This is a genomic window from Cobetia sp. UCD-24C (assembly GCF_001306765.1).
Taxonomy (GTDB): domain Bacteria; phylum Pseudomonadota; class Gammaproteobacteria; order Pseudomonadales; family Halomonadaceae; genus Cobetia; species Cobetia amphilecti.
The window spans coordinates 1-91,617 of record NZ_LJTD01000013.1 but is presented as its reverse complement, the minus strand read 5'-3'; the positions used below and the strand labels follow the sequence as shown (position 1 = coordinate 91,617).

Annotated in this window: 90 protein-coding genes and 1 pseudogene; 18 read left to right on the top strand and 73 right to left on the bottom strand. The window is 62.6% G+C overall.

Features of this window, described 5'->3' with window-relative positions; translation table 11 throughout:
• The 18 genes from AOG28_RS15730 to AOG28_RS15645 all read right to left on the bottom strand — a co-directional run.
• On the bottom strand, positions 1–194 hold a 194-nt coding region (locus AOG28_RS15730), incomplete at its 3' end, for a hypothetical protein (RefSeq protein ID WP_054557096.1).
• A 255-nt stretch (positions 195–449) separates the two neighbouring features.
• Complete coding sequence (gene sufT, locus AOG28_RS15725; RefSeq protein ID WP_043335218.1) at positions 450–1,025, bottom strand: putative Fe-S cluster assembly protein SufT; 576 nt, start codon at positions 1,023–1,025, stop codon at positions 450–452.
• A gap of 166 nt (positions 1,026–1,191) precedes the next feature.
• Complete coding sequence (locus AOG28_RS15720; protein WP_054557095.1) at positions 1,192–2,436, bottom strand: cysteine desulfurase; 1,245 nt, start codon at positions 2,434–2,436, stop codon at positions 1,192–1,194.
• On the bottom strand, positions 2,433–3,845 hold the full coding sequence (sufD, locus tag AOG28_RS15715) for a Fe-S cluster assembly protein SufD (protein WP_052384761.1): 1,413 nt from the start codon (positions 3,843–3,845) through the stop codon (positions 2,433–2,435). Before sufD ends, AOG28_RS15720 begins: the two co-directional genes overlap by 4 nt.
• Complete coding sequence (gene sufC / locus AOG28_RS15710; protein WP_043335213.1) at positions 3,845–4,594, bottom strand: Fe-S cluster assembly ATPase SufC; 750 nt, start codon at positions 4,592–4,594, stop codon at positions 3,845–3,847. Before sufC ends, sufD begins: the two co-directional genes overlap by 1 nt.
• 74 nt (positions 4,595–4,668) lie before the next feature.
• Positions 4,669–6,111, bottom strand: coding sequence for a Fe-S cluster assembly protein SufB (gene sufB / locus AOG28_RS15705; protein WP_054557094.1), 1,443 nt, complete (start codon positions 6,109–6,111; stop codon positions 4,669–4,671).
• Positions 6,112–6,230: 119 nt separating this feature from the next.
• A complete protein-coding gene (locus AOG28_RS15700; RefSeq protein ID WP_054557103.1) occupies positions 6,231–6,737 on the bottom strand; it encodes an SUF system Fe-S cluster assembly regulator in 507 nt (168 codons plus the stop codon).
• A gap of 403 nt (positions 6,738–7,140) precedes the next feature.
• Positions 7,141–8,436 (bottom strand): adenylosuccinate synthase, encoded by a 1,296-nt coding sequence (locus AOG28_RS15695; protein ID WP_043335209.1) that lies wholly within the window; start codon positions 8,434–8,436, stop codon positions 7,141–7,143.
• A 174-nt stretch (positions 8,437–8,610) separates the two neighbouring features.
• Positions 8,611–9,795 (bottom strand): ATP phosphoribosyltransferase regulatory subunit, encoded by a 1,185-nt coding sequence (locus AOG28_RS15690; protein ID WP_054557093.1) that lies wholly within the window; start codon positions 9,793–9,795, stop codon positions 8,611–8,613.
• A gap of 348 nt (positions 9,796–10,143) precedes the next feature.
• A complete protein-coding gene (gene hflC / locus AOG28_RS15685) occupies positions 10,144–11,025 on the bottom strand; it encodes a protease modulator HflC (protein ID WP_043335206.1) in 882 nt (293 codons plus the stop codon).
• The gene (hflK, locus tag AOG28_RS15680; RefSeq protein ID WP_054557092.1) at positions 11,025–12,245 is read right to left on the bottom strand and encodes an FtsH protease activity modulator HflK; all 1,221 of its coding nucleotides are present in this window, start codon (positions 12,243–12,245) and stop codon (positions 11,025–11,027) included. The genes hflC and hflK overlap by 1 nt, the downstream gene beginning before the upstream one ends.
• A gap of 387 nt (positions 12,246–12,632) precedes the next feature.
• Positions 12,633–14,003 carry a ribosome rescue GTPase HflX gene (hflX, locus tag AOG28_RS15675; protein ID WP_052384759.1) on the bottom strand — a complete coding sequence of 457 codons (1,371 nt, stop codon included), beginning with the start codon at positions 14,001–14,003 and terminating at the stop codon, positions 12,633–12,635.
• Between the two features lie 15 nt (positions 14,004–14,018).
• Positions 14,019–14,267 (bottom strand): RNA chaperone Hfq, encoded by a 249-nt coding sequence (hfq, locus tag AOG28_RS15670; protein WP_043335203.1) that lies wholly within the window; start codon positions 14,265–14,267, stop codon positions 14,019–14,021.
• A 114-nt stretch (positions 14,268–14,381) separates the two neighbouring features.
• Complete coding sequence (miaA, locus tag AOG28_RS15665) at positions 14,382–15,365, bottom strand: tRNA (adenosine(37)-N6)-dimethylallyltransferase MiaA (RefSeq protein ID WP_082388890.1); 984 nt, start codon at positions 15,363–15,365, stop codon at positions 14,382–14,384.
• Between the two features lie 60 nt (positions 15,366–15,425).
• Positions 15,426–17,774, bottom strand: coding sequence for a DNA mismatch repair endonuclease MutL (gene mutL, locus AOG28_RS18750; protein WP_235507053.1), 2,349 nt, complete (start codon positions 17,772–17,774; stop codon positions 15,426–15,428).
• A gap of 163 nt (positions 17,775–17,937) precedes the next feature.
• Positions 17,938–19,392, bottom strand: coding sequence for an N-acetylmuramoyl-L-alanine amidase (locus AOG28_RS15655; RefSeq protein ID WP_054557090.1), 1,455 nt, complete (start codon positions 19,390–19,392; stop codon positions 17,938–17,940).
• A gap of 121 nt (positions 19,393–19,513) precedes the next feature.
• Complete coding sequence (gene tsaE, locus AOG28_RS15650) at positions 19,514–19,999, bottom strand: tRNA (adenosine(37)-N6)-threonylcarbamoyltransferase complex ATPase subunit type 1 TsaE (protein WP_043335197.1); 486 nt, start codon at positions 19,997–19,999, stop codon at positions 19,514–19,516.
• On the bottom strand, positions 19,980–21,785 hold the full coding sequence (locus tag AOG28_RS15645; RefSeq protein WP_054557089.1) for a bifunctional ADP-dependent NAD(P)H-hydrate dehydratase/NAD(P)H-hydrate epimerase: 1,806 nt from the start codon (positions 21,783–21,785) through the stop codon (positions 19,980–19,982). Before AOG28_RS15645 ends, tsaE begins: the two co-directional genes overlap by 20 nt.
• Positions 21,786–22,092: 307 nt before the next feature.
• Here AOG28_RS15645 and queG point away from each other — a divergent pair, with 307 nt between their 5' ends.
• Entirely contained in the window at positions 22,093–23,163 is a 1,071-nt protein-coding gene (gene queG / locus AOG28_RS15640; protein ID WP_054557101.1) for a tRNA epoxyqueuosine(34) reductase QueG, read from the top strand.
• A 25-nt stretch (positions 23,164–23,188) separates the two neighbouring features.
• On the opposite strand, the gene orn is transcribed toward queG, so the two are convergent.
• Positions 23,189–23,761: an oligoribonuclease gene (orn, locus tag AOG28_RS15635; RefSeq protein ID WP_043335192.1), complete on the bottom strand. Its 573-nt coding sequence runs from the start codon at positions 23,759–23,761 to the stop codon at positions 23,189–23,191.
• Between the two features lie 183 nt (positions 23,762–23,944).
• Between orn and rsgA the strand changes: the two genes are divergently transcribed.
• Positions 23,945–24,955: a small ribosomal subunit biogenesis GTPase RsgA gene (gene rsgA / locus AOG28_RS15630; protein WP_043335189.1), complete on the top strand. Its 1,011-nt coding sequence runs from the start codon at positions 23,945–23,947 to the stop codon at positions 24,953–24,955.
• Between the two features lie 147 nt (positions 24,956–25,102).
• Here the strand turns inward: rsgA and AOG28_RS15625 are convergent, their stop codons facing one another.
• Positions 25,103–26,437, bottom strand: coding sequence for an NCS2 family permease (locus AOG28_RS15625; protein ID WP_082388884.1), 1,335 nt, complete (start codon positions 26,435–26,437; stop codon positions 25,103–25,105).
• 604 nt (positions 26,438–27,041) lie between these two features.
• On the opposite strand from AOG28_RS15625, the gene AOG28_RS15620 reads away from it, so the two are divergent.
• Positions 27,042–27,905 carry a sulfurtransferase gene (locus AOG28_RS15620; RefSeq protein WP_054557087.1) on the top strand — a complete coding sequence of 288 codons (864 nt, stop codon included), beginning with the start codon at positions 27,042–27,044 and terminating at the stop codon, positions 27,903–27,905.
• Positions 27,906–28,218: 313 nt separating this feature from the next.
• A complete protein-coding gene (asd, locus tag AOG28_RS15615) occupies positions 28,219–29,136 on the top strand; it encodes an archaetidylserine decarboxylase (RefSeq protein ID WP_054557086.1) in 918 nt (305 codons plus the stop codon).
• A gap of 487 nt (positions 29,137–29,623) precedes the next feature.
• On the opposite strand, the gene epmA is transcribed toward asd, so the two are convergent.
• Together epmA and efp are read right to left on the bottom strand one after the other, a co-directional pair.
• Positions 29,624–30,664: an EF-P lysine aminoacylase EpmA gene (epmA, locus tag AOG28_RS15610; RefSeq protein ID WP_054557100.1), complete on the bottom strand. Its 1,041-nt coding sequence runs from the start codon at positions 30,662–30,664 to the stop codon at positions 29,624–29,626.
• A 238-nt stretch (positions 30,665–30,902) separates the two neighbouring features.
• Positions 30,903–31,469 carry an elongation factor P gene (gene efp / locus AOG28_RS15605; protein WP_043335182.1) on the bottom strand — a complete coding sequence of 189 codons (567 nt, stop codon included), beginning with the start codon at positions 31,467–31,469 and terminating at the stop codon, positions 30,903–30,905.
• A 91-nt stretch (positions 31,470–31,560) separates the two neighbouring features.
• Here efp and epmB point away from each other — a divergent pair.
• A pseudogene (gene epmB / locus AOG28_RS15600) lies at positions 31,561–32,634 on the top strand (EF-P beta-lysylation protein EpmB); the annotation flags it as partial.
• 284 nt (positions 32,635–32,918) lie between these two features.
• Entirely contained in the window at positions 32,919–33,278 is a 360-nt protein-coding gene (locus AOG28_RS15595) for a 5-carboxymethyl-2-hydroxymuconate Delta-isomerase (protein WP_054557085.1), read from the top strand.
• A 110-nt stretch (positions 33,279–33,388) separates the two neighbouring features.
• Here AOG28_RS15595 and AOG28_RS15590 read toward each other — a convergent pair whose 3' ends face one another.
• The 6 genes from AOG28_RS15590 to pgi form a co-directional block, all read right to left on the bottom strand.
• Entirely contained in the window at positions 33,389–33,637 is a 249-nt protein-coding gene (locus AOG28_RS15590; protein ID WP_043335179.1) for a TIGR02647 family protein, read from the bottom strand.
• 239 nt (positions 33,638–33,876) lie between these two features.
• Positions 33,877–35,088, bottom strand: coding sequence for a phosphoserine phosphatase SerB (serB, locus tag AOG28_RS15585; protein ID WP_054557084.1), 1,212 nt, complete (start codon positions 35,086–35,088; stop codon positions 33,877–33,879).
• A 105-nt stretch (positions 35,089–35,193) separates the two neighbouring features.
• On the bottom strand, positions 35,194–37,470 hold the full coding sequence (gene parC, locus AOG28_RS15580; protein ID WP_054557083.1) for a DNA topoisomerase IV subunit A: 2,277 nt from the start codon (positions 37,468–37,470) through the stop codon (positions 35,194–35,196).
• A 123-nt stretch (positions 37,471–37,593) separates the two neighbouring features.
• Positions 37,594–39,474 carry a DNA topoisomerase IV subunit B gene (parE, locus tag AOG28_RS15575; RefSeq protein WP_054557082.1) on the bottom strand — a complete coding sequence of 627 codons (1,881 nt, stop codon included), beginning with the start codon at positions 39,472–39,474 and terminating at the stop codon, positions 37,594–37,596.
• 214 nt (positions 39,475–39,688) lie between these two features.
• Positions 39,689–40,441: a YqiA/YcfP family alpha/beta fold hydrolase gene (locus tag AOG28_RS15570; protein WP_054557081.1), complete on the bottom strand. Its 753-nt coding sequence runs from the start codon at positions 40,439–40,441 to the stop codon at positions 39,689–39,691.
• Positions 40,442–40,694: 253 nt separating this feature from the next.
• A complete protein-coding gene (gene pgi / locus AOG28_RS15565; protein ID WP_054557080.1) occupies positions 40,695–42,398 on the bottom strand; it encodes a glucose-6-phosphate isomerase in 1,704 nt (567 codons plus the stop codon).
• Positions 42,399–42,602: 204 nt separating this feature from the next.
• Here pgi and cmoA point away from each other — a divergent pair, with 204 nt between their 5' ends.
• A complete protein-coding gene (gene cmoA / locus AOG28_RS15560) occupies positions 42,603–43,349 on the top strand; it encodes a carboxy-S-adenosyl-L-methionine synthase CmoA (RefSeq protein ID WP_054557079.1) in 747 nt (248 codons plus the stop codon).
• A gap of 31 nt (positions 43,350–43,380) precedes the next feature.
• Complete coding sequence (gene cmoB, locus AOG28_RS15555) at positions 43,381–44,409, top strand: tRNA 5-methoxyuridine(34)/uridine 5-oxyacetic acid(34) synthase CmoB (RefSeq protein WP_054557078.1); 1,029 nt, start codon at positions 43,381–43,383, stop codon at positions 44,407–44,409.
• A gap of 133 nt (positions 44,410–44,542) precedes the next feature.
• Here the strand turns inward: cmoB and norR are convergent, their stop codons facing one another.
• Positions 44,543–46,324 carry a nitric oxide reductase transcriptional regulator NorR gene (norR, locus tag AOG28_RS15550; RefSeq protein ID WP_054557077.1) on the bottom strand — a complete coding sequence of 594 codons (1,782 nt, stop codon included), beginning with the start codon at positions 46,322–46,324 and terminating at the stop codon, positions 44,543–44,545.
• Positions 46,325–46,519: 195 nt separating this feature from the next.
• On the opposite strand from norR, the gene AOG28_RS15545 reads away from it, so the two are divergent.
• Positions 46,520–47,737 (top strand): globin domain-containing protein, encoded by a 1,218-nt coding sequence (locus tag AOG28_RS15545; RefSeq protein ID WP_054557076.1) that lies wholly within the window; start codon positions 46,520–46,522, stop codon positions 47,735–47,737.
• Positions 47,738–47,902: 165 nt separating this feature from the next.
• On the opposite strand, the gene cysN is transcribed toward AOG28_RS15545, so the two are convergent.
• The 6 genes from cysN to AOG28_RS15515 form a co-directional block, all read right to left on the bottom strand.
• Positions 47,903–49,354 (bottom strand): sulfate adenylyltransferase subunit CysN, encoded by a 1,452-nt coding sequence (gene cysN / locus AOG28_RS15540; protein WP_054557075.1) that lies wholly within the window; start codon positions 49,352–49,354, stop codon positions 47,903–47,905.
• Between the two features lie 158 nt (positions 49,355–49,512).
• Positions 49,513–50,424, bottom strand: coding sequence for a sulfate adenylyltransferase subunit CysD (gene cysD / locus AOG28_RS15535; protein ID WP_054557074.1), 912 nt, complete (start codon positions 50,422–50,424; stop codon positions 49,513–49,515).
• A gap of 311 nt (positions 50,425–50,735) precedes the next feature.
• Complete coding sequence (locus AOG28_RS15530; protein WP_054557073.1) at positions 50,736–51,482, bottom strand: metallophosphoesterase; 747 nt, start codon at positions 51,480–51,482, stop codon at positions 50,736–50,738.
• 120 nt (positions 51,483–51,602) lie between these two features.
• Complete coding sequence (locus AOG28_RS15525) at positions 51,603–52,049, bottom strand: DUF1249 domain-containing protein (RefSeq protein WP_043337025.1); 447 nt, start codon at positions 52,047–52,049, stop codon at positions 51,603–51,605.
• A 310-nt stretch (positions 52,050–52,359) separates the two neighbouring features.
• Complete coding sequence (locus AOG28_RS15520; RefSeq protein WP_054557072.1) at positions 52,360–52,998, bottom strand: NUDIX domain-containing protein; 639 nt, start codon at positions 52,996–52,998, stop codon at positions 52,360–52,362.
• Between the two features lie 357 nt (positions 52,999–53,355).
• Complete coding sequence (locus AOG28_RS15515; RefSeq protein ID WP_152965452.1) at positions 53,356–54,039, bottom strand: tetratricopeptide repeat protein; 684 nt, start codon at positions 54,037–54,039, stop codon at positions 53,356–53,358.
• Between the two features lie 196 nt (positions 54,040–54,235).
• Between AOG28_RS15515 and AOG28_RS15510 the strand changes: the two genes are divergently transcribed.
• The gene (locus AOG28_RS15510) at positions 54,236–54,775 is read left to right on the top strand and encodes a GreA/GreB family elongation factor (RefSeq protein ID WP_082388880.1); all 540 of its coding nucleotides are present in this window, start codon (positions 54,236–54,238) and stop codon (positions 54,773–54,775) included.
• Between the two features lie 60 nt (positions 54,776–54,835).
• Here AOG28_RS15510 and AOG28_RS15505 read toward each other — a convergent pair whose 3' ends face one another.
• Complete coding sequence (locus AOG28_RS15505; protein WP_054557070.1) at positions 54,836–55,891, bottom strand: methyltransferase; 1,056 nt, start codon at positions 55,889–55,891, stop codon at positions 54,836–54,838.
• A gap of 81 nt (positions 55,892–55,972) precedes the next feature.
• On the bottom strand, positions 55,973–56,914 hold the full coding sequence (locus AOG28_RS15500) for a methyltransferase domain-containing protein (protein WP_054557069.1): 942 nt from the start codon (positions 56,912–56,914) through the stop codon (positions 55,973–55,975).
• A gap of 215 nt (positions 56,915–57,129) precedes the next feature.
• Between AOG28_RS15500 and AOG28_RS15495 the strand changes: the two genes are divergently transcribed.
• The 4 genes from AOG28_RS15495 (at position 57,130) to AOG28_RS18310 (ending at position 60,440) form a co-directional block, all read left to right on the top strand.
• Positions 57,130–57,756, top strand: a complete 627-nt coding sequence (locus AOG28_RS15495) for a glycosyltransferase (RefSeq protein WP_054557068.1) — start codon at positions 57,130–57,132, stop codon at positions 57,754–57,756.
• A 3-nt stretch (positions 57,757–57,759) separates the two neighbouring features.
• Positions 57,760–58,299, top strand: a complete 540-nt coding sequence (locus tag AOG28_RS15490) for a glycosyltransferase (RefSeq protein ID WP_054557067.1) — start codon at positions 57,760–57,762, stop codon at positions 58,297–58,299.
• Positions 58,300–59,156: 857 nt separating this feature from the next.
• A complete protein-coding gene (locus AOG28_RS18315; protein ID WP_152965451.1) occupies positions 59,157–59,759 on the top strand; it encodes a hypothetical protein in 603 nt (200 codons plus the stop codon).
• Between the two features lie 96 nt (positions 59,760–59,855).
• Positions 59,856–60,440: an ArsR family transcriptional regulator gene (locus AOG28_RS18310; RefSeq protein ID WP_152965450.1), complete on the top strand. Its 585-nt coding sequence runs from the start codon at positions 59,856–59,858 to the stop codon at positions 60,438–60,440.
• A 15-nt stretch (positions 60,441–60,455) separates the two neighbouring features.
• On the opposite strand, the gene AOG28_RS15485 is transcribed toward AOG28_RS18310, so the two are convergent.
• From AOG28_RS15485 to AOG28_RS15465, 5 genes are all read right to left on the bottom strand, one after another.
• Positions 60,456–62,540 carry a hypothetical protein gene (locus AOG28_RS15485; protein ID WP_152965449.1) on the bottom strand — a complete coding sequence of 695 codons (2,085 nt, stop codon included), beginning with the start codon at positions 62,538–62,540 and terminating at the stop codon, positions 60,456–60,458.
• Between the two features lie 9 nt (positions 62,541–62,549).
• The gene (locus AOG28_RS15480) at positions 62,550–62,951 is read right to left on the bottom strand and encodes a hypothetical protein (protein ID WP_054557065.1); all 402 of its coding nucleotides are present in this window, start codon (positions 62,949–62,951) and stop codon (positions 62,550–62,552) included.
• The gene (locus AOG28_RS15475) at positions 62,948–64,186 is read right to left on the bottom strand and encodes a carboxypeptidase-like regulatory domain-containing protein (protein ID WP_054557064.1); all 1,239 of its coding nucleotides are present in this window, start codon (positions 64,184–64,186) and stop codon (positions 62,948–62,950) included. Before AOG28_RS15475 ends, AOG28_RS15480 begins: the two co-directional genes overlap by 4 nt.
• Positions 64,186–65,361 (bottom strand): hypothetical protein, encoded by a 1,176-nt coding sequence (locus tag AOG28_RS15470; RefSeq protein WP_054557063.1) that lies wholly within the window; start codon positions 65,359–65,361, stop codon positions 64,186–64,188. The genes AOG28_RS15475 and AOG28_RS15470 overlap by 1 nt, the downstream gene beginning before the upstream one ends.
• Before the next feature lie 86 nt (positions 65,362–65,447).
• Positions 65,448–68,825, bottom strand: coding sequence for a hypothetical protein (locus AOG28_RS15465; RefSeq protein WP_054557062.1), 3,378 nt, complete (start codon positions 68,823–68,825; stop codon positions 65,448–65,450).
• 217 nt (positions 68,826–69,042) lie between these two features.
• Between AOG28_RS15465 and AOG28_RS17875 the strand changes: the two genes are divergently transcribed.
• Complete coding sequence (locus AOG28_RS17875; protein WP_082388878.1) at positions 69,043–69,333, top strand: hypothetical protein; 291 nt, start codon at positions 69,043–69,045, stop codon at positions 69,331–69,333.
• A 4-nt stretch (positions 69,334–69,337) separates the two neighbouring features.
• Here the strand turns inward: AOG28_RS17875 and AOG28_RS15460 are convergent, their stop codons facing one another.
• The 15 genes from AOG28_RS15460 to AOG28_RS18840 form a co-directional block, all read right to left on the bottom strand.
• A complete protein-coding gene (locus AOG28_RS15460; protein WP_054557061.1) occupies positions 69,338–69,736 on the bottom strand; it encodes a hypothetical protein in 399 nt (132 codons plus the stop codon).
• 33 nt (positions 69,737–69,769) lie between these two features.
• Positions 69,770–73,573: a hypothetical protein gene (locus AOG28_RS15455; protein WP_054557060.1), complete on the bottom strand. Its 3,804-nt coding sequence runs from the start codon at positions 73,571–73,573 to the stop codon at positions 69,770–69,772.
• Between the two features lie 71 nt (positions 73,574–73,644).
• The gene (locus AOG28_RS15450; RefSeq protein WP_054557059.1) at positions 73,645–73,836 is read right to left on the bottom strand and encodes a DUF7210 family protein; all 192 of its coding nucleotides are present in this window, start codon (positions 73,834–73,836) and stop codon (positions 73,645–73,647) included.
• Between the two features lie 12 nt (positions 73,837–73,848).
• Entirely contained in the window at positions 73,849–74,595 is a 747-nt protein-coding gene (locus AOG28_RS15445) for a hypothetical protein (RefSeq protein ID WP_054557058.1), read from the bottom strand.
• Between the two features lie 3 nt (positions 74,596–74,598).
• Positions 74,599–75,039, bottom strand: a complete 441-nt coding sequence (locus AOG28_RS15440) for a hypothetical protein (protein WP_054557057.1) — start codon at positions 75,037–75,039, stop codon at positions 74,599–74,601.
• Complete coding sequence (locus AOG28_RS15435) at positions 75,036–75,614, bottom strand: hypothetical protein (RefSeq protein ID WP_054557056.1); 579 nt, start codon at positions 75,612–75,614, stop codon at positions 75,036–75,038. The genes AOG28_RS15440 and AOG28_RS15435 overlap by 4 nt, the downstream gene beginning before the upstream one ends.
• An 11-nt stretch (positions 75,615–75,625) precedes the next feature.
• Entirely contained in the window at positions 75,626–76,171 is a 546-nt protein-coding gene (locus tag AOG28_RS15430) for a phage head completion protein (RefSeq protein WP_054557055.1), read from the bottom strand.
• A gap of 7 nt (positions 76,172–76,178) precedes the next feature.
• A complete protein-coding gene (locus tag AOG28_RS15425) occupies positions 76,179–76,508 on the bottom strand; it encodes a head-tail connector protein (RefSeq protein ID WP_054557054.1) in 330 nt (109 codons plus the stop codon).
• A 77-nt stretch (positions 76,509–76,585) separates the two neighbouring features.
• Positions 76,586–77,821, bottom strand: coding sequence for a phage major capsid protein (locus tag AOG28_RS15420; RefSeq protein WP_054557053.1), 1,236 nt, complete (start codon positions 77,819–77,821; stop codon positions 76,586–76,588).
• 15 nt (positions 77,822–77,836) lie between these two features.
• Positions 77,837–78,439, bottom strand: coding sequence for an HK97 family phage prohead protease (locus tag AOG28_RS15415; RefSeq protein WP_054557052.1), 603 nt, complete (start codon positions 78,437–78,439; stop codon positions 77,837–77,839).
• Complete coding sequence (locus tag AOG28_RS15410; RefSeq protein ID WP_054557051.1) at positions 78,436–79,656, bottom strand: phage portal protein; 1,221 nt, start codon at positions 79,654–79,656, stop codon at positions 78,436–78,438. Before AOG28_RS15410 ends, AOG28_RS15415 begins: the two co-directional genes overlap by 4 nt.
• Positions 79,653–79,817, bottom strand: coding sequence for a hypothetical protein (locus tag AOG28_RS18555; protein ID WP_166019415.1), 165 nt, complete (start codon positions 79,815–79,817; stop codon positions 79,653–79,655). The genes AOG28_RS15410 and AOG28_RS18555 overlap by 4 nt, the downstream gene beginning before the upstream one ends.
• Before the next feature lies 1 nt (position 79,818).
• A complete protein-coding gene (locus tag AOG28_RS15405) occupies positions 79,819–81,528 on the bottom strand; it encodes a terminase large subunit (protein ID WP_054557050.1) in 1,710 nt (569 codons plus the stop codon).
• Between the two features lie 6 nt (positions 81,529–81,534).
• Positions 81,535–82,014 (bottom strand): phage terminase small subunit P27 family, encoded by a 480-nt coding sequence (locus AOG28_RS15400; protein WP_054557049.1) that lies wholly within the window; start codon positions 82,012–82,014, stop codon positions 81,535–81,537.
• Positions 82,015–82,138: 124 nt separating this feature from the next.
• Entirely contained in the window at positions 82,139–82,465 is a 327-nt protein-coding gene (locus tag AOG28_RS18840) for an HNH endonuclease (RefSeq protein ID WP_268750739.1), read from the bottom strand.
• Positions 82,466–82,608: 143 nt separating this feature from the next.
• On the opposite strand from AOG28_RS18840, the gene AOG28_RS18945 reads away from it, so the two are divergent.
• Both AOG28_RS18945 and AOG28_RS15390 read left to right on the top strand, forming a co-directional pair.
• Entirely contained in the window at positions 82,609–82,818 is a 210-nt protein-coding gene (locus tag AOG28_RS18945) for a DUF2188 domain-containing protein (protein ID WP_082388876.1), read from the top strand.
• A 46-nt stretch (positions 82,819–82,864) separates the two neighbouring features.
• Positions 82,865–83,056 carry a DUF2188 domain-containing protein gene (locus tag AOG28_RS15390; RefSeq protein ID WP_054557047.1) on the top strand — a complete coding sequence of 64 codons (192 nt, stop codon included), beginning with the start codon at positions 82,865–82,867 and terminating at the stop codon, positions 83,054–83,056.
• Between the two features lie 5 nt (positions 83,057–83,061).
• Here the strand turns inward: AOG28_RS15390 and AOG28_RS18460 are convergent, their stop codons facing one another.
• From AOG28_RS18460 to AOG28_RS15325, 16 genes are all read right to left on the bottom strand, one after another.
• Positions 83,062–83,199 carry a hypothetical protein gene (locus tag AOG28_RS18460; protein ID WP_160317888.1) on the bottom strand — a complete coding sequence of 46 codons (138 nt, stop codon included), beginning with the start codon at positions 83,197–83,199 and terminating at the stop codon, positions 83,062–83,064.
• A 64-nt stretch (positions 83,200–83,263) separates the two neighbouring features.
• Positions 83,264–83,689, bottom strand: a complete 426-nt coding sequence (locus tag AOG28_RS15385) for a hypothetical protein (RefSeq protein WP_054557046.1) — start codon at positions 83,687–83,689, stop codon at positions 83,264–83,266.
• On the bottom strand, positions 83,677–84,030 hold the full coding sequence (locus tag AOG28_RS15380) for a phage holin, lambda family (RefSeq protein ID WP_054557045.1): 354 nt from the start codon (positions 84,028–84,030) through the stop codon (positions 83,677–83,679). The genes AOG28_RS15385 and AOG28_RS15380 overlap by 13 nt, the downstream gene beginning before the upstream one ends.
• A gap of 44 nt (positions 84,031–84,074) precedes the next feature.
• On the bottom strand, positions 84,075–84,605 hold the full coding sequence (locus AOG28_RS15375; protein ID WP_054557044.1) for a glycoside hydrolase family 24 protein: 531 nt from the start codon (positions 84,603–84,605) through the stop codon (positions 84,075–84,077).
• A gap of 57 nt (positions 84,606–84,662) precedes the next feature.
• Positions 84,663–84,893, bottom strand: a complete 231-nt coding sequence (locus AOG28_RS18305) for a hypothetical protein (RefSeq protein WP_152965448.1) — start codon at positions 84,891–84,893, stop codon at positions 84,663–84,665.
• Between the two features lie 106 nt (positions 84,894–84,999).
• A complete protein-coding gene (locus AOG28_RS15370) occupies positions 85,000–85,230 on the bottom strand; it encodes a hypothetical protein (RefSeq protein WP_054557043.1) in 231 nt (76 codons plus the stop codon).
• 546 nt (positions 85,231–85,776) lie between these two features.
• Entirely contained in the window at positions 85,777–86,334 is a 558-nt protein-coding gene (locus AOG28_RS15365) for a hypothetical protein (RefSeq protein ID WP_054557042.1), read from the bottom strand.
• Positions 86,335–86,356: 22 nt separating this feature from the next.
• The gene (locus AOG28_RS15360; RefSeq protein WP_082388874.1) at positions 86,357–86,893 is read right to left on the bottom strand and encodes a VRR-NUC domain-containing protein; all 537 of its coding nucleotides are present in this window, start codon (positions 86,891–86,893) and stop codon (positions 86,357–86,359) included.
• On the bottom strand, positions 86,890–87,174 hold the full coding sequence (locus AOG28_RS15355) for a hypothetical protein (protein WP_054557041.1): 285 nt from the start codon (positions 87,172–87,174) through the stop codon (positions 86,890–86,892). Before AOG28_RS15355 ends, AOG28_RS15360 begins: the two co-directional genes overlap by 4 nt.
• Positions 87,175–87,355: 181 nt before the next feature.
• Positions 87,356–87,631: a hypothetical protein gene (locus AOG28_RS18300; protein WP_152965447.1), complete on the bottom strand. Its 276-nt coding sequence runs from the start codon at positions 87,629–87,631 to the stop codon at positions 87,356–87,358.
• Positions 87,632–87,704: 73 nt separating this feature from the next.
• Positions 87,705–88,448, bottom strand: a complete 744-nt coding sequence (locus AOG28_RS15350; protein ID WP_152965446.1) for a replication protein P — start codon at positions 88,446–88,448, stop codon at positions 87,705–87,707.
• A complete protein-coding gene (locus AOG28_RS15345; protein ID WP_054557039.1) occupies positions 88,390–89,286 on the bottom strand; it encodes a DnaT-like ssDNA-binding domain-containing protein in 897 nt (298 codons plus the stop codon). Before AOG28_RS15345 ends, AOG28_RS15350 begins: the two co-directional genes overlap by 59 nt.
• Positions 89,283–89,543: a hypothetical protein gene (locus AOG28_RS15340; protein WP_152965445.1), complete on the bottom strand. Its 261-nt coding sequence runs from the start codon at positions 89,541–89,543 to the stop codon at positions 89,283–89,285. The genes AOG28_RS15345 and AOG28_RS15340 overlap by 4 nt, the downstream gene beginning before the upstream one ends.
• Entirely contained in the window at positions 89,540–89,860 is a 321-nt protein-coding gene (locus tag AOG28_RS15335; RefSeq protein ID WP_054557037.1) for a hypothetical protein, read from the bottom strand. The genes AOG28_RS15340 and AOG28_RS15335 overlap by 4 nt, the downstream gene beginning before the upstream one ends.
• 78 nt (positions 89,861–89,938) lie before the next feature.
• Positions 89,939–90,403, bottom strand: coding sequence for a phage regulatory CII family protein (locus AOG28_RS15330; RefSeq protein ID WP_152965444.1), 465 nt, complete (start codon positions 90,401–90,403; stop codon positions 89,939–89,941).
• 92 nt (positions 90,404–90,495) lie between these two features.
• On the bottom strand, positions 90,496–90,726 hold the full coding sequence (locus AOG28_RS15325; RefSeq protein ID WP_054557097.1) for a Cro/CI family transcriptional regulator: 231 nt from the start codon (positions 90,724–90,726) through the stop codon (positions 90,496–90,498).
• On the opposite strand from AOG28_RS15325, the gene AOG28_RS15320 reads away from it, so the two are divergent.
• The gene (locus AOG28_RS15320) at positions 90,616–91,524 is read left to right on the top strand and encodes an XRE family transcriptional regulator (RefSeq protein WP_152965443.1); all 909 of its coding nucleotides are present in this window, start codon (positions 90,616–90,618) and stop codon (positions 91,522–91,524) included. The two genes, AOG28_RS15325 and AOG28_RS15320, sit on opposite strands and share 111 nt — an antisense overlap.
• Positions 91,525–91,617 lie beyond the last annotated feature (93 nt).

Sequence of the window (91,617 nt, the reverse complement as noted above, 5' to 3'; positions counted from 1 at the left end):
GCGTCATTGACGCGCGCCCGCCAGGAGGTGAAAGCATCCGTCTCGACGGTGCTGGCGCCCGACTTGGCCATCTTGGTGGTCTGGAAGCTCAGCTGTGACACATCGCCATCCAGCTTCCAGGCGGCCTGCGCGCTGGCAGCGGTGCTCAGGATCAGGGTAGTGGTCAGGGTGCGCAGCGCAGTCTGGAATCGCATTGGGGAGTCTTCCTTGAGGCAGGTGATACGGGAAACCGTCAAACGGACGTGCCGACGCGGCCCGAGGCAGCAACTTGCCCGGACGCTCAGCAACGTGAATTGGATAGCCGGATGGACGAGAGGTTCCCGCCCATCCGGTTGCGTTTGCTTCATCTCACCCAAGTGATACCGCGACTGACGGCCATGACAGGCCTCCAGGGAGCCGCAGTCAGTAAAGGGCGACAACAGCAGACGACAAAGGCGCGCTGATGATGCTCAGAACATGCCCAGTTCCAGGCGGGCGTCCTCACTCATCATCTCGCGCGACCAGGCAGGCGAGAACACGATCTCGACATGGACCTTGGAGACATCCTCGGCGCCAAGAATCTTGCGCTTGGCGTCCTCAGCGATGACGTTGCCCATGCCGCAGCCCGGCGCGGTCAACGTCATCTTGAGATTGACCATCTTCTCGCCGCTGATCAGGGTGTCGATACGACAGCCATAGACCAGCCCCAGCTCGACGATATCGACCGGGATCTCGGGGTCGAAGCAGGTGCGCAGCTGGGCCCAGACGAAGGCCTCGATGTCGGCATCGCTCTGGCCGGCCGGCAGATGCGGACGCGGCACGGCGTCCAGCCCCAGCGCATCGAGGCTGAAGCTCTCGATCAGGTACATGCGACCCTCGAAGGCGACGCTGACGGTGCCGCCCTTGGCCTGCATGACTTCGACCACCGAGTCCTCATGCAGGGTCACCGACTTGCCGAACGGTACCGAGATGCCCTCCACGTCCCGCTGCAACGGCATCTTCTGGCCCTTGCCGAGGCTGGCCAGCTGGTCTTCAGTGTGGCTCATGCCCTCTCCTTGCCGAGCCGCATGACAGGCATGCGGCTCGTGAATTCTGTTGGTTCACTCAAGACGTGCGGGTGACAACATCCCCTGGCGAGTGCCGATACCAATGAGGCCCGCCATGCGCGAGCCTCATTGATCAGCGCCCGTCAGGGCCACCGCAGGGGGGTGCTCAGCGCACCATGGTCAGCACACGCTGCAGGGCATCGACGAACATGTCGATCTCTTCCGGCGTGTTGTAGGCCGCGAAGGAAGCCCGACAGGTGGCGTCGACACCGAAGCGACGCAGTACCGGCTGCGCGCAGTGGTGGCCGGTACGGATGGCGACCCCCAGCTGGTCGATCAGCAGACCGATATCCTGGGCGTGGGCACCATCGACCACGAAGGAGATCGCGCCCGCCTTGTCGGGCGAGTTGCCGATGATGCGCAGGCCGTCCACTTCGCGCATGCGCTCGCTGGCATGACGCATCAGCTGCTGTTCCCAGCGCGTGATCAGCGCCATGTGGGTGCAGTCCAGCCAGTCGATGGCCTTGCCCAGTCCGATGACCTCGGCGATGGGCGGCGTGCCGGCCTCGAACTTGTGCGGCAGGTCCGCGAACAGGGTGCCATTCTCGAACGACACCGTGCGGATCATCTCACCGCCACCCTGCCACGGCGGCATCGCCTCCAGCAGCGCTTCCTTGCCGTAGAGCACACCGATGCCGGTCGGGCCGTACATCTTGTGGCCCGAGAAGACATAGAAGTCAGCATCGATCTCGCGCACATCGACCTGCTGATGCGGTACCGCCTGGGCGCCATCGACCAGAATCAGCGCGTCGTGAGCGTGTGCCAGCTTCGCCATCTCGGCCACCGGGTTGATGCTGCCCAGGGCGTTGGAGACCTGATTGACGCAGACCAGGCGTGTCTTCTCGCCCAGCAGGTCGCGGTAGCCCGCCATGTCGAGCACGCCATCGTCGTCACACGGGATGATCTTGATGACGATATCGAGACGCTCGGCCAGAAGCTGCCACGGCACGATGTTGGCGTGATGCTCCATCACCGAGATCAGCACTTCATCCCCGGCGTTCAGCCAGTTGGCTCCCCAGCTGTTGGCGACCAGATTGATCGCCTCGGTGGTGCCGCGCGTGAAGATGACTTCCCGCGTCAGGCGCGCATTGATGAAGCTGCGCACCTTCTCACGCGTGCCTTCGAAGGCCGCCGTCGCCTCATCCGCCAGGGTATGCAGACCCCGGTGGATGTTGGCATTGGTCTTGCGGTAGTAGTCGCTCATCGCGTCGATGACGGCGGTCGGCGTCTGGCTGGTGGCGGCGCTGTCCAGATAGATCAGCGGCACATCACCATGCACGCGACGCTCGAGGATCGGAAAATCCTCGCGTACCCGCACGACGTCGAGCATCAGGTTGTCGAGTGCGCTCATGCAAAGTCCTCATCACGTGCCACCGCCACGGCGCCACCGCCCAGCTCGACGCTGAGATCGACCAGCTCATCGAGGTGGAAGCGTGACGGCAGGCGTCCCGCGACACTGCGCTCGATGCGCTCGGCGATGGCGTCGATGCCCAGGCCGGTCATGACTTCGTTGGCGAAGGCCAGGGTCAAAAGGCCACGGGCGGTCTGCTCATCGATGCCACGGGCGCGCAGCGCGAACACGGCGGTCTCGTCGAGCTGACCGGTCGTGGTGCCGTGGGAGCACTTGACGTCGTCGGCGTAGATCTCGAGTTCCGGCTTGGTGTTGATCTCGGCGCGGTCCGACAGCAGCAGGTTGGCGTTGTTCTGGTGCGCCTCGATCTGCTGGCTGTCGCGCTTGACCAGCACGCGGCCATTGAAGACGCCACGGGCGCGGTCGGCCAGGATGCCCTTGTAGTTCTCGTCGGAGAACGTCAGTGCCTCGTTGTGATTGACCAGCGAGTGGGTGTCCACGTGCTGGCGATCACGACCGAAGAACAGGCCATCGAGACGTGCATGGGCGTTGTTGCCGTTCAGGTCGCAGACGATGTCGTTGCGCACCAGACCACCACCGGTGTTCAGGTTGATGGAGCGATACTGGCTGTCACGCGGCTGCTCGACCTGCAGCGAGGCGATATGCGTCTCGCCGGTGGCGGCTTCGCCCAGCTTGTAGTGATTGAGCACGGCGCCGCGCTCCAGCATCACTTCGCTGACCATGTTGGTGAAGTTGGTCGCGCCGCTTTCACCGATGTGATGCTCGATCACGCTGGCTTCGGCGCGGCTGCCCAGCTGCACCAGCAGACGCGGGTGGCTCATGGTCACGGGCTGGCCTTCGACGGCGGCACGCGACAGGAACAGCACGTAGACCGGCTTGTCGAGCACCGTGCGCGGGCCGACCTGAATCACCGCACCCTCTTCGGTGAAGGCGGAGTTCAGCGCCACGAAGGGCGTGAAATCGATGCCGGTCAGGCGGTTCAGCGAGCCGCCGATGACTTCCGGCTGATTGACGATGGCGTCAGACAGCGGCACGACACGCACGGTGTCGGGCAGGCCTGCCACATCGGACAGCTCGGCATTGTAGAGGCCATCGACGAACACCAGACGGTAGGCGTCGACGTCGAGAGCCAGCGCATCCTTCACGGCCGGCGCGAGGCTTGCATCGTCGGCGAGACGATATTGCTGACGACCCAGTGCCTGGGTGTCGGTGTACTTCCAGGCCTCGACCTTGCGGGTCGGCAGGCCGAGGGCTTCAAAGCGGGCGATGCCGGCCTGACGGCGGGCAGCCATCCAGCTCGGATCGGCCGCAAAGCGAGCCTTGCGGGCAGCGAATTCGCTGGCGAAGGCTTCGCTGCCGGGGACGGACGCGGTAGCAAGTGCTGTCATTACGCGGTTTCCTCCTGCAGCCAGTCATAGCCCTGGGCTTCGAGTTCGAGTGCCAGCGACTTGTCACCGGACTTGACGATGCGGCCATCCATCAGCACGTGGATCTGGTCCGGCACGATGTGCTCGAGCAGACGCTGGTAGTGGGTGACCATCAGCACGGCGCGGTCTTCGTTGCGCAGCGAGTTGACGCCCTTGGCGACGACCTTGAGAGCATCGATGTCGAGGCCGGAGTCGATCTCGTCGAGCATGGCGAGCTTCGGTTCCAGCACCAGCATCTGCAGGATCTCGTTGCGCTTCTTCTCACCGCCAGAGAAGCCTTCGTTGACGGCGCGCTGCAGGAAGCTGGCGTCCATCTGCATGAAGGCCAGTTTCTCGCGGATCAGCTTCATGAATTCCGGGGCCGGAATCTCGCCCAGACCTTCGGCTTCACGCTTGGCATTCAGCGCCGCCTTGAGCAGGTAGACGTTCTTGACCCCAGGGATTTCCACCGGGTACTGGAAGCCCAGCAGCATGCCGGCACGCGCACGCTCTTCGACTTCCATCTCCAGCACATCCTCACCTTCATAGGTAATGGTGCCCGAGGTCACTTCATAGCCGTCCTTGCCGGCGATCACGGAAGACAGCGTGGACTTGCCTGCGCCGTTCGGACCCATGATGGCGTGGACTTCACCCTTGTTGATGGTCAGATCGAGACCCTTGAGGATTTCCTTGCCTTCCACCGAAACGTGCAGATCTTTGACTACGAGCATGTTGATACCTTTTGCTGACAGGCCGCCCGCGAGCGGCCCTCAAGAATGGGGTGAATGCGAAAGGGACGGCGGGATCAGCCGACGGCGCCTTCAAGGGTGACGTTGAGCAGCGCCTCGGCCTCGACGGCGAACTCCATCGGCAGCTCCTGGAAGACGTCCTTGCAGAAGCCGTTGACGATCATGTTGACCGCATCTTCCTCGCTGATGCCGCGCTGACGGCAGTAGAACAGCTGATCTTCGCCGATCTTGGAAGTCGTCGCCTCGTGCTCGACGGTGGCTGTCGCGTTGCCGATTTCCTGATACGGGAAGGTGTGCGCGCCACAGCGGTCGCCGATCAACAGCGAGTCACACTGGGTGAAGTTGCGCGCGCCCTTGGCCCGCGGGCCGATCTTGACCAGACCACGATAGGACTGCTCGGAATTACCGGCCGAGATTCCCTTGGAGACGATGGTGGACTTGGTGCCCTCACCGATGTGGATCATCTTGGTCCCGGTGTCCGCCTGCTGACGGCCATTGGTGACGGCGACGGAGTAGAACTCCCCGACACTGTCCTTGCCGCGCAGGATGCACGACGGGTACTTCCAGGTGATCGCGGAGCCGGTCTCGACCTGGGTCCAGGAGACCTTGGAGCGGTCACCACGGCAGTCGGCACGCTTGGTGACGAAGTTGTAGATGCCGCCCTTGCCGTCTTCATCGCCCGGATACCAGTTCTGGACGGTGGAGTACTTGATGTAGGCGTCTTCCAGGGCCACCAGCTCGACCACGGCGGCGTGCAGCTGGTTGTCATCACGCTGCGGCGCGGTACAGCCTTCCAGATACGAGACCTGAGCCTGCTTCTCGCAGATGATCAGGGTGCGCTCGAACTGGCCGGTGTTGGCGGCGTTGATGCGGAAGTAGGTGGAAAGCTCCATCGGGCAGGTGACGCCTTCCGGCACGAACACGAAGGAACCATCGGTGAAGACGGCCGCGTTCAGCGCGGTGAAGTAGTTGTCTGCCTTGGGCACCACGGTACCAAGATACTGCTTGATCAGCTCCGGGTAGTCCTGGATGGCTTCCGAGATGGAGCAGAAGATGACGCCCGCCTCGGACAGCTCCTTCTTGAAGGTGGTGGTCACGGACACGGAGTCGAAGACCGCGTCGACCGCGACACCCGCCAGAGCGGCACGCTCGTGCAGCGGGATACCCAGCTTCTCGTAGGTCTCGAGCAGCTTGGGGTCGACCTCATCCAGACTCTGCGGGCGGTCTTCCGGCTTCTTCGGCGCGCTGAAGTAGGAAATCGCCTGGTAGTCGATCTCCGGATAATCCAGGTGGGCCCAGGACGGCGCCTTCATCTTCAGCCACTGCTGATACGCATCCAGACGCCACTCCAGCATCCACTCCGGCTCACCCTTCTTGGCCGAGATGAAGCGAATCACGCTTTCATCCAGTCCCGGCGGAATGGTGTCGCTCTCGATATCGGTCACGAAGCCCTGCTTGTACTCGCGCTGTACAAGCTGCTCCATCTCCTGGCTCGCCATGCTGGTCTCCTCTCCCGGAGAGCTCCGGGTCTGTTCAGATGCCTGATCACCCCGCCCGAATCGCAGCGAAGTTCGAATGTTCGTGTTGCCCCGGCGACGTGTGTCGCGCGGCAACGGATTCAGCGTTTGCCGGTGCTGTTGGCTGCCGTGGCCATGGGGGGCGGCTCGTCATCCCCGTACAGGCTGATGGCCTGAATCGGCAGTTGCACCGGCATGCGCAGTGGCGCGGATGACGCCAGATGCGCCAGCGTCACGCTGCCCAGCAGCTCACTGATGGCGTACGAGACGCGCTGCCAGTTGTCGGCCACCCCGCAGGTGTTGACCAGCTCGCAATCGCCGTCGGCGTGGCTGCACTCGGTCACGGCCACCGGGCCTTCGATGGCGCTGATGATGTCGCTGGCCGTGATCTGATTGGCCGGGCGTGCCAGGCGATAACCGCCCAGCGCACCGCGCCGCGACTCAAGCAGCCCTGCCCGCACCAGCGCCTTGAGCGTCTTGCTCACGGTGGGATGCGGCAGCTGCACGCTTTCGGCCAGATCGATCGCCGCATGGGCCGAGTCCGGCTCGCGGGCGATGCGCGCCATCACGACAGCGGCATAATCGGTCATCTTGGAAAGCTTCAGCATGCTGGCCTCCACCACGGGAAGATTAATTGGGGACCATTTTAGTCCTGTATCAGAACGATGTGAAGCGGGGACCCCACCGAAAACGTCGAATTGCGACCTGGGCAACCAGTTTGCCGACAAGATAGCCGCCGATCACAACAAAAATAACAATCATTCCCATTTAAAATATCTACCAGCCCTGCCCGAGGGACCAGGTGCCCTGTACAACAATCCCGTGCGCGCCAGGTGACCGATGACGGCAGCCCCACCCTCTCTACAACGCAAGCCCTCCCTGCAACACAAGTCATCTCTACCACGCGCACCCCTCCACAACGCAAGACACCCCGCCGGGAGAATCCCGACGGGGTGTCTTGGTCACGCCATCATGCCGTCATGCAAGGCTCATGTGAGCCATGCGTGATGATCAGCCGTGGAACGGGTTGCGCAGCACGATGGTCTCGTTGCGGTCCGGGCCAGTGGAGATGATGTCGATCGGCACGCCGACCTGCTCTTCCAGGAAGCTGATGTAAGCGCGGGCGTTGGCCGGCAGCTTGTCGACTTCGCGCACGCCGATGGTGGAATCGCTCCAGCCCGGCAGGTCCTGGTACAGCGGTTCGATGGCTTCGTAGCCTTCGGAATCCACCGGGTTGTCCAGTACGTCGCCATCCTTGCTGCGATAGCCGATGCAGACACGGATGTTCTCGAGACCGTCCAGCACGTCCAGCTTGGTCAGGCAGATGCCGCTGACCGAGTTGATCTGCACGGCGTGACGCAGGGCGACGGCATCGAACCAACCGCAACGACGCGCACGACCGGTGGTGGCACCGAATTCGTGGCCACGCTCGGCCAGGTGACGACCGAACTCATCGAACAGCTCGGTCGGGAACGGACCGGAGCCGACACGCGTGGTGTAGGCCTTGGTGATGCCCAGCACGTAGTCGAGATACAGCGGGCCGACGCCGGAACCGGTGGCGGTGCCGCCGGCAGTGGTGTTGGAGCTGGTGACGTAAGGGTAGGTACCGTGGTCGATGTCGAGCAGTGAGCCCTGAGCACCTTCGAAGAGGATGTTCTCGTTGGCCTTGCGCACGGAGTGGACCAGATCCACGGTGTCGCAGACCATCGGGCGCAGCTCTTCGGCCATTTCCATGGCTTCGTCCAGCACCTGCTGGAAATCGACCGGCGCTTCACCGTGATAGTGCTGCAGCACGAAGTTGTGGTAATCCAGCACTTCACCCAGCTTGGAGGCGAAACGCTCACGGTGGAGCATGTCACCCAGACGCAGGCCACGACGCGCGACCTTGTCTTCGTAGGCCGGGCCGATGCCACGACCGGTAGTACCGATCTTGGCGACGCCACGGGCCTTCTCGCGCGCCTGGTCCAGACGCACGTGGTAGGACAGGATCAGCGGGCAGGCCGGCGACAGACGCAGGCGATCACGCACCGGCACGTCGTTGGCTTCAAGCTCACGGATTTCCTTGATCAGCGCTTCCGGAGACAGCACGACACCGTTGCCGATGACGCAGGTCTTGCCCGGGTGGAGGATGCCGGACGGGATCAGGTGGAGGACGGTCTTCTTGCCGTCCAGCACCAGGGTGTGACCCGCGTTGTGGCCACCCTGGAAACGCACGACGGCGCTGGCGGATTCGGTCAGCAGGTCGACGACCTTGCCCTTGCCTTCATCACCCCATTGGGTGCCGAGCACGACTACATTCTTGCCCATGGTTCCTATCTCTTTCGGTGAATAACCGTCGGTGAAAACCCACTCACAAGTGCAGCTGCCCTGTCGGCAGCTGCACCTCGGGACCCAGTGGCCCCAGCTGTTCTGCTATCTGTCACTCGCTGCCATCGCTCTCGGATCACCCAGCCTCAGGTGCCGAGGCTCAGTCATTCAAGCTCAGGCATCGAGTGTGACGACCTGCCAGCCGCCGTCACCATTGACCAGCTCACGATTGCAACGGTGTGCATCCGCGCCGGTGGTCTGGCCCGGCAGCGCTTCGATGACACGCTCGCCAGCGGCACGCAGCTGATCGACACACTCACGCAGCGCGCTGTCGTTGAGTGCCGGCGCCCAGATGCCATCACAGGCCGGAGCCTGCACGGCCAGCGAGGCCAGCTGCTTGAGGTCCATCGAGAAGCCGGTGGCAGGACGCGCACGACCGAAGGCACGTCCAGTATCGTCGTAGCGACCACCCTTGGCCAGCGCCTGACCGTAACCCGGGACGTAGGCCGCGAACACCATGCCGGTGTGATACTCGTAACCGCGCAGTTCGGCGAGATCGAAATAGAGCGTGACCTGCGGATGACGCTCGCGGACCGCGCAGCTCAGCGCCGTCAGCTGATCCAGAGCGCTGGTGACTGCCGCCGGTGCGCCGGCGAAGGCGGTACGCGCCTGGGCAAGAATCTCGTCATCACCGTGCAGGTGCGGCAGCGCCTTGAGCATGCCCGCCACTACCTTGTCACCCACCACGCGATCGATCAATGCATCGAGAGCGGAATACTGTTTACGCTCGATGGCGGCGAACAGCTCACGCTCGTGCTCGTCATTCATGCCGGCTTCGGCGATCAAGGCACGATAGATGCCGATATGGCCCAGTGCCAGGTGCAATTCACCGGCGCCGGCCTGCTCGAGACTGGTCAGTGCCAGGTGCAGGATCTCGTGGTCGGCCTCGAGGCCGGCGTGACCGAAGAGCTCGGCACCGACCTGCACCGGGCTGCGACCGCCTTGGTGCTTGTCCGCCTTGGTGCGCAGCACGTTGGCGCAGTAGCACAGACGTACCGGGCCTTCGCGGTGCAGGGAGTGAGCGTCCATGCGCGCCACCTGCGGGGTGACGTCGGCACTGGCGCCCATCATGCGACCGGTCATCTGGTCGGTCAGCTTGAAGGTCTGCAGATCAAGCTCGGTACCGGTGCCGGTCAGCAGCGAATCGAGAAATTCGACGGGCGGCGGCAGCACCAGGTCATAGCCGAAGCGATGATAGAGGTCGAGCAGCGCGCGGCGCAGCGCCTCCATACGGGTTGCCTGAGGGGGCAATACCTCATCCATGCCATCCGGGAGGAGCCAGCGATCTGCGATGGTCATTGCGCTATCCTGCGAGAGATTTATGACAAGGGGTGACTCGTGACGCGAGGAAATTCACCCGGCTGGCGTGCGTGACAAACGCGACGCCTGCGGGGGATTTCACAGCAGCCGACCGAGACCCGTGAAGCAAGGTCCTGCTCGACGCTTTCCTGTCGGCCTTGCGCCTGTGCATGAAAAGCGGCCACAAAAAAACCGGGCGGTGCCCGGTTGCAGGAGTCTAGCATGAATCCTTGTGGGATGAACCCCGCGAACCTCTCGAGCGACGTTCATCCACTGCGCGACCTCTGATGCTGCCAGAGGCCGCGCGCAACATCCCCGAAGGCGAGCCTTCGGGCTTGATGATGCTGCTTACTTGCTACCTCCCTGCGGGTCCTTGAAGAAGCGGAAGAACTCGCTGTCCGGCTGCATGACCATCATGTTGCCATCGCCCTTGAAGCTGTCGCGATAGGCCTGCAGTGAGCGGTAGAAGCGGAAGAACTCGGTATCCGCCCCGTAGGCACCGGCATAGATGGCAGCGGCGGAGGCATCGCCCTCACCGCGCAGGGTCTGCGCCTGCTCTTCGGCCTGCGCGAGCAGGACGGAACGGCGACGATCGGCATTGGCCTGGATCTTCTCGGCCTGCTCCTGACCCTGGGCACGATACTCACGCGCCTCACGCTGACGCTCGGTCTTCATGCGCTCGTAGACCGCCTGGGAGACTTCGTCCGGCAGGTCGATACGCTTGACGCGGATATCGAGAATCGACACCCCCAGTTCCTTGCGCATCACCTCGTCGAGCTCTTCGGTGGGCTTCTTCATCAGCGCGTCACGCTGCTCGGAGATGATCTGCACCAGTTCGAGCTTGCCGAACTCGTTACGCAGACTCTCGTCGACACGCGGCGCGATCAGGCGCTCGGCCATCTGCTCGTCGCCGGAGGTCGCTTCGTAGTAGCGCTTCGGATCGACGATCTTCCACTTGACGAAGGAGTCGACGATGACGGCCTTCTTCTCGCGGGTCAGATAACGACTTGCCTGGGCATCCAGCGTCAACACGCGCGTATCGAAGGTACGGATCGTGTTGTAGACCGGCAGCTTGAAGTGCAGGCCGGGCTGGATGTTGTCTTCCACCACTTCACCAAACTTGAGCTTGATGGCGCGCTGGGTCTCATCAACCGTGTAGAGGCTGTTGCTACCAAGCCAGGCCACTACGGCCAGACCGGCGACGGCCATCAGTGAGCGATTGTTGATCATTAACGACCCTCCCGACGGATGCTGTTGCTGCTGTCAGTGCTCTGGCTGCGGCTCAGGGCATCACTCGCCTGTCGGGACACACGGTCCAGCTCGCTACGACTCATGCCACTGCTGCCTTCGGCGGCAGCACTGGACTTGTTGGCCAGCTTGTCCAACGGCAGGTACATGAGGGAATTGCCGTTCTCGACATCCACCAGCACCTTGTTGGTCTTGCCGAGCACTTCGCCCATGGTTTCCAGATACATGCGCTCGCGGATGATTTCCGGCGCCTTCTGGTACTCGGTCAGCAGGGACGTGAAGCGGTTGGCCTCACCCTGGGACTTCGCGACCACGGACTCCTTGTAACCCTCGGCTTCCTCGATGATGCGCTGCGCCTGACCCTGGGCTTCCGGGAGAATCGAGTTCTCGTAGGCCAGTGCCTGGTTGATCGTGCGCTGACGATCCTCACGCGCCTTGATGACGTCATCGAAGGAATCCTGGACCGCTGCCGGCGCAGAGGTGGACTCGACGTTGATAGTCTGCAGCGTCAGGCCGACACCGTAGTTGTCAAGATAGGACTGCAGGCGCGACTTGACGTTGCTGGCCAGCAGCTCACGACCGGAGGTCAGGATGTCGTTCATGTCGGCACTGCCGACTTCGTGACGCAGCGCAGAGTCCATGGCGTTCTCGAGACTGATCTCGGGCGCACGGACGTTGAGCAGGAAGTCACGCGGGTTGGACACCTGATACTGCACGGACATCTGGACTTCGACGATGTTCTCGTCCTGAGTCAGCATCGACTTGGTCTGGGAGAGCGAACGCACCTTGGTGACGTTGACCTCACGCACATCGTCGATGATCGGCGGATTCCAGTGCAGGCCCGGACCGACGATGTCGTTGTACTTGCCGAAACGCAGCACGACGCCACGCTCTGACTGATCGACCAGATAGAAACCGGAAGCCGCCCAGATGGCGACCAGGATGACACCGATGATACCCGGCAGTGCGAAGGCATTGGTGCTGCCACCGTTGCCGCCATTGCCACCGGCACCGCCACGACGCTTGCGGCCATTGCCGAGCATGCCGTTGAGCTTGTCCTGGAATTTCTTCAGCGCTTCGTCGAGGTCGGGCGGTCCACCATTGCCACCGCCGTTACCCCCGCCCCCCTTCTTGTCCCCGTTGCGGCCACCGCCGCTCCACGGGTCATGCTGGTTGCCGCCACCCGGCTCATTCCAAGCCATACGTCGTCTCCACTCAGTCGATGTTCCGCTCGTCATTATGATGACGCCGCCCTGCCAGCTGCGACCGGTTCCGTGCCTTGAGCCTGATGGCCTCCGGCGACCGATTCTCTCGTACGGCATGGCGACGCGTCCCTTGCGGGAGAAGGCCATGGCCCTGCCCGACGGCCATCGTCCGTCGGACGGCATCCAGCCAATCCTGCTGAATGCCCGCTGCTCTGACGCGCAGGGCATGCCCTGCGCGAGGGCATCCATCGTCATTCGTGCGCGGCGATGGATGCCGGGTAGTGCTTGCCACTGCGATGCGACAACGATGCGCTGCTGCCTCGTGCGCCACTTCTCATCGAGTGCTGCGCAGCGCACCGGCGCAAGTCTCGTTACCAGACGGTATCAGGACTTGTGCGTGACCGACACGCGATGCTTTTCCGCGCGTTCGGCGGACAGCTCACGCTGCCAGGCTTCGCGGTCGTCATGTTCACCGCCGAGATAATCTTCAGGCGATTCACCAAGATGCGACAACAACTGCAGAAAGTCGCGTTTCTCGAGACGAATGTCCAGCAGCGCATTGCCCTGCTCGTCATATTGCTCGTCCTTGACCGCGTCCAGCTCATGCAGGCCTGCCCGCAGACGGGACTTGGCAGGCCCCAGCGTCAGCTGCATGGAGATGACATTGTCGGACAGCAGCTCGGCGAAGGCCTGCATCAGCAGATCCAGCCCCTTGCCATCGCGTGCCGACAGCCACACCGCCAGCGGACGACCGAAGCCATCACGCTCGATGCGCGGCGCCATGTCGAGTCGGTCGATCTTGTTCATGACCAACAGACGCGGCACATCACCGGCATCGATCTCGCTCAGGACGTGATTGACCTGCTCGGTATTGCGATCATTCTCCGGGTCTGCGGCGTCGATGACATGTACCAGCAGATCCGCTTCCGCCGCTTCCTGCAGGGTCGCCTGGAAGGCTTCCACCAGCTTGTGCGGCAGATGACGAATGAAGCCGACGGTATCGGCCAGGACTGCCGGACCGACATCCTCGAGCTCCAGACGACGCAGCGTCGGGTCCAGCGTCGCGAACAGCTGATCGGCGGCGTACACCTCGGAGGTGGTCAGCGCGTTGAACAGCGTCGACTTGCCGGCGTTGGTATAGCCGACCAGCGACAGACTCGGGATCTCGGCACGCGCACGGGCACGGCGGTTCTGATCGCGCTGCTTGTGCACCTTCTCGAGTCGCTTGTGGATCGACTTGATACGGGCGCGCAACAGGCGACGGTCAGTCTCGAGCTGGGTTTCCCCCGGGCCTCGCAGACCGATACCGCCTTTCTGACGCTCAAGGTGGGTCCAACCCCGCACCAGGCGGGTGGACATGTACTCGAGCTGTGCGAGTTCCACCTGCAGCTTGCCCTCATGGGTCCGCGCACGCTGGGCAAAGATGTCGAGAATCAGACCGGTACGGTCGATGACGCGACACTTGAGCGTGGCTTCGAGGTTACGCTGCTGGGAAGGACTCAATGAATGGTTGAAAATGACCAGCTCGGCTTCGTGCACGGCCAGGGCCTCTTGCACTTCCTCAAGCTTGCCTTCTCCGATGAACGTACGGGAGTCGGGGCGGGGCCGGCTACCCTCGATGAGGGTCGCCGGCACGGCGCCTGCCGAACGTACGAGTTCGAGGAGCTCACCGGCATCCTCGCGTTCTTTTTCGTCCCGGAAATTGACATGCACCAGGACGGCCGTTTCACCGGCTTCGGGTCGTTCGAAGAACAATCAGCGCCTCTAACTTCAGCTTTCTGTGGACGGCACGCTCGGATCCTGGGCCGGCAGGCGCACATTGCGCGACGGCACCACGGTCGAGATAGCGTGCTTGTAAACCATCTGGGAGACAGTATTGCGCAGCAGGATCACGAACTGATCGAAGGATTCGATCTGGCCCTGCAGCTTGATGCCGTTGACCAGGAAGATCGAGACCGGGATACGTTCCTTGCGCAGGATGTTCAGGTACGGGTCCTGGAGTGATTGACCTTTGGACATGTGACTCTCCGTAAAAATGTCTCGTTCGAGGTAAGTATGGTTATGTTCGCCAGCGCTCCGGGTTGCCCTCTTGAGGGGGCTTCACGGGCGCGGGTCGTGACCGTTCATGTTACGCTAAGTGCAGGTCTGGCGCACGATTTTCAAGGTTTCACTGTAAGGATCTACACCCATGGAATCCACCGGGTGAATCCCCTGCCAGCTCCGCAACCAGGTCAACTGTCGCTTGGCGAGTTGACGCGTCGCGATGATGCCGCGTTCCCGCATCTCATCCCGGCTAAGATGGCCATCGAGAAAATCCCACACCTGACGGTAGCCGACACAACGTATCGAGGGCAGGCCCGCATGCAGCTCCGGACGTGCCTTCAGCGCTTCGACCTCGGCAATGAAGCCCTGTTCCAACATCTGATCAAAACGCGTCTCGATACGTTCATGTAACACGGCTCTATCGTGGGGCGCCAGTGCGATCGCTATCGGCCGGAACGGAAGTTCCGCCTCTGGCTGCTCCGCGAGCAGCTCGCTCATCGGGCGCCCGCTGATCAGACAGACCTCCAGCGCACGTGTCAGCCGCTGGGGATCAGTGGCCCGAATGCGCTGTGCCGTGGCCGGATCAAGCCGCGCCAGCTGCGCATGCAGCGCCGGCAGACCCTCGGACTGGATACGCGCCTCGAGCTCCGCGCGCAGCTCGGCATCCGCTGCCGGCAGCTCCGCCACGCCTTCCAACAGACGCTTGAAATACATCATGGTGCCACCGACCAGCAGCGGCATCTTGCCGCGGGACTGGATCTCGGCGATATGCGCCAGCGCATCGCGACGAAACTCGGCGGCGGAATAGCTCTCCAGCGGGTCGAGAAAGTCGATCAGGCGATGTGGCGCTCGGGCCAGCTCGGCCGCGCTCGGCTTGGCCGTGCCGATATCCATGCCGCGATAGATCAGCGCCGAATCGACACTGACCAGCTCCGCGCCCTGCTCCTCATGCCAGCGAATGGCGAGGTCGGTCTTGCCGGAGGCCGTCGGCCCCATCAACAACACGACAGGCGGCTTGTCAGCCACCTCAGGCGCGTGGTGTCGGGAATCTTCAGGGGGTTGAATCTGGGTCATGGCCTATTGTCTGGGCTGGGAGGTGAATCAGGGGTGAACCGCGACGACACGAGGCATCATCTACTGGCCGCGCAGGAACAGCTTGTCGAGCTCATGCATGGAAAGCTCAGTCCAGGTCGGTCGGCCGTGATTGCATTGCCCGGAGCGCTCGGTGCGCTCCATGTCACGCAGCAGGGCATTCATTTCCGGAATCGTCAGTCGGCGGTTGGCGCGCACGCTGCCGCGACACGCCATGTCGGCGAGCAGTTCATTCATGTGCGCCTCCATGCGGTCACTGCGCCCATAGCGCTCAAGATCTTCCAGCATGCCGCGCACCAGGGGCTCCACATCGGCATTGCCGAGCACGACCGGCACCTGACGCACCAGCAGCGTTTCCGGCCCGGCAGCGTCCAGCTCGACGCCCAGACGCGTGAACGCCTCGGACTCGCGCTCGAAGGTGCCCATCTCGCGTGAACTGACCGCCAGCGACACCGGCACCAGCAGCGGCTGGGCCTCCAGATGGCCGCCACCGTGAACGTGCTGCTTCATACGCTCATAGGTGATGCGCTCGTGAGCGGCATGCATATCGACCATCACTAGCCCGCGCGAGGTCTGCGACAGGATGTAGACGCCGTGCAGCTGCGCCACGGCGTAGCCCAGCGGCGGCGTGTCATCGTCGTCACTCTGCGCGGGCAGACCACGCATCACCACTGCCGAGCTGCCTGAGACCGAACCACCTGAGACCGCGCCACCCGGGACCGAACTGCCTGAGCCCGAGCCACTAGAGACAGACGGCGCCGACATGCCAGGCCCTGCGTCGCTGGAAGGCGCGCCCGCCGGCGCCGAGTCGACCCGCCAGCCGGGCGCAGCTTCCCCGACACCGGCCTGCGCACTCCCCAGTCCTGCGCCCTGCCCTGGCCCGTCACCCTCGCGGCCACCTTCACCCAGCGTGACACGTGGTGCACGCCGCGCCTCACGCTCGGCACTGGCGATCGCCGCCGGGTCGTTGACCACGCCCGTGCCGCCTGCGCCGCCACCCGGCGTCAGCAGATGATCTTCGCTGGGGTGCAGTGCCCGATAGCCGGCCATGAACTGACGCACACGCTCGGCGCTCAGACGTTCGCTGGAGCGACCATCACCGGCAGGCGGCAGCTGCGAGGAAGGCTGCCAGGGGGCCGCAGGGCGGCCTGCAGGAGCGCTCGGCGAGGCTGACGAGTCGCCCCCCGCCTGCGGACCGGCCGATGACGCTTGCTGTTCAGTGGTGGCATTTGGCTGGGCGTCCTGTTCCTGACGCCCGAGGCGCATGCCCTGCTGCTGCCAGCCGGGGTCCTCCTCCTTCTCCTGCCCCTCGATGCCGGTAGGCGCGGCGCTGTTGTCACCGGGGCGCACCTCGGCCAGCGCCTTGTGCAGGCTCGAGAACAGGAAGTCATGCACCAGTCGCCCGTCCCGGAAGCGCACTTCGTGCTTGGTCGGGTGAACGTTGACATCCACCACCGTCGGGTCGAGCTCCAGATAGAGCACGAACACCGGATGCCGCCCATGGAACAGCACATCGCGATAGGCCTGACGCACGGCATGCGCGACCAAGCGGTCGCGCACCACGCGGCCATTGACGAAGAAGTACTGCTGATCGGCCTGGGCACGCGAGTGCGTTGGCAAGCCCACCCAGCCGGACAGGCGCAGGCCGGAGGCCTCGATATCCAGATGCAACGCATGCTCGAGGAAGTTGCGCCCGAGCAGCGCACCGATGCGCCGCTCCACCGTCAGGGTGTCTTCACCGGCACGCAGCTGGTGCACCACCTTCTGGTTGTGACGCAGCGTCCAGCCGATATCGTGGCGTGACAGTGCCAGCCGCCGGAAGCTTTCCTCGACATGGCCGAACTCGGTCTTCTCGGTGCGCATGAACTTGCGGCGCGCCGGCGTATTGAAGAACAGATCACGCACCGCGACGCTGGTGCCACGCGGATGCGGCGCCGGGGAGACACGCGGCGCCATCTCGCGCCCTTCCGCCACCACGCGCCAGCCATTGGCCGGTTCCTCCGAGACATTCGAGAACAGCTCCAGCCGCGAGACCGAACTGATCGAGGCCAGTGCCTCGCCCCGGAAACCGAGGCTCGCCACGCCCTCGAGGTCATCCAGGCTCTCGATCTTGCTGGTCGCATGCCGTGACAGCGCCAGCGGCAGGTCTTCCTCGGTGATGCCGCAGCCGTTGTCGCGCACGCGAATCAGCCGCGCACCGCCACCTTCCAGCTCCAGCTCGATGCGGGTGCTGCCGGCATCGATGGCGTTCTCGACCAGCTCCTTGACCACGGAAGCCGGCCGCTCCACGACCTCACCCGCCGCGATCTGGTTGGCGAGGCGCGGATTGAGGATACGGATCCGTCGCTCGCCAGGGCGAGCGGGCTGCATGTCGGTCAGCTCGTCAGACATCGATAGACTCCTGGATACACGAGCGAAAAACGCCGCTTCTCTGAAAACGATACTGTCCGCCGACCCAGCCACGGCAAGCAACGCATGCCGGAACTGCATCAGCGGACAGTGTCTGCGCCCCGCCAACGCAAGGTGCGGTCAGGGCGACTTCATGACGTCAGGTTCAGCTGCGTGGAATCTTGAGCAGCTGGCCCACGCGCACCGTGTCGCCACTCATGTTGTTGGCCTGCTTGAGGGCCGCCATGCTCACGTTGTGGCGCTGGGCCACTTCCGACAGCGTATCGCCGCTCTTGACGCGGTACTCGCCGCCATTGCCACCGCGTGCCTGGCTGCGCTGCCATGCCAGCAGACTCGCGGGCGGCGGATTGCGCTCGAAGTGACTCTGGATTCCCGAGAAGATCGAGCGCGCCAGCTTCTCCTGATAGGGGCCGCTGTTGAGGTTGCGCTCTTCCTGGGGGTTGGAGATGAAGCCCGTCTCCACCAGCAGCGAGGGGATATCCGGCGACTTGAGCACCACGAAGCCCGCCTGCTCCACCTGACGCTTGTGCAGGGAATTCATGCGCCCGAGGTTGGCCAGCACGCCGCTACCCGCCGCCAGCGAATCGTTGAGCGTCGCGGTCATGGTCAGGTCGAGCAACACGCCACGCAGCATCTCATCCTTGTCATTCAGGCTGAGATTGCCATCCACGCCCCCGATCAGGTCAGCACGGTTTTCGGTGGCGGCCAGCCAGCGTGCGGTCTCGGACGTCGCACCGCGGCTTGAGAGCGCAAAGACCGAGCTGCCGTGCGGGCGCGGGCTGTTGAAGGCATCGGCGTGAATCGAGACGAAGAAGTCCGCCTTCTGCTCACGCGCGATCTCGGTGCGCTTGCGCAGCGGAATGTAGTAATCACTGTTGCGGGTCAGGATGGCCTTGAAGCCGGGCTGGGCATCGAACATGCGCTTGAGGCGCTTGCCGATCTTGAGCACCACATCCTTCTCTCGAGTCCCGCTGGGGCCGCTTGCGCCCGGGTCTTCCCCGCCGTGGCCAGGGTCGATCGCGATGATGATGTCACGCTTGGGATGTGCCGCCGCCTGGGTATTGACCACAGGTTCCCCCGGCTCGCCCTTCAGCTTGCGCTTGGCCGCGGCCTGTTCCTGCTCGCGGATACGGGCCTCGATGGGGTCGATGGGATTCTCGACCGCCGACTCGCCGGGGAACTCGAGATCCACCACCAGGCGATTGCCATACTTGGCATTCGGCGCCAGCGTGAAGTCCTTGGGATTGACCGGGCGCGTCAGGTCGAGCACCACACGCAGGGCATCCCCCTGACGTCCGCTGCGGATCGACTTGATGGCGCTGCCTTCGAGATTCAGCGCGGCGAACTTGCGCTCGACCGCGGCACTGGCCACTTCGCTGCCGGCAAGGTCGATCACCAGACGGCGCGGATTGTCGAGGCCGAAGACCTTGGCCTTGGCGGCACTGTCGAGATCGAACACCAGCCGCGTGTGGTCCGGTGCGGTCCACAGGCGCAGGTTCTCGACCTTGGCGGCCAGCGCCTGCGGCGCCAGCACCAGACTGGCAAGCGAGCAGACGACGCCACCCGCCAGCCAGCGACGGAAGCTGCGCGCCAGACGCATACGGGGGATTTTGGACGCTATTTCAGGCATCAGACAGGATGACCCAGACAGAAAGAACATGAATGAAGATAACGAATGACCGGACACTGCGCCGCCAGACATCGCAAGCGGAACGGCGTCATCATGCCTGAGAGGTTCGGCGCTCGGCCAGTGTTGCCAACCAACCCTCACCTCGCGGTGTCAGGGCAGTCAATTCGGCCTCGCGTCCTTCGTCGGCGACGAACAGCGTGATGCGCAGATCCGGCGTGGGCAGAAAGCCCTGACCACAGCTCGGCCACTCGATCAGCGCCAGGCTGTCGGCGGCGAGCAGATCGCGCCCCCCGATGAACTCGAGCTCTTCAGGGTCGGCGAGACGGTAGAGGTCGAAGTGGTTGATGTGCCATTCGCCACCCTCGGCCCGTGGCAGCACGTAGGGCTCTACCAGGGTGTAGGTCGGGCTCTTGACCGCGCCCTGGTGACCATAGGCGCGCAGCACGCCGCGGGTCAGGGTCGTCTTGCCCGCCCCCAGCTCGCCCTCCAGGAACACCAGCCCGCGGCCGGCAAGGATATTCCCCAATTGAGTGCCGAAGGCAACCTGGGCGTTTTCATCAGACAGAAGTATGCGCATCTCGGGCCCGTGGATTGAGCAATAAATGCATATAGGATGCCAGATCACCCGCGAGCAGGCCACGTTCACCACGCTCCTGTACCGCCCGGTCGGCCGCCAGGGCATGCACCAGCACCCCAAGCCGCGCCGCCTGCGCCATGGCGCGCGTGACACGCCGGGCCTGCGCCGCCTCATCCTGGGAGGAACGCGGCTGGCGTGCATCGAAGCCGCCGTTGAGCGCCTGCGCCGCCAGCCCCGCGATGATGCCACCCAGCACATCGCCCATGCCGCCACTGGCCATACCCGGATTGCCATAGGGGCAGAGCGCCACCGCCGGCCCCTCGAGTACCCCCGCAGGGCTCGCCACCAGACTGCCCGCGCCCTTGAGCACCACGCTGCCACCGAAACGCTGCTGGAGTGCTCTTGCGGCTGCGATCCGGTCGTGTTCGATGTCCGCCACACTGCAATCGAGCAAACGCGCGGCCTCACCGGGATGCGGCGTCAGCACCCAGTCGTCGCGACGAATGATCTCGCCTTCGCTCGCGCGCCAGGCCAGCAGGCTCAGGCCATCGGCATCGACGACCAGCGGCTGCCCCGCCGCCAGCACCCGCGACATGCCGCCCCAGCCCCACAGCATGCTCTCGAGACTCTCGGTGCCCATGCCCGGGCCGACCAACGTCACGCTGGCCTGAGCCAGCTGTGATTCCAGCACGGCGAAGCCATCGTGGCTGCTGCCCTCCGGGCCACTCTTGAGGCCGCGCGCCATGACCTCAGGGCAGCGCGTCAGGCTGGCGCTGATATGCGCGGGCGCCGTCAGCAGCGCGACCTTGCCGGCCCCGGCGCGCGCCGCCGCCTCACTGGCCAGCAACACCGAGCCCCCCAGCCCCGGCCCGCCGCCGAAGACCAGCGCGCTGCCGGTATCGCCCTTGTGGGCCAGCGGCGAGCGCGGCACCAGCTCGGACTCCAGCCAGCGCGGTGTCAGCCGCTGCACGGCGTCCTCTGCCAGCAAGGCCGCGGTTCGCGACTGCGCGACCACCTCCGGCAACACGCGCGCCGCGCCCAGGCGCGCCAGACTGACGTGCCCGGCGTGCAGCTCGGCGCGTCCGGTGTGCAGGCCCGGCTTGTCGACCAGAAACGTCAGCGTCACATCCGCTTCCACGGCGACACCCGCGACCGCGCCCGTCGCGGCGTTCAAGCCTGAGGGCACATCCAGCGCCATGACATGCACGCCGTGCTGATGAGCGTGATTGATGCGCTCGATGGCTTCGACCACGCTGCCGCGCGGCGCATCGCGCAGGCCGATGCCGGTCAGCGCATCCACCAGCAAGGACCAGCCCTTGAGCAGCGCATCCGCCGCCTCCTCATCGGCCTTCGGCCATGCCAGCGTCTCGACACCAGCCTCGCGCGCCGCGATCGCAGCCAGCTGCGCATCACCGGTCAAGGCATCCTCCGGCGTCAAGGCGATGACCCGCACCTCGAAGCCCGCCAGCAATGCCAGGCGCGCCAGCAGATAGCCATCGCCGCCATTGTTGCCGCCGCCACACAGCACGCACAGCCTGCGAGTCTCCGGCCAACGCTGACGCAGCAGATCGAACGCCGATTGCGCGGCGCGCCCCATCAGGCGCTTCTCCACCGGCGCCTCGCTCTGGCCACTGTCAGCGGCGACGGTCTCCTCCGCGAGCATCCAATGCTCCAGATCACGCAGCGCCGCCAACGGCCACAGACAGTTGACCGAGCGCCACAGCGTCATGGTCGCCGAAGATGCCGGGGGGCAGGTCTGGTCAGAGGTCGATTCGTGCGCTGTCATGCCTACACTCCTTGTCTGGATATCCATTGCCTGACTGGATGTTCGTTGCCTGTCTAGACGCTCGTTGCCTGTCTGGATGTGCGTTGCCTATCGTGAGGCATGGCGTGGTGTGCCGCCTTCCTTTCTACTGCACCTTACCTGCCGTGCTCACGCCGTCAGGCAGCACGCTTGGGCTGACCGGCAAGTTGCGCTAAGGTGGCGCGCCTCTGCCCTCGATCTCGCTGGAACCCCCATGTCTGCTCCGCACTCCTCCACCGCCGCCGCTTCACCTGCCGACACCGGGAGCCCCGCTGCCGATGAACAGGCCATGGCGGCACTGGCGACGCGCATCAAGACATGGGGGCGCGAGCTGGGTTTTCAGCAGGTAGGCATCACCGATGTCGACCTCTCGGCCCACGAGGCCTATCTGGAGCGCTGGCTGGCCAACGGCCATCACGGCGAGATGAACTTCATGGCCAAGCACGGCACCAAGCGCACTCGTCCTGAGGAGCTGGTGCCCGGGACACTGCGCGTCATCAGCGTGCGCCTCGATTACCTGCCGCCTGAGGTCGAGACCACTCAGGTGCTCAGCCAACCCGAACGCGCCTATGTGTCACGCTACGCGCTGGGGCGTGATTACCACAAGCTGATGCGCAAGCGACTGGCCAATCTGGCCAAGCAGATCGAGAAGGAAGTCGGCAAGTTCGGCTATCGCGCCTTCGTCGACTCCGCCCCGGTGATGGAGCGCGCCCTGGCACAGAAGGCCGGCATCGGCTGGTTCGGCAAGAACGCCATGCTGATGAATCAGCAGGCCGGCTGCCTGTTCTTCCTGGGCGAACTCTACACCGACCTGCCCCTGCCGGTGGACGCCCCCTTTGAAAAGGAACACTGCGGCAGCTGCAACGCCTGCAAGGTCGCCTGCCCGACGGATGCCATCGTCGAGGACAAGGTCGTCGATGCGCGGCGCTGCATCTCATACCTGACCATCGAGCTCGATGGCGCCATCCCCGAGGAATTCCGCCGCCCGATGGGCAACCGCATCTACGGCTGCGATGACTGTCAGCTGTTCTGCCCCTTCACACGCTTCGCCAAGGCGACTCAGGAGACTGACTTCTCGCCGCGCCATGATCTGGATCGCATCGAGCTGATCCGCCTGTTCTGCTGGGGGGAGCAGGAATTTCTCAGCAAGACGGAAGGCAGCCCGATTCGACGCATCGGCTACGAGAAGTGGCTCTCCAACATCGCCATCGGGCTGGGCAATGCGCCCTGGTCGGAGCAGGTCGAGCATGTGCTGCGCGCCCGCCTGGCCTACCCCAGCGAGCCACTGCGCGAGCATGTGCGCTGGGCGCTGAAGGAGCAGGCCATCAAGCGCGGCGCCCGCCTGGCCACCGCGCTTTGAGAGGCGTTGCCTAGAGGAACGATGCTTAGACGATGCCCTGCTGGGTCAGCTTGAGGAAGGTCTTGCGGTAATGCGCAAGCTCCGCCAGTGACTCACGGATATCGTCCATCGCCTGGTGCGTCGCACGCTTCTTGAAGCCGTCGAGCGCAGCCGGATTCCAGCGCTTGGCCAGCTCTTTCAGGGTCGAGACATCGATGTTGCGGTAGTGGAAGAATTCTTCCAGCAACGGCATCTCGTGCTGCAGGAAGCGGCGGTCCTGATGCACGCTGTTGCCACACATCGGCGAGGCGCCTGCCGCCACGTGCCGGGCCAGGAACTCGATGGTCTGGCGTTCGGCTTCGGCGGTATCTATCTGACTTTCCTTGACGCGCTTCACCAGCCCGGATTCACCATGGGTGCGCGTGTTCCACTCATCCATCGCCTCCAGCAGGCTGTCCGGCTGATGCACGGCCAGCACCGGGCCTTCGGCGATCAGGTTGAGATCTCCGTCGGTGACCAGCGTGGCCACCTCGATGATGCGCTCACGCGCCGGGTCGAGACCGGTCATTTCCAGGTCGATCCAGATGAGGCGGTCGGCCTGCGCGGTGGGATTTGCCATGGGTCACTCCTTGCTGAGCAGATGATGGAATGGCGCGGGACGCCAGTCGATGACAGCAGTATCACACGCCATCCCGGGGCGTCGCACGACACCCGAGGGCGCAAAGGGTACAATCGCGTCGCAAAGGGGGGAAGACTCTCCCATCCCTGGCGAACGAACGGCGACCGGAGTCACCAGCCAAGCATGAGTAAACGCAAGCTAAGCCGCCAGCAGCAATGGCGAATCGAGAAGGTGCAGGCCGAGCGTACCAAGCGCGCCGAAAAGCGCGAGACGCAGGACCGCGACAAGCTCGACGCCGGCGAATATGGCCCGGAGCAGCATGGCCGTGTCATCGCCCACTACGGGCGCAGCCTGGAAGTCGAGAGCGAATCCGGCAGCCTGCACCGCTGCCACCTGCGCGCCAACCTCGAGACGCTGGTCACCGGTGACCGGGTCATCTGGCGCGAAGCCAGCGATGCCAGCGGCGTCGTCGTCGCGCGTGGCGCACGCACCACCGAGCTTGAACGCCCCGACATGCGTGGCGTGCTCAAGCCGGTGGCGGCCAACATCGACCAGATCCTGATCGTGTTCGCCGCCGAGCCCGCCCCGCAGCCCAACCTGATCGACCGCTATCTGATCGCCGCGGAAGCCACCGGCATCACGCCGGTGCTGGTGCTCAACAAGGTCGACCTGCTGCCGGAAAGTGGCGGTGAGCTGCGCGACCTGCTGGCGCGCTATGAAGCGCTCGGCTACGAAGTCGTCGCCTGCACCACGCGTGGCGAGTCGGGGCTTGACGCCCTCAAGGCCCAGCTCAGCGACCGCACCTCGGTCTTCGTCGGCCAGAGTGGCGTCGGCAAGTCGTCCCTGATCGGCATGCTGCTGCCCAGGGAAGAGGTTCGTGTCGGCCCGCTGTCGGCCGAATCACGCCAGGGCATGCACACCACCACCACCGCCTGGCTCTATCACATGCCGGATGGCGGTGACCTGATCGACTCGCCCGGCATCCGTGAATTCGGCCTGGTACACCTGACTCCCGAGCAGGTCACCGACGGCTTCCGCGAGTTCCACGACTATCTCGGCTATTGCCGCTTCCGCGACTGCAAGCACGAGAAGGAGCCGGGCTGCGCCCTGCTGCAGGCCGTGGACAACGGTGAGATCGGCCGCGTGCGCTTCGAGAGCTACAAGAAGATCCTGCTGTCGCTGACCGAGAGCTGATCAGGCGCTATCAAAAAAGCCGTCAACAAAAAGCCCCGCCAGGCAGTCACTGCCTGGCGGGGCTTTTTCATGCTCGACACTCTCGAGATACATCACATCATCGAGACACATCACAGCCTCGAGACACACCACTGCCGCTTTCGAAGCCTAGCCTTCCAGCAACAGCAGCAGTGATAGCGCGAACAGCACCCACATGGTCGGGCGAATCTCGCGCGCCTTGCCGACGCCGAGCTTGATGACCACGAAACTCAGGAAGCCGAACACGATACCGTGGGTGATGGAGTAGGTCAGCGGAATCATCACCATGGCGATGAAGGCCGGAATCGCATCATCGAACTGGTGCCAGTGGATCTTGCCGATCGGCTCCATCATGAACACGCCGACCAGAATCAGCGCCGGGGCAGTCGCGATGGACGGTACCAGCGACAGCAACGGTGCCAGGAACAGGAACGGCAGGAAGCAGAGCGCCACCACCACCGCGACCAGCCCGGTGCGTCCGCCCTGACTGATACCGGCCGCCGATTCGATGTAGGCATTTGCCGGGCTGGTACCCAGTGGCGCAGATACCAGCGCCGAGAAGGCATCGACCATCATCGAGCGACGGATATTGCGCGGGTCACCATTCTCGTCCTTCAGATTGCCCGCCTCGGCCACCGCCATGAAGGTCGAGAGCGCATCGAAGAACACCGTGAACAGGATGACGAAGATGAACGGCGCATAGGCCACCTTGAGCGAACCGAGCAGGTCCAGCGCCAGCAGGCCGCTGAAATCAGGCGCAGCGAAGATGCCGGTGAAGTTGACCAGCGTCGGCTGAGCGATCTCCGGCGGGAAGTAGGCGCTGCCATCCCCCCACAGACGCCCGATGGTGGTCGCCATCAGGGTCGTGACGATGATGCCGATGATCAGTGCGCCGTGAATGCGCTTCGCGACCAGGATGGCGGTCAGCGCCAGCCCAAGCAGGAAGACCACCAGCGAGGGCGTCATCGGCGCCACACTGACCACGGTGACCGGATTTGAGACGATCAGCTTGGCATTCACCAGACCGATCAAGGTGATGAACAGGCCGATACCACAGGCGATGGCGTAGCGGAGCTGAGCGGGAATCGCATCGATCACCAGGCGGCGCACGTTGAACATGGCCAGTACCGCGAAGATGACGCCGGCCCAGAACACGCAGCCCAGCGCGACCTCCCAGCTCATGCCGCCGCCCAGCACCATGGTGTAGGCGAACAGGGCATTGATGCCCATGCCCGGCGCGACCAGGATCGGGTTGCGCGCGTACAGGCCCATCATCAAGCTGCCGAAGAAGCTGACCAGCACGGTCGCCGTGAGGGCGGCACTGAATGGCACGCCGGCGGCTGACAGGATGCCGGGATTGACCACGATGATGTACATCGACGCCATGAAGGTGGCGATGCCCGCCAGCACTTCCGTGCGCGTCGTGGTGCCTTCGGCACGCAGTGAGAATAGGCGCTCGAGCAAGATGATGACTCCCGTTCAGGATGAAGCTATTGAGTAGCAGCTCAGCGTCGACGAGTCGCCGACATGCTGCACCGAAATGACACACATTGAGCGCCCGCACCGTACTCGAAGAGTGCAGCAGCGCCACTGGCTTTAGACAGTGTATTGCCTGGGGCCGCGAAGAGGGGGTTCCCGAGGGCCAGAATGTGGCATTCGCCTCAGGCCCGCTGCACTGAAACAAGCGCTTCTTTCGACAAGACCTACTGGCTACAAGATCTACTGGATCTACTGGCTGCTGGCTGGCCTCGCCAGTTGATCAGAAGGCTGTCCAGAAGGTCAGGTCATGGCGCGCACTGTGCCCTGCTGGCACACGCGTCGTCCACGTCTGTACCGTTATGCGTTCGCACTGGGCATTCACACGTTCGCCCCAGAATGTGACGCGCGGCATTATACTGAAAACATGTCGTTTCAGGGGACAAGATGGCAAGGAATCTGGCGCGGTGGCACTTCGCCTCGCCGCAGTCACTTGATTGCATCTCTTGACCACAGTGACTTGACCACAGTGCCAGCCGACGTGCCATGATGCCGGAAGGATCACTCTCTTAGTAGAAGCAAGGATTACGCCATGTCTCACGATTCTTCACACCCTTCCCCCTCGGAAGCCGACCTGCTGCCCTTGATCGTCGAACCGCAGCAGCTCGCGGGGATGCTCGACCATCCTGATATCGTGATCGTCGACGTGCCGCTGAAAGCCGAGAGCCATGCGCGTCATGTGCCCGGCGCTCGCCTGCTCGACTTCAAGCAGCTGGTCGGCAGCAATGACGATGACATTCCCGGCGTGCCGAGCCCCGAGGCGCTGTCTCGCGTGATGTCAGCCCTTGGCATCACCCGCGACAGCCATGTGGTGGCCTATGACGATGAAGGCGGCGGCTGGGCCGGACGCCTGCTGTGGACCCTGGCGCTGCTCGGCCATACCCGCTACAGCTACCTCAATGGTGGCCTGCACGCATGGCAAGGCGATGGCCTGCCGCTGAGTGACACCGCCAGCGACTGGAGCCCCAGCGAGTATCACGCCGCCTACATGGACACCAGCGTGATGGCGACGCGGGAAGACATTCTTGATCGACTGGCGGCCGAGGACCCGCAGGAAAGCGTCGTGGTCTGGGATGCGCGCTCCGCGGAAGAGTATCGCGGCGAGAAGGGCCAGAACGCCCGCCTCGGCCATATCCCGGGCGCCGTGCATTTCGAGTGGACCGAGGCCATGGACCGTGAGCGCAACCTGCGTATCCGCGACTATGCGGAGCTGGTAACGGAGCTGGGCGCTCGCGGCCTCAACCCCGAACAGCACATCGTGACGCACTGCCAGAGCCATCACCGCTCCGGCCTGACCTGGCTGGTGGGTCAGGCACTTGGCTTCAGCGATGTGCGCGCCTATCCGGGCTCCTGGAAGGAATGGGGCAACCGTGATGACACGCCCATCGAACGCTGACGACTGATAATGGGCTGAAGGCTCCTGATAACAGGCTGAAGGCTCCTGATAACAGGCTGAAGGCTCCAGACGGCAGCCTGAGACGGGCCTGTCGAGCGCCAGCACGCCAATGCAGGCCATGCCGGGATGACACGCAGTAGCGGGCCTGGCAACTGTCGCCAGGCCCGCTACTGCGGCAATTCGCAGGCTTGAGCCGTTATTGACGATGGGCTAAGGTGCAGCCCAACTGCTGGCCGCCGCTGTTGCCGGCCAACGCCCGCCCTCTCGAGGAGCGGGCTTTTCATTCCTGAAAGTGCCTGCAAGGATCGCCATCGTGGATCGCGCCAAGCTGTTTTCCCTGAGCCAGTACCCACTGCCCCAGCACCTGATCTCACGCCTCATCGGCCGTGTCGCCGCCTGCACCAATCCGTGGGTCAAGAACACCTTCATCGAGCGCTTCATCAAGGCCTACGGCGTCAACATGAACGAGGCGCTCGAGGAGAATCCGCGTGCCTACGCCTGCTTCAATGACTTCTTCACCCGCGCCCTGAAGGCGGATGCCCGCCCCATCGGTGAAGGCCTGGTGTCACCGGCCGATGGCGTACTGTCCCAGTTCGGCAACATCGACCACGGCACCCTGGTACAGGCCAAGGGTCAGGCGTTCTCGCTGACCCAGCTGCTGGGTGGCAGTGAAGAGCGTGCCGCGCCCTTCCGCAACGGTCGCTTCGCCACCGTCTATCTGTCACCGAAGGACTACCATCGCGTCCATATGCCGGTGGCCGGTCGTCTGGTCGAGATGGCTTACGTCCCGGGACGCCTGTTCTCGGTCAACGAAGCCACTGCCAAGCACGTGCCGGGCCTCTTCGCGCGCAACGAGCGACTGGTGTGCATCTTCGAGACCGAGCACGGCCCGATGGCCATGGTGCTGGTGGGCGCGATGATCGTCGCGGCGATCAAGACCGTCTGGAGTGGTCAGGTCACGCCGCTTTCCGGTGATGTCGAGACGACCCGTTTCGATCAGCTCATCGAGCTGGCACATGGCGCCGAGATGGGCCGTTTCCAGCTCGGCTCCACCGTGGTGATGTGCTTCCCGGACAGCGTCGAGTTCGATGACGCCCTGACGCCGGGCCAGAAGGTCAGCATGGGTCAGTCACTCGGCATGCGCCCGTCTGCGACAGCACCGGCCCCGACCGAGTCAGAAGAGCATGCGACAGAGACGGCGCAGGATTCGCCGACCACAGACGAGAAATAAGGTCAGGTCTGGCACAGCGCGAGCGCGACACTCGCGCATAAAGCCCGCACATGAAATCCGCGCATAAAAAAAGGGAAGCCCCTGGCTTCCCTTTTTAACGACAGGAGACTGACCGCGCTCCTCGCCTTCTTGCCTTGCCCCGCGATGAACGTTGCCATCGGGGTGATCACTACCTTCAGTGCCCAAACAGATCAGAGTCCTCCATGACGGGCGTCACGCTCTCACGACGCGACTGCCGGATGATGCCTCGAAGGCTCCGAGGGTTCGAGCCATCATCTGTCGCCTTCTTTCACCATGCCCGATAAAAGAAGACCCGCTGCGACCATTGCCCTGGTCCTGCCATCACCTTGTCTGCGGGCTTCGCAGGCAAGCGCCAACCCTCCACGCTGACATCTCCAGTCTAGTCGACGCACGCTCGGCAAGCGTGTTGGCAATAAACGCTGGGATTCACACAAATCACATCGAAAGCTGCCTCTCATGTCGGCTCTCAAGCACGTGATGCCGGGAAAGCGATCACCGCCGAGATATCGCGCTCTCCCAGCGCCAGCATGATCAGACGGTCCAGCCCCAGCGCCACCCCGCTCCCCGCGGGCATTCCCGCCTGCAAGGCCGCCACCAGGCGCTGGTCCGCCGCTACCTCAGGCAGGCCCTGGGCGACTCGCGCGGCATTGTCTTCGGCAAAGCGCGCCGCCTGCTCACTGGCATCGGTCAGCTCGTCATAGCCGTTGGCCAGCTCGATGCCCGCCACATAGGCCTCGAAACGCGACGCCACCCAATCACCCTCACTGTCCTGATGCTTGCGCGCCAAGGCAGCCTGCGCCGCCGGGTACTCGGTGACCAGCTCCACGGTGGCTTGTCCCTGTGACCCTGAGCCAAGAGTCGGCTCGATCACCAGGCTCATCAGCGCATCCAGGCAGGTCTCATGCGACCAGCCGTCAGCCGCGACCTCACATTCTCGCGCACAGGCGGCTCGCAGCTCCTCAAGCGAGGCCGTGAAGGGGTCCAGCGCCAGCACACGGCGAAACAGCGCACGGTAAGTCGTAATGGCAGGCCTGGCCTGGGCGCCTTGTGACTCATTGAGCAGCGACGGCTGACCAGTCAACTGTGCCCCGAGCGCCATCACGCGCCGGATCAGCTCGCAGGTCTCCGTCATCAGCGCCTCAAGGCTCATGCCGGGGCGATACCACTCCAGCATGCAGAACTCGGGATTGTGGCGGCGGCTGACCTCGCCATCCCGGAAGGCACGCGCGATCTGGAAGATCGGCCCGCTGCCGGCTGCCAGCAGGCGCTTCATGTGAAATTCCGGCGATGTCTGCAGCCACATCGGCACGCGCTCACGCTCGCCCGGCAACTGCGCGGTCAGTGACAATGACGCGAGACCGACATCCGTCGACCCGGCCTGCCCCAGCACCGGCGTTTCCACCTCCAGCACCTCACGCTCGGCGAAGAAGGTGCGCACCTCACTGATCAGACGCGCGCGCTGGACGAGCCGCTCGCGCGTGGCAGTGGGCGCCCAGTCCTCTGCCAGGGCAGCGCCTGGCACGGCAGCGGCTGAGAGAGGTGAAGCAACGGCGGAAGAATCGGCATCAGACATGGACAGGCTCGAGGAAGGGATCAGCGGGAGCGTTGGCCAACCGGAAGGGCTGATCGACACGATCACCCTGCACGACCGACCAGCACGAATGAGGAGCACGAAGGAGCAGCACAAACGATGATGCCCCGCACGAGGCGAGGCATCAGGGTGTTCACGACGTGAGCGAAAGGGCTCAGGCGCGAGACACGTACTCGGCGCTGCGGGTATCAACCTTGAGGACTTCGCCCTGGTTGATGAACAGCGGCACACGCACCACGGCGCCGGAAGACAGGGTCGCCGGCTTGGAGCCACCGTTGGCGGTGTCGCCCTTGAGACCCGGGTCCGTCTCGACGACTTCCAGCTCGATGAAGTTCGGCGCGGTGACGGCGATCGCGTTGTCGTTCCACAGCGTGATGGTGTAGACGACCTGCTCTTTCAGCCACTTGACCGTGTCGCCCAGCGCCTTGCCATCGACAGCGTACTGCTCGAAGGAGCCATCGGTACGCATGAAGTGCCACATCTCACCGTCGGTGTAGAGGTATTCCATGTCGACTTCCATGACATCGGCGGCTTCGATGCTCTCGCCGGACTTGAAAGTACGCTCCCATACACGACCGGTCTTCAGGTTGCGCAGCTTGACGCGGTTGAAGGCCTGGCCCTTGCCCGGCTTGACCAGTTCGTTATCGACGATGGCACAGGGATCATTGTCCAGCATCACTTTCAGACCGGACTTGAATTCGTTGGTAGAATAGTTGGCCATCTTGCTCGCTCTCGACTCGTTAACGGGTCTTGCCCGCCATGAATTCCAGATTGCAGTCAATTGGCTGCAATCATGACTAGAAGTGATGCGCATGATAACCCGAACCCCTGCATCCTTGCATACCATCCCGCACACCAGCCACGAAAGTCGTGCCTCAGAGGCCTTCTTAGCTGCCGCTGAAGCCCCGTCTGCCCCGAATGACTGGCGCGCACAGCTACGCGACGTGATCCGCTCTCCACAGGCTCTGCTGGAGCGCCTGGGGCTGGAGCGCGAATGGCTGCCGGGCGCCCGTGACGGCCATGAACTGTTCGCGATCCGCGTGCCCGAGGCCTATGCCAGCCGCATCCGCGCCAATGACCCCGACGACCCGCTATTGCGCCAGGTGCTGCCGCTGGACGCCGAGACCGATGTGCTCGACGGCTACGTCACCGATCCGCTGGAAGAGGCCGAGCATACGCCGCTGCCGGGGCTGATCCACAAGTACACCAACCGGGTGCTGCTGATGGCCAGCGGTGGCTGCGCGATCAACTGCCGCTACTGCTTCCGCCGTCACTTCCCCTATGACGACCATCAGCCCAGCCGCGCGCAGTGGCAGGATATCCTCGACTACCTGCGCGCCGACGAGCGCATCCAAGAGGTGATCCTGTCCGGCGGCGACCCGCTGGTCTCGCCCGACAAGCGCCTGGCGTGGCTGGTGGAGTCGCTGGGCGAGATTCCGCATCTCAAGCGCCTGCGCATCCACACGCGCCTGCCGGTGGTGATTCCGGACCGCGTCAATGACGAGCTGCTCGGCTGGCTGGGCGCCACACGCCTGCAGAAGGTGCTGGTCATTCACACCAACCATGCCAACGAGCTGGACGACGCCGTCGCTGCCGCCATGACTCGCCTCAAGAGCGCCGGCGTCACCCTGCTCAACCAGGGCGTCATCCTGCGCGGCGTCAATGACAGCGTGGAAGTGCAGACGGCCCTCGCCGAGCGCCTCTTCGAGTGCGGCGTACTGCCCTACTACCTGCATGCCTTCGACCCCGTGCAGGGCGCCGCCCACTTCGCGGTCAGCGATGAAGAGGCCTGCAACCTGATGGAAGCGCTGCTTGAGCATCTGCCCGGCTTCCTGATGCCGCGCCTGGTACGTGAAGTGCCCGGCCGACGCTCCAAGACACCTCTATCCAAGCCCCCTCTGTCCAAGCCCACGTTGTCCAAGCCCACGATGTCCAAGACACATCCGGGAGTCGACGCCGCCACTGGCCCTTCGGCGTCTTACCCTGCGGGCGACGAGCGCGAGCCATCTTCGCTCAACCTGACGGGTATCATCGCCAGCGCGTGAATGGCGCACTGGCAGCGTGAGGCAACAACAGGCGGCGTGCTGCGCAAAATTTGCTACTATCGCTGGCCAATTTCATCATCGGCACACGCCCCGAGAGGCGTGGCCATGCTCAAGGAGCCCATCACATGCCTCATCTCGTCATTGATTATGCCGACAGTCTGGCCCCCAGCCTCGACATGGACGCGATCATGGATGACCTGCATGCCGCTGCCATGCAAAGTGGCCTGTTCAAGGAAACCGACATCAAGGTGCGCGCGGAAAGCTGGCGTCACTGGCGTCTGGCCGGCAATCAGGCACCGCTGGCGCACAAGCACGGCTTCGTCAATCTGCACTGCCACCAGCTGGAAGGCCGCAGCGATGACAACAAGTCGCGCCTGGCGGATATCCTGATGGAGGCCCTCAAGCCTCACTGCGAGGCGGCCCGCGAAGTCAGCGTGGAGATCGTCGAGATCACCCGCGCGACCTATCGCAAGCACAAGGCCTGAGCGCACAGGTGTCTCTCCACCCCTGAGGCCGCAGACGAAAACGCCCCGTGGCCGAAGGCCACGGGGCGTTTTTCCTTCTCGCGATCAGCGATTCATGCCAGTGGGCGAACTCAGGTGCCCGTCATGGCCATCGGGACGTGAAGCAGGTCATTGAGACGATGGGCGTGTTCGGCGGCCTCACGGCCCACCGACGTCAGATAGCCACCATCCGGCAGCGTGGTCAACCCCTTGGCATGCAGACGCTCGGCGGCGGCCACCATGTCGGGACTGGCATCGTGGCGAATCTTCAAACCCTTGAGGGCGGCATCATGCGGAAACAGGCACAGCAGGTGCAGTTCATCGTCATAGGGTGACGGCATGGGCAAACTCCTGACGGCGTGGCGAGTGGCGTTTCAGTATGGCGTCAACTGACGAGCGACGAGTCGTCGGCGCTTCCCCTCCAGTCTAGCCCTCACACCCGAAAGCGCATTGCTGCTTTGGGACTATTCTGCGGCCAGATGACCAGACGACAACGCCCCCATCGCGGCGGCGATGGGGGCGTTGTCACTCACACACTGACTTGTCACTCAGAGCAGGCGTTCAGCGGCTGAATCACGGATCAGTGCTCGAGATCCTGCTGGCGATAGCCCATCAGGTAGAGCACGGCATCCAGGCCCAGGGTCGAGATCGACTGACGCGCCTGTTCACGCACCAGCGGCTTGGCGCGGAAGGCGATGCCCAGCCCCGCCTCGGCCAGCATCTTGAGGTCATTGGCACCGTCACCGACGGCGATGGTCTGCTCCATGCGCAGGCCATGACGCTCGGCGATCTCACGCAGCAGCAGCGCCTTGCGCTCGGCATCGACGATCGGCTCGCGCACTTCACCGGTGACCTTGCCATTGACGATCACCAGCTCATTGGCGTGGATCTCATCGAAGCCCAGCAGCTGCTGAAGATGACGCGCGAAGTAGGTGAAGCCGCCGGACAGGATCGCGGTGCGATAGCCCAGCGCCTTGAGGTTGGCCATCAGGCGCTCGACCCCATCCATCAGCGGCAGATTGGCGGCGATATCGGCCAGCACCGATTCATCCAGGCCTTCCAGCTTGCTCATGCGTTCGCGGAAGCTTTCCTTGAAGTCCAGCTCGCCCCGCATGGCCCGCTCGGTGACTTCCGAGACTTCCTCGCCGACACCGTGACGACGCGCCAGCTCGTCGATCACCTCGGTCTGGATCAGCGTCGAATCCATGTCGAAGCAGATCAGGCGACGATGACGACGCCAGATATCGTCTTCCTGGATCGCGATATCGACACCGTGCAGCGCGCCCAGCGCCAGCGCCTTCTCGCGCAGGGCGTTGATATCGGTGTCACTCTCCGGCAGGCGCAGCCAGCACTCGACACAGGCGCCTTCGGCCGGTGACTCGCCATCCAGCGGCTCACGCCCCGACAGACGATGCATCAGCTCGACGGTGATGCCGAATTCGGCCGTCAGGCCGCCGACCTCGGCCAGAATGCCGGCCGGCAGACACGGCGCCAGCAGCGTCAGAATCCAGCGCGGGCGCTCCGCCTGATGGCTCCAGCGCGCATATTCTTCAGCACCGACCTGCACGGCCTGCACATCCAGCCCCAGCTGTTCACCGGCGGCGGCCAGCGCGGCCTCCAGATCGGACTCCGCGCCAAGAGCCACCAGCGCTTCCAGCGACACCAGCCCGAAGGTCACGCTCTGATTGATGTCCAGCAGTCGTGCGCCGCTGCGCGCCAGCGCCTGACCAAGCCCTGCCAGCTGTCCTGGACGAGCCGTGCCGGTGGCACGGATCAAGATACGTTGTGTCATTGGAAAATCATTCCTGAGCAATGAATCATCAAGGTGTCGCCCACGGGGCATGTCGTCGTCAACGCCGACGCACCTCAGCTAACAAGCCAGGCCATCCGGCCCGGATCAACTATCGACGGCCAGACGGTCGACCTTCTGGAAGCCCTTGGGCAGCTTGCTGCCGCGGCGGCCACGCTCGCCACGATAATAATCGAGATCCGCCCCCTTGAGCAGGGTCTTGCGCTTGCCGGCATGCACCACCAGGGTCGCGCCGGCGGGCAAGACCACCAGCGAGCGCACAAACTCCTCGCGATTGGCGGCGCGTTCGCCCGGAATCGACAGCATCTTGTTGCCCTTGCCCTTGGACATCTCGGGCAGCTCGGAGAGCGGGAAGACCAGCAGGCGCCCTTCGTTGGACACCACCGCCACTTCCAAGGCCGCGGGCGTGCCATCGGCAGCCTCCGGCACTGTCGGCACCTCGACCGGTGGCATCACCGCACAGCCGCGCGGCAAGGTCAGCGCCGCCTTGCCGGACTTGTTCTTGCCGGTCAGCTGCTCGAGCGTGGTCACGAAGCCATAGCCGCCATCGGAGGCCAGCAGATAGCGTGCGGAAGGCGCATCGAGCAACAGCCCGACCATCGCCGCCCCCGCCGCCGGATTCATGCGCCCGGTGATTGGTTCGCCCTGCCCGCGCGCACTGGGCAGATTGTGCGCGGCCAGGGTGTAGGCACGCCCGGTGTCATCCAGCAGCACCAGCGGCTGATTGGTCTTGCCGCGCGCCGCCAGATGGAAGCGGTCGCCGGCCTTGTAGGACAGGCCTTCGGGGTCGATATCATGCCCCTTGGCGGCACGGATCCAGCCCTTCTCGGACAGCGCGACGGTGATCGGGTCGGCGCCCATCAGCTCGACTTCCGACAGCGCCTTGGCTTCGCCGCGCTCGACCAGCGGCGAGCGACGTGCATCACCGAAGTCGATGGCGGCCTGCTCAAGCTCACTGTCGATCAGGTCCGTCAGTGCTTCGTCATTGCCCAGCAGATGCTTGAGGTGCTTGCGCTCGCGCTTGAGCTCGTCCTGCTCGCCACGCAGCTTCATCTCTTCAAGACGCGCCAGGTGACGCAGACGCAGCTCGAGGATCGCCTCGGCCTGCCGCTCGGAGAGCTGGAAGGTCTCGATCAGGCTGGCCTTGGGGTCTTCCTCCTCGCGGATGATGCGAATCACCTCGTCGAGATTCAGGTAAGCCGTCAGCAGACCCTCGAGGATATGCAGACGGTCCTCGACCTTGGCCAGACGATGCTCGAGGCGACGACGCACGGTGGCGCGACGATAGCGCAGCCACTCGGCCAGCATCTCGTGCAGCGCCATCACCCGCGGGCGCCCCTTGAGGTCGATGACGTTCATGTTGACGCGCGCGTTCTTATCGAGGTCCGTGGTGGCGAACAGATGCGCCATCAGGCCTTCGATATCGACACGATTGGAGCGCGGCTGAATCAGCAGGCGCGTCGGGTTCTCGTGGTCGGACTCATCACGCAGGTCCGCGACCATCGGCAGCTTCTTGGCTTGCATCTGGGCGGCGATCTGCTCGATCACCTTGGCGCCGGAGACCTGATACGGCAGCGCCGTGATCACGATATCGCCCTCTTCCAGCACATAGCGGGCGCGCATCTTCACGCTGCCACGACCGGTGCGGTAGAGCTTGGCGAGGTCGGTGCGCGGCGTGATGATCTCCGCCTCGGTGGGGAAGTCCGGTGCCGGCAGGTATTCCATCAGCTGATCGCTGTCGGAGTCCGGATGACGCAGCAGATGGCGCGTGGCGGCCACGACTTCATGCACGTTGTGCGGCGGGATGTCGGTCGCCATGCCCACCGCGATACCGGTGGTGCCGTTGAGCAGCACATTGGGCAGACGCGCCGGCAGCACCTTGGGCTCGTTCATGGTGCCATCGAAGTTGGGCACCCAGTCGACGGTACCCTGGGAGAGCTCGGACAGCAGCACCTCGGAGTACTTCGACAGCCGCGATTCGGTGTAACGCATCGCCGCGAAGGACTTGGGGTCATCCTGGCTACCCCAGTTGCCCTGACCATCCACCAGCGGATAGCGATAGCTGAACGGCTGCGCCATCAGCACCATCGCCTCGTAACAGGCGCTGTCACCGTGGGGGTGGAACTTGCCCAGTACGTCGCCGACGGTACGCGCCGACTTCTTGTACTTGGCGTTGGCCGTCAGGGACAGTTCGCGCATGGCGTAGACGATGCGGCGCTGCACCGGCTTCATGCCATCGCCGACATGCGGCAGGGCGCGGTCGAGAATCACGTACATCGAGTAGTCGAGGTACGCCTTTTCGGTGTAGTCGCGCAGGGCCAGACGTTCGACGTCACCCTCCGCGACCTGGATATCCATGCTCATGGGCGCTTGACCTTGATTACGAGCGTAAAACCGGGGAGCGCCTGACTGTGGCGCTCCCGAAAGAATGCTGTCGCGCAGCTTGTCTGGCTTTCGAAGTTCAGCTGCTCTCGAAGCTCACGATGATCAGACCTCGATGTCGGCCATGTTGCCGTAGTCCTCGAGCCAGCTCTTGCGATCACTGGCGCGCTTCTTGGCCAGCAGCATATCGAGCATCTCGTGGGTGCCGTCATCCGCACTGCGCGTCAGCTGCACCAGACGGCGGGTGTCCGGCGCCATGGTCGTTTCGCGCAGCTGCAGCGGATTCATCTCACCCAGACCCTTGAAGCGCTGCACATTGGGCGTGCCACGCTTGCTCTCGAGCTGCTTGAGGATGTGCGCCTTCTCGCTCTCGTCCAGGGCGTAATGCACTTCCTTGCCCAGGTCGATGCGGTACAGCGGCGGCATGGCGACGAAGACACGCCCGGCATCCACCAGCGCCGGGAAGTGACGCACGAACAGCGCGCACAGCAGCGTGGCGATGTGCAGACCATCGGAGTCGGCATCCGCCAGGATGCAGACCTTGTGATAGCGCAGCTTGGTGAGGTCATCCGAGCCCGGGTCCAGGCCGATGGCGACCGCGATGTCGTGGACTTCCTGGGAGGAGTAGATGTCATGCGACTCGACTTCCCAGGTATTGAGGATCTTGCCGCGCAGCGGCAGGATCGCCTGGGTCTCGCGGTTGCGGCCCTGCTTGGCGCTGCCGCCGGCGGAGTCACCCTCGACCAGAAACAGCTCGCTGTCGGCGGGGTCGGAGCTTGAGCAGTCCGAGAGCTTGCCCGGCAGCGCAGGCCCGGAGGTAACCTTCTTGCGCGCGACCTTCTTGGCGCTCTTCAGACGGCGCTGGGCCGCCGAGATCACCAGTTCCGCCAGCGCTTCGGCCTGATCGACATGGTGGTTGAGCCACAGCGAGAAGGCGTCCTTGACCACGCCGGAGACGAAGGCGGCGACGCTGCGTGAGGACAGACGCTCCTTGGTCTGGCCGGCGAACTGCGGATCGAGCATCTTCACCGACAGCACGAAGGCGGCGCGCTCCCACAGGTCATCCGCGCTCAGCTTGACGCCACGCGGCAGCAGGCTGCGGTAGTCGCAGAATTCCTTTAGCGCCTCGAGCAGACCGGAGCGCAGGCCATTGACGTGGGTGCCGCCCAGCGGCGTGGGAATCAGGTTGACGTAGGGTTCCTGCACCAGCTCACCGCCTTCCGGCAGCCACTGGATCGCCCAGTCGACCCCGTGCTCCTCGTCCTCGAAATGGCCGACAAAGGGCGATTCCGGCAGGCGTTCGAAGCCATCGGTGGCGCCGAGCAGGTAATCGCGCAGACCATCCTCGTAGTGCCAGGTCGTCTCGCTGCCATCGGTCTCGATGAGCACGACCTTGAGGCCCGGACACAGCACGGCCTTGGCACGCAGCAGGTGGCGCAGGCGCGGCATCGCCAGGCGCGGGCTGTCGAAGTAGCTCTCGTCCGGCCAGAAGCGCACCAGGGTGCCGGTATTGCGCTTACCGACGGTGCCGATCTGGGTCAGCTCCTCGGCCTTCTCGCCATTCTCGAAGGCGATGCGCTGACGCAGGCCATCGCGGCACACTTCCACTTCCAGACGCGTCGACAGCGCATTGACCACCGAGACGCCCACGCCGTGCAGGCCGCCGGAGAAGCGGTAGCTGTCCTGGGAGAACTTGCCGCCCGCGTGCAGCTTGGTGAGGATCAGCTCGATGCCGGTCACGCCATGCTCGGGGTGGATGTCGGTGGGCATGCCACGACCGTCATCGCTGACCTCGATACCGCCATTCTCGAGCAGGCGCACGCGGATTTCCTTCGCGTGCCCCGCCAGCGCCTCATCGACGGAGTTGTCGATGACTTCCTGCGCCAGGTGGTTGGGCCGAGAAGTGTCGGTATACATGCCGGGCCGCTTGCGGACCGGTTCGAGGCCGGAGAGAACCTCAATGGAACTGGCGCTGTACTGACTCATCGCAGCCTTGTGTCCTTGGTGTTGACGTCTGCCATCCGACTCGCCATTTCACGTGCGCGAGACGGACAACGGATTCCTGAAAAATGAGAGACCGGCGCCTGGCGTTCAGCATCAAACGCCCTGCCAAGTCGTGCCAATCCATGTCGTGCCAAGAGGTGCCGTGCCCAGCCAGGTCGTGGTGTGTCGTAGCAGAAAGCACCACGCGCATGGCCTGCTAGTCCGGCGCGACATGCATCGCCGCTGCGGTGGCGGGGGCCAGCCGGTGCCCGCCATGCGCCATGATCGCCGGCAGGTATTCCGCCAGCTGCGCAAAGCCGTGATCGCCACCCGGCGTGATGATCAAGCGACTTCCCTGATAGAGCCCTGCGGCATCATTGACATCCAATGTCTCATCGGCCGTCGCCAACAGCACCAGGGTGCGCTGCGCCGTGACCGGCTCCGCTTCCAATGCGAGCAGTCCGGGTCCGAAATCCTCGGTGACGGTGAACGTCACGCCGGTATAGGGGTTGGCATGCACCGAGCCGAGCCATTCGCTGACCAGTCGCGCGGGACGCACGGCCGGATTGATCAGCACACTGCGCGGCCCCTGACGCCAGACGCTCTGAGAAGGACCAGCCGGCCCCTCGAGGCGTGCGGCCTCACGCGCGACCAGCCAGGTGGCCAGAAAGCCGCCCATGGAGCTGCCGATCACCATGATGGCGTCGTCACAGGCAGGGTCTGCGGGGTCCAGCGCCAGGCGCTCACACAACGTGAGATAGGCCGCGTTGACCGCCGCCTGACCCGCGCCGGGCTCCGGGGGGATATCCGGCATTACGCACGGCAGGCCGAACTGCTCTGCCGCGCGCTGCATCAAGCGTGCCTTGGGCGAACAACTGGCCGAATTGAAGCCGTGCAGATACAGCAGGCCCTTGACGGGCGCGGCGGCGTGCATCGCTGCCGTATCTGACGGAAAGGGGGAATTGCCCATCAGCACTCCCGACAACACGCCAGACCGCGAAACCTCCCCTCCCACGCCTCAAGATGGCTGGGCATCTCTCGAGCGTTCATACGCTGGAAGCAGGGTTTTCGACGGTCCGCGTCGTGCTGTCTAGTGTAAACGATTGATTCGCTTATAGGATAGCGAGAATACTGTATAAATCAACAGAGAGCGACGACTGCCGCCGACGCTCGTCTTGCATGGCACATCAGCATGCCTTCACTCACTCACATCCGTCTTGGGCTCAGCGCGGGTCCTGATCCTGGGCTGCCCACACCGCTTCGATCAGCGCACGGCTGGAGGCATCCAGCGTCTCGAAGCCTTCGCCGGTGGTCATGGTCGCTTCGGTGGCGGTGGCGATCTGCTTGCCCAGCTCCACGCCCCACTGATCGAACGGGTTGATATCCCAGATGGTGGCCTGAACGAAGACCTTCTGCTCGTAGAGCGCAATCAACGCGCCCAGCGTTTCCGGTGTCAGCGTTTCCAGCAACAGCGTGGTCGACGGCTGATTGCCACGGTAGCGCTTGTGGTTCGGCTGCGCCTCATCACCAGGGATGGCGTCATCGCCCAGCATCAGTACACGTGACTGGGCAAAGCAGTTGGCCAGCGTCAGGCGGTGCTGTGCCTTGAGGTGGGCGCGTGTCTCGGCGTCCTCGACATGGTCATAACGGCACATCGGCGCGATGAAGTCACACTCGACCGCCTGGGTGCCCTGGTGCAGCAGCTGATAGAAGGCGTGCTGGGCGTTCGGCCCCAGCTGGCCCCACAGCACCGGACAGGTCGAGTAGTCGATCATCTCGCCATCGTTGGTCACTGACTTGCCGTTGGATTCCATCTCCAGCTGCTCGAGGTAGCTGGCGAAGTATTCCAGGCGACCGTCGTAGGGCAGGATGGAGTGGGCGCGGATATCGAGGAAATTGTTGTTCCAGATACCGGCCAGCGCCAGCAGCACTGGCAGGTTGTCTTCCAGCGGCGCGGTGCGGAAGTGCTCATCCAGCTCATGCGCCCCGGCCAGCAGGCGACGGAAGTTGTCCATGCCGACATTGAGCGCGATGGGCAGACCGATGGTGCCCCACAGCGAATAGCGCCCGCCGACCCAATCCCAGAACAGCAGCTGATGTTCCGGCGCGATGCCCCACTCGGTCATCTTTTCCGGCTTGGCGGAAGCGCCGATGAAGTGCTGGCGGTTGATCAGCGCCTCGAGGCGCCCTTCCGGGTCGAGGCGTGATTTCAGCCAGTCGCGGGCGGTGCGGGCATTAGACAGCGTGTCGATGGTCGAGAATGACTTGGAGGACAGGATGAACAGCGTGGTTTCCGGGCTGAAGGATTCCAGATAATCCGCCAGCTGGGAGCCATCCATGGTCGAGGCGAAGTGCACGCCGATCTCGTGGATGTCCTTGGGGCGGCAATCACTCAGGGCGCTGGAGACCATCAGCGGGCCCAGGTCCGAGCCACCGACACCGAGGTTGACCACGTCGGTGATCGGCTTGCCGGTGGCGCCACGCCACTGGCCGCTGTGGAAGGTGTCGACCATCTCGGCCAGGTGCTCGAGGCTCTCGTGGATGGCCGGCACGATATCCTCGCCGTCCACCTCGAGGCTGGCGGAGCGCGGCAGACGCAGCGCGGCGTGCAGCGCCGGACGGTCTTCGGAGCGATTGACATGCTCACCGGCCAGCAGGCGCTTGATGCCCTGCTCGACACCGGTTTCGCGCGCCAGATCCAGCAGCAGCTCCAGGGTCTCGCCCTTGAGGCGCTGCTTGGAGAGATCCAGACGCAGTCCCGCGGCAGAGCGCGTGAAGGTCGCCACTCGGTCACGCCCTTGCGCCGCATCCTCGGCGAACAGGTCCTTCAGATGCACATCGGCCATCTGCTCTTGATGATGGCGCGCGAGAGCCTGCCAGGCCTGGGTATTACGACGCGCAGAACGTGCCGCTGATTGAGTGGACATGGCCACCTCTCTCCTTGAAGTGTAATGACCGGCCCTGCAAGGCCCGGCCTGAAATCGATTGATGGAGGCATCACCCGCCAGCCGTGACGGGTGCGTCACGGGCGCCGAATGCGTAGAATGGCGGGCCCGACGGGGCGCTCTGCCCGGCCGGTCCTCGGCCACAGGCATGTCGCCCTGGCCCACTGCCCGATGAAGCCTTGATCCATGAGTGATGCATCTTACCGTGACGCGATATTTACGACACCCCTTGACCGTGTCGCCAGCTTCTCCTTCGACGAGCAGGTCGTCAGCTGCTTTCCGGACATGCTGCGCCGCTCGGTGCCGGGTTACGGTCAGATCATCGCCATGCTGGGCCTGATGGCCCGCGCTCACCTGCGCCCCGGCGCGCGGGTCTATGATCTGGGCTGCTCACTGGGTGCTGCCAGCATGGCGCTGGCCCGCGAGATGGCCGCCGAGGATATCGAGATCGAAGCCGTCGATCTGTCCAGACCGATGGTCGAGCGCGCCAGCCGCGAACTCGCCGAGGCCTTCCCCGACCACCGCATCAACGTCACCGAAGCCGACATTCGCACCCTCGACTATCAGCCGGCTGGCATGATCGTGGTCAATCTGACGCTGCAGTTCCTGCCGCCGGAAGACCGCGACGCCGTGATCGACAAGCTGTTCGCGGCGCTGGAGCCCGGCGGCGCGCTGATCCTCTCCGAGAAGATCATCAGCGATGATCCGGTCGAGAATGCCTGGCTGATCGAACGGTATCATGACTTCAAGCGCGCCAACGGCTACTCCGATCTGGAAATTTCCCAGAAACGTGAGGCCCTCGAGGACGTGATGAAGCCCGACAGCCTGAACACGCATCACGAGCGCCTGGCGCGCGCCGGCTTCCAGCGCAGCCACACCTGGCTGCAATACCTGAATTTCGCATCGATGGTCGCCTTCAAAGCCGCCGAATGACCGCTACGCCTGCACGGACCCGACCCAGCGCATGAGCATTTCCCCGTATGACCGCGACCTTTACCGCGCCTTCACCGAGTTTGCCTGTGAGCCAGGCGCCGTCGGCGACGGCTTCGCCCGCTGGCTGGGCGCCCTGCCCAAGCAACTGGCCACTGGCCTGGACCGCAAGCGTCACGCCGACCTCAAGGCCTGGCATGGCGCGCTGGAAAAGCTGCCCGCCCTGCCCGACGCGCGCGATGTTCAACTGGATGCCGACCGGGTCGGTGCACGCTTTCCCACTGGCCTGACTAGCGGCCAGCTGCGCCAGAGCGAGAACCTGCTGCGCGCGATGATGCCGTGGCGAAAGGGCCCCTATCAGCTCGACGAGATCCATATCGACACCGAATGGCGCTCCGACTGGAAGTGGCAGCGTCTCGCGCCGTATCTGTCGGACCTCACCCATCGCCGCGTACTGGATGTCGGCGGCGGCAATGGCTACCACGGTTGGCGCATGGTCGGTGCAGGTGCGGCCTTCACGCTGGTGATCGACCCTTCGCCGCGCTTCTACTGCCAGTTCCATGCCGTGCGCCACTTCATCGGCGCGGACCACCCCCAGGGCCGCAACCTGCACTTCCTGCCGGTGGGCATCGAGGATGTGCCGACGAAGATGGGCGCCTTCGATACCGTGTTCTCGATGGGCGTGCTCTATCACCGCCCCTCGCCGATGGACCACCTCTTCCAGCTGCGTGACACCCTGCGTCCCGGCGGCGAGCTGGTGCTGGAAACCCTGGTGGTGGAAGGTGACGTGACGACGGTGCTGATGCCCGGCGAACGCTACGCCGCGATGCCCAATGTCTACTTCCTGCCCTCCTCGCAGGCGCTGGCCCACTGGTGCGAGCGCGCCGGCTTCAAGGACGTGCGCATCGTCGATGAAGCCGTGACCACCCTGGACGAGCAGCGTGCCACCGACTGGATGACCTACCACTCGCTGAGCGACTTCCTCGATCCCGCTGACCCGAGCCTGACCCGCGAAGGCCACCCGGCGCCGCGGCGTGCGGTACTGATCGCCACTCGCGCCTGAACTGGCGTCTGAACGCGCGTTCGAGACACGGACTTCTCGTCGCACCAGGGCCGGCGGCGGCAGAAATACAAGAACGGCGTTGCTCCATGAGCATCGCCGTCTTCTTTTCTCATAACAGACACTGCCTCGCGTCTCAGACAATTCCCAGACGCTGCGCCTGTCGGTACAGGTTGCCGCGATCGACTTTGAGCCTGCGCGCCGCCTCCGCCCAGTTGCGATCACTCGCCTGCCAGACCCGCGAGATGTGCTCGCGCTGAAACGCCTCGGTGGCATCGCGCAGTCCCAGCGTCTCGTCGCCTCCCTGCCAGGCGGTGCGCTGTGCAGAGCTTGCTCCTCCTGCCTGACTCGCTTCCGCCGCCTGACTCGCTCCTGCCGTCTGATCCATTCTTCCCACCTGCGCGCCCTGAATCTCCTGCGCCGCGCTGGCGACCCGCTCGAGTGACACCTCGGTATTGACCTCCAGCCCGAGCAGCTCCGGCGTGATCACCACCAGCTGGCGCCCATCGGCGCGCAGGCGAGTCGGGTGGGCACCGTGCGCGAGCCGGGCATGCAGGGCGGCGCGGCTCAGGCAGTGCTCCAGCTCACGCACGTTGCCGGGCCAGGGGTAGTCGCACAGCAGGCGCTCCGCCGCCGGCGTCAGACGCAGATTGCCCAGTCCGAGGCGCGTGCGGTTGTGTTCAAGGAAGGTGCCGGCCAACGCCAGCAGGTCCGCACGTCCGCGCTCACGCAGCGGCGGCACTCTGAGCGGATAGACGCTCAGGCGGTGATAGAGGTCTTCACGGAAATGCCCGGCGGCGACCTCCGCCTCGAGATCGCGATTGGTGGCCGCGATGACGCGCACATCGACCCTGACTACGCGATCGCTGCCCAGCGGCTGCAGCTCGCCCTCCTGCAAGACCCGAAGCAGCTTGGGCTGCAGCGCCAGCGGCAGCTCGCCGATCTCATCCAGCAGCAGGGTGCCGCCATCCGCCATCACGAAGTGGCCACGGTGATCATGGGTCGCGCCCGAGAAGGCGCCACGCCGATGCCCGAATAGCGCGCTTTCGACCAGGTCCGGCGACAAGGCGGCGCAGTTGATGCGTACCAGTGGCCGCGCAGCCCGCCGGGAAGCGTCGTGCAGGCGCTGGACCACGCCCTCCTTGCCCACGCCGGTCTCGCCCTGCACCAGCACCGTCATCTCGGTATCGGCGACCGCCTCCAGCTGCGCCTCGAGCCTGGCCATCGCCGGGCCACGCTGCGGGCAGGCCATGGCGCTCTGTGACGCCATGCCTGTCGGTGACACCACCATCGGCGCCGAAAGCCCTGACCTGCCGTCCGTGGCCCCCGCAGCCCACTCCTGTCGCAGTGACAGCGACAGGCAATGCGCGGGGAGTGACAACCAGGCCTGCACCTCCTGAAGCGGAAGTGCCAGCTCGTCCGTACTCGCAGAGGCGCTCAGCGATTCCAGCGGGGCCAGCACCCCCGGCGTCAGCGCATCGAAGGTCATCACCCCCAGCAGGGTATCGCCCTCGCGCAGCGCGATACCGGCGCAGTCATGCACCAGCAGATCCGGCCCATGCACGTCCCCCAGCAGGCCATCGAAGGGGTCCGGCAGGTCGCTGTCCAACGCGAAACGATGCACTCCCGTGTGCTCGGCGATCGCCTTGAGCCGCGGGTGCTCCGCCAGCGCGAAGCGTCGCCCGCGCACCTCGGCAGGCAGGCCGTAGGTGGCCAGTGGCAACAGCTCGTCACGCTCGGGCAGGTAGCGCATCAGGGTCGCCGCCTCACCGGGCAGCTGCTGCATGATCGCGGCCAGCAGACGCGTCCATGGCAGCGCGCGCCGCTCGCCGCCCTCCTCGCGGGACAACCAGGCGGCGAGCCAGGCATTCACAGCCGCCACCGGCGTATCGTTCAGGGGCAAGTGGGCATCGGGCATGCGGTCATCCTTGCAGGTATCGGTAGTGAGAGAGGACTGAAGATTGATGTCATCATGACACGCATGATGTCATTAAAACACGCTACATAACCATGTCATTTTGACATCACAGGCCTGCAGAGTGCATGACGTCTGGCCTCGAGAGTTGGCACGCCCCTTGCCATGGATAGGAGGACATCAATCAGAGGTATCGTCATGCTGACCAACGCCCAGGAAGACCTGATCGCCGCCACCGCTCCCGTCGTCGCCGAGCACCTCAATGCCATCACGGCGCGCTTCTATCCGCTGATGTTCGAGCGCTATCCCGAGGTGAAGCCGCTGTTCAATCAGACCCACCAGGCCAGCGGCGGCCAGGCCCGTGCGCTGGCCGGCGCCGTACTCGCCTATGTCGGCGCGCGCCACTCGCGTGAGGCGGTGGACCGCCTGCTGGCGCCCGTGGTCAGCAAGCATGTCTCGCTCAATATCCTGCCGGAACACTACCCCATCGTCGGCGAGTGCCTGATGGCCGCCATCGGCGAGGTACTGGGGGACGTCGTCACACCGGAGATCGCCGATGCCTGGGGCGCCCTCTACGGGGAACTGGCCGCTGTGCTGATCGCCGCCGAGCAGGGCCGCTACGACAGCTTCGCCGCTACCCGCGGCGGCTGGCAGGGGCTGCGCCGCTTCCGCATCGTGCGCACGCAGGACGAGAGCCGCGAGATTCGCTCGCTGTACCTGGCACCGGTGGAAGGCCCGATGTTCTCCTTCCTGCCGGGCCAGTACATCGGCATGCGCCTGACGACACCGCAGGGCGTGATCCACCGCCATTACAGCCTGTCCCACGCGCCGGACGAGCGCTTCTGCCGCATCTCGGTCAAGCGTGAGGCCCACGGCCAGTCCAGCCAGTACCTGCATGCGCTGAAGGCAGGTGACGAGATCGAACTGCTGCCGCCGGCCGGCGAGCTGACCTTCGAGCATGCTGCCCCGCAGAGCGCCGATGCCCCGGTGCTGTTGCTGTCGGCCGGTGTCGGCCAGACGCCGATGCTTTCGCTGCTGACGGCGGCGCTGGCAGCAGGCCGCCAGGTGATCTATCTGCATGCAGCGCGCAATCCCGAGGTACATGCCTTCGACGCCACCCTCAAGGCGCTGGTCGCGCAGTATCCAATGCAGCTGCATTATCAGGTCTGCTACGAACAGGCCGAGACGCTGCCGCCCCATGCGCAGCTGGGCATCATCGAGCGCGACTGGCTGGCGCAGCAGATCGCCGCGACCGGTGCCAGCGCCGAGTCGCTGCAGGCCTTCGTGATCGGCCCGCATGGCTTCATGCAGAGCATGATCCAGCACCTCAGCCGTATCGGCGTACCGCTCAGCCAGTGTCACCACGAGCATTTCGGCCCCTCCGCCCCGCTCGCCATCGACACTGCTGTCGCCTGATGCGCCAGGTGTGAGCCGCACCATGCAAAAAGCCCCCATCGCCTTGCGGCCATGGGGGCTTTTGCGTTCTCCGGCTTCATTCCAGCAGGCCGTGTTGTTATTGCGTGTCCAGCGTTGTTGTTGGTATTTCGCTGACTTCCATTCTGCTGTCGCTACAGGACGGAATCAGTTGGTGCGGCCGAGCAGTTCGCGTACGTCGCGGGCTTCCCAGTGCGGGAAGTGCTTGCGCACCAGCGCGTTGAGGTCGGCTTCAAACGCGGCCCAGTCGGTCTGCTGGGTGGTGGCCTGGGTGCCGGAGCGACCCACGCCGCGAATCATGCCCGCGCCGACGGTCACGTTGCTCAGGCGATCGATGACGATGAAGCTGCCGGTACCCGGGCTTGAGCGGTAGTCATCCACCGGCACCGCCTGGGTCAGCTCGAGCTGGACGCGGCCGATGGCGTTCAGCGCCAGACTGTCGCCCTCGTGATGCTCCAGCGTGTTGACGTCGTAGAGGTAGTCGATGGCGCTGACCTGGCCGGTCAGGTCACGGGTCGCCAGCTTGATATCGTACTGACGGCCCGGCTGCAGCGGCTTCTCGTGCATCCAGACGACATCCGCTTCCAGCGCATTGGAAAGCGGCAGTTCGGCATCCGCCGCCACCAGCCAGTCGCCACGCGAGATGTCGATCTCGTCATCGAGCGTCAGGGTGATGGCCTGACCCGGGTAGGCGATCTCGAGATCACCATCGAAGGTGACGATGCGCTCGATGGTCGAGGTCTTGCCGGACGGCAGCACCTTGACGCTATCACCCGGGCGCACGACACCGGCCGCCAAAGTGCCGCAGTAACCGCGGAAATCGAGGTTGGGCCGATTGACGTACTGCACCGGGAAGCGCAGATCGCTGAGGTTCTGGTCGTGGGTCAGCTCGACGGTCTCCAGCACCTCCAGCAGTGACGGACCCGCTTCGCCATCGACGGTGTACCAGTCCAGTGACGGGCTGCGATTGACGACGTTGTCGCCCTTGAGCGCGGACATCGGCACGAAGCGGATGTCCGGCGCGTTCAGCTTGTTGGCGAATTCCTGATACTCGGCGACGATCTCGTTGAAGCGCGTCTCGGAGTAATCGACCAGGTCCATCTTGTTGACCGCGATCACCAGGTGCTGGATGCCCAGCAGGTCGGCGATGAAGCTGTGACGACGGGTCTGGGTCTGCACGCCGTAGCGCGCATCGATCAGGATGATCGCCAGGCTCGCGGACGAGGCACCAGTGGCCATGTTGCGAGTGTACTGCTCGTGCCCCGGCGTGTCGGCGATGATGAACTTGCGCTTGTCGGTCGAGAAGAAGCGATAGGCGACATCGATGGTAATGCCCTGCTCACGCTCGGACTGCAGGCCATCGACCAGCAGGGCCAGATCGACCTCGTCACCGGTGGTGCCACTGGTCTTGGAGGCCTGGGTGATGGAGGCCAGCTGATCTTCATAGATCAGCTTGGAATCGAACAGCAGACGACCGATCAGGGTCGACTTGCCATCATCGACGCTACCGCAGGTGATGAAGCGCAGCAGGTCCTTGCGCTCGTGTTCTTGCAGGTAGGCTTCGATATCCGCGGAAATCTTGTCTGACGCGTGGGACACACTCTTCTCCTTGCCGCTGTCATGGGCCTGATGAGGTGGCGAGCCAGTGTCGCGAACCAGTGTCTCGTGAGGCTGCGAGCCGACTCATCAGGCGAATTGTTCGTTCAGGTCATCAAGCGCCGCGTGGCGGCGCCTGCAGGCAATGTGCTGAGGCGACCTTAGAAATAACCTTCGCGCTTCTTCTTCTCCATCGAGCCTGCCTGGTCGTGATCGATGGCACGCCCGGAGCGCTCGCTGGTACGCGTCAGCAGCATTTCCTGGATGATTTCCGGCAGGGTCGCGGCGGTGGATTCCACGGCGCCGGTCAGCGGGTAGCAGCCCAGGGTGCGGAAACGCACGGACTTCATCTCCGGCACTTCGCCTTCCTTGAGCGGCAGACGATCGTCGTCGACCATGATGTCGAGGCCGTCACGCTTCACCACCGGACGCACGGCGGAGTAGTACAGCGGCACGATCTTGATGGATTCGAGATAGATGTACTGCCAGATGTCCAGCTCGGTCCAGTTGGAGAGCGGGAAGACGCGGATGGACTCACCCTTGTTGATCTTGGAGTTGTAGATGTTCCACAGCTCCGGACGCTGGTTCTTGGGGTCCCAACGGTGGTACTGATCACGGAAGGAGTAGACGCGCTCCTTGGCCCGCGAGGCTTCCTCATCACGACGTGCGCCACCGAAGGCGGCATCGAAGCCGTGCTTGTCGAGTGCCTGCTTGAGACCGGCGGTCTTCATGATGTCGGTGTACTTGGCACTGCCGTGATCGAACGGGTTGATGCCCGCCTCGACGCCTTCCTGGTTGATGTGCTCGATCAACTCCATGCCGACTTCCGCGGCCATCTCGTCGCGGAACTTGATCATTTCCTGGAATTTCCAGGTGGTGTTGACGTGCATCAGCGGGAACGGCGGCACGCCCGGCGCAAAGGCCTTGCGCGCCAGGTGCAGCATGACGGCGGAATCCTTGCCGATGGAATACAGCATGACCGGATTGGCAAATTCCGCTGCCACTTCACGGATGATGTGAATGGATTCGGCCTCAAGCTGCTTGAGATGGGTCTGACGTTCGGGGGTAAGCATCGCGTGCGGCAACCTCGTGAGCGTTGGGACACGCCCCGAGAGGCGGCCCGTGAAGTCAGTGGCGCGCTCTGTCAGCGACAGATGGATGCCCCGAGGGAGCACGCCGAATGGTTACACGGTACTCGCCCCGCCTTGATAACGTCAAAGAATCAGAAACTATCTTTTAAGACCAAAAAGGCATACCTGATACCTGTGGGTCTTGCGCCACACTCATCAACACCGAGGGCATTCATGCTGACGCCCAGGGCACTCACGCTGACGCTGTGGCAGCGCATGGGGGCGAGCTTGCCCGCCCTTCCTTGCGAGCCTGGCTAGAGCGTGACCCGCTCCACCCAGGTCTCGAGATGCTCGCCATCGAGATCCACCACGCGCAGGCCGGGGCGCGCCGCCTCATCCACGGCGAAATCATGGCTCAGCGGAGCGAACTGATCGGAGGTGGAGGGAACGCCATAGACGGCCACACTGCCCTGCCCACACGGCATGAGTTGCGTGAAGGCCTGATGGATATGCCCACACAGTACGGCCCGCACCTGCGGGTACGGACGCAACGTTTCCCACAGCGCATCGCGGTCGGCAAGGCCCAGCGCATCCATCCAGTCCGAGCCGATCGGCAGCGGATGATGATGCATGGCCAGCAGGATCGGGCGCGAGTCCAGCTCGACGGAAAGCGCCAGTGACTGCGCAAGCTCGCTCAATTGCTCCTCGCCAAGCTCTCCCCCGGCCTGCCCGGTGACGCGCGAATCCAGACACAACAGTCGCCAGTCGCCCAGATCCAGCTCGTGATGGAAGGGACGCAGCTCCTGCATGAATTCAGGGTGATCGTGGTTGCCCGCGAACCAGAACCAGGGGCAGCCCAGGCCATCGAACAACTCTGCCGCCATGCGATAGGAGGCAGGGCTCTCATCCTGGCTGACATCACCGGTCACCAGCAGGATATCGGGGCGCAGGCGCGAGGCATGCGCCATCACCGCCTCCAGCTGACGCCAGGGGAAGCCCAGCCGTGAACGCGCATCAGGGTCGGCGCGCAGATGGCAATCACTTATCTGAATCAGTCGCATCGGTCTCTCGAGCAGCAGGGAAATGAACAGAACCGCGACGGCCGGGCCATCGCGGTTCTGTCAATCAAGACGGGAAATCCATCGGGTGTCAGCGCCTGTGCGCCATGCCAGCCCCAAACGTCACGGCAACTCCGGCACATCCGCCTGCCCGAAGGCGCGGGCATGGGTCAGCCATTCGCCGAGAAAGCGATTGAGCTGAAGCTTTTCGTCCGGCTGGTGCATGCGCGGATTCGGATAACGATTGCGCCCTGAGAAGTGACGTTGGCGCTGAAAGTCGGTGACCTCCGCCATGCGCACATCGTGGTACAGGTGCACGCTCATGCGCGGCGAATCGATGATGTGGTCCAGCACGCCGGTCTGGGCGACCGTGACCATGGTGGTATAGGGCGCGCATTCGACCACCTCGAGCAGCAGCGTGCCGAAGTGGCCCTGATTGCCCGCCAGCGGGAAGGCGAAGCTGTCACCGGCCTCGGCCTTGCCGAGGATACGCGTGAGGCGCAGATAATTGGACCCGCACTCGGCATGGAGTGCTTTTAGGTCAGCCACATAGGCTTTCTTGACCTGCATGGGCGATCTCCTTGCGAATCTCAGAACATTGGCATGTTGTCTGTCAAAGCACGCCCGCTATCGTGCGTGGCAAGATGCGGGCAACGTGCGATAAATCAAGCGCTGCGCCAGCGCTCAGGCTGTCGGCTATCGAGTCCAGCTCTCGGGACTGAAGCTGAGATGAAAACCGAGACTGATACGGACACTGACGCAGACAGTGATCGTTGCTGGCTGCCGGTTTTCAGCAAGCCTCTAGAATAGCAGCTCTGGCGCGCAGGTTGAGGAAGCCTGCGTGAGACACGGGGGATTGCCAAGCTTCGCCTTCACTGCCTCAGGCATGCATGACGCGCAACGAGGCACGTTCACGCAGCAGCCATTGCATGGCCATGATGGCCATCGCATTGCCCAACCGCCCTTGTTCCAGCAGCGTGAGGGCCGCCTGGAAATCGAGCACATGCACGCGGATATCTTCATTCTCCTCGGCCAGACCATGCACGCCGCCCAGCCCACTGCTGTCACACAGACCGATGAACAGCGTGACCTCCTCGGTACAGGCGCCGGGGCTCGGGTAGTAGCGGTAGAGTTCGATCAGGTCGGTCAGCTCACACCCCGCCTCCTCGACCGCCTCACGGCGCGCGACCTCCTGGGCCTGTTCGTCCTTGTCCACCAGCCCTGCAATCGGCTCCAGACTCCAAGGCGTGCGTGCATCTTCCAGCATGCCGGCACGAATCTGCTCGACGAAGACCACGCGGTCGTTGACCGGGTCGTAGGGCAATACGCCTACCGCATCGTGACGGACATGCACCTCGCGATGGATCACATCGCTCCAGCCACCGTTGAAACGCTGGTGGCGGAATTCGCGCTGCTCGAGGCGAAAGAAGCCGTCCTGCAACACCCTGGCCTCGACCAGTTCGACATCATCATGTGCGAAGGCCTGTTGCCCTGCGACGTGCTCTTGTTGCTCGCTCATGCATCCTCCTTGGCTGAGCAGGCATTATCCTGTCCTGCCACGAGACTGGCCAGCCCGTCACCTGCAAACTTGCTCGCCGCGCCGTACCGAGTCAGTCATCAGCGCCATTCAAGGCGCCGCCTGAAGACACCTGGACGACTTCTCATCCACAGAGCGATAAACGACACGGCCCGAGCGGAATTTCCGCTCGGGCCGTGGGGCTCAAGGACTCAGTCATTCAGGGAATCGGGAATTCATTCAAGGCTGTTAGAACAGCGCCTGACGCCAGCGCTGCCGTTCACTTGCTGGGCCCACTGATGGTCGCTCCAGCCAGCCTCCGCTTCTGACAGCCATGCAAGCGATACGGATGCCAGAGACTCACTGCAGGCGCTTGATCAGTGCGGCGATCTCTTTCTGCAATTCCTGATCGGCCAGCTCACGGTTGGGGCGCGGCGGCCCGTCCTGAGCGAGGCGCGCATGCTTGAACGCTTCCTCATCACGGCCTTCTGAGGCCAGATAATCGGCGTAATAATAATTGGTATCCATGCCCGTCGGGTTGACCTCAAGCCCCTTGCGCAGCACTTCTCCCGCCTTCTCATCATCCCCGAAGCCCACCGGCCAGCCGGGCGCCTTGTCATAGAGCGCGCCAAGCGTCACATAGGCTGAGGCGTTGTCGCCCTTGGGGTCGAGCGTGATTGCCTTCTCGAGCGTGGCCTTGGCTTCCTTGGCCAGATCCAGTGCTCCAAGGCCACCGCGCGCCTTGGCCCATGAGGCCAGAATGATGCCTTCCCATGTCAGCACATGGGCATTGTCCGGATACTGATCCGCCAGCGCGCGTACCTCCTTGCCCAGGGCCTCCATGCCCTTTTCCTGAGCATCACCGGAGACCTGATAATTGATCTGCGCCCAGCGCTTGGAGAGCGGGAAGACGTCATCATCGCCCGGGGCAGCATGGACTCCGGTCATGCCGGCCAGCGTGATGCCCAGCGCCATGCCCCCGGAGAGCAATACGCGACAGCAACGGGATATGACACGGCAAGACGGGTGTGAAGATGGCAGCATGGGCATGGACAGCTCCCTGATTTTCGTTATTGTTGGCAGATTCGGCATGGGTGACGCGCAAGTGCTCCGGCGAGCACACACTGACTGTAACGAACGTTTGAATCGGCCGCCAATCACCCTTGGTCGCAGGTCTCAACGCTAGCGAACATCGCACACGACGCCTTGAGCCTTACCCACAGAACCAGCGGAGCAGACCATGCAAGGTCGCAACATGACACGCTGGCGCGACCCCAAGACGGACCCGCGCCAGGAAAAGAAGAGCAACGTGATTACCCCGCAGGGCCACGCGAAGATGAAGGGGCTGGCCGACCACCTGAGGCGCGTGAGGCGCCCGGAACTTTCGCGCAAGACGGGCGAGGCCGCCGCCATGGGGGATCGCAGCGAGAATGCGGATTACACCTATAACAAGAAGGCGCTCAATCAGACCATCGCCAAGATCGCCTATCTGGAGAAACGCCTGGATGAGCTGACGGTGGTCGATCGCCTGCCCGCGGATCTGGAGCGCGTCTATTTCGCGGCCTTCGTGACGCTGGAGGACGAGCAGGGAGAGGAGATGGAGATTCGCATCGTCGGCCCTGATGAGACCGACAATCCGCGCCGCTGGATCAGCGTCGATGCGCCCCTTGCCCAGGCATTGCTGGGCAAGGGGCTGGATGATGAAGTGAGCGTGGCCGCGCCGGGTGGCAAGACGACCTACATCATCACGGCCATCCGCTATCAGTCGCCGGAGGCGTAAGCGGCGAGCTGGGCATCAGGCCGCGGGGAATCAGGCCGCAGAGGCTCAGGTCGCAGGGAATCAGCGCGCCTTGCGTGCACGATAGACCTTGAACTGGCGCGTTTCCGCGAGCACTTCAAACTCGCCGAAGGCCGCCTGCAGCAGATCGGGATACGGCAGGAAGGCGTTGGCGACCAGCGTCAGGGTGCCGCCGGGCATCAGGTGATCCGGTGCCTGGCTGATCAGGCGCGCCGCCGGCCCGTAATCGATATCGCGCTCATGATGGAACGGCGGATTGGCCACGATGGCCTCGAACCGCTCCCCCTCGAACGCCGCGAACACATCACTCAGGCGTACGTCCGCCTCAAGCCCGTTGAGCGCCAGGCTGCGACGGGTCGCCTCCACCGCGAAGGCACTGACATCGCCTGCCATTACGCGCGCCCCGTGGCGCGCCAGCCAGCAGCTGATGATGCCGTCACCCGCCCCGATATCCAGCGCGCGCTTGTAGCCACGGGTCGGCAGGTTCTCCAGCAGCAGCGCGGTCCCCGGGTCCAGCTTGGCATTGCCATAGAGCCCCGGATGGCTGGTCAGTCGCATCTCCAGCGCATCGAACTCGCCCCAACCTTCTGTCCATTGTCCAGCCACTGCCAGTGGCGATTCACTGCTGGTGGCCTGTTCGGCCGTCAACTCACGCGTGGCGGATGACCACAGCTGGCAACGGCGCGCGGTATCGTCCTTGCGTGCCGTCATCCCCAGCGCCTTGAGGATGCGCTCAGCGCGCTTGATGCCACCGTTGACCTCGCCGACTACCTTGATTGGCGTACCGGCCGGCAACACCTGGCACAGCGCCACCAGCCACCACTCGCCCAGCGCGTGCGCCTTGGGCCAGAACACGATGGCGCCCGCGGCTTGCGCGATGGTGTCGTCAGCTCGCGCATCGGCGAAGGACACCGCATGACTGACCCGGTGCCCGGCTTTCCGCGCGGCATTCACGATGCCGGTATCATGCCCCCAGACACGCCGCTGACGGTCCGGTGACAGCCACCAGTCATCACGCGGCGCAGCGACCCACAGCCAATCACGGAAATCACTGTCCTGACGCTCGAGCAGCTGACAGGCGGGGGTTTGAGCAGACATGAAGACTCCAACAGGGTAGGAAGATACGGACAACGGCGAGAGCGCCGGATATCGAAACAATACGGTTGTGCAGGTGCCGCCTCAGGCCGGGCGCACCAGCTCATAGTGCAGATAGCGGCCCAGATAGACGAAGGGGGGCGTGCGCCAGTGCTGACACTCGAGCGCCAGCAATTTCTGCATGTCAGCCTCGCTCAGCGGGTCGCGTGAGCGCAGATAGTCGTGGAAGACGCGCAGCCCGGTCAGCTCACGCACCTCAAGCCCCGCCTCCGCGGCCCACTGGCGTATCTCGCCATCGTGCAGCGGCGAGATGGGCGTCAAGCGCTTGCCGGTACCCCAGCCTGCCAGGCGCCCTTCCAGTACCTTGTCGAAATTGCCCTTGCTGACATTGGAAAACGCCAGCGCATCGCGATTGAAGACACTCAGCGACATGACGCCGCCGGGCGCCAGCAACTTCGCGAGCAATGCAAACCCCTCCCGGGGATCGACCAGCCACTCCAGCACGGCGTGGCACACCACCACCGGCCACTGCTGATCAATCTCGGCGGCGAAGCCCTGCAGATCACGCCCCTCCCAGACCAGTCGCCCAGCGAACGGCTCATCATTCGACAGCGCGTCGGTTTGACCTGGCACTTGCGGATCTGACGCCGCCTGAGCCGCCTGGAATGGATCAGCAGTCGTACCAGCGGACAGCTCCTGGCCTTGCGGCGCGGCAGTGCTCAGGAAGCGTTTCGCGCGCTCACGCATCTCGCCAGAGGGCTCGACCAGCGTGAGATGGTGCCCACGCGTGAGCCACCAGTGAGCGGTCTGCCCGAGACCCGCACCGATTTCCAATACCGGGGAAGGCGGCAGGTGCGAGAAACGCTCATCCATCAGACGCTGGGTCAGCGCAAGACGAACACGACCGCGCTCCGTGGTGTAGAAACCACGTTCGAACTTGTCGGCCAGACCGTCGAAATGACGATCAGCGGTGGCACGGCGAACGCGGGAAGCGCCAGCGCGGGACGAGGTTTTCGGCTCAGGCATGGAGAATATCTTGGCGAAGGAGAAAGAACTGACGAAGCGATGGTGCAGATAATGCCTCACTCACTCGCCAAAGGCACTTCTCGGTGCGGATGAACCGCCCACTGATGCCGCTGACGGCCCGCTGCCACGCATTTCCTCCGCCAAATGGATCGGCGTAGAGTGAAGCCAGCATCGTGGAGACCAGAGAACGGCATATAGCGAAGGAGGGGGAGGTCATGAGCCAACGCGTCCTGCTGATCGTCCGAAAGCTCAACATCGGCGGTATCCAACGCAATACCGTCAATCTCGCCAATGTCTTGCACCGCGAAGGCCATGAGGTCCGTGTACTGGTACTGAAGGGCGAACTGGAACTCGTCCCGGATGCCGGCGTGCACCTTCATCAGGTCGACTTCGACAAGGCATTTCGCAAGACGGGCATCGGCCTGTTCTACGACCTGTTCACCCGCCTGCTGCTGGCCCCGTGGATCAAGGGCTCAGGATATGTCTGGCGGGGCTATTACGGCGGTCACTATCTGCGCCGTTTCATCGCGCGTCTGGAGAAGGAACACGGCCCGATCGATCGGGTCATCACGCGCGGCCAGGGCGCCTTCGAGACCTTCTGGTCGTGGCGGGACCCTCGCCTGTGGCAGGTGGCGGTGTCATGGCCCGGCGACCTGAAAGAGGGCTGGCGGCAACGTTTCCTGTTGAGCCGCCTGTATAGCGGCAAACAGGTCGTGTGCAACACCGACAATGTGCGCCAGCAACTGGAAAGCCTGCTGGACCATCACGGGATCAAGGCGGCGAGACTCGCGACCATCGGCAATGTCTGTGATCTGGATGCCATCGCCGCCATGGCAGAGTAAGAGGTGGAACTGCCCTCTCGCCCCTACGTGGTGCAGGTGTGTCGTCTCTCGGACGTCAAGCGTCAGGATGTGCTGATCAAGGCATACCTCGCCTCAGGCATCGAGGAAGACCTCGTCATCGTCGGCGATGGCCCCAAGCGGGAAGCCACCGAAGCACTGATCCGCGAGCTGGGCGTCGGCGACAGGGTCCACCTGATCGGTAGCCGCCTGAATCCCTACCCGTGGATGAAGCACGCCCGCCTGTTCGTGCTCAGTTCACGCAGTGAGGCCTTCGGCATCGTGCTGGTGGAGAGCATGTGCTGCGGCACGCCGTGCGTGGCACCGGATGTCCCCGGCGGCATTCGCAATGTCTTGATCCATGATCAAGCGCGCCTGATCTCCGAAGACTCCATCGAGGCGCTGGCAGCCAAGATTCGTGAAGGCCTCGCCAACCCGCCGGCACTCGACTCGGATCCGGAGCTGACCGAACGCTTCCGCGATACCCGCATCATGCAGGAGTTTCTGTCCCTGCCCACTGATGCCGTGACCTCAGATTCTCGCTGACACCCAAAGCCCTGCATTTATCGAGAGACTTCCCTGCAGGGCTTGTCCTTGCGCCTTCCCGCGACGCTGAACTGGCAGGACGATTGGCTGACAATCCGGTTGAGTGACAAAGCGATCGACAGACACGACGGTGCGATGTCCAGACCAAGAGTCAGGGCATTGTTGATCGAGTATCGGATAGGGTAATTAAGTGCGGCAGTTCTTACTCCGGGCCTGAAATCAGGACAGACGCTGCTCACAGAGCAAGGGCTGAGCACACAACGAACGGTACTGAGAAGACGATAAGGCGATGACACAGAAGGCTGAACAGACGACGTCATCCAGAAGGTGGGATTGCTGGCGCCCCCTGCAGGAGTCGTATATCCCCGCAATTACTGGGCTAATAGAGGATTATCACTTCCACCATACACATCACCATACACGACAAGTAACGCTGTGTTTCCTCCAACTGTACGCCACCATACATAGATCAACGTGCCGAGCTCAGGACGTAGCGATGGTCAAACCTCGATCACCACCACCGGTAAGCTCGGTGCCTCGCCAACGATCAGATCCCCCTCTAAATAAACCATGCTGCCTACCCTGGCAGAGCCTTGATAGGTACGAGTCCCGCCACCTACAAGATCCACGCGAGTACGCAAGCCGCCACTACTGACAACACTCCCCACTTGCCGCGGGGTAATAGGCATTAGGTCAACGAACCGCTTGTAGTAGTTTGTCATATTTTCAGTCTGTACCTTATTCTCAAGACCAAATACACTCTAACAAGGAAGCCTTTGTCAACCTTCCTTCGCACTACACAAGGATCAACTAAGAAACTGCATCCAAACATTAAAAATTATCATGTGAAATAAAATATGGAAAAGATAGAGATAGCAAAGCAGTGGATGGAATTATTACCGAACTTACTTAACAATGGCTTAATTGGTGCCATGCTTGGTAGTGCATCAGCCTATTGGCTAACAAACAAAGCTAACAATAAATCCGCCAAAAGAAAAAGGGAATTTATCAGCGAAAGCATTTTGCAAATAAAGGAAGATGCATTGGTTGCTATAGACTCATCGATAGAAAATAATAAAACATCGAAGCAGCCAGGGCTAACATACAAAAGATTCATTAGCACTGGACTTGTATCTAATACTGATTTACAAATAACCGCTGAGCTAGCCACACATGAAATTTCACTCATAAACTCTATCATCCTTTATTCTGAACAATATGAAGAACAAGCCTCATTGTTTAAAGAAGCACACATCTCAGGTACAAGCCGTAAATATGAATCAATTAAAGCAAATAAAGAAATGTTTAAATCGAGTGTATATATCGCAATATTTTGTGATTCATACCTTGAAAATAAGCGCTTTGAATACCCGTTCCCTCGATCTTCAGCTGAATTTGAGCTTATTGAGAAGGAGTTATTCGACAAGTTTGCAGAAAAATACAACAAGACTATCATTTAAAACACTCATTATTCCTTATTGGTCTTGGCTCACACAACCATTAAGCTAAATGAGTTTGCTTGAGAGTGTAAGTTTTTTACAACTGGAGAGTTTACAATGGATAAAATTAGGGTTGATAACCCTCTGACAATGATCTCAATTTTTTCTGCCGCTGCAGAAGGATTCGCTTTATATGCATTAATAAAATTGCCGCCAGAAATACAGAGCTTATTCATATACTTTGTTATGTTCTTCCCCACACTGCTAGTATCATTATTTTTTATCGCCTTATTCTTTAAAAATGAAAGCCTGTATGCTCCAAGTGACTATATCAATCAGGAGCACTACTTGGATGCTCAAAAAATAAAAAGAACTGTGAGCGATACAATAGATGAATTTAAAACCGAACAAGATGAAGACACATCAGGTCAAAAAGAAAAATTCAACTGGGATGATCTTAAGTCAACAATACTGCAATCTATTGAGACCTCTCCACCTGAGCTTGATGAGCTAAAAGTCTACGGATATTTAATGGAACATAAAGGAGAGTTCTTTACAGCAAGAGGACTAAAACACATATTGTACTTAACCACGCCTAAGATAAATGCAGCCCTAGAGAGATTGGAACAAAAAGGATTAATCCTAAAAGGCAAAGATCCAGAATCAGAAATAGATGTATTATTGTGGGGGATAAACAAATAAAGTTCATTGAAAAGGCTAAATATAAAACCTCTGCAGCTCGATAGACTGGCGCACGCTCAGGGCGCGCCCCTGCAGGCTTGCGCTGACGCTCACGCCACGCGAGACGCCACGCCAGCCATCGCACTCGATCATCATGCCAGGCAGCAGCAGGCCGCCCAGAGAGGCCGCCAGGGGCATCTGCAGGCTCTCGGTGCTCTGGCGTAGGGTAGCGGCCAGCTCAGCGATCCCGCGCGACTGCGCCGGTGCCTGATCGGTGATCAGCGCATCGACCACGGTGGGTGCCAGCTGATCGCCGGCGGTGCCCTGCCGGATGATCTGGGCCTGGATGCCGCCGGTATCGCCATGCAGCCACACGGCATTGCGGGCATCACCTGGCTGCTGATCGCTGCCCAGCTGGGTGATGATGTCGCGGGGCACCGCCAGATCGACCTCGCTCTCAGCCCAGCGCCAGGGCGCTGCCTCGAAGCGTGACGCGACGATGATGGTCTGATCCTGCTGATGGGCCTGCACATAGCCGCCGGCCGCCTGGGCGATCCGCGAGATGGCGTCGATGGGCGCGAGGCTGTCATAACTCCACGCACCGGCGGGCACCACCCAGTCAGTCATGCGCCAATCCAGTGACCAGCCCTCTGGCAGCTCAGCACGGGCAAGCTGCGAGGCGGTGGCCTGGCTGTCCTCGGTGTAGCTGCGCGCGGTGGCGTAGGGCGCGCCCAGGTACGCCGCGAGCGAGCGGCCGCTGATAGTCACGCTATGGCTCTGCCAGCTCTCAGAGCGTCGCCAGCCATCCACCAGGCACCGCCACTGCTCGCCATTGATCTCGGCCATCACCTCCACCGGCTGGCCATCGGTGCCGGTCACCAGCGCTTGAGCGTCACGCCCTGCCAGGCCGGCAGAGAATGACCATGCCCAGCTGTCAGCGTCGATGCTGAGCGTCATCTGGGTGGCCGGCAGCTCCAGGCCATCGGAGAGGCGCACCAGGCGCGCGGAGTTTTGCACGATATAGAGCCTTTTGACGGGAATGGTCGGGGTGGGTATCTCACACGTCAGACCGAACTGCAGCACCCACGGGGCGCTTGGCATGGCGTGGCAGAATTGCAGGGTGGTGCTGCCCTCCACCGGCTCGAGCACCGGCGGCTCAGGCGGATCTGGCGGCAAGTCGATGCCAGGCGGTGGCCGGCGGGCCTGCTCCCAAGGCACGCGCCAGTCATCGCCGGTGGTGCGCCCCTGCTGATAGGGCACATCCATCGTCACCGGCTCGAGGGTGCGGGCCTCCTCATAGCGCGAGCGCCGACGGGCATCATTGCGGGGCGGGTGCTGGTAGCCACTCGAGCGAGCAGCGGCGATGCCCTGCCCCTGCTCCCATACCGGCCGCGAGGATCTGCCCGCGCGGGGCAAGCTCAGCCATGCGCTGCCACTGAGGGTGCCCAGGATGTGCTCGGCCTGCTCCCACCGCGAGCCACTGATGGCATCGGTGCGGGGGCGTGCCGACCACTGGCCACCCTGACTGGCCGCAAGCGTTGCGCCCTGCTCGAAAGCTGACGCGGTGGTGCCATAGGGGCGAGCAGGCTGCTCCCAGCGGGTGCTGCCCTGGGCCTCGAGCGGCACCGCGTTCTCGAAGCGCGAGGCGGCATTATCGGCAGGACCACGAAAGACATTGATCTCGCGGGTCAGCGCGACATCGACCACCGCCGGCGCACCCAGCGTGGCCACCAGCGAAAGGCTGACACCATGCTCGACGCGGATCTCTGCCGTCACCGGCGGCGCGCTCGCCTCCAGACTGAGCGACTGGATCAGCTCGAGCTGCGCACGCACGGTGGCCACTGGCATCACCAGGCTGGCCGCGATCTCGATGGCGCTACCCTGGGCGAGTCGAGCATCGAGGGATGGCGGCGTCAGCTGAGCATCGAGCACCAGCTCGCGGGGCAGCTCCACCGCCTCAGTGGCACCGCCAAAGCCCAGCACGACATTGCCACCCGCCGGCGGCGTATAGTCACCGGCGAACAGCAGCAGCAAACCAGGATCGCCCCCCAGGCGCAGCTCGAGCGCTCGCGCATTCCAGGGTGCAAGCCCCTGGACAAACTGCAGCCTGATCTCTCTCACGGTGCCCCCCTAGCCCTCAGCGAATACCATGCGGCTGATCCGCGTCAGTATCCCTCGATAAATCGTCGTCGAGCTGATGGTCACGTCAGCGCCTGATCCCTCGATGCCGACATCCAGATCCATCACCCATGCACCCTCGCCATCGACCAGGCGCGACCAGGTGGCCTCGCCATCGGCATCGGCCATCACCTCCTCGAAGGCTGCCCCCGTCAGGACGCCACCAGAGAGATCGGCGGCGAATGGCTGGGGCACCTCCAGCGTGGCCAACGCCACCTGATCGGTGACGGCAGCCCCAGGCGATGGGCGGGTGCCGGAGTACACAACGAATGACGCCGGCGAATCGCCGGCATCTATCGCACCGGCGATGGCCGCCAGGCGCGCATCCTTTACGCTTGTCGAGAAGCTGATCACGGGCTGTCCTCCACCTCAGAATGCACATTGTCTGACACGACAGCGTTTTGCTGCAGGGTGTGATCGAAGGCCATCACGTAGAACGCGCGGCGCGGGTCGAGGTCCGTAAACCGGTATTTGCCATCGGCATCGCTCCACGTCTCGCGCACGATGCGGCCAGTGGCGCGCTCATGCACCCGCACCCGCCGGCTGACGGGTTGGGCCTGGATGTCCAGCACGGTGCCGGCAATGACGCCCATGCGCGCCGGATCTGAGACGCCGCCAGTCGGCGTGCCATTGGCACCACTGCCGTCGATCTGATCTATAACACCAATGCCAGTCACAAGATCAACAGTTGACGCCATCAAGCTGCGGCCGTCAGCTTTTATTGCTGATGGATTTGGGATTCTTGAAGAAGTGAAAGGATAATACCCGAGATCGGACACCCCGAGATTTAGTGAAAACAAACCCACCGGAACAACTTCTGCCCCGCCATCCACGACATAAACTGTTTTAATATAGGCTGCATCTTCATAGGTAGAAACGGAGGAGTCTTTTATAAAGCTCAGTCTAATTATCCCATCATCAGGAATATTGACTGGCACTTTCACCCACCCGCTATCCCCCGTAACTACTCGGTCGGAGCCATTATGACTTATAAGCAATTTATCGGCGTTCTTCTCCATGCTGGCCCTGACCTCAAGAATGGCCAGAACCACATCATCTATGCCAAAGCTAGCTATGTCCAATAGCGCAATAGATGATTCGTTATCTCCTATATCCTTGCTTTTAAATGCTACGTTGTTTGGGTCGTAATTCCAGTCACCCTCAAGATTATCAGAGGTAACAGCGTTGGCAACTTCTGTGCCGTATGCGAATTCTAGCCGTCGAATAAAGGCCGCATCTTCTCCCTTGTCCCCGCTTGTATCCTTGAAGTATTCAAGCGTAATAACTTCGCCTGATGCCAGCACCTCAGAAATATCAAACCAATCCACTTCGCCATAATAAATCTCCGAAGCACCTTTAACGGTCACCCTTAGCTTATCGTAATTTGGCTCGGAGCTAACGCGGGCTTGCAGAGTCACCTTCACGGCACTAGAGCCAGCAGCCTCTCCTTTGAAAGGGTCGATGATAAGCGTGGTATTTTGGCCATGCGTTATAGCATTGCTACGCAAACCGCCAGAATCGCTATCATATACCCACTCCCCCTGCAGCGAGGGGTGGTCTTCCGTGAATACAATCGTTTCTACGCTCATTACGCGTCCCTCCACGTATCAAGACGCCACGCGAGGAGGACTTCTGACTGACTTGTGAGCTTTGAGGATGCTGACAGCCAAAATAAAACGGGCACCCCCTCAAAGCTGGGCAGGTTATCTATGATCGACTTCGCGTAAGCGGATGATGTCTGTAGAGGTTGAAGCAAGCCAGGCATAAATCCTCTCAGGCCGCTGTCCTCCACCACCATTAGCCGCCCAGTGGAGACATAAAACCCGTTGGTTTGCGGATTGGGGTAGTCGAGAAGCTGGCCAAACCCAGTAGACAATCCCGCCAGTCTCCATCGGGCAGATCCAGGCAATTGATAATGTGATCGCGCGATACCCTGATGATCTGACTCACCCTCAAAATCAGCTATCTCAGGATAGTATTGCTCTGAAGTTCTATCCCACTCCGCCAGGCTACCGCTTTTAATTCCGGTGAGTACGCAGTGATAGGCATCGGCAGGGCGAACGCTATCAATATCCCCCATAAGAACAGTCCCGCTTTTATCCTCTGCTCCATAGCGAGGGGTCCAGAACACCAGAAAGGGGTCAGCTATCAGCATCCACATCGGCCCTACTGATTCTCGGTGGCTAGCTGGCCAGAACTCTTCTAACGCCTGTTCATATGTATCAAGATCAGTAAAGACATCACAGACCCGAACGCGCGCCACCATCTCATCCCCTGACGAATAATCCCCCTCATTGCCGTTGTTCTCGATAATAAAGGTCATGGCAGTGGCGGTAGGGTCTGTGCGCGTCAATGCAATGCGATGATTATCGACATCCTCTGCCACCACCTGCCACCCGCCTACCGGTGCCGCCTTGATCTCGACAGTGGTGCCGGTGGCTGGTGACACGCTGGGCGCGGCGTCGGGCACATAGCGAACCCAATCGCTACCGATACTCGTCACGCGGTGCTGGCCGTTGTAGCTCTCCTGGTCCGCGCCACTGACCTCGATCACCTGCCAGGCTTTGAAGCCATGCCCAGTGGTCAGCGTGACTAGCACCTCGCCGCTCTCGGCCTCATAGGTGGCGCTTGCCACCGGCGTCACATTGAAGCCGGTGATTAAGCACGCCTTGAGCAGCGCGATGAAATCACCGGCTGAGGTATCCCCCAGCACCGGCGCGCCACCCATGTCATTGCTGAACCACTTCACCGGATAATCGGCCATCTTGAACGTCTCCAGAAACAAGGCCGCCCAGCGAGTGGCTGGGCGGTTGAGGGATAGGGGTAGAGGGTTGCGCCAGCCGCATGCGGTCAGGCGTTGGCGTTGCCGCGGATCTGCAGCCGGAAAGAATCTTGCTGGCCGCTGGCCGGCCCCTGCAGGATCACGCGCGCCAGCCACATCGGGAAGCTCGCGCCGATGGTCGAGAAGCGAATCACGTTGCCATTCACCCAGCCGGCCCCGAAGCCGCCCGCCTTGAGCGTCCAATAGGGTACGCCCTGATTCGGGTTGGTAGGCGACGTGTCCTCATTGATGCTGCCCACGCCGATCTCGCCCACGGTGCGGCCGATGATGCGGAACGTGCTTGAGCTGGTGAAGATCAGCGCCCAATCCTCAGTGATGGCCCCACGGTTGGTGATGATTGGCGGGTAGGTGGTCACGTTGTACTCGGCCAGGGTGCCATCTGCGCCATCGTTGTCGTCTTTGCTCCAGTCTCGATCCCAGCTCGAGAGATCGAAGAAATCAGCCACGCGCGCTTGCAGATCACCGGCCACCATCGCGGCGCTGACCAGCGTATCGCCGGCGGGGTAGTCATGGCTCAGATTGCCCTTGAGCGTCAGCGCCCCCGATAGATCCACGTCACCCACCAGCAGCATATCCTCGACACGGTGCAGCGCGTACCAGGGTTCGGGGTGGGTGGCCGTGTCAGGCGCGGCGAGCTGCACGGTGCCGGCATCGAGGTCTGCACTGTACTGGGTGGCGGGCACCTCCTCACCGGTGGCGTCCTCCACCACCAGACTGGCCAGCCGCGAGCGGCCAACATCCAGCGTGGTGCCGCCACCGATCCCCAGCGGGAACGGGGCGCGGCCGGTGTGATGCACCACCACCACGCCGCCGGCGCGATAGATGGGCACGCGGCCATCGCTGGGCAGGCGCACGGGGTCGATGCCGATTAGCTCAGCCTCGAGCGGCAGCGTGGTCAGAATGACGGCATTGAAACGGGCGGTGCTCGGGATCACCTGGGTGGGCCGCCAGATCATGCCGGCGTCATCCACGGCCGTGGCGTCGTACCAGGATTCGGCGCGCTCGGCAGCGCTCAGGCTGTCATTGCTGACCAGCTGGCCGAAGGTCACGCGCACCACCCCCGTCTCGAAGCTGGCAGAGCCTGCCATCTCGTCACCCTCGATCTCGCCAGAGAGTGCCGCCTGGCCGGTGATCGAGCGGCCGTCGAGCGTCGTGGCCTGGATCAGCAGACCACCCACCTGCAGCGGCGAGCCTGGCGTGCGGAAAAACGCCTCATCGAGCGTCCAGGTGCCGAAGGTGGAAACCAGCGTTTTGACGGTGATGGTGGCGCTGGTGCCGCTCGGCCAGTCAGTGATGCGGGCATCGCCGGTGCCATAGTCGATGGTGCCCGCGAGAACGCCGGCCCCGTTGCTGGTCACACTGCGATAGAGACTGCCCTGGCGGTCGATGAACGTATCGCCTCGGAAGATGAAAGACAGCGTGCCAGGCACGACGCTATCTTGCAGCAGGGGCATCAGCTCGACATCGAGCGGGGCGAGATCCTGGGTGATGGTGTGGGTGGTCGGGGCGGCGCTGTCCAGCTGGCTGGTCAGCCAGACGCTCGAACCATTCTCGAAAACGTCGCGCTTTTCTTTGCTGCCCCACTCGCGGTGCGTGGCGTCGCCATCATCCCACTCGCTGACCTCGCGGACCTTCTCGACCTCGAAGGTCACCGCGCCAGTGGCATAGTCGATGCTGCCCTCCCATCCACCATTGAAGCCGCCACGGCCATCATCGGTGATGGTGTAGGTGACATCGGCCTCGCCGCCATTCTGCTCGACAGTCTCCCAGGTGCCGGTGCGCGGGCTGCTGCGCGACTCACTCTCGCTGCTCGACCAGGTGCGCACCACCGACCAGGTGATGGCCACGCTACCAGGACGCACCGGCGCATCGCTGATGCTGAGGCTGACCAGGCCGGCCCCGTTGGCAGACGGCAGGAATTGCTCGGTTTTCGGTGCCCCGTAGTCATATTCGATCTCGACCTGGGTGCTGGCATCTGGGAAGGCGTCGCCATTGAACTCGACATAAGCCTCGCCAGGCTGGGGCGCGCCACTGCCGTCGGCATAGCCATAGACCACGCGGCCGGTGGCTGCGCCGCTGAGGCTCCCCAGGCCATCATCGGTGGCCGTCTTCTCGCTGCCGCCAGAGATCCAGCGCACGGTAACGCTGCCAGGCATCACGCCGGCGTGATCGAGCACGAACGTCATCCAGGGTTTGTCGATGGTGGCCTGGCCGGCGCGGTCCTCATAGTGGGCCGGCGTGCCCCAGCTGAACAGCACCGAACTGCCGACATCCGGCAGGCCGCCCAGCGTCACGCTGACAGATCCGGTGGCGTAGTCCACGCGCCCCGCACCGCTGCCGCTCAGATCGCCATTGGCGTCTGAATCGCGCAATTCATACCACTTGCCCAGCGAGCGATATGCGATCACCACGCTACCAGGTGCCGGCAGTGGGTCCAGGCGACTGACATAGGTGAAGCCACGGTTATTCAGCTCGATAGCGATCTGGGTGGTGCTGGCGATCTGCGCCACCTCGAAGGTCGAGCCACCGCTGCTGACGCTGATGGTGGCCGTGCCGCCCACCTGCACATCGGTCACCGCCTGCTCGGTGGTGGTGGCCGGCACAAGCGGCGCATAGGTGCTGGCCACGGTGACGCTATTGGCCCCGAAGGTGGCCGGCTGGGTCAGGGTGCTGACGCCATAGTAACGGGCGGCATCGGTGCTCTGCCCCTCGCGGATCACGGTGTCAGGGTCGAGGGTGCCAGGCTTGGGCTGCACGCCATAGACGCGCTGGCGCAGCGCGGTGGATAGCCCCAGCGTCAGCACGCGGCGCTCGAACGTCTGCACGTTGCTGCCGTTCTCATACTCAAACGTTCTGATCTCGTGGTCGATCTCTGAGATGCGCACATATTGGACCTCGCCGGCGGCATCGCCCTGCTCGGTCATCAGCGCCAGCACATCGCCCAGATCGGGCAGCGTGGCCTCTGGCATCTGAAACGTGATGATGCTGCGCTGGCCGGCCAGCTGATCGCCCAGCAGCGTCATGCGCGAGGTCGCGCCGGCGGTCACATAGCTCTCGACATAATCGCGGGATTCGGCACGCTCATCAGACGGCGAGCCGGTATCGAACATCACGACGCTGACATTAGGATCAGCCGGCACCTGGTCAATGATCGCGTGCGCGCCGAAATATTGGGCGGTGTTGTCGGTCAGCACACCGGCCCCGACCTTGCGCAGCGAGGTGCGCCCCGCTGCACGATCAAGATCAGAGATGTCATCAAAGATGTTATTGCTCGCGCCATCGGTCACGGGGCGGCCAGTCAGCCGGCCACCGCCATCGGCGTTATCGGTCATGCGCTCAGACTGCAGGATGCGGATGTCGCCGCTATGGATTGTTTCGTCGGCCATTGGGCTGGCTCCTATAAGTTGCTACGCCTTTCTGCGGTATAGCTTGATCACTTTCATGCTTCTGGGTATTTGTCCAGCCGATAACCATTATTCGTTGACCAGATGTTAAATATTAATTCGTCGTAGCATGTAAATGTTTCTTTGACTTACTGCCCTTACATTTCGATAGTTATCTCGCACGTTTAATGTTCAATCCAAAATCACATGAGAGCTAAATATGACAGGCAAAATCAGAAGATCCGAGCTACAAATTGATAAATACTCATACACTTGGAGTAGGGATAGCGGGGATGGTGAATACGCTGGCGAGCTTGATAGAGCGAGAATTGATAAAGATGAAGGCTATGAAGTTCTTCACTTCATAGAGTCATTGATGAATAAACTAGGGTTAACGGGAGCAGACAGCATTCATGAAATTGAAGACTTACTACATTCACCTAGCCTTTCAGAAATCGATATGCGCAAAGATTTAGAAGAATTGATCACACCCGTGATATCTGCGAAGTGATAGATCAAGCCGTAATCAGGCGCAGCGTGATGGTGTAGGGGTGATCCGGCCCTTGGCCGCCAGCGGCGAGGCGATAGACCTCGGTGGCCGTGACCGCCTCACCACTGGCACGATCGAACACGCAATCGAAGGTTTGCCCATCGCCCCAGGTGAGCGTCATGGGCGTACCGTCAGCCCGCGGTGTGGCCGCCAGCTCAGTGAGAGCCAACGCGGTGGCGCGGGTTACCCAGGCCCCGTTGCCGCTGGCAAGGGTAATGGGGCGCCCTGCCGCCTGCGCAGACTCCTCGATGATGAGTGCCCCCGTCAGCGTGGGCGTCTGCACTTGGCCGACGCTGTGGGACACCAGCTCATCGGTCCACTGGATGTCATCGGGCAGCACAATGCCCTCAAGGGTGATCGCCATGGCGTTCTCTCAATAGAAATGAAACGCCCGCCATCAGCGGCGGGCCGTCGTGCGTGAGGCTTGGGTCAATCTGTCAAGGAAGGCATCGGCCTCGCTCTCATCCACCCCGTTCAGCGTGACCTGCTGGCCGGCGATGTTGAGATCCACCGCCACGCGGCGTTGAGCCTGCACCGACTGGGTGAGCTGGCTGGTACGGTTCTGGGCGTCACGGTTGTTCTCGCGCTGGGTGGCCTCAGCCTCCTGCACGTTTCGTTGACGCTCAGCCTCATCTGCCAAAGCCTGCTGCTTCTCCTGCTCAGACTGGGCGCGGATATCCTCAAGGCGCAGATCATGGGCGCGTTCCGCGAGCCGCAGCGACTCCTGCGCCGCGCTGATGGTCTGAGCATCGCCCAATGCCCGGGCGGCGTTGAGCGCCTCCTGAAGCTCGGTCTGTTGCTGCTGATACCGCAGCGCCTCGACCTGGGCGCTATCGCCCTGCAGGCTGGCGAGCTCCGAGCGCAGACTGGCCAAGGTGTCACTCACGCTGTCTGACAGCGACTCGACCTGGCTGCGCACCGACTGAATCGAGCTTTCGAGGCCGGAAAGATCTGACTCATCGAGCAGGTCGAAGCGGCTTGAGAGATCGTCCATGTCCTGTGAGAGTGCGCTGGCTGGCGCCCGCCCTGCCTCGATCTGATCGGTCAGCGATTCCACGGCGATCTTCTGCTCGAGGAAGGCGATCTCGGTCTGACGTGACGTGGTGGCGAGGTCCGTCATCCAGGCTGTGAAGCCGGTGGAGTCGAGACGGGTGGCGAGGTTGTCGCGAAGATCACCGATTTCATGGTCCAGGTCGGCAATGCGGTCCTGCATGCCCTTGATACCCTCGGCCTGGGTATCGATGCCCCAGTCAGTCGCGAAGGCCTGATAGGCGGCGTCACTGAGTGAACGCATCTGCTCTTCTGTCTCGTGCAGGGCATTGCTCATCAGCTGGGCAATGGTCTGGGCACTGCGCGTGACAGAGGCCTCCACCGTCTTGGCCGTGTCGGCAGAGGCCTGCTGCGCCTTGTCTACCGTGTCCCGGGCTGCCTTGGCCGTGGCTTCCTGCGCCTCGATCCACTGCGCCTTGAGCGTGCGAGCCCCGGTCACGCCTTCCTTGACCAGCCCATCGAGAACCGCGCCGAAAGCCTTGATGCCCTCGTCAGAGCTGATCTGCTCCTTGGCACCGACATAGGCTCGGCTCAGCTCCATGGCGGACAGCTCGCCGGTAGAGGCGATCTTGGTGAAGGCATCAATGGCCGAGCGTTCCGCCTCGGTGATACCGGTGCGAATCTCCTCCAGGGTGGTGCCCATGTCCTTGGCCAGGCGGGCACCAGCAGACTTCCACTTGGTCGCGAGAGCATTCGCACCGGTCACGCCGTCATCCACCAGCCCATCGACCTGATCCTTGAGGGCGGCGATCCCCTTGTCAGACTTGATCTTGTCCTGCGCCTTCTCGAAGGCCGTCGCCAGCTGCGCCGCACTCAATTCACCACTGGCCGCCAGCGCGGCAAAGGCATCAAGGGCTTCCTGCTCGCTGTCTGCAATACCACTGGACAGCTCGCCCAGCGAGGTGCCGAGAGAAGTGGCGGCGTTTTCCAATGCCTTCTGGCGTTTGGCGGCCGCATCCGCTGCCTGCTTGGCGGCCTTCTCTTCCTCCTCGGCCTGCTTCTTGGCGGCAATGGCCGCAGCCTCAGAGGCAGCGGCCTGCTTGGCAGCAGACTTGGCGGCTTTCTGCGCGGCTGAATCGCTGTTGTCAAAGGCGTTGAAGGCATCCTTGGCAGCGGCAGCAGCTTGCTGGGCATAACGCACTGCATCCGCGTTCAAGTCATTCAAGGTGGCACGGGCAGCCACGGCCCGCGCCTTGGCCTGCGCCACCTGTGCCTCGGATGCCAGCCCCACCATCTCCAGCGCCCTGACAGAGGTAGCCGTCAACTCCAGCACCCAGGTGGAAGCTGCTGCGACCGCAGCGACCAGCCCTGCGACAACAGATTGCACACCACGGAAGACCGCAGTGAGGGAGTTGCCGAGGAATTGCCCGGTATCAATAATCGACTGCATGGCACCGCCAATCTGATCGCGATGCTCTATGAAGCTCCGCGCCCACTCACCGCCGGTGCGAATCACACCCCCGATGGCCGTGGCGAGGTCGTCCAGCAGCCCGGGGTTTTCCGCCAGAGCCTTCTCGAAGTCAGCGGACACCTGATTGACCGCCGGTGACAGCTCGCCCATCAGGCGATTGCTCAACCCTTGTAGCCGGCCTTGCAGGCGGGTGATGGCGGCATCGGTCGCTTGCAGATTGGCGATCTGCTCGGGGGACATGATCAGCCCCACCTCGCTGGCCTCTTCCATCAGCGCTCGGAGTTCAGCGGCATTATTGGCAAGCAGTGGCTGCAGGCGTGTGGCATCGTCTGCCAGCGATTCCAGCAGGTTGACCTGAGCTGCCTGGGGCAGATCCTTCATGGCATCGGCCAGGCGCAACATCATCTCGTCTGGCGCCAGCTCGATCAGCTCCTCGGCCTTGATGCCCAGAGCATCGAGGGCGTCCTGCGCCTCACCGCCGCCGTTCTGGTAGGCGTCACCGATCTTGTCGGCAGTGTCCTTGAAGATATTGCCGGTCTTGTCGGCATCGATACCGGCACGCTGAAAGGCGTACTGATAGCCCTGCAGCGCCTGAGTGGAGATACCCAGCGAGCGCGACGTGATATCCAGCTGCTGGGCCATCTCGGCCTGCTGAGCGGTGTAGCGCGTGGCCCAGCCGACGGCCAGCCCTGCCCCTGCCACCGTGGCGGCGGCAGCACCGGCAGCCCACTGTTTGAGTGAGGCACCCGCTTTCTTGAAGCGGCTTTCGCTGCGCTCGGCTGCCTCACCGGATTCGCGGGCGGCCGCGGCGGTCTCACGCAAGCCGGATGCCAGCGAGGTCACGTCGTCTTCCAGCGCACGGGATTGGCGGGCCAGGCGCTGTTCTTCATCGGACAGGTTGTCGATGTCCACACCCGCGGCGTGGGCATCCTGCTGCAGGCGCGTGAGCTTCTGGGCCTGAGCCTCATGACCGGCGGTCGCCTTGTCGGCTGCCGCGCGGGCTTTGTTGAGGGCCTTTTCCTGCTGCTTCAGTTCGCGCTCGACCGGCTTGAGCTCGGCAGTCAGCTGGGCCGCACTGGCGCTGGCGCTCTGCCATTCCTCCTTGGCCTCATCCGTCGCTTCACGCTGCTGCTGCAGCTCATCACGCAGACTGCTGAGGCTTTGTGCCTGGGCATCGTAGGCATCCTTCGCCTGCTCCACGGCACCACTGGCCCGCGACAATGCCTGGCGCTGCTCGTCGGTGGCGTTGGCGCTCCGGCCGATCTCGGACTTGAGGTCACGCACGCGCTGTGCGGCATCACGCCATGCCTGACGGGCGGCAGTGGTGGCGGTCTGGGCGCCCTTGTAGCTGGTTTGCAGCTGGGTCAGCGTCTGAGTCTGGGCGACATGCGCCGCCTTGGCGTCGTCCGCCTCTTGAGCAGCCCGCTGTGTCGCCAGCCGCAGCGAGTCCGCACCATTGGCGGAATTCTCATACGCGGCCTGCAAGCCGTCAGCCTTGTCCACGGCTTCGCGCATGGCAGTCCCGGCGTCATCCACGACCGCCGCGACCTTGTTGATCTGGGTGACCAGCTTCTGTTGCTGGCCGATGGCCGACATTTCTTCAGAGAGGCGCTCGACCTCGGCTGAGGCCTCGCTGCTATCCTGCCCGAGATTGTCCAGCTCGCTCATCAGCTTGCCGATGTCTTGCAGCCCATCGACCGCGGCCTGAATGCGCAGCTGAATGTCACTCTGATTGGCCATCGTGTCGTGCTCCGGACATGAAAAAGCCCGCCAGATGGCGGGCTAGGTGGTGCAACTCACAGCAGGCAGGCTCAGACCTTGCCCGCCTTCTTCAGTCGATCCAGCTGGCGCACCTCGAGGGTGAGGGAGTCGCCGGCGGCATACTCCTTACCGCCGTGGCGGTGCGCCTTCCTGAGCTTGACGCTCACCGAGTCGGTGGGCTTTGCCTCAGTGCCGGGCTTGGCCTCAGTGCCAGTCTTGCCCGTAGCAGTCTTGTCGGTCATGACTCGCTCCCGTTAGCTGTACATGGTGGCGGTGTAGGCGGCGCCCTTGCCGGGCGGCACCACCAGCGAGCCGGACAGCTGCCCGGTGATGAACTCGGTGCCCATCAGCTCGGTGGCCTGATCCGCCGACAACACGGCACGGAAGATCTCGACCCGGGTACGCTTGCCGGTGGCGAGGTTGATGCCATCCACCAAGATGTAACGCGGCTTGGAGATCTCGGTGTCCCCCATCACGCGATGGCCGGTGACCGCCTCGGTATCGTAATCCACGGTGACATCACCTGCCGCGGCAGCGGTACGCGCCTTGATGAGGCCGGCACTCAGGTTGATGTCGCAGTCAGCAGTGACATCGGTAGCGTCCTTGGTGACTACGACACTGCCCGCGGCCAGCGAGGAATGCGGCAGCGCCGCCCAGGCCCCTTCCGTCAGGGTCAGCGCCTCGCCGGTCACGCTGTCAGCTTCGGCATCCGCCAGCTCTGCCGTGCCGCCAAGCGTCTCCGCCAGCATGGCGGCCGGCATGGAATCGAACTGGATGGTGACACTGGCCGAGTCACTGGGCAGGTTGACGGCATCCAGCGCCTGGCCGTAGTTGTCCTTCTGGAAGGAAGGGCGAGAAATGCGGTTCACGCTGGTCGGCGTGATGCTCAGGGACGGCACGTTCATCGGGCCATTCAGGGCGCCGAACTTGCCGTTGGCATCCACCTCGGCCATGAAGATGTCGCCAGACATGATCAGGCCTGTGTCTTTGAAGTCAGCCATGAGTTACCTCGTGCGGGTGTAGGTGATGGTCACGGGCAGATAGATGGGAAGAATGCGGCTGCCCAGCTCCGCATCATCCAGTTCGGCTTCACCAGTCGTGATGGTGACCGCCAGCCCATCGAGCAGCACCTGGCTCTCCGGATAGATGGCGTTGTAAAGATCATTGAGCAGCGCATCCTGACCGGCACGCCCATGGGTCTTGAGGTCGAGATAGGCCTCGATCTGAAGGCTGATCGATTCCTTGCGCGTCCCCCGCCCGGCGCGGGCGTCCACGTTGCTGGCCAGACGACGGACATGCAGCAGTGGCAGCGGGGTCTCCGAGCGCAGGTTGATCTGGATGGCCTCGGTCTCGATATGCGCGATGTCGGTGGCATGGCCATTGGCCGTCGAGATGGCCGCCAGTTGTGCCACGAAGGCATCGATCACGCGGGTGATGGGCGTCATGTGGCTCTCTCCTTGGCCAGGCGAGCGAGGAAGCGTTGCTGGAGGTCGAAGGCGATCTGGTTGCGCAGCTCGCCATTCACCTGATGATTCCAATGGTTCTTGAGGGTCCAGCCGTTGGCCCGGGTGAGGCGGCGCTGACTGCCCTTGCGGTAGCGCACCAGCGGTGTCTTGCTGCCGCCCTTGGGATTGACGAAGCCGTAGACCCGCATGCGCTGGCCGCCCTTGCGAATCCAGATACTGGCGCGGGTGCCAGTGCCATCCTCCACCTCGGTGCGGTACTGCCAGGACTTGAATGGCACCGGTGAGCGGCTGAGCGTGAGGCTGGCGCTTGGCTGGTCCTTGCTGGCCTTCTCGACCGTGATGCGCGAGCGCACCGCCGTCGGCCTGACCTTGCCATCGGCGCTGATGTCATCGATGAGCTGCTTGCGGGTCGCGGATGCCTGCTCATTGATGGCCGAGGTCATCGCGCGGCGGGTGGCCGCGGGTAGCGCCTTGAACTCCGCCAGGCTTTCGGTCAATCCCTCTATGGCCACGCCCTTGGGCAGCCGTGAGTTCTTGCCACGCTTGCGAGGCATACGGCCTCCTGTCAGCGAGGAATGGTGAACAGCTGCACGCTGATGCCGTCATCGCTGCCTTCCACGATGCCTTCGATCTCGAGCGCCAGGCCGGCGATGTGAATCCTGTCGCCGGGCTCTGGCCACGGCCAGCGCAGCTCCGGTTGCAGTATCTCGACCACGTTGCGGGCCTCATTGGCCTGGCCGATGAAGACGTTCTGGCGGTGCAGCCATGCCTGAATGGGATAGGCCTCACCCCTCATCGGCTCATACTCGGCCACCACGCCTTGCAGGCGACGCGCGGCAATCTCGACCATGCTGCGTGCCGGGTCGAGGGATTCGATGATGAACAGCACCCCATCGCGGCGGCGGATGATCTGGCCTGCTGCCAACTCATCGCGGGGCCGCATGCGCACCAGCGTGGAAGATGGGGCGCGGATGCCCGCCTGCTCTTCTCGCCCGGCACTCTTGGGCTCCACGAATTCGGCCCAGACCTCACGCAAGGTGGGCCAGCTGGGCGGGTGCCCGGTACGACCACCCAGCAGGGTGACGCGATGACGAAGCTGTCCGGCGCGCATAGTCACCTCATGCGAAGTGGTAATGGGTGTAGTGATCGACCAGGGCGCCCACGGCCATGGGTACCTCTGAGGTGATGGTGCCGATGACCACGGCTTCACGGGTCTCGTACCAGTGGCCGATCAGCAGCAGCATCGCGGTGGTGATGTCGTCATCGATGACCAGCGCGTGCTCATCCCCTTCTGCCGGGATGGCGTCGTGGGTTTCATACAGCGTGCGCCCCGTGCGTCCTTCAATGACGCGACGGGCCGCATTGGAATAGGTCTCGAGGAGCTGATCGTCCTCGGAGAAGTCCGGCTCCAGCCGGACGTGCAACTTGATTATGTCCAGCTCGAGCATGGGCATGCCTCATGGGGTTGGCCCCAACAGGCAAGGGCCGCACGATGGCGGCCCTTGTGTCAGGTAGTGGGTGAGAATCAGGCTGCCTTGCCGGTCAGCGCCTTGATGGCGGCAGTGTCCTGCAGCACGCAATCGAAGCGATGGAAGGCGAGGAAGGCCGTCTGGTCGAACTCGGCATAGCGCTCGACCAGGCGCTTGAGCGTCATGTAGTTGATGCGACGAATCACGAACTGCTGAAAGTCACCGGCGAACATGAATTTCTTGCTCGCGGCCATGTCCTCGAAGCCCTGATCAATGAAGTAGGACTGACCGAGTACCGTGGACGGTGCCAGGCCCGCGACGGCCGGCAGCCACAGTGGGCGCCCCTGGCCATCTTCCATCTCGGTGATCTTCTGCAGGGTGTTGTCGTTGAAGCCCAGACGGAAGTTCGCGGCACGACGGTACGCCGGATCAATGCTGTGGATCAGCTTGGTGATGTCCTTCCAGTTCAGGCTGGCCGCAGCGGCTGCCGCCACGGTGCCAGTGACCGAGGTGGCGAGGCCTTTGGGCTGCTGGGGAGTGCCGGCACCGGTACCGCTCACCAGGTACTTGGCTTCGGCGCGACCGATACGGGAGCCGATGCGCGAGGCCAGGAAGCCCTCGATGTCAAAGGCCGAGTCCTGCAGCAGCTCATTGGAGACACGGATGACCTTGGAGCTCAGCTTCTTGGCGCCGAGGTTCTGGATGCCGAACTCGACATCCTTTTCACTGGCAGCGGTGTTCTCGCCCAGCAGCTCGCCCTCTTCCCCGGTACCGTCAGACACCGGCCATTCGATGGTGGCGCCATCGGAGGTATTCAGGATCTGGGCGACCGAGGCCAGCCCGCCATAGTCCTGCATGGACTCATAAATGCGGTTGAGCATGGTGGTCGGGACGGTGTAGCCGCCCTTGTCATTCTCGCCCGCTGCCTGAGCTCGCATCTCACGCATGATCGCGCGCTGCTCTTTGCTCATGTTGCCCATGCCTTCACGCACGAAGGCATCGAAGGCCGCGGCACGCTGCTCATCCACGCTCGGGCCCTGGGACTGCCCAGCTTCCGGCGTCTGAGACTGGCCGCGCAGCTCCTCTTCGTTGTCACGCACGAAACGCTGGTCCGCATCGCGCAGGGCTTCTTCGCGATCGATCTTGTCCTGCAGGCCATCCAGCTCGCTCTTCATGGACTGCCACTGGCTGCGCTGCTCATCCTTCCATTCGGTGTCGCCGGCATCTTCATGCATCTTGCGCATGTCCTTGGCGATGACCGCGTACTTCTGCTTCAGTTCAGAGAGTTTCATGTAGCCTCCACGGGCTCAGGCATTGATGAGTTCAAGGAAGCGCTCGCGGGCGCGGCGCTGATTGACGGCACGCTGCGTGATCTCTCGGAGTTCATCGCAGCGAGCTTGGAGCGACCGCTTGGCGGCGCCCGCATCGGGGTAAGCCGGATAGGTCACAGGGGACACATCCAGCAGGCGGCTGAATCGGTGGATGGTGCGCACGATGACGCCGTGCTCGTCCTCGCCCCACTCGTCACCATCGGGGGCGACTCGGAAGGCGAAGCTGGAGCCGGTGATGTCGCCCCGTGCCAGCGGCGCCATGACCAGATCACGCACCGACTGGGTGTCGGGTGGGTCGATCTCATAGCGCAGGCCCTCTTCATCCACGGACAGCGATAGCGTGTTGCTGAGGGTGCGGCCGAGCACGAAGTTGGGGTCATGGTTGAACAGGGCACGCACGTCATCGCCCAGCACGTTGTCAAACGCGCCGGGGGCGATCTGCTCCTTGAACATGCCCATGATCATTTCGCTGCGCTTGTTGAAGACGGCGCCGTGGCCAATGATCCGCAACGGCTGGCCGTCTCCACCCGCTTCGGCGCGGACCTCGCACGTCAGGGCGCGCTTTTCTGTCTCACTCATGATGTGGAGTCCTCGGGCGAGGGTGACTGGCCCAGCTGACTGGCTGGGGTGGCGTTGACGCTGATCAGCATCTCGCTGAGGCCATCGCGTGGGTTCATGTCTTCCAGGGCGCGGACTTCGTTGCGATCCATCCAGCCATCGGTGATGGCCTTGTGATAGAACTCGGCACGCTCCGTGGGGGTGCCGCGCAGCAGCCCGGCGAGGTTGAACTTGGCGTAGTAGCCAGCCCGACGCTCGGTGGGCGTGAAGATGGCGCGGTTGATCTCCTGCTCCCAGTTGATGACCCAGGGCATCATCGTGTGCCGCACGAACTGGATGGCCTGCTCGGAGATGTTCGAGAAGGTGGCCTTGTCCAGGTCGTTGATCATGTGCGCTGGCACGTTGAAGATGCCGGCCACCTCGGAGCGGTTGAGCTTGCGCGTCTCGAGGAACTGGGCGTCCTCCGGCGCGATGGTGATCGACTTGTAATCCAGCTGTGCGGGGAGCATCAGCGTCTTGTTCTCGGACTGGCGCAGACTGGCCACGGCCTTGGCCCAGGTCTCCTTGAGGCGATTCCAGCTGTCAGCGTTCAAGCTGTCCTTGACGGTGACAAGCCCGGTCGGGCGCCCGCCTCCCTCGAAGAAATCCTTGCCGTAGCGCTGGGCCGCCAGCCCGAGGCCAATGGTCTCGGCGTGCTGGCGCACCACGCTGACGCCGGTGCGATCGTGCGAGCCGAGTGCACGAACGTGGATCATGTCCTCGGTCGCGACGGCGCGTGAGCCATCCTCATCGGTGACGGCATATAGCCAGCGGTTGCCGCGCTTCACCGGGCTGCAGTTCCACGGGCAATGGCGTTGCAGGGAGACGGCATTGCCCCGCGCATCCCGAACCACCTCGGTGTAGCCATTGCCCCAGCCGAGCACGTGGGACTGGGCCGTCTCGCGCCACTTGTAGCTGGTCTGCCAGTCGTTGGGCTCGTCATGCAGCAGCTGATACGCGGGGTGGTCCGTGGCGGCGGTGATGACGCCGTTCTGCTTGCGCATGACGTGCAGCGGCAATTGCGCCAGCGAGGATGACAGCACGTAGATGCAGGCGTAGACCGCGCCAAGCGTCATGGCGCTCTGCTGGTTGACCGTGATGCTGGAGTCGCCATGCAGATAGTCCGCCAGCGTCTGACCGGTGAGCGGTGTTGCCGGGTTCTCGACCGAGCGGGTGGAGAACAGTTGATCGAGAATCATGAGGCCCCCTTGCGCATGGCGCGTGCGCCGAGCAGTGCCAACACCAGTAGCAGGCTGCCACTGACCATCAGCGCGTCCGCGAGGCCGAATCGCAGGTACAGGCCGCCCGTCAGGCTGGCGAAGCCGGCCAGCCCGAGGGTGTCGAACAGTAGGTTTCGCATGTCACATGACCAGGAAGTCGTCGTCTGAGAGGGAGTCGAGAAGGCTGAGTGGCTCGACATCGAGGGTGATGGCACGCCCCAACGCCATGAGCAGCGCGATGATGCCGTCGATCTTGTTGTCGGCGGCTTCCTTGCGCGGGTAGATGTTCTCTTTGGCGTCGGCCTTGGCGACCACATTGCTGGCCATCCAGGTGAGCAGCGGGTCAGCCGGGTGCGTGAAGCGACCGCCAGTGACGGCGGCCTCCATCTCGCGCATGGCGGGGCTCATGTTCTGGACCGTGTTGCGGTACTCGATGACCGGCGCGCCTTCCTGCATCAGCTGATGTGCGAGCTGGGTAGCCCGCCAGGGATCGTAGGCGACTTCCTGCACATCGAAGCGACTGGAGAGATCGAGGATGTCTTGCCGGATGACCTCGAAGTCGAGCTCCTCGCCATCAGTGATGATCAGGTGGCCGGAGTTGACCCAGCCCTCATAGGCAGCGCGGTTGCTGCTGGCGCGCTCGATTGCGCCTTCCGGCAGGTAGCTGCGCACGAAGGCACGCCACTCGACCTTGGCGTCTTCGCGCACCTTGCGGAAGATCAGGCCGATGGCGGCGATGTCGGTCTTGCTGGCAAGGTCAACGCCCAGCCAGCAGGGCTCGCCCTCCATCTGGTCCAGCGACATCGAGTCATCGCCGGCCGCCAGCCAGGTGGCCATGTTCAGCCAGGCGCTGCGTGCCGAGACCCAGACATCAAGGTGCTTGGTCAGAAAGGAGTTCTGGCGGCTGGGGTACTGGATGGCGTCGCGCTGCGCCTTGAGCAGGAATTCCTCGCTGACGCTGACACCGAAGTTGGGGTTGGCCTTGCGCAGCACGTCCGGTGACTGCCAGTCGTCGCCCTCATCGATTGTGTAGATCAGCGCGAAGAGTTCAGGGTTATCAACTACACCCTCGAGCATCTGCTGTGCTTGCCGGCGCTTGTCGTAGCAAGGGCCAGCGAGGTTGAAGCCGGCAGTGGTGATGATGAACATCAGCGGCTGATCGCGGGCACCCATGCCGGTCAGCATGGTCTCGTAGAGGCTGGGCGATTGGTGCTCGTGGAACTCATCGACAATGGCGCAGCTGGGGCTCGAGCCGTCGCCCGGGTCACCGATCATCGGTTCCAGGCGGGAGCCGTCACCGGGGATGCTGATGTTCTTGGCCATCACCTCAATGCCGGCGGCGCTGATCAGGGCCGGTGATTTCTGCAGCATCAGCTTGGCCGGGCGGAAGACCTCCCAGGCCTGCTTCTCTGTGGTGGCACCACAGTAGACCTCGGCGCCGTATTCCCCATCGGCGGCCAGCATGTAGGTGGCCACGCCCGCGGCGATCACTGACTTGCCGTTCTTGCGCGGTACCTCGATATAGGCCTCGCGGTAACGCCGCTGCCCACTGCGCTTGCTCATCCAGCCGAACAGCACACTGAAGATGAAGAGCTGCCAGGGTTCGAGCGTGATCAGCTTGCGCTCGCGTGCCCACTTGCCCTTGGTGTGAGGCAGCAGCTGGATGAAGGCGCATGCCCGCTCGGCGGCGTCACGATCGAACCGGTAGGGAAAGGCGCGCATCTTGGCCGCCTTCTGTTCATCGACATGACGCTGGCAGGCAAGGCGGACCCACTTGCAAGCGGGTATCCGGCCAGCCACCACATCCCGAGCGTACTTGTTCGCAGCATTGACGTTGGGATAGCTGGCCATTGAGTGTCATCGCTTGTTGCCACCCAGCAGCTCGGCGAAGGGATTGGCGGCATCCTTGGACCCGGGCACGGCAAGGCGTGCTCGGCTGGACGGGTCGAGACCGAGTGCGCTGCCGAAGGTCGTCATCTGGCGTGCTGCCTCATTCTTCGCGGTCAGAGCTGGGTTCTTGATGGGGGCACCGGTGGCAGGGCTTTCCAGCACCAGGCCGCATTGCTGGATCTCGACCACAGCCTGCCGCCAGGTGGCGTAGGCATCGCAGTAGGCCTCGAGCTGATGCAGGTCGGAGCGCGTCAGGATCTTGGAGCCGACCAACCAGGGCGCGAGCTTGTCCCAGGCATCGCGGCCGATCTCGCACAGCCAGTCGGGTGCCGGTGGGGCTTCATCGAGCGCATCGCCCTCGGGCTCGTCATGGTTGATGGCACGCTTGCCGGCGTTGCCCTGCACCGCCTTCAAGTGGCTTGGTTTGGGCTTGCGACCTCGTGTCATCTGAGAATCCTTCGCGCTAGGCTGATTTTTCAATTTCGCGGGTGTGAGAAAGAAACGTAACGGAACGGTGGCCGCCCCCAAAGGTGGTAGAGATTGCACCCCCTCCCCCCTCTCAGGGCCTGCCTCAGTCGCCTGATCTGGCCGCCAGTGCCTCGCTTGCCGTCTTGGCCTGATGGCAGGCCTTGCAGATCGCTTCGAGGTTGTCAGCGGCGTCTGTGCCGCCCTGAGCCTTACCCACAATGTGATCAACTTCAGTAGCTGGCGTGATGCGGTTCATGCGCTCGCATGGCTGGCAGAGGTAGCGATCACGCTTGAGAATCGCGTTTCGCAGTCGCCGCCATGGCCGACCACCTCGGCCTTGCCCACCTCGCTTACTCTTGCCCCAGTTGATAGCGCGATCGGCATGCGCCTCGCAGTACCCGTGAGAGGCAGTTGTCTTGCCACCACACATGGGTGCCTTGCAGGGTCGCGGTGGTTTGATAGGCACACAAAGCCCTCAACATGTAAGTCGATAGTCAAATTTATTATTATTGATGCAACTAATTTAGTGCACCAAAAATGACATGATGTATCTACAGGAGAAGAAAGACCGAGATGACGGCTCCTAGCAGCATCCGCGTGGTCATCAGAGGCAACCAATGGGGCGTGAAGCGAGAGGGAAAAACGCAGTGTATCAGGTGCTTTACAACACAATACGATGCGATTGATTACGCCCGCGGCCTCGCGGCCCGACTGGGAACCAAGCTCGTGATTGAAGCGAGAGGCGGAAACATTGTTGATAAACACTCATCATTACTACAGTAAGAACTACACATATAGCGAACACGGCTTTCGATCACAGGAGCCTCTTATGATGATCGAGATGTATTTCTATCAATGCTCTGATGGCTGGGCAGTGCGTCGTGAGTACGAAGACATCCCTCACAAGACGTTCAAGAGTGAAGACGAAGCCCGCGAGTACGCTAAGACTCTCAGTCACATCAAAGGCTACAAGCTCTTCGTCATCCGCGACGGGGGGGACGGGCGAGATCGTGTGATCTGACTAAATCATTCATTCCCCACGTCTTCTGGTCCATCGGCCAGGCGCTCGAGGATCGAGGCCGTCGCCGTGCGGTCATCATTGAAGCGCCGGCGCTGGGACTCATAGTCGGCCAGCAGGCTGAGCAGATCACGGTTGGATGTCACTGGCCGGTCAGGGGCGGGCAGTGGATTGAGCAGGTAGCTCGGCACCTCAAATGTGCACTGCCACTCAGTAGGCATCACCACTGGCTTGCTCTCGAAGGCGCTGCAGCCACTCAGCAGCAGCGTCAGGCACAGGCCGATCAGCCCAATCCCCAGTCGGCGCATCGTCTCTCTCCATCCGGCGTGCAGCTGCCCGGGCAGCCATGATTGAACGGTCATCTTGGGCGCGACTGGCCTCACGGGCTTCCAATGCGACGGACAATCGCTTCATCTGATTGCCGTAGTGCAACGCCATCATCTCGAGCCCGCGGTTGACTGCCTTCTCAGTGGATAGCTCAGCCTTGAGGTCATTGGTGTACTGCTCGGCCTTGGTCGCCTCATAGGTCTTCATCGCCCCCCAGCCCAGCACCACAGCCATCAGGATGACCTCGACCTTCACACCTGATATCAGCTTACGGCCCCATGCCCACGCGGTCCTGATTAGTGCAGCCATCGTCCCAGCACCTTATCGAAGATGGCGTCAGACTTGGCACGCAGCCACTCGACACCGAGGAAAGCGATCGCAGCCCCGATGGCTACGGCCATGTCCTGATCCAAACCGCCCCAGTCCAGCAGCGGCTTGAGCGCCAGTGTCAGGCCGCCCACCAGGGTCGCCTCGAGCACTGACTTGTAGAAGCGGCCGCCGGAGTGCAGACCGCGCAGCAGCGCGATCACGAAGGACAGCCCTGCTGCATAAAGGTTGGCTTGATACGGCTGCAGCCACTCCAACAGCATCTGCCATGTCGATGGATCGCGGTGTGGCATATCGGCGGGCTCGTGGTCGTCATCATGCATATGGCCTCCTGAGTCGGTAGGCCCTGCGTAGTTCGTCGTTATCGTTATGCGATGTGGCCCCCAGCACGCACGTACACGCCCAGCAGCTCATCGGTATCAAGCTCACGCTGCCCGTACCCTGCCCCGGGCAAGCTCGCCCAGATGCGCCGGCAAGCGTGTATGGCCTCAGCGATGCGCCCGTCATACACCAGCCCCAATACCCGACACTGACGGATTAGCTGTTTTGCAGCCTCATCCTGCGAGGCCGGCGAGAAGTCCGGCAGGTGGAAGCGGTTGGCCAGGTCATCCCAGGTACGCACGAGGAACTGATAACGGCCGGCAGCGGTCGAGTGAATACCGAGGTTCGGGAGCCACATCGACTGCCGAGGGTGATCATCGAAATCATAGAAGGTCTTGCCACCCACCAGCACGTCATAGCCCTCGATTGAGCTGAAACGCGGCGTGCCCTCGGCATAAGCGATGGTGTCGAGGAAGGCGGCAAGGTTGCTAGCATCGTCAGCCGTAAGATCAATAGACGTGTCAAAGCCCACCAACTCGATTTCATCGAACCAGTGAAGAGGAAGAGAAGCTGCCATGATAATCACCACGAATAAATTAAAAAATCCTGCACTGGGCAGGATTTTTTAATTTATTCAGGAATAGGCTTGACGTGATTCTTGGAACTGCAATATGTCTTGATCAATCCTAAACTCAGTATAAGCAGATTTAGCAAGCGTATGGTTCAAGCCAAGTCTATTATATTCGAAAACCACTTGCTGAAATGTCAAACTTTCTCTAGACATCGTTTCGTATATTGCACCACCTAGTAAGGATAGCTCTCCAGCTCGACCTCGCTCAATGAGTTCCTTGGTCAATTTTGTCATTTCAAGACACCTCGATCACAGTTTGTAAGCGAAATGTAACTCGCGACACTTTCGGTTACAAACCCGAGAATCAACGATCTCCTTACGCTTGCCTCATCTCAAAAACTCAATACCGATCATACGAGTAGCTGGGTCTGATCTTCCTGGAGAAGCGCCCATGAGCCAGTGCTTCCTTGGCCAGCCTCGCGTCCAAGCCCACATACCAAAACTCCTCAACCACCTGCTCCAGCCCCATCCCTATGTCGTCACAGAGTATGCACATAGCTTTTCCTAGCGCGCTAAAATCACCCTTCTGGGCCTCATTTATTACCGTAGGGTTGATCGTATCGTTTTGCATAGCAATGCCCTCCATTAATCAATGCCGAAAGTATAGAGCATGTTAACGTCAAGCCAGCAAACGATAATAAAACGAAAAAGTTGTGCGATATTGAGACAAAAGCTAACCACGAGCGCTATTTTCTTGTTGCCCCCGCGTACCTTGAAATACACGAGGGGAGATTAGCTTCTCAAGTAACATCTGCACTCTCTGGCTTTTTTCAAGCAACTAAGAAAATGGTCTTCATTACATGCGCGCAGTGCAATTTTTCGCGTCAATCCCATATGCTCATAACGTTGCACTAACTCATCAAGGGTAAGCTGATGGATAGAGGCCTCACGATTCAATAAAGATCCTAAAGCTGCTAATTCACCTGCCCCGGCTTTCTCGATAAGCGTCGGATCTAGCTCATTCATAAACACTCAAAATTTTTTTTGGGATGAGCTAGAACATAGACTGAATCATATGATGAAAGGAAACATTAGAATAAACGGTGATCCAGAGACGCAAGAATCACACAATAACTGAATCGTACTCTCTCGCGGCCACTTTTTCAACATATGGTAGTCAGGCAGCCATTTCGGCCTGATAAAGCACCATATGCAGTAGAGAATCACGACCACGCGCCGCTGCTTTCCGAAGCGAAGTAGATGACTTGAACGGCGTCACCTTCACCACCCCGGGCACCCAGCCCAACCGTGCCAGTATCGCTACCTGAGCCGCCACGGCCTGCGATTGGGTCATCATGCGCGGCGACTGGCAATGCTGCACCGGCGGAATGGCATAGGCCGCCAGCAGTACCGCCATGCGCTGTCGATCGCTCAATCGTGACAGCAACGCCGCCGCCATCGTCCGCCACTGGCTTTCCTGCTGATAACGCTCTGCCGCCTTGCCGACGTGATCCACCAGCCCTGTGCATTCGCCACGCCCTTCTCCCATGCCACCCACCGATGACACCTGATGCCACCCGGCATTCTGATGGCGCAACCCGGTGCGATACTCGATCTCTTCCTCGAGCAGCTCATCCAGAGCATGTGCCAACGCCTGCTGACGCCTCACGCCCTCCGGCAGCTTAGCGATCAGGCGAAAAGTCTCCGCCAGCCCCATATCCTCGATCCGCTGCATGTCCCCTCCTGCTCCGTGAGCCTTATGCCGTTGCCTTGCGCCACTCACTGCCATGCGGCATAACTTCTGGCTCACCGGCCACTACCGTCTCGGGCCAGCTCGCATAGGCCACCAGCACCGCCTTGGCCTCATCCACGCCCCTGGCCAGTACCGCCAGATAGCCATTGCCCTCCATCTTCTCCAGCCACTCACGCTGAGACTTCGCCAGGGCGGCATCGTGAGGGGGCGCAGCTTTGAACTCGATGTAGAGCCCGTGATGCCCACCGCGGGCTGTGGCCACCACCAGGTCACTCACTCCAGCCCGCACGCCTTGCATCTTGAGGTCTGCCGCTGTCTTCTTGTTGCGCTTCCCGCCATTGGGGACGTGGTAGACCACACCGCCCAGCAACTGCCCTACCTGCATGCCGTTCTGCTGCTGAGCGTACAACCAGCGAATCAGCACCTTCTGCTCCAACCCTTCACGATCGATGCGTGGCGCCGACTTGCGGGCTTTACCGGCGGTACGGTTTGGCGACTTGTGGGCCTCCACCTTGGCGGAAGGATGTGTTGCCCAGCTCATTCAGGTCTCCTTTGCGCCGACTGCCAACGTCGGAAGTTGGCGATGATTCGTGGCAGCATCTGGCCAGATCGCTTGCCCTTGTCCATATCGGCAAAAGTCGTGACGCCGCATGCCTTGCAAAGGAAATCCACACCATCCTCATATTGATGAGTCCCATCCGGAATGGTGTTCTCATTAAGTTTGTAGCGGTAGCGCTTGGCATGATCGAGAAATAGCAGAAAGTCCTCCGTAGCCAGCAACATTTCCGCCATCTGAGCGTACTTGCCGCCTGAATACCCCATCACCCTGTTCCTCTTATCCGAGCACCCTTGGCGTTGTAGTGTGGCCTACCCAGAACAATGCAGCGTTTGCACGTACCCAGGCACGCCGCCAGCTGATCAACGGCTACACGCCTTCCGCAGGCAAAGCAGCGACGCAGGGCTGAACGATTCGGCCGCCTGAAGCTGCCTGCGGGGCGATAGCTCACTGCAGAGCCTCCAGCATGTCAGACTGGGACTTGCCTCGAGCAAGATGCAGCAAGCGATACTCATGGGCCGCACTCCCCCCACGGCGGCGACTCTCCACTCTTACCCCATGATGGCGACGCAGATCTCGCAGGCGGGCGCTGATAGCTGCCTCACTATCCAACCGATCGAAGCGCTTGCGGATCTCGGCGGCCAGCTCATGCAGCATCAGCCATGAGCGCGATTCGCTAAGCGCCAGATAAGTTCGCCCCAGCTGACTTGCGGGGTTATCCAACGCCGCACGTCGTGGCCGTGGGGTTCTGCCAATGTTGGCACCGGTAGTGGTTGTGAGTGCTTGATGTTCATGGTTATCCATGCGCTAACCCTCCCCGCATCATCTTCAGTGCCTGGGCAGGTGTAATGCCTGCCAGTTCATCCGCTGCCTTACGGGCCTTCTCCTCCCCCACCATGGCGGCACGTTCTGCCGGTGACAGCTGGCCGTCATGTCCAATCGCCGCTTGCGGCTTGAGGTCATCACCCCGGGCGTATCGCTCCACCACCTGCTGGTAGTACACCCGGAAAGCGCGCTCGTGCTTGTCCATGCGCTGATAACTGGCAGACGCCATGCCGTGAAGGTCCATGTGCTCGCCCGCGGCGGCGATGGCCTCATGCGGGTACGGCTTGCCGGTGAAGGCGTGGTCCTGCAATGCCTGCCAGGCGGTATCGAAGTCCGGCAGGCCCAGACCCTCAGGTGTCATCTGGCATAGCTCGGCGAACTGCATGGCGCTGTCAGGCGGGAAGGCGTTACCACGCTGTTGGAGTGACTTGGCCGTGCGGGCTTTCTCGGCCTGCAAGCCACAGCGCAGGTGCTGGCCGCTCAGGTGGCTCAGGGCCGCCAGCCACTCGCCTTCCACGTCACAGCTCACCCACTGGCCATTCTCTTCAGTTCCCCAGCCCATCTCACGGCAGCGGCGGTGCCAATGGGCGCCATGCAACTGGGCCAAGCGATCGAACAGCGCATCCACCGCCTTCTGACTCACCCGTGGCAGGTCATCACAACCACTCGCCATCGATGACGTCGTCGGACGGCGGCTGGCCTTCGGCTTGTTCACGGCGGCGCTCAATGAGTGCACGCCCTTCAGCGGCTGAGAGTTTCGAGTTACGGATTGGACCAGTTGAGCGACGGCTTCCATGGGTGCCTCCAGCGTTGCGAGCATTGTGGTTCGATGAAGTGTTGGCGTTCTGGCTCATGCGGGCCTGACGGGCCGCTTCTCGCTTGCGGTTCTCACTCACCCAGCCCGCGAACTTGGCGCACCAGGTATGATGCGAATGCCTCCGTCCGGGCTGATCCGCGAAGTGCGCGGTGAAGTCCGCCAGCTCGCCCTGATCCCATGTCAGCGATGGATCACCCCGGCGCAGGGTCTCCGCCTGCCAGTGGGTATCGTCCGGTCGCCAGTCCAGCGTCATCGGCACCTGACGGGCACCGGCAGTCACTTGCGACTGGCCGTTGTCTGCCTGCTGGGCGGCATTGGCGAAGATGAGATGCTCGGCTTGGCCAGGTGCGGTGGCAGGCTCGACAGGCGCCTCTTCCTCATCGCTACCGGCCATCAGCGCCTCGAGCTCTTCCGGTGACGGCTCATCGGCGGCTTGCGGTTGCTGCTGGTCATCGCCCATGGCAAGGCGGTAGAAGTTCGAGGTCTGGCGTCCAGAGGGTGTCTTGCGGGCCACAACCGTCATGACCCCTTGCTCGACCAGCGCCTCAATCGCGCGCTGCACCGTGCGCATCGAACAGGCCATCTCATCCGCCAGGCGACGAACGGACGGCCAGCACACGCCCTGCTCGTTCGCGTAATCGGCCATCAACAACAGCAACAGACGCGGGCCCGCCTTGATCGACTCAGGCATCTCGGGCATCACCTCACGCGCCCAACTCATCGCATGCAGGCTCATGCCTCACCTCCCGCCAACTTCAAGTGACGTGCCGCACGCGCCCGGTGCCACTTCTTGCCGCCCAGCTCATCGCCCTTGTCACCTCGGCGGGCAGCGAGAATGGCATTGCACTTGTGCCAAGTGGCATAGGCTTCATGGTACTCACGGGCCCGCACCGGCTGCTCATGGCGGATATCTTCTCGCTGAGCAACATGACGACTCGCGCGAGCCATCTCGGCTTCAATACGTGCCGTGCTCATGCTTGCCGTTATCGTCATGCCGTTACCTCGTCACCCTTGGCAGCCATCCCCAGCGACAAGCGCTCATAGCGTCCTGCCTCACTCATGTGGTGGTCGATCGACAGGGATCGGCGGGCATCTTCCTTGGCCGTCTCCCCCTGCCCCTTGCCACACTCCAGCAGGGCCACCACAGCCAGGTGGTGCTGCATGCTCATGCGCAAATCGATCACGCCACCCACCCGCTCACGCTTCTCGATGGCCACCGCCAGTCGATAGGTCTCGGCCTTGAGGGACTCACAACTCCAACCGCGATAGCTGGTCAACATCTGCCTGGCTTCACTCGTCTTGATCGTCATGCCATACTTCCTTGGCGTATTTGAGATGCCCCGTCATGGTTTGGTCGCCGGCGGGGCTTCTTTGCATCTAACGTTTCGTTATTTGCCAACCACTTTCAGCGGCTTGCGCATCGCCTGTAGCTGCCCCATCAGGGTGCTCATCTGCTGCTCGATAGCCTTATGCTGCGCTTCCAGCTGCGCCGCCTCTTTGTCATCTATCTCGCCATCCGCAATCGCCGCCTGAATCAGCGCCGCCATCGCGCCCTGGCCCTGCTGTGCATTCAGTACCGATGCGAACACGTCCCCACGACTCACCTCGCCTTGCACATAACGCGGCACCGCCACCATCCCCAAGTAATCGAGGAACGGTGCGATCAAACGCATCTGGTGCTCGCGATCCACGTTCCAGAAGATCCCCACCACATCGATCAGACGCATCGGCATGGGATCGTCCTCGGCCACCCGACGGTAAAGCGACTTCACTGACATACCGATATCGCTTGCCAGCACCTTTGGGCAGCACTCGAAAACCACGTCATGCACCGCATCCAGATAGGTATCCATGTCACGCTCGGGGGCTGTATGGCTGTCCATGGTGAATCTCTCCGTGTTCGTTCCGTTTAAGCCGATATGGGCGGCGGGCTATGCTGTGGATGTCAGGCGGTGTTCTTGTTGGCGGTCCGTAAGCCTTGGGCCAGCGGCGGGCATAGCTTCTCAGCCTTGAACTTGCCCATCGTCAATCGCTCTGCACGGAGTGCTAAAACTGGAGACATCCCATGCTTTCCGCGAACCCATCCAGAAACTGTGCCCTGGTAGACCCCAAGCGCATCAGCAGCCTTGGCCTGAGTCCCAAAGTGATCGACCAAACGCTCGAATATGTTTTTCATCATGCCGCTCCATACGGGAATACCCGTAATCATAAATACGGGGATGCCCATTTGCAAGAGTATGGGCGCGCCCATGATAATTACCCCATGGAATTCAAAGATCGCCTCAAGGCCGCCCGAAAATACGCCAAGCTCACCCAAGTGCAGCTTGCTGAGCGCGTGGGCATAGATCAGACCAGCGTTTCCGACCTTGAACGGGGCAAGTCCCGCAAGACTGGGTATGCGGCTGAAATTGCTCATGTACTTGGCGTGAGTGCGAGATGGCTCACGACTGGCGAAGGCGAGATGCTTGAGCCAGGGACTGCCCCCCGTAGCGATGCCAGCGAGCTGGTGCTTCATGAAACTGAGGTCGTGGACGGTGATGAGCCTCTCAGAGATGACGAGGTAGAGATCCCGTATTTCCGCGAGGTAGAGATGGCGGCAGGCGATGGTCGCACTCAAGTCATCGAGAACCACGGCGCTTACATGCGCTTCAGCCTGCCGCGCTTGATGAAGGCCGGAGTAGATCCATCGCTTGCTGCATGCGCCACCGTTTCTGGCGACTCGATGGAGCCGGTGATCGTGGATGGCTCACCGATCGGCATCGACAAGGGATGCCGACAGATTCTGGACGGGAAGGTCTACGCGCTGGACCATTGCGGCATGCTGCGTGTAAAGCGCCTATACCGATTACCCCCGGGGCGTATGCGCGTGGTCAGTGATAACCACATAGAGTACCCGGAAGAGATCTACACTCTGGGTGATCCGGATGCCCCGAAGATCATCGGCCGTGTCTTCTGGTGGGAAACCTTTGCCTAAGAAATCCTCGCACGCACGCGTAACCAGAGAGAGTGGTTCTAATAGGTAGGTTCTAGGTACGACACTGGTGTCCCCCTCCCCCCGACACTGGTG

Coding starts and splice junctions, on each gene's coding strand:
- AOG28_RS15525 (WP_043337025.1), bottom strand. CDS start 52,049: ATGCAGGTCAAGAAAGCCTATGTGGCTGACCTAAAAGCACTCCATGCC.
- AOG28_RS15505 (WP_054557070.1), bottom strand. CDS start 55,891: ATGTCTGCTCAAACCCCCGCCTGTCAGCTGCTCGAGCGTCAGGACAGT.
- orn (WP_043335192.1), bottom strand. CDS start 23,761: ATGGCAAATCCCACCGCGCAGGCCGACCGCCTCATCTGGATCGACCTG.
- AOG28_RS15500 (WP_054557069.1), bottom strand. CDS start 56,914: ATGCCTGAGCCGAAAACCTCGTCCCGCGCTGGCGCTTCCCGCGTTCGC.
- AOG28_RS15475 (WP_054557064.1), bottom strand. CDS start 64,186: ATGAGCGTAGAAACGATTGTATTCACGGAAGACCACCCCTCGCTGCAG.
- AOG28_RS15410 (WP_054557051.1), bottom strand. CDS start 79,656: ATGATTCTCGATCAACTGTTCTCCACCCGCTCGGTCGAGAACCCGGCA.
- AOG28_RS15545 (WP_054557076.1), top strand. CDS start 46,520: ATGCTGACCAACGCCCAGGAAGACCTGATCGCCGCCACCGCTCCCGTC.
- AOG28_RS18305 (WP_152965448.1), bottom strand. CDS start 84,893: ATGACAAAATTGACCAAGGAACTCATTGAGCGAGGTCGAGCTGGAGAG.
- rsgA (WP_043335189.1), top strand. CDS start 23,945: ATGAGTAAACGCAAGCTAAGCCGCCAGCAGCAATGGCGAATCGAGAAG.
- AOG28_RS15405 (WP_054557050.1), bottom strand. CDS start 81,528: ATGGCCAGCTATCCCAACGTCAATGCTGCGAACAAGTACGCTCGGGAT.
- AOG28_RS15330 (WP_152965444.1), bottom strand. CDS start 90,403: ATGGATACCTATCTGGATGCGGTGCATGACGTGGTTTTCGAGTGCTGC.
- tsaE (WP_043335197.1), bottom strand. CDS start 19,999: ATGCGCATACTTCTGTCTGATGAAAACGCCCAGGTTGCCTTCGGCACT.
- AOG28_RS15420 (WP_054557053.1), bottom strand. CDS start 77,821: ATGAAACTCTCTGAACTGAAGCAGAAGTACGCGGTCATCGCCAAGGAC.
- miaA (WP_082388890.1), bottom strand. CDS start 15,365: ATGACCCAGATTCAACCCCCTGAAGATTCCCGACACCACGCGCCTGAG.
- parC (WP_054557083.1), bottom strand. CDS start 37,470: ATGAGCATGGATATCCAGGTCGCGGAGGGTGACGTCGAACGTCTGGCC.
- efp (WP_043335182.1), bottom strand. CDS start 31,469: ATGGCCAACTATTCTACCAACGAATTCAAGTCCGGTCTGAAAGTGATG.
- AOG28_RS15345 (WP_054557039.1), bottom strand. CDS start 89,286: ATGAGCCTGCATGCGATGAGTTGGGCGCGTGAGGTGATGCCCGAGATG.
- AOG28_RS18840 (WP_268750739.1), bottom strand. CDS start 82,465: ATGTGTGGTGGCAAGACAACTGCCTCTCACGGGTACTGCGAGGCGCAT.
- AOG28_RS15445 (WP_054557058.1), bottom strand. CDS start 74,595: ATGGCTGACTTCAAAGACACAGGCCTGATCATGTCTGGCGACATCTTC.
- cmoB (WP_054557078.1), top strand. CDS start 43,381: ATGAGCATTTCCCCGTATGACCGCGACCTTTACCGCGCCTTCACCGAG.
- AOG28_RS15570 (WP_054557081.1), bottom strand. CDS start 40,441: ATGGGCAATTCCCCCTTTCCGTCAGATACGGCAGCGATGCACGCCGCC.
- mutL (WP_235507053.1), bottom strand. CDS start 17,774: ATGTCTGACGAGCTGACCGACATGCAGCCCGCTCGCCCTGGCGAGCGA.
- AOG28_RS18310 (WP_152965450.1), top strand. CDS start 59,856: ATGGATAAAATTAGGGTTGATAACCCTCTGACAATGATCTCAATTTTT.
- AOG28_RS15510 (WP_082388880.1), top strand. CDS start 54,236: ATGCAAGGTCGCAACATGACACGCTGGCGCGACCCCAAGACGGACCCG.
- AOG28_RS15520 (WP_054557072.1), bottom strand. CDS start 52,998: ATGAGCGAGCAACAAGAGCACGTCGCAGGGCAACAGGCCTTCGCACAT.
- AOG28_RS15335 (WP_054557037.1), bottom strand. CDS start 89,860: ATGACGATCAAGACGAGTGAAGCCAGGCAGATGTTGACCAGCTATCGC.
- AOG28_RS15430 (WP_054557055.1), bottom strand. CDS start 76,171: ATGCGCGCCGGACAGCTTCGTCATCGCGTCACCCTGCTGGGTGGTCGT.
- hflK (WP_054557092.1), bottom strand. CDS start 12,245: ATGGCTTGGAATGAGCCGGGTGGCGGCAACCAGCATGACCCGTGGAGC.
- AOG28_RS15325 (WP_054557097.1), bottom strand. CDS start 90,726: ATGAAAAACATATTCGAGCGTTTGGTCGATCACTTTGGGACTCAGGCC.
- AOG28_RS15690 (WP_054557093.1), bottom strand. CDS start 9,795: ATGACCATCGCAGATCGCTGGCTCCTCCCGGATGGCATGGATGAGGTA.
- AOG28_RS18315 (WP_152965451.1), top strand. CDS start 59,157: ATGGAAAAGATAGAGATAGCAAAGCAGTGGATGGAATTATTACCGAAC.
- AOG28_RS15590 (WP_043335179.1), bottom strand. CDS start 33,637: ATGCCGTCACCCTATGACGATGAACTGCACCTGCTGTGCCTGTTTCCG.
- AOG28_RS15360 (WP_082388874.1), bottom strand. CDS start 86,893: ATGAGCTGGGCAACACATCCTTCCGCCAAGGTGGAGGCCCACAAGTCG.
- AOG28_RS15515 (WP_152965452.1), bottom strand. CDS start 54,039: ATGCTGCCATCTTCACACCCGTCTTGCCGTGTCATATCCCGTTGCTGT.
- AOG28_RS15655 (WP_054557090.1), bottom strand. CDS start 19,392: ATGCGTCTGGCGCGCAGCTTCCGTCGCTGGCTGGCGGGTGGCGTCGTC.
- AOG28_RS15415 (WP_054557052.1), bottom strand. CDS start 78,439: ATGAGTGAGACAGAAAAGCGCGCCCTGACGTGCGAGGTCCGCGCCGAA.
- AOG28_RS17875 (WP_082388878.1), top strand. CDS start 69,043: ATGACAGGCAAAATCAGAAGATCCGAGCTACAAATTGATAAATACTCA.
- AOG28_RS15595 (WP_054557085.1), top strand. CDS start 32,919: ATGCCTCATCTCGTCATTGATTATGCCGACAGTCTGGCCCCCAGCCTC.
- AOG28_RS15455 (WP_054557060.1), bottom strand. CDS start 73,573: ATGGCCAATCAGAGTGACATTCAGCTGCGCATTCAGGCCGCGGTCGAT.
- AOG28_RS15400 (WP_054557049.1), bottom strand. CDS start 82,014: ATGACACGAGGTCGCAAGCCCAAACCAAGCCACTTGAAGGCGGTGCAG.
- AOG28_RS15370 (WP_054557043.1), bottom strand. CDS start 85,230: ATGCAAAACGATACGATCAACCCTACGGTAATAAATGAGGCCCAGAAG.
- serB (WP_054557084.1), bottom strand. CDS start 35,088: ATGACACAACGTATCTTGATCCGTGCCACCGGCACGGCTCGTCCAGGA.
- AOG28_RS15340 (WP_152965445.1), bottom strand. CDS start 89,543: ATGACGATAACGGCAAGCATGAGCACGGCACGTATTGAAGCCGAGATG.
- norR (WP_054557077.1), bottom strand. CDS start 46,324: ATGCCCGATGCCCACTTGCCCCTGAACGATACGCCGGTGGCGGCTGTG.
- AOG28_RS15435 (WP_054557056.1), bottom strand. CDS start 75,614: ATGCCTCGCAAGCGTGGCAAGAACTCACGGCTGCCCAAGGGCGTGGCC.
- sufT (WP_043335218.1), bottom strand. CDS start 1,025: ATGAGCCACACTGAAGACCAGCTGGCCAGCCTCGGCAAGGGCCAGAAG.
- AOG28_RS18945 (WP_082388876.1), top strand. CDS start 82,609: ATGACGGCTCCTAGCAGCATCCGCGTGGTCATCAGAGGCAACCAATGG.
- pgi (WP_054557080.1), bottom strand. CDS start 42,398: ATGTCCACTCAATCAGCGGCACGTTCTGCGCGTCGTAATACCCAGGCC.
- AOG28_RS15695 (WP_043335209.1), bottom strand. CDS start 8,436: ATGGGCAAGAATGTAGTCGTGCTCGGCACCCAATGGGGTGATGAAGGC.
- hflC (WP_043335206.1), bottom strand. CDS start 11,025: ATGATCAACAATCGCTCACTGATGGCCGTCGCCGGTCTGGCCGTAGTG.
- AOG28_RS15365 (WP_054557042.1), bottom strand. CDS start 86,334: ATGCAGCGGATCGAGGATATGGGGCTGGCGGAGACTTTTCGCCTGATC.
- AOG28_RS15620 (WP_054557087.1), top strand. CDS start 27,042: ATGTCTCACGATTCTTCACACCCTTCCCCCTCGGAAGCCGACCTGCTG.
- AOG28_RS15720 (WP_054557095.1), bottom strand. CDS start 2,436: ATGAGCGCACTCGACAACCTGATGCTCGACGTCGTGCGGGTACGCGAG.
- parE (WP_054557082.1), bottom strand. CDS start 39,474: ATGAGTCAGTACAGCGCCAGTTCCATTGAGGTTCTCTCCGGCCTCGAA.
- AOG28_RS15440 (WP_054557057.1), bottom strand. CDS start 75,039: ATGACGCCCATCACCCGCGTGATCGATGCCTTCGTGGCACAACTGGCG.
- cysD (WP_054557074.1), bottom strand. CDS start 50,424: ATGCTTACCCCCGAACGTCAGACCCATCTCAAGCAGCTTGAGGCCGAA.
- AOG28_RS15450 (WP_054557059.1), bottom strand. CDS start 73,836: ATGACCGACAAGACTGCTACGGGCAAGACTGGCACTGAGGCCAAGCCC.
- AOG28_RS15390 (WP_054557047.1), top strand. CDS start 82,865: ATGATGATCGAGATGTATTTCTATCAATGCTCTGATGGCTGGGCAGTG.
- AOG28_RS15425 (WP_054557054.1), bottom strand. CDS start 76,508: ATGCTCGAGCTGGACATAATCAAGTTGCACGTCCGGCTGGAGCCGGAC.
- AOG28_RS15460 (WP_054557061.1), bottom strand. CDS start 69,736: ATGGCGATCACCCTTGAGGGCATTGTGCTGCCCGATGACATCCAGTGG.
- AOG28_RS15320 (WP_152965443.1), top strand. CDS start 90,616: ATGCTTTCCGCGAACCCATCCAGAAACTGTGCCCTGGTAGACCCCAAG.
- cmoA (WP_054557079.1), top strand. CDS start 42,603: ATGAGTGATGCATCTTACCGTGACGCGATATTTACGACACCCCTTGAC.
- AOG28_RS15465 (WP_054557062.1), bottom strand. CDS start 68,825: ATGGCCGACGAAACAATCCATAGCGGCGACATCCGCATCCTGCAGTCT.
- AOG28_RS15375 (WP_054557044.1), bottom strand. CDS start 84,605: ATGGCAGCTTCTCTTCCTCTTCACTGGTTCGATGAAATCGAGTTGGTG.
- AOG28_RS15495 (WP_054557068.1), top strand. CDS start 57,130: ATGAGCCAACGCGTCCTGCTGATCGTCCGAAAGCTCAACATCGGCGGT.
- hfq (WP_043335203.1), bottom strand. CDS start 14,267: ATGTCCAAAGGTCAATCACTCCAGGACCCGTACCTGAACATCCTGCGC.
- AOG28_RS18555 (WP_166019415.1), bottom strand. CDS start 79,817: ATGCGAAACCTACTGTTCGACACCCTCGGGCTGGCCGGCTTCGCCAGC.
- AOG28_RS15380 (WP_054557045.1), bottom strand. CDS start 84,030: ATGCATGATGACGACCACGAGCCCGCCGATATGCCACACCGCGATCCA.
- sufC (WP_043335213.1), bottom strand. CDS start 4,594: ATGCTCGTAGTCAAAGATCTGCACGTTTCGGTGGAAGGCAAGGAAATC.
- sufB (WP_054557094.1), bottom strand. CDS start 6,111: ATGGCGAGCCAGGAGATGGAGCAGCTTGTACAGCGCGAGTACAAGCAG.
- AOG28_RS15700 (WP_054557103.1), bottom strand. CDS start 6,737: ATGCTGAAGCTTTCCAAGATGACCGATTATGCCGCTGTCGTGATGGCG.
- AOG28_RS15530 (WP_054557073.1), bottom strand. CDS start 51,482: ATGCGACTGATTCAGATAAGTGATTGCCATCTGCGCGCCGACCCTGAT.
- AOG28_RS15470 (WP_054557063.1), bottom strand. CDS start 65,361: ATGGCCGATTATCCGGTGAAGTGGTTCAGCAATGACATGGGTGGCGCG.
- AOG28_RS15645 (WP_054557089.1), bottom strand. CDS start 21,785: ATGACAGCGCACGAATCGACCTCTGACCAGACCTGCCCCCCGGCATCT.
- AOG28_RS15355 (WP_054557041.1), bottom strand. CDS start 87,174: ATGGGGTATTCAGGCGGCAAGTACGCTCAGATGGCGGAAATGTTGCTG.
- AOG28_RS15385 (WP_054557046.1), bottom strand. CDS start 83,689: ATGGCTGCACTAATCAGGACCGCGTGGGCATGGGGCCGTAAGCTGATA.
- sufD (WP_052384761.1), bottom strand. CDS start 3,845: ATGACAGCACTTGCTACCGCGTCCGTCCCCGGCAGCGAAGCCTTCGCC.
- queG (WP_054557101.1), top strand. CDS start 22,093: ATGGCGGCACTGGCGACGCGCATCAAGACATGGGGGCGCGAGCTGGGT.